Genomic DNA, 95,405 nt, shown 5'->3' on the forward strand with positions numbered 1-95,405 from the left:
CGTGCCCGAAGTGGTCGACGGTGTTCTCGCTGCCACTGAAGTCCTCGGCCGCGCTGATCCTGCCGGCCAGGTCCGGGTGGGTGGCGTCGATGCCGGTGTCCAGGACGGCGATCTTCACGCCCGTACCGGTCAAGCCGGCCTGCCAGGCCGCCGGCGCGCCGATCTGCTCGATGTTCTCCGGGGCCGCGGCTTTGACCTTGCCGTCCAGCCAGATCTTGCCGGTCGCGGTCGTGCGAGCGCTCTTCTGGCTTTGCCAGAAGGTCTTCTTGTCGACCCGCACGGCGACCGCGTTCAGGCTCGGCAGCGGCGTCCGGACGGTACGCAGTGCGCTCGCGCCCGGGGACTGGATGATCAGCGGGAGTGTGCCGCTGTCGGCGTCGCCGTAGCCCTCGGCGAGCAGATGCTCGACGTCGAACAGTTCGGCGTCCAGCTGCCCGCTCTTGACCATCGGCACCACGTCCAGCGGCAGCACCTGCAGGCCGTGGCCGGCCTCGGTGGTGCGGAACGAGATGCTCTCCCGGCCCGGCGCCGGGCGGACGGTCGCCGCGTATCGGCCGTCGCCGGCCGGGGCGAGCGAGACGACATCGCCGGTGATGAGGGTGATCGCCCGAGCCGCGCTGCTCGAGGTGGCCGGTGCGGCCGGGACAGCCAGGGCGGGGGTGGCCGGCAATCCGGCTCCGACCATGGCTCCGGCCAGCACTACCGCGGTTCCTGCTTTTCGTAGCACGGCGGTCTCCTTCGCGTGATCGCCGCCCCGGAACCGAACAGGGGCGACGATTCGCATTTTCAAGAACGCCGATACGTGCCGAACAGCCCTCCGAGCTGCCCGAGGCTAGCCATGGCGCGATGTGGACAGAACTGGCCGGTTACTCGCCGGGTCAACGGCATGCGGCAGAGGCGCCCGGTGTCGCCGGCCAATGCGAGGTCTGAGCTCGGGAGATACTCGGTAATATCACGCCTGCGACAGCGGCACCATCGGCGTCCGCTCGGAGCAGGGTGACCCCGGTGAGGTCCAGCCCGACCAGACAGGCACCACGGAGATCGGAGTCAGTCAGGTCCGCACCGGTGAGGCTCGCCCCGCGCAGGTCCGCATCGCGCAGGTCCGCGCCACGCAGCCGTCCGCCGGAAAGATTGGCCCCCCGCAGGTCGGCTCCGCCGAAGCCGGTACGAATCATCGTCGCACCGCGAAACGACGCCGCCCGGGCGTCGGCTGCGTCCAGGCTCCGGTCGGACAGGTCGAGCCCGTCCAGCGTGGCGCCGACAAGCCCGGCCCCCTTCAAGGAGGACGGCAGGTCGCTCTGCGTGAATGCTTTCCCTCGCAGATCGGCAGGCGACGACGGCTTGGTGGCCGCGTCGGCGACCGGGCGATCGCCGAGCCAGGTGACGCCGTACTGGTTGCCGAGGATGGTCACAACGCCTAGGACGATCGCCGCGACCGCGATCCATAGCCGGGCGCCACGGCGCAGCTCGAGATCCCCGACGAAGTTCACCAGGACGACGAGCCCGACGAGAGCGGCAAGCACCGAACCCAGTGGACCGGCCCATTCTCCGGCCAGGAAAATTATCGCGATGCCGAGGCCAGGCCAGAGCCACAAGAGCTGGTCACGCAGGCGCGGTGGCTGCTCGGACGCTGCGTCCGCCCGCTCCGCCTGGCCCCGGGTCTGGGGCCGAAACCAGCGTCTTTCGGCCCCGGCGGCTCGCTGCAAGGCAGCCAACGCTGCGATGTCCGGGCCCCGCGTCGCGCCCTCCGCATCGGCTGTCTCCGAAGGCTCGTCGCTGCCAGAGAGACCTGATGAGGTGGGGTGATGGCGCGGACCGGTGGACACCAGGACATGGTGCCAGACATTGACGGCCGTTCAATCGGTGGTGGGCTCTTCCGCGGCGTTCGCCGGAGTTTCGGGCACGGTGCCCTTCCACGGCGCATAGGTAATGTCAACGTTCGCATGGAGCCGAAACGCCTTCATCAACTGCTCGTTGTTGGCGATCTCGTCGTCGGTACTGTCCGGCTGCCGGATCCGGAGACGGTCGTACAGCTCGAAGCGGTTCAAGTCCACGAGGACGGCGAGACTCGTTCCGTATTCGTGAGCGATGACAATGCTGCCACGGTAGGCGACGTACGACAGCAAGTACGGCACCAGACCTAGCAGCAGCCACGGACCGTGTCGCCACATGAAAAAGACCGTCAACAGTGTCGCCACTGCCCCGAGAAAGGAGGTTCGGACCGCCAGATCGAGCTGCACGCGTTGGTCTTCGACATAGCTGACCTCGCGCGGCTGCCCGACCATCGCCAAGCGGGGGGCCGCTTCAAGGATGCCGATGCCGTACGGCACACCCACTGCTGTCTCATACCGGCGGAGCACGTTGCCGAGTCGAGTGGGCAGAAACCAGCGGAGGTCGTCGGGGTAGGCATTCACCGCCCGGCTGAACTCGTCCGACTCGATCAGGTCCGCGATGGTCGTCGGAGTCGCGACCGCCAGGCTGGGCCCGAGATCCGCCGCCCGGATCGCATTCAGCCCGGTGGCAAGGCGAGTATCCATCTGTAGGAACCGCCGCCGGTGATGGTTCATCCGCACCAGGGCGAACCAGCGAGCCGGAGCGGAGGTCCCCCAGTACCCCTCGAAGAACTGAACCAGCCCGAACTGCAAGGGATGTGACGCCAGCGCGACCACGAAGGACACCAGACTGACCGTCAGCAGGTCGCTGGGTGCGAGGTCAACCACGCCCGACCAGGACGGCCGCCCGCTCAGCGCACCCGTCTTCACCAGTAGAAATAGGTAGCAGACGAACACCACCGAGGGCAGCGCACTGACCACGGTGAAATACCGACCGATCTTGCCAGCCGCGGAGCCTGCCGAAGACAACAGGTCGCTCATGCGGGGATCCTTGTGCCACAGGCCTCACAAGTCCATAGCCGGGCGCCGCGCAGACGAACGAAAAGGTTGTGGCAGCGACATAGTTTTGCAGCATTGACCTCGAACGCCCCGTGAGAGGGGCACCAGCCACTTGTGCGGATCGTCCAGCATTTCGGACAGAGACGCGCATCTGAGCTCTGGAGATGAGGGCGATCCGCTGCACATTCCCAGCCACCGAACGGTAGAAGGTCGAACACCTTGGGCGGCAGGGCCACCGTGAGTAGGCCACATAAGCAGACATTGACCGCAAAGTATCCGCAGCTAACACACCGCAGGGAGTGGTCGGACGTCCAACGGACGGCACCATTACAAATGGGACACCAGCCGCCGCTGAGGTCATGTGCCCATCCCGGGGGCCTCTGCGGCGGCAATGCGCAGGCAGAGAAGATCGCCAGAGCCACACCGCCAGTACCTACGCACAGTGTCAGTCGGCAGATGAAGCGTAGATCGCGGATGAGGTTATCCACCATCGGTCACTCTCCCCTGACTGTACGTCGACAGTAGGGGGTGGGTGCGGCCATCCATCATCACCAAAACGGCCATTGCTCGGGCGGCGATTTCAGTACGCCCGCTTGTCGGAGGACCGTCAGCCAGTCGGCGCATTCGCAAATTGTGCCGCTCCGGCCCCGGGTCTCGGCGGCCTGGATTCAATGGCAGCCGCGGCACGTCGCTCGGGTCGGCGCGGTTGTGGCCACCGAAGACCGCATTGCGGTGATTGGCAGCTTAGGCCCCGCGCAAGATCAGCTGATCGCTCCCACCGGCTCGCGGCGCACCGACAGCGACGGGTGGGTGAGGCTCGGTGGCCGACCTCCCCACGCCGCGGGCCAACGCCGCCGCGGCCGCCTTCGGCGGGCGGGTCTGAGCGGTTGGCGGTACGGCGGGGGGTGAGCCACCGGTCGACGTGATGGAGCGCGACGACCGGCGGGCGAACCGCTGGTCGGCGTCCCCGGCACTACCCGAGGGCCGGGCGTGGCCGTGCTGCACAGCGTGTTCTACGTCGTTGGCGGTAACGTCGCCTCCGGCCAGTTCGCGTTTTCAAGAACGCCTATAAGTGCCGAACAGACCCCTGATCGGAAGGGCGAGCAGTGACAGACCGTATGTTCGCACGGCGGACTTGAGGGCGGCCGCACTGCATCGGCCCGTGATGTAACCGTTCACGAGGTCGCCGATCAGGCCGGTGACGTAGCAGGCCGCGTCCTTGAGCCGATCGAACAGTTCCGAGAAGAACAGCCCTGACGGGTCGGCGTTGCTCAGCGGGTTTCCGGCGGCGCAGGCGTACGGCTCGCGGGTCAGGACCTCGAGCGGGTCGAGAGTGATGAACTGGGCGGTCCGTGGGTCTTAGTAGCGCGCGCTGAGGTACAGGAAGCCGCTCTCCTCGTCCGTGTACTGGCCGTCGAAGCCCAGCGGCGTGGTAGGGCGAGACAACTCTGCGATGTGGACAGCAGCCTGCCGTGCCTGTTACGCATGTCAGGCGTCCCGAGTGCGGAACGTCGCGATGGCGAGGACGGCGACAGCCGTGATCCAGGCGAGCAGGGTGAGTGCGCCGGTGCCCGGGGCGAGAACGGCGTCGGCCCCGGGCTGGTACAGCAAGCGGCCGGCTCGGTCGGGCAGCCAGCGGGAGTGCTCGGTGAACCCAGCCAGCAACGGCGAGGCGATCAGCACGAGCGTGAGCATGGCGACCAGGGGCGGGACGAGTGATCGGGCCAGGACGGTCACCGCGAACCCGAGAAATCCGATCAGCACCAGGTATGCCGTCGCACCGGCTGGCGGCCAGCCGATTCGAGTCGGCGGGTGGTGTCCGGCCGGGGTGACACGGGCGGACGCGAGAGCGGCTCCGAGCGCGGCGACGCTCGTGATCATCGAAGCGGCGAGATAGGCGACGGACTTGGCCGCCAGGACCACGAGCCGATTCGGCGTCGCGATCAGGGTGGTGCGGATCTGGTGTCCGGTGTACTCGGTCGAGACGGCGAGAACGCCCAGAAGAATGGGGCCGATCTGCAGGAACGGAATCGTCACCGGCAGGATGTCGGCCCCCTCGGTGGACGCGGTGACCACGGCGGCGAGAACCCCGCCGGCGGCGACGGTGCCGAGCATGGTGGCGACGGCCGCGGGAAGGCCGCGGAGCTTGACGATCTCCGCCGCGATCGCATCGCCGAGCGAGCGTGTCATGCGTCGCGCCGCACGAAAACGAGGGCGGACACGGTGAGCAGCCCGACGGCCCAGGCGGTCATGACGAGGCCACCCGGCAGCGGACCGAGCGGATGATCCATCGCGAAAGGGCCGCGGGCGAACAGTGTGAGCCCGGCGAGGTCAGGCAGGTAACGGGCGAGCGGCGTGAGCTTCGTGAGAAGCAGCGAGAACGACACCAGCGAACTGTTGACGATGAGGAAGATCAGCGGAATGACGCCACTGCGGGTGAGCACCGTGACGCTCACGGCGATGAGTGCCGTGAGCAGCCAATAGAGGGCGGCGCCGACGGATCGGGCGATCGTGTCGGTGAGGTCATCGGATGCTGCGGCCGCGCCGCCGACCACGAGGTGCGCGACGGTCAGGCAGGCGGGCATCGTGACCGCGGCCGTCACCGCCGTCAGGAGCACTACCGAAACCGCCTTCGCGATCAGCACGTGAAGCCGCCGCGGCGTCGCGGTGAGGGTCGTGGTGATCTGCCGGCCACCGCCCAACTCGGAGCTGTTGGCGGTGTATTCGCTGCTGATGACGACGACGCCGAGGATCACCGCGCCGACCGTGCCGAGCGGCGCGGCGGAGAACGCGGCCTCCACCGGAGACGTGTAACCGACGAGATCGGTCCGGCCGGACTGAATCGCGTTACGGACGCTGAAAGCGTTCAGCAGGGTGATCCCGAGCGAGCCGATCGCGGTGATCGCGACGGCGACGAGCGACGCCGGTAGTGAGGCGGTCTTGGGCAGCTCGGCGGCGACGGCGCGCAGGAGCGTCATCGTGCCTCCTCGGCCCGGCCGGCGGCGGTGAGGGCGAAGAAGGCGTCCTCGAGAGTGGCGTAGCCCGCGGTGACCTTGTCGAACCGGCCGGCGGACGCGATCCGTCCACCGGCGATGATCACGAGGTCGTCGGCGATCTCGGCGACCTCGCTCATCAGGTGGCTGGACAGCAGCACCGTCCCGCCCGCACCGGCGTGCTCCCTGAGCAGGGCGCGTATCCACCGGATCCCGCCGGGGTCGAGCCCGTTGACCGGCTCGTCGAGCACGAGCGCCGACGGCTCGCCCAGGAGCGCGGCGGCAAGCCCGAGCCGCTGGCCCATGCCGAGGGAGAACCGGCCGACCCGGGTGCGCCCGGCGTCGGCGAGCCCGACCCGTTCAAGGACCTCGTCGACACGGCGTTTGGGCAGGCCGGACGCGCGCGCCAGCCACGTCAGGTGGTTGCGGGCGGTGCGGGAGCGATGGGCGCCGGGACCGTCCAGCAACGACCCGATCGTTCGCAAGGGCTCGCGCAGTCTCCGATACGGCTGGCCGTCGATCAGGGCGTGCCCCCCGCTCGGATGATCCAGCCCGAGCAGGATGCGCAACGTCGACGACTTGCCCGCCCCGTTCGGCCCGAGGAACGCCGTCACCCGGCCGGGCTGGGCCCGGAAGGAGACGTCGGACAGGACGAGGCGCGAACCGTGCCGCTTGGTGAGGCCTTCGATGCGAAGCATGCCGTTCATGCCACCAGGCGGGCCGGTTCACGGCATCGGACCGTGGCCCGGACTTCGCGCGGCTCGCTCGGACCCTGGTCTCTCGGACCCAGGGCCGAGGCGGGGACGGGCCGCGAAATCTAGACTCGCCGGATGGATATGGACCGGCCGAGGTGGCGTTCACACGCGTGGCTCCTCGCCGTCGTCCTGCTCGCGCTCCTCGCGTTCATTTTGACCAGCACCGGCTCCGACGGCCTCGACTCGGCCTGGGTGACACTGACCATGGCCGCCGTCGCCACCGTCCTGGTGATCGCCTGGGCACTCGTTCGCACGCGAGCACAGCGCCGCCGATACGAGGACGAGCTCGCGGCGTGGGCGGCGGAGCGGGCCGCGCAGACCGAGCGCCTGCGCCTCGCGGCCGACCTCCACGACCTCGTCTCCCACGGTCTGGGGCTGATCACCGTCCGGGCCGCCGCGGCGCGCAGCGTGACCGGGTCGGCCGGCGACGCGGAGCGGGCAAGCGCGCTGACCGACATCGAACGCACCGGCCGCCGCACGACCCTGGAGCTGCGCCGGATGCTCGGCGTTCTGCGCGCTCCCGGCACCGCACCGCTGCGCCCGGCCGACACTCTCGACGACCTTCCGGCGATCGTTGGTGACGCGACGGCCACCGGCCTGACCGTCAGCCTGCGAGCTGATGACATCGGTGACGTCTCCCCCGGCGTACAGCTCGTCGTCTGCGCCGTCGTCCGCGAGGCCCTGCACAACACCATGCGGCATGCCGGTCCGACCGACGTGCGCATCGATCTGCACCGCGACCGGGAGACGATCGTCGTGGCGATCCGCGACGACGGGCCCCGAGACGGCTGGCCGGCCCAGCGGGGAGCCGGGCACGGCCTTGACGGCCTGCGCGAACGGATCGATGCACTCGACGGCACCCTGCACGCCGGCGCCATCGGCCCCGGCTTCCATGTGACCGCCCACATCCCCGACAGGGAGTCCCCGTGACCACCGACTCCGGCCCACCGGCGATCCGAGTGCTCATCGCCGACGATCAGCCGCTGCTGCGGCACAGCCTGGCCACCCTCATCGGCGGCGCTCCCGGTCTGACCGTCGTCGCCGAGGCGGCCACCGGGCGGGACGCGGTGCGCCTGGCCCGCGAGCTCGCCCCCGATGTGATCCTCATGGACATCCGGATGCCCGGCGGCGACGGCATCGAGGCGACCCGTGACATCACGGCCGGCGCCGCGCCGTCGGTCTGCCGGGTGCTGGTGCTGAGCATGTTCGAGCTGGATGAGTACGTCTATGGTGCCCTCCGGGCCGGGGCCAGCGGCTTCCTCCTCAAGGATGCCCACCCGGCTCAACTTCTCGACGCGGTCCGCCGCACGCACGCCGGCGAGTCGCTGTTCGCACCGGCCATCCTGAGCCGGCTGGTCGAGCACTACGTGGACCATCCGGCGTTCTCGGCCGCCGGCCACCTCCACCAACTGACCGCGCGGGAGACGGAGGTGCTCACGCTGGTCGGTCGCGGGCTGTCCAACACCGAGATCGCCGATACCCTGCTGATCTCGGTCAAGACCGTCAAGACCCACATCGGCAGCCTTCTCGCCAAGGTCGCCGCCCGTGACCGCGCTCAGCTCGTCATCACCGCCTACGAGGGCGGCCTCGTCGCTCCTCGAGTGACATGACCCGGGCGGTTGATCCACTGCACCGCCCGGGGTCCGTCACCGTGAGCGAGGCACCGAGGAGCTCACTGGTAGGGCAAGGTCACTGTGGACAGTGCGCCGAGCGAGACCGTGCTGGGCGCCGCGCCGATCGCGCTCCAAATCTCCACCTTGACCGTGCCGTTGTCCAGGTTGCCGAAGGTTCCGGTGGTGGTGATCTGGCCGGTGGCGTCGGTGTACCGCTCCCAGCCGGTGACCGGATCGGTGGCGAAGTAGCGGAACGTCTCGACCCGGTCGAACGTGCCGTCGCCGGTCAGGTCGTAGGAGACACGGACCTGGGTGGCGTTGCCGACCGCGGTGCCGGCGTCGACCGAGATGCCGAAGGCGGTCGCGACCCCGGAGCGGTAGGTCAGGTTGAGGCCGGTCGCGGTGAACGTGGTCGGCGAGTGCGGCTGGTTGTCGTTGGCGCCCGAGGCGGTGGCCACGGTCGCGGTGCCAGCGGTTCCGGCGGCAGCGGCCAGTGCGCCACCGCTCTGGAGATATCGGACCGCTCCCCCACCGGTCGGCGGCGGCGACGTGGTCGCGGTCGGGGTCGGGCTGGTGGTCGGGCTTACGGTCGGCGTCGGGCTGGTCGTGGTCGTCGGGCTCGTGGTCGGCGTCGGATTGATGCCTCCGCCGGTCGCGTTGCCGCCGGACCAGTTCTGCGCCCCGCTCGCGACCGTTCGACCTGCTGGCACCGCGAGCACCTTCCCGTCCGAGAACGTCACCGTGATCGCCGCATTGGTGATGTTGGCCGCGACGTACGTCTTGGCGCCGTTCTTGCTGAACACCCGGTAGAGCGGATGATTCGCGGTGACCGTGAGGTCGGTCGTGCCGAGGGCGGCCAGGTTACGGATCCAGTGGAAGGTGTGCGCCTTGGTTTCACCCTCCTCGGGCGTGTAACCGCTGCCGGCCCGGAACTTGGCGAGCGCCGCGTCCCCGTCGCCGAGCGCCAGATACTGCCAGGCGATGTCCTGCCACAACGCCGGTTCGTGGCCGGCGTTGGTGACCATCTCGGCGTAGTTGCGCGTGACGTACGCCGGGTCGTTGCCGAGGTAGAAGTGGCCGCCGGTGACCGGCAGCATGTTGATGCCGTGGATCTGCTCGGGCGCCGAGGCGAACCAGGTGGAATAGGCGCCGCCGTCACCCCAGACCATGCCGACCGTGTTGTGGCCGAACGCGGCCGGGAAGTTCTCCCCGGTGGTGTCGAACCAGTACTCGTTGATCGCGGCCTGCTGCGTCGTCCAGATGAAGACCCCGGCGTCGCGGATCGCGGTGTTGCCGGTCGCCTGCCCCCACTGGATCAGGCCGTTGGCGAAGTTCATCCCCTCCGACGAGGACTCCTGGTTGTTGCCGGCGAAGAACGCGCCGTGCCCGGCCGCCCAGTCATGACCGGCATAAATATCGAAATCCCGCAGGTACGGGAACCGGGTGTCGCCCCGGTCGTAGTTGTTGGCGTCCCGGATCAAAAGATCAACCATGCCGCCGTACGCCGAGGTAGCCGCCCAGGAGGGGTCGAACTTGGCCAGTGTCGCGGCCGCGGCGATGAAGTAGCCGTAGTGGAAGTGGTGGTCGTTGAGCTCGGCATCGGACCCGTAGGACGCCGGGTAGCCGATCAGCGTGCCCCAGTTCTTGTCGTAGTAGAACAGCTTCTGGGTCTTGCCCGAGCTCGCGGTGAACCAGTCGGTCAGCTGGGCCCGGATGGCGGCGAGCGCGGTGTCCCGCACGTCGGTGCGGCCGAGCTGGTCGGCGATCTCGGCGATCCGCGCCCCGACCCCGAGGGCCTTGCCGGTCCAGTACGTGTCGTTGCCGAGCACGTTGACCGGGTTGCCCTTGACCTGGTCGAGGTAACCGTTGAGGGTGGCCAGGTCGGCCCCGCTGCTGTCGGCCACCGCGGGCACCTCGGGCAGCACCCCGTTGAACACCGCCGAGGTGGTGAACGACGAGGCCCCGACCAGCACCTTCATCGCACCCCGGGCGGTGACGTAGGTCGGCGCGATCGGGGTCGCGCCGGTCAGTGCCCGCCACTGGTGCGGATACAACCCGATCACGGTCCCGGTCCCGGTTCCCTCCCGCGCGGTGGTCGTATACGTGTACGTGGTGGCGACCCGGCTGGTGCTCGGGTTGTACGAGTAGGACACCCGGGTGCCGGTCACGTGGTTGTGCGCGTAGGTGCCGTAACTGGTAGCCAGAGCGACCTTGTCGGCGACGCCGGACGGCAGCACGGCGATCGAGAAGTAACCCTTGCCGGCCAGGGTGGAGGTGATCACGTTGCCGCTGACCGTCCAGGTGGCCCCGGTCGGCGCGTAGGCAACGTAGTCCTTGCCGGCGATCGAGTACCCGATCCGCGCCCCAGAGTTGGACCACACGGTAGGCGTACTCTTCGCGGTGATCTGGGCATTTCCGCCGGTGACCTGGAAGTAGGCGAACGGCAGGCCGTGCCCGATGGTCGCCTTCATGGTCCGGGTGCCGTCACTCCAGTACGGCGTGACGGTCCAGTCGGTCCAGCCGTCGACCAGGGTGCGTGGCGCGTTCAGCCCGGCCACTCCGGCGGTGAAGTCCTCCTGGTAGATGTAGTGGTACTCGCCTACCCCGGTGGCCGAGCCGCTGATCTGCGGCGTGGTGTTGTAGGAGAAGCCCAGGCCGCCCGCGGTGGTGTCGTAACTGATCGGGTGCGCGTGCAGGTTCTCGCTGTAACTGCAGTCGAACTTCTTGAAGACCAGCGACGACCACCAGTCGTTGGTCGGCACCGGACCGGCCGGCGCGTTGGCGGTCATGAACTGGCGCGGGTTGGTGGCCAGGTCACCACAGCCGACCGGCAGGCTCGCCCCGGCCGGCAGGGTCTCGGTGTAACTGCCCGCACCGACCGTGCCGGCGTCCGCGGTCCCGCTGAGAGCCACCGCCCCGACCCCGGCCACGACCGCCGCCAGCACGACCGTTCTAGCACGTCGCACCACAGATCCCATCACGCCTCCAGCTGGTGTGAGAGCGCTCTCTCGTGCCGAAAACTGTAATTGTGGACAGTGGATGTCGTCAATATTTCAAGCTCATTAACGGCACGATCGGTCAGTTTTCGAGAAGCCCCTGCCCGGACGCGCCTCTAGCCTCGGCTGATGATTACCAAACTGAACGTCGCAACGATCTTCGTCCTCGACAAGGACGAGGCACTGGAGTTCTACGTGGGCCAGCTCGGCCTCGAGAAGGGCAACGACGTCCAGCAGGGCGACTACCGCTGGCTGACGGTCCGCGTGCCGGGCGGCGACGGCACCGAGATCTCCCTGGAACAGCCCGGCCCGCCGCTGCACGACGAGGCAACTGCCCAGCAGCTGCGCGAGCTGATCGCGAAGGGCGCCCTGAGCGGCCCGGTCCTCAACACCGACAACATCCAGGAGCTGTACGAGAGCCTGAAGGCGCGCGGTTTCACCGACTTCACCCAGGAGCCGACCAGCCACTTCTACGGCACCGACATGGGCCTGCGGGACCCGTCCGGCAACGCGATCCGCATCCTCCAGCAGGGCTGACCGGTTTACATCGGCGATCGTGATTGCTTGGATTCCCTTATCTGACGGGGGAATCCAGGAGGTTAAATGTTCACCATTCGGGGCCGGCGAGCACTCGCGACGGTTGCGGCGGCGATGCTGGCCGGCCTTTCCATACTCACCGGCGCAACGCCCGCGCAGGCCCAGCACGGCCCGCTCGGGCAGCCGACGATCACCTTCCCGGACGGGTCGGAGTCCGTCGCCGGCGGCACGGTGACCGTCACCTTCGACGCCGGCGGGGATCGACGGGTCACCGGATTCCGCTACAGCCTGGGCACCACCGACCTGGGCCTGACGGCCACCGCCACCGAGCGAGGCGGAACCGCCACGGTCACCCTCGGCGTCGGCACGATCACCGGCGACCGGTCCCTGGTCGCGGCGGTGGTCGACGGTCACGGCCGGGTGGGTCCGATGACCCAGGCCGCGATTCATGTGACGCCGACGTACCAGTTCACCGGCCGGGTGCTGAACGCGGCCACCTTCCTCGGCGTACCGGACGTCGTCGTCACGCTAGAACCGGGCAACCTGCAGGCGACCACCGACGCCGACGGCGAATACGCCTTCGCCGCGGTCCCCGTGGGTTACTACACGGTCTCGGCGACGGCCGAGGGCTTCTGCTCGCCCAGCCAGACCTTCCTGATCTCCGGCCAGGGCGTGGAGTACGAGATCTACCTGTTCGCGCTCGACAGTGAGGTGTGCTCGCCGGCCGAAGTCACGAGTTGACGATCGAGGAGGGCCACGGCGCCCTGGCTCGCCCGCTGCCGGAAAAGCATCTTCCGGAGCGAGCCAGGGATCCGCAGTGGACGCCGGATCGGGTGATCGTCGAGCTGCGCCCGGACCGCATGCACACCGGCCGGTAACTCGCGGTCAGTTGACGACGCGCAACTTCACCGCGTCGAAGGCCGGGGTCTGGTTGGCCCGTTCCATCATCGGGATGCGGTGCGAACCGTCACCGGCCCACGACGCGCACTGCGCGGTGCCCGAGGTCGGCAGGCCGGCCACCTGGATGGTCACCGTGTCCGGGGCCTTGCCGCCCTGCTTGTCCTCGGTCGCCACGAAGAACGCAGGTACCGGAGCCGGGTCCGGGGCGACCTTGGTCGAGGACAGCATCCGGCAGGCGGTGTGGAAGTGGCCGCGGACGATGCCGTTCTGCAGCACCGAGCTCTCCACGTAGTAACCACCGGCACCGGCCGCCAGGAACCGGTCCCGGATCAGGTTCCGGGTGCTCACCTTGAGGGTGAACGGGGTGTTGACCTTGACCACCGGCGGCGACTGCGTGATCAGCAGCGACGCGTCGTTGGCGGCGCTGGCGACCTCACCGAACTCGGTGGAGACACAGCGGTCACCCTTCTGGAAACCGTCGTGCGCCAGCAGCTTGCTGGTGTCGCAGCTGTTGGTCAGGATGCCGAGGTTGGCGCCCGGCACCGCGGCGGCCGGCGCGGTCGTCGCGACCGGCTGCGCGTTGCCGTTGCCGTTCTGGCTGACCGTGCAGACGCCGAGCTGTTCGGCGTTCAGGTTGGGCTTGTTCGCGAACCGGCCGATCGCGATCTCGATCCGGTTGATCGTCGAGACGCGCTTGTCCTTGAGCGGGCCGAGGATCGAGTTCTGCACGAAGTTGTTGCCACCCTGGCCCTTGGTGGCGGCCAGCCGGTTGTTGGCCTCAGCGATCTGCTTGTCGAGCAGTTGAAGGTTGCTGTTCACGTCGGCCTGCGCCTGGGCCGGCACGGCCACACCGATTTTCACCTGCGGGCACACGATCGTGGGCGTTCCCTCCGCCGCGGACGCCACCCCCAGCCCAACACCGGTGACGGTGATCGCGACGGCGACGACAGCGCCGATCCGCCAGCGACGCGAGTTGACACGGGAACCCCTGATCCGGGACTTGTACATCGCCATCCACGCCTTCAGCCAAGAACAACTGGTTGTCTCTGGCCACAGATACGGGAGCGCTCCCACCCGGGTTCAATCCGAATGGATGAATCTTACGACTACGGTGGGGTCATTCACACCGGTGCCGCAGAGGAAGCGTCGCAGAGGAAGCCGAAGATGAACAGTCCACGTGAGGTGTTTCTCCGGTTGGTGCAGGGCGTCTGTGACGGTCCCTACGAGGATCTGGCCGGGCTCTACGCCGAGCAGACCCACGTCAGCCACCCGTTCCATCCGCTCGGGCCGGCGCCGCTCACCAGCCGGGCCGAGCTGCACGAACACTTCACCGCGCCGCCGCCGGAAGCCCGCACGCTGAGCCGCAAGCCGGTCGACATCACCGTGCACGAGACCACCGACCCCGAGGTGATCGTCGCCGAGTTCGCCTACCAGGGTCACGTCGTCGAGACCGGCGAGGCGTTCACCGTGCCGTGTGTCTTCGTCCTGCGGATCCGGGACGGGCTGATCGTGGAGTCTCGCGACTACATCGACCCGATCGCCAGCGCCCGGGCCTGGGGCCGGCTCGACGACCTGCTGACCGCCCTTCGCCCGGCCCCGGCGAGCCAGACGCTGGACATCGACCGGCTGGAGCTCGAAGAGCTGGCGGAGGCGCTGCAGGATCAGAACGGGTACGAGCGTCGCTGGCTCATCCACCCGGTCACCGGCGAGCTGACGTTCTGGACCGAGGACACCGGCATCGACGGCAACAACCCGATCGACCTGGACGAACTCGACCCGGACCTGATCCTGGTGGAACCCCTGCCGTCCCGCATCTGGTTCCGCGACATGGCCGACTTCGCCGTGCGCTCGGGCCAGGACCGGCTGACCCGGGCCCTGGAGGGAAAGGGCGCCTTCCGGCGCTTCAAAGACGAGCTGCACCAGCGCCACCCCGACCTGGTCTCGGTCTGGAATAAATTCCGGAACGTACGGGCGTCCCGCCACGCCGTCGACTGGCTGCTCGACAACGCCCTGATCACCGAAGACCAGGCCCAGCGCTACCGCACCGAACACCCCGACCCAGACGTGCCTTGACACACCTCTGAACATCTTTCGGACTCGAGGTCTGGCGTTCCGCACTCGCCGCACCGATCGACGCGCGCCGGTTTCCAAGAGCTGCCCACTCTCGCCGGGGGTGGGCTTACGGAACTGGCGGATTTACCCATAAAGAAAGATCCCTTTTCCGTACGCGTCGGTCCGCTCCCGTGGCACTCGGTCCCGCTGAGCGGAACTCACCCTCCGCGCGCCCGCAACGGGCGGTCCCGGCCCAAGACCCCAACCCCACCCACCCCGCCGGCGGAATGGTTTGTTCGGTTGCGCGAAAGACGCGGCACGCGCCGGTGATGCACGCTGGTCGCGCGGTGGCGGCGGTCGGGGGTAATTGCGGTTGTCGACGGTGTCAGCCGTACCGGAAAAGGGTTTGTTTCTCGGGACCCTGATCCTGAAAGGTGCCTAGCCGGCGGCTGAGCTGATCAAGGCGAGGTCGAAGCCCCAGGCATCCAGGACGTCGCCGTGGCCCCTCTCGCGGGCCAACTCGGCCACGGCCGGGAACAGCCGTAGCGCGCCGCCGGCGACCTTCGCCGGTTGCAGCTCGGCGGTCCAGAACGGCGACAGTGGATAGGTCGCCAATTCCCAATCAAGATATTTGTTGTACGGGCGGAGCCGCCCGTGCAGCGCGAACACGGTCGCCAGCAGCCACGGGATGCTCTCCATCTCGTCGAGCCGGGCAGCCTCCGGGAAACCGTCGCGGCGGCTCTTGACCGCGCGATAGAGCTGGTTGACATAGGCGTCCAACCCGGCGCGCGCCCACTCGGCCGCCTCCGCCGCGGTCGGCGTCGCCTGCCGTTCGACGAGCGCGGTGATCTGGCCGTCGAGCCGGTCCAGCAGGACCTGCGCACCCCGGTAGGCGTACCGCTGCCAGGTCGTAGAGGTGTCGGCCAGCGCCTCCACCGTGCACGTCACCTGATCGAGCGCGGCGGTGCGGACGTCGTGCCGCCACGGCGTGGACTGCTCGGCCACCACCACGACCAGGTCGAGGTCGGAATGGTCGGTGGCGGTACCCCGGGCGCGGGAACCGGTGAGGACGGCCCCTAGAACGTCGGAACCGAACGTCAGGTCCATCGGCCCCGGCGGACCACGTCGTCCTTGGGGCGGCGCCGGCTGCTGAAGTCGCGGGCCGGCTCGTCGCTGTAGCCGATCGAGATCGCGCCGATCGGGTTCAGGTGCTCCGGCACGCCGAACTCCGTACGGAAATGGGCGACCCGGTCGGCCGGCAGGCCGAAGAAGCAGGCCCCCAGCCCGGCGTCGACGGCGGTCAGCAGCATCAGCAGCGCGGCGAAGCCGGTGTCGATGTCCCAGTAGGGCGCCGGCCACCACGCGTCGGACCGGTCGCCGTGGCCCTTGTCGGCCTGCGCGTACCGGTCGAGGTAGGCGTCCTTGTTGGCCAGCGGCACGATCAGCAACGGCGCCTGGACGTTGGCCGCGAACCACCGCTCGGGGTCCTCGTCGGGGCGGGCTGAGTCCCGGAAAAGAGCGATGTCGGCTGGAGTGTCCAGGACCAGGAAACCCCAGCCCTGCGAGAAGCCGGCCGACGGGGCTCGCAGCCCGTTGTCGACGATGCGGTCGATCACCTCGGGCGGCACCGGCCGGTCCGGATCGTAGGAGCGAACCATGCGGCGATGCCGGACCACGTCCTGAAAGTCCATTGTGGCAACGTACCGTTCAGGCGCGGAACGCGAGGGCCTGGTGAACCGAGCGGACCGCGCTCGCACCCTCCCCCACCGCCGCCGCGACCCGCTTCATCGACTCCGAACGCACGTCACCGGCCGCGAACACGCCCGGCACGCTGGTCTCGAACGCCAGCGGCCCGCGCCCCACCCCGGTCCAGCGGTCCCCCAACTGCACGTCGGTGGGCAGGAAGCCGTTGTCGTCGAGGGCCACCCCGGTCAGCCAATCGGTCGCCGGGGCAGCGCCGATGAAGCAGAACAGCCCGAAGCAGCCGCACGATTCGGGCTCACCCGCCGACGTCAAGGTGATCTCGGAAAGGCGGTGGGCCCCCGAGAGTGCCGTGACCTCGGTCGCCGTGCGCACGGTGATGCGCGGCTCGGCCAGGATGCGGTCGACCAGGTAGCTGGACATCTTGGCGTACAGATCCTGGCCGCGGACCACCAGCGTGACCTGCCCGGCCCGCCGGGCCAGATAGATGGCCGCCTGGCCGGCCGAGTTCGCGCCGCCCACCACCGTCACCGGCAGGCCGGCCACCGCCTGCGCCTCCAGGTCGGTCGCCGCGTAGTAGATGCCGTTGCCGACGAAGTGCGGCCAGCGGTCGAGCGGCAGGTTGCGGTAGGCCGCGCCGGTCGCGACAAGCACCGTGCGGGTCGGGATCTCGGTGCCGTCGATCAGCGTGATCACGTGGCCGTCCGGGCCGGAGTCGAGCGACGCCACCGCGCACGGGCTGGCCAGGTGGGCGCCGAACTTCAGCGCCTGCACCGCGGCCCGGCCGGTCAGCGCCGCGCCGCTGAGCCCGAACGGGAAGCCCATGTAGTTCTCGATCCGCGAGCTCGCGGCGGCCTGGCCGCCGGTGGCGACCGCGTCCAGCAGCACGGTCTCCAAACCCTCGGATGCGCCGTAGACCGCGGCGGCCAGGCCCGCCGGCCCGGCGCCGACGATGGTGAGGTCGGCAACCCCTTTGGGCGTACGCCGATAGGTGAGTCCCAGATGCTGGCTGAGGATGCCCGGATTGACCCGGCGGAGGGTTTCCCGGGGGGTGACCACCGCGGGCAGGTCGTCGTCGGTCAGGCCGGCCTCGGTCATCGCCTTCCGGCCCTCGTCCGAGGTGTCGGTGAGCCACAGGTGCGGCTGCTCCTGCCGGGCCAGGAAGGTCTGCAACGCCAGCCCGCCACCGGAGGTCGGGTCGCCGATCACCTCGAGGTTGCGGCCGGTGCGCCGGGCGAGCAGCACCCGCCGGGCCACGAACCCGCGCAGCAGCAGGTCGCTGAGCTCGGCGTCCTGTGCCATCAGCAACCGGAACCCGGCCGGGTCGATCCGGTGGATCACGCCGGCCTCGGCGACCCGCGCGGACAGCAGCCGGGTCTGCCCGGTGAGCAGGTTCAACTCCCCGGCGAACTGGCCCGGTCCGGCCGACAGGAACAGCTCCTCCGGCGCGGTCGCGGTCGGCGTCCCGACGATCTCGACAGTCCCGGTCTCGACCAGGATCAGGTCGCAGTCCTCGTCGCCGACGTCGAACAGGATGTCGCCGACGGCCACCTCGTGCCGGCTGCCGTACGACACCGCGCGGCTGAACAAATGCGGCTCGATCTGCGGAAACGCGTTCGCGAAGAGCTCGCTCTCCTGCTCGCCGAGCTCGGGAAACACGGTTGGGTAGGTCGACACCCCGGAATCGTCGCAGAGCCCTCCCACAGTCGCCAACGGGCGTCCGGTATGGTTCTCCTAACGCGGACGTAGCGCAGCTGGTAGCGCATCACCTTGCCAAGGTGAGGGTCGCGGGTTCGAATCCCGTCGTCCGCTCTTTTCCTCCCGGGAGTCGCGGTGCTGGACCCTCGTACACCGGTGGTGGTCGGCGTCGGCCAATTCGCCGAACGCCTTGACGATCCGGATTATCAACATCTTTCCGCCGTTCAGCTGGCCGCCATCGCGGCCCGCGCGGCGCTGGCCGACACCGGCGCCGATGTGATCAAGGTCGCCGAGGCGATCGACGTGATCGCCGGGGTGCGGCAGTTCGACATCTCGGTGCCCGGCGCCGAGTCACCGCTGGGCCGCTCGGACAACTTTCCCCGCTCGGTCGCCTCCCGGCTGGGCGCGAAACCGCGCCGGGCCGTCCTCGAGGTCACCGGCGGCCAGTCACCGCAGCATCTGGTCAACGAGTTCGCCGCGGCCATCGCCGCCGGCGAGGCCGGCGTCGTCCTACTGGCCGGCGCCGAAGCCATTTCCACCATCGAGGCGTACGCCGAGGCCGACGACCGACCGGATTTCACCGAGCACGCCGACGGTGACCTGGAGGACCGCGGTTACGGCCTCGACGGCATGATGTCGATGACCCTGATGGCGCACGGCCTGGCCGAGATGCCCGCGCAGTACGCACTGCTGGAGAACGCCCGCCGCGCCCGCCTCGGCCTGTCCCGCTCCGCCTACGCCGACGCGATGGGCGCCCTGTTCGCCCCGTTCACCGAGGTCGCGGCGGCCAACCCGATCGCCGCCTCGCGGGTGGTCCGGGACGCCACCGAACTCGCCACCACCGGCCGGCCGATCACCGACCCGTACACGCTCTATCTGGTGGCCCGGGACAAGGTCAACCAGGGCGCCGCCGTACTCCTCATGCCGTTGTCCGAAGCGGACCGGCTCGGCGTGCCGGCCAACCGCCGGGTTTTCCTGGCCGGCCACGCCGACCTGCGCGAACGCGACCTGATGGAACGGCCCGACCTGGGTTCGTCGCCGGCCGCCGCGGCCGCCGCCCGGCACGCCCTCGAGGTGGCCGGCATCGGCCCGGGCGACCTGGCCACGATCGACCTGTACAGCTGCTTCCCGATCGCGGTCTTCACCGTGGCCGACGCGCTCGGCCTGGCCCCGGACGACCCGCGCGGCCTGACCGTGACCGGCGGCCTGCCGTTCTTCGGCGGCCCCGGCAACAACTACTCGATGCACGCCATCGCCGCGACCGTCGAGCGCCTGCGCGGTACACCCGGTTTCGGCTTCGTCGGCGCCAACGGCGGCTCGATGACCAAGTATTCGGCCGGCGTCTACAGCTCGACCCCGGTCGCCTGGGTGGCCGACGACAGCGCCGGCGTGCAGGCGTCGCTCGACGAGGTCCCGGTGGTCACCGAGGCCGAGGAGGCCGACGGCCCGGCGACAATCGAGACCTACACCGTGAAGTACGGCCGGGAGGGCCGCCGCCGCGGCATCGTGATCGGCCGGCTCGACGACGGCCGGCGCTTCGTCGCCAAGGGCCCCGCCGACTTCCTCGCCGACCCGGCCACCGAGCCGATCGGCCACCGGGTGGAGGTCCGCTCGACCGGTCTGGCCAACGAGGTCACCGTGCCGGTCCCCGGCACCCCGGGTACTGTCTGACGAATGGCGAACGACCCCACGATCCGGTACGCAGAGGTCGATCCCGACGGCCTGGTGCAGGCCACCCTGACCGGCGAGCTGGACCTCGACCGAGCCGACGAGGTGCGCGACGACCTGGCCGCCGCGTCGGCCTTGCCCGGCTGCCGCTACCTGCGGGTCGACGTCAGCGAGCTGGCCTTCATCGACTCGTACGGCCTGGGCGCCCTGGTCAGCGCCCGCAACAGCGCCGCCGCGAACGGCGTCACGCTGACCCTGGCCGAGCCCTCCCCACCGGTCCGCAAGGCCATCGAGGTAACCGGCCTAGGCAACGTCTTCGGCGTTTAGCCACCTTTCACGCTCAAGGTCCGGCTTCCGCAGAATTGCCCGATCCTGCGAGAAAAGCGCAGATCCTATTTCCGTACGCGTGCTGCTCTGCTCACCTCGGGTAGCGCCACGTCGGCCGCCCCGGGCAGCCGGCGTTTTGCGGCTTTTGCACCTCCCATGCGGGCCGATTCCGCGTCCGGGGCCTTCCCCGGCTGCTGCGGCTCACCAGGGGTGAAGACTTACCGCTCGCAGCGAATAGGAACTCCGCAAGATCGCGCCGGTCCTCGGCCTGGATTCCGGCGCTTACCCGTGGTGAGCAGTGCAGCGCGTATAGGTGAGCAGAGCAAAGCTCTGGGGTTGGTGTTCGGTTGCGCGTCTGCCTGCGGCCGAGGGCCCGGCCGGCGTGGGGTCGGGCCCGCCCGCAGCGGGCGCGCGGAGGGTGAGTCGCGCCTGCCGGGACTGAGTGCCACGGGAGCGGGCCGGCGCGTACGGAAAAGGGAAGCGTGGCAAATCCGCTCGACCTTGCGGGGCCGGAGGTCTTCGCCGGCAGGCGGGTCGATGATCGATCGGCGGCGCCGATCCGTATTCGCGGGTGTGGAAGCTCGTATTGCCGTTGACGGGACTGAGGCGGACCGGGTCTCGCTCTGGGACTGGCTGTTTGACGACCCCGACCTGCGGGATCTGCTTGGGCGGGACGCCAGCATCGAGGTCAACCGGCGGCTGGAGTATGTGGTGGTCGTTGAGGGGCCGGTGGCTATCTGGGCCACCCTGGCCCGGTCGCTTGCCTACTGGGTGGTGCGGCGGCAGGTGGGGATCCGGCTGGCCGGGCCGCACGGGCATAGCGCTGTGGTCGGGCCGGACGGTGATCCGGAGATGGTCCTCCGGCGGGTGCTGGGCGCTCTGGAATTCTCAACTCCGGCCTGACGCAACCGATCCCCAGGGCGACGAACGGGGGTCTGGACAGCGCAACCGGGCAGCACCGGAACGGGCACTTGTCGTGCACCGTACGCCCGGCAATCTTCTCTCCATGCCCGGCGCGACAACGCGCCGGACAACGCGGGGGAGATTGAATGCTGCGCAAGTCCGTGTACTCGCTGGCCGCCATGATCGCCGGTCTGGGTGCCGCGTTCGCCGGAACCGCCGGGGCTCAGGCCGCCGACGCTCAGCCGACGAACGCCGCCAAGTCCGCCTGCGTGACCGACGCGAAGCTGGTGCCGAGCTGCAACGTTCTCTGGGGTGCCGCCGCCGGCGGTTTCACCGGTAAGCCGCGCGACCTCGAGCTGAAGAATTGGGAGAAGCTCAGCGGCCGCACCTCCACCATCTTCCACACCTACCACAAGGGTGACGAGAAGTTCCCGACCGCCGGTGAGATCGCGATGAGCAGCGACCCGGCGCACCCGCGGGTGCTGCTGATGAACTGGCGCGTCGAGTACGGCTCGAACTGGCGCAACGTGGCCGCCGGCAAGCTGGACCGCCGCATCGACGCGTTCGCCTCGCGGGTCAAGTCGACCTACGCGAACAAGAAGTTCTTCCTGATCCTGAACCACGAGCCGGAGGACGACGTCCGCACCGACGCTCGCTCGGGCATGACCGCCAAGGACTTCGCCGCCTCGTTCCGGCACGTGATCAAGCGGCTGCGCGCCCAGGGCGTCAACAACATGGTCAGCGTCGTGGCGTACATGGGTAACGAGAAGTGGATGGCGCAGTCCTGGTGGAAGGACCTCTACCCGGGCAACGACGTCACCGACTGGATCGGCCTGGACTCGTACGTCAGCTCTGAGCCCGGCTACTACCACCACGGTCTGTTCGGCGACGCGGTCAACCGGCGCGCGCCGGGCGGCGACGGCTTCTACGACTGGGCCGTCAAGAACCACAAGGGCAAGCCGATCATGATGGCCGAGTGGGGCGCCTACCACCGCATCAACCGGGTGTTCGACAAGTCCGCGCAGTTCAACAGCGTTCTGCCGGAGCTGGCCAAGCGTCCCGCGATCAAGGCGATCGTGTACTTCGACACCAAGCGTGACCAGTTCGGTGACCGCGACATCAGCATCAACAGCTCGGCCCGCAGCCTCTCGACCTTCCGCAAGCTGGCCGCGAACCCGCTGTTCAACGTGCAGGTCCGATAATTTGCTAGCCGCCCGGCCATCTGGCCGGGCGGCTTGTTTGCTATCGGCCCAGGTCTACCGGCAACTCATCAAGACCGAAAACGATCGAAGCCCGGCGGAACTTCAGCTCGGCGGGCGGCACCGCCGGCGACATCGCCGGAAAACGACGGACCAGAGCCGGGTACGCGACCCGCAGTTCCATCCGGGCCAGCTCCGCCCCGATGCACCGGTGGATCCCGTACCCGAAGGCCATGTGTGACCGGTTCGCGGCCCGGTCCGGGTCGATCAGCTGCGGGTCCGGCCCGAACCGGGCATCCCGGTCGGCACCGGACAGCGAGCACATCACCACGTCACCGGCCCGGATCTCGGCGTCCCCGATCCGGACGTCGTTGACCGCGATCCGGGGGAACGCCACCTGCACCACGGTCAGGTACCGCAGCAACTCCTCCACCATCGCGTCGACGTCGACGCCGGCCCGCATCTTGCCGGCCATCACCGGGTTGGTCATCAGCACCAGCGCACCCAGCGCGATCATGCTGGCGCTGGTCTCCAGCCCGCCGGTGAGCACCCCGTCGGCGACCCCGGCCAGCTCCCGGTCGTCGATGTCGTCGCCGTGCGCCTTGATCAGCGCGCCGAGCAGCCCCTCCCCCGGTTCCCGGCGCTGCTGCTCGACCAGCCCGCCGATGTAGTCGAGCGAGTCGCTGATCGCGCCGAGCGCCGCGTCGCCGCCGGCCCCGAGGTCGAACCGGGTGGTGCTGAGCTCCTGGAAGTACTCCCGGTCGGCGTACGGGACGCCGAGCAGCTCACAGATGGTGAGCGCCGGAATCGGCAGGGCGAACTCGTGCCACAGGTCGACCGGCCCGTCGGCGGCATCGAGGGCGTCGAGCCGACCGGCCACGATCGCCTCGATCCGCGGCTGCAGCCGGGCCAGCCGCCGCATGGTGAACTCCGGGGTGAGCATCTTGCGCAGCCGGGTGTGGTCCGGCGGGTCGGCGAACCCGAGACCACCCGGGTTCTGTTCCATCCCGATGCCGATCTTCCCGGCGAACTTGGCGAAGTCGTTGCTGTAACCGTCGACGCTGCCCAGCACCGCCTTCACCGGTTCGTACCCGGTGACCAGCCAGGCCCGGATGCCGAACGGCACCGGCAGCCGGGTGACCGGCTTCTCCGCGCGCCAGCGGTCCATCTGCGGCACCGGGTCGAGCCCGTCCCGATGTAGCGGCCAGAGAATCTTGTCGGGCAACATGGAAAGACCCGCGTACGGCCCGTTCCCCCCGGTGAACCGGCGTGCGACCAGGCCCAGCACCTGTGACCGCACCGCCGAGACCATCGATGTCATGCCCACCGCGTTCCTCCACCCCTCGCGTGTTCGGAGCATGATCACACGCGTCCCTCGGTTTTCACCGCAGTGCCGCCATGAAAATCCTCACTCACCGGCGGAGCGGTGTCTGCGTCCGGCGGGATTCTCACCCGGGCCGGGCCGATGCGACGGACAGCCAGTCGGCGTGGTGGGATGCACGACCTATGAATCCCGTGCCCTTCGAGCTGCCGGCGGACGCCGCGGACGGCGAACGCATCCAGGACGAGCTGCGGAAACGCCTGATACTCCCGACCGGCCGGGCCGGCCCGCCGGCCACCGTGACCGGCCTGGACATCTCGTACGCGGTGGGCAGCCGGCACGCGGTGGCGGCGGCGGTGACGATCGGCGTCGACGACCTGAAGGGCCGCGAGGTCGCGGTGGCGGAGGGAGACATCTCTTTCCCGTACGTGCCGGGCCTGCTCGCCTTCCGCGAGTTGCCCCTGCTGCTGGCGGCCATCGCCAAGCTGAAGGTTTCGCCGGAGGTCCTGGTCTGCGACGGCTACGGCATCGCCCACCCGCGCCGCTTCGGCCTGGCGTCCCACCTTGGTGTCCTACTTGATCGCCCGTCGTTCGGCGTAGCCAAGAACGACTTCATCGGCACCCACGACGAGCCCGGCCCGCGCCGGGGTGAGTGGTCCGCCCTGACCGAGAACGGTGAGCTGCTGGGGCGGGCGGTCCGCACCCAGTCCAACGTGAAGCCGGTGTACGTCTCGGTGGGCCACCGGATCAGCCTGGCCGACGCCACCGACCTGGCGATAGCGCTGAGCCCGAAGTTCCGCATCCCCGAGCCCACCCGCCAGGCCGACATCATCTCCCGCGAGATCCTCCGCGACAGCCGCCACGGCCTGGACTGACGATCGGCTAGCGGGCCGCGGTGAAGGCCGCCACACCCATCTCGGCGGTCACGGCGGCGGCCGCCGCATCCGCGGCCCGGTTGAACGCCGCGACGGCCCGGTGCTGGGCGTCGGGGGCGACCACCGTCCGGCGCGGTCGCTCGCCGTTCGGCGTCTCGACCAGCCGCACGACCGCGTCGGAGACCTCCCGTGCGTCGGCGGGGGTCTGTCCCGCGTGGCCGGTGATCGCGGCCACGTAGCCGCCGAACGCGGTGCCGTAGGGCGCCATCCGCTCGTGATCGGCCGGCATGGTGGCGTTGACGCCGATGTTGGTCGGATACGAGGCCGGGTCGAGGATGATCGACTCCACGCCGAACGGGGCCAGCTCGTCGTGCCAGGCCTCGGTCAGGGCGGCGAGCGCGGCCTTGCTCGCCGCGTACAGGCCGCTGAACGGCACCGTCACCCGGGCGGCGACGGAGCCGATCTGGATGAGCGCCCCGCTGCCCTGTTCGCGCAGGTGCGGCAGGGCCGCCCGGTTGACGCGCAACGCCCCGAGCACGTTCACGTCGAACTGCCGCTGCGCCTCCGCCGCGGTGAACGACTCGACCGGGCCCACGAAGATCCCGCCGGCGTTGTTCACCACCACGTCGAGGCGCCCGGCCGCCCGCACCACCGCCGCGACGGCCCGGTCCGCGGAATCCTGGTCGGTGACGTCGAGCTCGACCACCTGCAGGCCGGCACCCTCGAGCGAGGCCGCCGCCTTCTCGTTGCGGCCGCGCACCTCACGTAGGCCGGCGAAGACGCGGTGTCCGCGCCGGGCCAGGGTCTCGGCGATCAGCCGGCCAAATCCGCTGCTCGCCCCAGTTACCAGAACTACCTGACCAGTCATCGTCTGCCTCCTGGATCGAAGTGGGGTGGCACCCCGTTTCGATCGCAAGGCTATCCGGGGTGGCCCCCCGTTTGTCAACCGGCTACGATTCGGGCCACAGCGAAACGCCACGATCAGGAGAGACTCGGTGCCGGACACGCGATCATTGCGGTCGGACGCACGACGCAACTACGAGTTGATCGTGGCGGCGGCGGTTGCCGAGGTGGCGCGCTCCGGGGCGGACGCCTCACTGGAGAAGATCGCGCGCGATGCCGGCGTCGGCTCGGCCACCCTCCACCGGCACTTCCCGAGCCGCCAGGCGCTGCTCGAAGCCGTGTTCCACGACCGCGTCGAGGGCCTCTGCGCGCAGGCGCGCGAGCTGGCCACGGCGGCCGAACCCGCGCGGGCGCTGGCCGACTGGCTCCGGGCCCTGGCCGTCCACGGCGCCACCGCCCGCGGCCTAGCGGCGTCACTGCTCGCGTCCGCCCGAGAGCCGGCGCCGCCGTCCTCCTCCACCTGCGAGTTCATGCTGCGCGACGCCGGGGGCGCACTGCTGCGACGGGCTCAGGAGGCCGGCACCGTCCGCCCCGAGGTAACCATGGACGACCTGCTCACCATGGTCAACGCAGTCTCCCTGGCCACCGAGGACGGCCCACACGCCGAGCGGCTCGTAACGCTGGCGATCGACGGCATCCACCCGGCCCCGGCCCGGTAAGGGCCGGGGCCGGGGCCGGTCAGCCCGGGATGCCGTTGACCGGGGGGACGGTCACGGTGCGGTTGTCGGGGGTGCCGCCCAGGATGATCTGGCGCAGCGCTGAGTTGTTGGTGGTGCTCAGCTCGGCGAGCTTGTTGGCCGGGTTGGCCAGCACCTGGATGTAGTACGTGCCGTTCGGCAGGTCGGTGATCTCGAACGACTGGCCGGGGCGGCTCTGGCTGTAGGTGTCGCCGTTGCCGATGTCGAGGACCTCACGGACGGCGATCACCGTGTTGGCGCCGCACGACGTGGAGAGGTCGGTGTTGTCGGGACGCCACTTGGCGTTCGGGATGGTGTAGTCGACGGCGTCCGTGTTGGCCAGGCAGAACGCCTCCTTGCCGCTGCGTTCCACCTGCTTCTGGTCGGCGCCGAGCAGGTTGTACTGGGCGAAGTCGGTGAAGTGCCAGTGCTTGTGGCCCTCCCGGTTGTCCCACTCCATCGTGCCGGCCTGCACCGAGCCGACCTGGTTGCCCTTGGCGTCGAAGAAGTACTGGTACGCGTCCATCAGCTCGGTGCCGGTACGCCGGAACCCGTCCACGAGCAGGGGCGACGTACCCCCGTTCCACACCGTTGCGCCGAAGTTGACGTACCACTTCTGGTCTTCTTCCTGGGAGATCGAGATGCCCCAGGCCGGCAGCGACTTGAGGTCGGGGCGCGGCCCGGCGGCGGGTTTGGCCTTGAGCGTGGCAGGCCGCTTGGCCGGCGCCCGGAGTTCCGGCCGGAACGCACTGACCTGCTCGCCGGCGTTCGGGTTGTCGGCCTCGGGAGCATTCGCGGCCTTGACCGAGGCGAGCGATTTGCCGTTTTTGTCGCCGTCGACGACGGTGAGGTCGACATTGACCGTGGACTGCTCGGCCGGAATGCCGAACAGCTTCTGGTAGTCCGGGTTGACCGTCGCGGTCACCGAGTAGCTGCCGAGCGGCAGGTCGAAGTTCTCGACCGCCGGCTGGACGTTGACGTCCGAGTCCCAGCCGGCCTGCACGCCCCACACCGCGCCGAGCGCGAACGGGTTCTCGCCGCCGCACATCGTGGGGTACGGCGTGGTGGCCGGGGCGTCCGGCCGGGTGCGGGCCGAGCCCCAGGTGTTGCCGCAGAACGACGTCTTGTAGGAGGTGACCACCTGACCGGCCGGGTCCTTGATGGTGATCGCGGTGAAGTCCTTGAGGCCGGTGAAGTCGGTGACCATGCCGGCCGGCAGCGCCACCTTCTTGGTCTTGCCGTTCTGCACCACGACCCGCTCGGCGGTGATCGGCTTGTCGTAGCCGGTGCGCTTCGCCCAGATCTCGAACGGGTCCTTGCCGGCGATCACGTGCAGGCCGAGGTCGAAGTACAGGTAGACCTCGTCGCCCCAGACGTAACGCTCGGCGGTGACCGCCTTGGTCGCCGCCACGAACTGCAGCGGCGGCGGGCTGGTGGCCGCCTGCGCGATGCCCACGCCGGTGGCCGTGAGCACCAGAACCGTGGCGGCGGCGCCACGGGTCAGAAGCTTCCTCATTGATGTCCCTCTCGGTGGGGAGTCCTGTCGGGGGACCATCCAAAGGGGACACCTGTGTAGCGGCTGTGAAGTTTTACATCGGTTGGCACGAATACGGGATGGTCACGGTCCTCGGCCGAAAGTCATAGCCGGGGGCGGTAAATCCAGCTCAGGGCGGATGCCCGGGCTTGCGCGGGTAAGGGAGGCTTCGGCCATGACGATCGATGACGAGAATCGGCCCGAGCGGCAGCGGGTGACGCTGACCGGCATCAGCTCCCGGGCCTGGGAGCACCCCGCCGACCGGGGTGCGCTGACCGCCCTGCGCGAGCTGCGCGGCTTTGACGACCTGGTGAAGGCGTTCTTCGGCATGTGGAACGAGCGGGGGTTCCGCCTGTCGTACCTCGCCGGGGCGATCCGGGTCGACCACCGGCAGTACCCGCGGGTCTTTCAGCGCTACACCGAGGCGGCCCGCGCGCTCGACGTGGAGAACCTCCCCGAGCTGTACGTCGAGCAGGCCCCGATCATCAGCTCGAAGGCGATCGGCATGGATAAGCCGTTCGTGGTGATCAGCACGGCCGCCGTGGAGAAGCTCGACGACGAGGAGTTGCGCACCCTGCTGGGCCGGGAGCTCGGCCACGTGCGCAGCGGGCACGCCGTCTACCAGACGATCATGACGATCCTGACCCGCTGGGTCACCAACATCAGCTGGATCCCGGTGGGCGCGCTGGCGCTGCGGGCGATCATCGTGGCGATGTACGAGTGGTGGCGCAAGGCCGAGCTGTCCGCCGACCGGGCCGGGCTGCTCGCCGCGCAGGACCAGTCGGCGTCGATCCGGCTGTTCATGAAGTCGGCCGGCGGTGGCGACCTGTCGCAGATCGACACGGCCGCGTTCCTGGAGCAGGCGGCGGAGTACGAGGGTGGCGGCGACCTGCGGGACAGCATCCACAAGCTGGGCATGACCGCGTTCAACAGCGAGCCTTTCCCGGTGGCCCGGGCGGCCGAGCTGCGCCGCTGGGTGGACTCCGGCGAGTACGCCCGGATTCTGGAGGGCGACTACCCGCGCCGCGACGACGACCGGAACGCCTCGGTGACCGAGGACGTGAAGGCCGCCGCCGCGCACTACCGGGACAGCTTCCGCGACTCGGAGGACCCCCTGGTGAAGGTGGTCCGCAGGGTCGGCGGCGGGGCCGCCAACCTGGCCGGGTCGGCCAGAGATTGGGTCAGCGGACGCTGAGGTCGTGGGCCGCCATGTCTTCCTGGCGGCCCCCTTCCTCACGCAGGATGGCGGCGTTCAGCCACTCCTCGGGGATGGCGAACGCGTCGACCAGCTCGCGCATGTGCGGCCGGAGCTGCTTGAGCAGGTCGTTGACCTTCGCGGTGACCGCCTTGGCCCGGGCCGGGGTGAGCCGGCCGTGCTCGAGATACCAGCCCTTGTTCGCCTCGATGACCGTCAGGGCGTACAGATCGCACATCTTTTCCAGCAGTGGCTCATCAGCAGCGTGGGCGACGAACGCCTCCAGGACCACCCGGTCGACGTGCGCCTTGGCCACCGACAGGACGTGGTCCTGGACGTCGTTGAAGATGTCGAACTGCCGGTCCCGCTTCTGCGCGGCACCCCCGCGCAGCCGCCGGATCACCCCGTCGAGCTGGTGCTTCTCCCGGTCCTCGAACATCCGCAGATGCCAGCCCCGGTCGGTGAGCGCGACCTCCTCGTCCCGCCCCGGCACCGCGTCGACAAGCCTTTGAATCAAAGACCTTGCGGCCGTACGCTCCAGAACCATCTCGCGCACCTGCTCGGCGACGAACTGGGCCCGCCCCCACCCGTCGAGCGAGCCGAACGCGTCCCGATAGCCGGTGAGCAGCCCCTTCGCGACCAGCTGCAGCAGCACGGTGTTGTCGCCCTCGAACGTGGTGAACACGTCGGTGTCGGCCTTGAGCCCGGGCAGCCGGTTCTCGGCCAGGTAGCCGGCCCCGCCGCAGGCCTCCCGGCAGAGCTGGATGGTGTGCGTGGCGTGCCAGGTCTGCACGGCCTTCAGCCCGGCCGCCCGCGACTCCAGCTCCCGCTGCCGGTGCTCGTCGACCGCCCCGGCCGCGGTCTGCACCTCGTGCAGGGCGACGACCAGCTCCTCCTGGGCGAACGTCAGCGCGTAGGTGTGCGCCAGCGCGACAAGCAGTTTGCGCTGGTGGACCAGGTAGTCGTTGATGACGATCTCGCGCTCTTCGCCGGGTGCCGCGAACTGCCGGCGCAGCTCGCCGTACCGGACGGCGATGGTCAGCGCGCTCTTGGTCGCCGAGGACGACGACCCACCGACCACCACCCGCCCGCGCACGAGCGTGCCGAGCATGGTGAAGAACCGCCGGGTGTCGTTCTCGATCGAGCTCGTATAGACCCCGTCCGCACTCACCTGACCATATCGATCAAGGAGCATCTCCAAAGGCACGGATACGTGGGAGAAGGAGATCCGGCCGTTGTCCACGCCGAGCAGACCCGCCTTGTGGCCGTCGTCGCCGATCGTCACGCCCGGCAGCGGATTGCCCTGCTCGTCGCGGATCGGCACCAGCCAGGCGTGCACGCCGTAACCCTTGCCCCCGGTGATCAGCTGGGCGAACACGACCGCCATCCGGCCGTCCCGGGCCGCGTTGCCGATGTAGTCCTTGCGGGCCGCCTCGTGCGGCGTGTGCAGGTCGAACGTGCCGGTCACCGGGTCATAGGTGCACGTCGTGCGCAGCTGCTGGACGTCCGAGCCGTGCCCGGTCTCGGTCATCGCGAAGCAGCCCATCAGCTTCGCCGAGATGATGTCCGGCAGGTAGGCCGCGTGGTGCCGCTCGCTGCCCAGGGCCACCACCGCCCCGCCGAACAGCCCCCACTGCACGCCGGCCTTGACCATCAGCGACAGGTCGAGCTGGGCCAGCATCTCGGCCGCCACCACCGAGCCGCCGGGGTCGGCGCTACCGCCGTACTCCTTGGGGAAGCCCGCGGCCACGCCCGGATCGGTGGGCAGCTCGGTGATCAACCGGGAGACGCGCTCCCGGGCCTGCTCGATCGTCTCGCCGGGCACCGCGACGAAGTGTGAACCGGCGAGCTGCTTGCGAGCCTCCTGGCGCACGTGCGCCCAGCGACCGTCGAGTGCGTCCTGAAGACCCGTCATGGGTACGGACTGTACCCAGTGCACTAGGGTTCGGTCTGTGAAACGGGACACGATCGCGGCGCGCCGCGCCGCGGCCACCGATGACCGGCGAAGGCGCATCGTCGAGGCCGCGGTCCGAGCCATCGAGGCGTACGGGACGGAAGCGGGCCTGGGTGCGATAGCCGACCAGGCCGGGGTCCCCCGCCCGCACGTGTACCGGCACTTCACCGGCAAGGACGACCTCGACCAGGAGGTCGGCCGGCACGCCGCGCGCGAGCTGAGCGCCTGGATCCGGCCGTCGCTGACCGCTCGCGGAACCCCGGCGTCGGTGATCCACGGCCTGATCGAGCGGGTCGTGCAGTGGGCGGTCGAGCACCCCAACCTCTACCGCTTCCGGGCCCGGCTCGGCTCCCCCGCCGCGGTCGACGAACTGGTCGACGCCCTGGCCGGCTATCTGCGGGCGGCCGGTTACGACACCCGCCCGCCGGCCTACGTGGTGGCCGGCCTGATCGGGGTGGTCGACGCGGCCGTCCTGTGGTGGCTGGACCACCCCGACGAGACCGGCCGCGCCGCCCTGACCGACTGGCTGGCCGACCAGGTGTGGGTGGTCCTGGCCGACATGCTGCGCCGCATCGGCCACCCGTTCGACCCGGCCGCCACGATCAACCCGCTGTCCTGACCACCCGGTAGGTCACCGAGCTGGACGAGACGACCGTGCCGGCCGGAATGCCGTCCCGGTCCCGGGTCAGCCGGGTGCGCTCACCGATGAACGCGCCGCTCACCGGGTCGATGACGATCTCCCGCCGTTCGCCGGCGGCCGCGATGCCCAACGCCGTGCCGGTGCGACCGTCCAGGGTGGTGGTGCGCTCGGTGATGGTCAGCGTAGGCAGCAACGCCAGTGCTCGATAGAGAGCCGCCCGCAGGTCGGCCGGGAGCAGCCCGCTGCGCAGCGCGTCGGCGACGTAGACCAGCACCTCCTGGTCGGGGTCCTGGCCGTGCCCGTCGGTCTCCCGGCGCAGCTGGTCGAAGAGCCGGCGCGAATCGCGGGTCAGGCCGTCGACGAACGAGTCCGTGGGCTCCTGCCAGTTGCCGGGGCGGTCGCACGAGTCCACGCCGGGCTGCGGAAAGAAGTCGCCACAGCGGCCGCGCCAGGTTTCCGGTGCCGCAATGCCATCATCCGGTCCGGGCCGCCCGTCCGGATAGGTTCGCTCACCGGTGTCGGACCGGCGAAGCACCCACTCGCCGGCCGGGTCGGCCGGAACCCACGTTTCGAGGCGCAGGCCGAACCGGTAGGGCGCGGCCGAGCCGTAGGCCATGTTCAGTTCATGTCGGTCGATGTACCGGAACTGGCCGGCCGGCACCAGCGCGTCCGGGTTCGCACTCTGCGCGTCCGCGGCCAGTGACAGCGTGTGCGCCACCTCGACCATCGCGCCCGGCCGGTCCCGTGTCATGACCGCCATGACGACGATGGCGATCAGGACGGCGACGGCCGCCGCGGCGAGCACTTTCCCCGGCGTACGCCTGCGGGTCTCGGATGGTGAAAGAACGCGGGCCCGAGCCCGCCGCAGCGAGAGTTCGTCCAGCTCAGCTGGCGGGTAAAGGTCCTGGAGGGCTTCGTCGAGGTCGGTCATGACTCGCCTTTCACCGCGGGGAGGGTGGCGCGCAGCGTGCGCCGCACGCGATGCATCCGGGACCGGACGGTCCCTTCCGGAATGCCGAGCGCGGCGCCGATCTCCCGGGCGCCGAACCCGGCCAGGCTGCTGAGCAGCAAGACCTCGCGGTCACCATCGGAGAGTGCGGCAATTGCCGCGGCCAGCTGCCCAAGATGGGTACGGGCATCAAGCCGTTCATCGGTACGGGCATGGCCGTCCTCGATGTCGGCCCGAGCCGACCTGGCGGGCGAGATAGCGCCACAGCCCCGGGGCGTGCTCGTCGAACGCCGCCTCGATCCTCATACCCTGTCTTGCCAGAACCGGCCGCGCGCGTTCACGCCGACCTTGATAGTACGGTTGACGATATATACCGGCCCCGGTAACGTCGGCGGCATGCAAGAGCCCACGTTTCTCATTCTCACCGCGCTGGCGGCGGAACCCCTGCACGGCTATGGGGTAATCCTGTCCGTTGCCGCGCTGTCCGGCGGCGACGTCAAGTTGCGGGCCGGCACGCTCTACGGCGCGCTCGACCGGCTCGCCGAGCAGGGGCACATCGAGGTCGACCGGGAGGAAGCGGTCGACGGGCGGCTGCGCCGTTACTACCGGCTCACCGACAGCGGCGCGGGGGCGCTGTCGGCCGAGGTCGAGCGGTTGCGGCGCAACGCGTCGGCGGCCGAGACGCAGCTGCGGCGCCGGCCGTCGTTCGGCGGTGCCGCGTGACGCTGGAAAATCAGTACCGCCGGCTGCTGCTGGCCTACCCGGGTCGCTATCGCCGGGCGCACGGCTCCGAGATCGTCACCACGCTGCTGGAGATGTCCGGCGACGGCCAGACCCGGCCCAGCCGGTCGGACGCCTGGCACCTGTTCGTCAGCGGATTGCGCCAGCGTTTCCGGCTGCCCGCGCGGCCCCTGGTCTGGGTCGCGGCGGCGCTGATCGTGGTGATCGGCGGCGGTTTCGGATCGGCGGCCGCCTCGTGGGCGGCCGAGCAGACGTTCGCGTCGCTGCCCGATGACACCACCCTGATGGCGCTGACCCACCAGGCGGCCGGCGGCGGCGACGAATACGGGTCGACCAGCTCGTCGTCGCCGTGGTGGACACCGTATGTCTCGGGCGTCGTCGACCGGCCCGGGTGGACACCCGAGCCCGCCCGGCAGACCCTCGCCGCCGACGGGTGGCAGGTCGGTGCGATCCGCGACCTCGGCGGAGCCTCCTACGACGCCGACCCGGTGACCGGCGCGATGGTCCAGGTCCCGATGCGCGGCACCCAGTTCGACGCCGTCCGGGACGGACGGCTGATGCGGGTCACCGGCTACGTCACGGCCGATCGCGGCACCATCTCGGTGATGGTGTCGCCGGCCGATACCGGGACGATGCGACCGCTGACCCTGGCCGGGGTGCTGCTCGGGCTGATCGGCGGCTGGCTGCTGGCCGCAGCCGGGGCGTACCGCCTGCTCGGGCAGCCCGGCCCGGTCCGGCGGCGCGTCGCCGCCGTCCTGTCCGCGCTGGCCATCGCCGCGCTGGTGGTTCCGGCCTTCGCGTTCTACATCAACCTGATGCGGGTGCTGGCGGCGTCCGGCGACCTCGTCAACACGGTGCACAGCGCGCTCAACCGCTCGCCGTACTGGAGTTACAGCACACCCTGGATGCTGCTGCAACTGACCATCGGGGGTGCGGTGCTGGCCGTCGCGGCCTGGCTGGTCACCGGCCGGCGCGACCCGGTCAGCGGGCTATATATCCGCCGTCGACGTAGAGCTCCGAGCCGGTGATGAACGAGGCCTGGTCGCCGGCGAGGAACACGATCGCGTCGGCGACCTCCTCGGAGCGGCCGAGCCGGCCCAGCGGGGTCACGTCGATCAGCGGGGTGCGGTCGATGTCCCCCATCAGCGGCGTCTCGATGAAGCCCGGGTGCACGCTGTTGACCCGTACGCCCAAGGGCGCCCACTCCAGCGCGACGTTCTTGGTCAGCGTGCGCACCGCGCCCTTGGCGGCGTGATACGCCGGCGAGGAACCGAAGCCGCCGGACGTTCCGAAGATCGAGGACACGTTGACGACCGCGCCCTGACTGGCCTTGAGCAGCGGTGCGGTCGCCTTCATGCCGAGGAAGACGCTGGTCTGGGTGACCGCGATGACCCGCTCGTAAGTGGCCAGCGGGGTGTCCTCAAGGATCTCCTTGTGGTCGATGCCGGCGTTGTTGACCAGCACGTCGAGCCAGCCGAACTCCTTCTCGACCAGGGCGACGGCCTCGGCCCAGCCGGCCGGGTCGGAGACGTCGAGGTGCTGGTAGAGCGCCCGCCCGCCATCCTTCTCGATCTCGGCCGCCACGTCGATGCCGAGCGCGTCCTGCACGTCGGCCACGATCACCGCCGCACCCGCCCGGGCCAGCCCGAACGCCGTCGCCCGGCCGATGCCGCTGGCCCCACCCGTCACCAGCGCGGTCTTGCCGTTCAGTGTTGCCATGACTCCGCCCTCCTCCGATATGCTTGACGATACGTCTCGTATCGTCTTTCGCCCAGCCAACCTGAGGAGTTCTGGTGGCCCGTCCGCGCACCGGCCCGAAACGCGACCCGGAGGCCCACCGTGCCGTCCTGGCCGCCACCGAGGAGTTGCTCGGCGAGATCGGCTACCACCGGGTCACCATGGAACGCATCGCCGAGCGTTCCGGCGTCGGCAAGATGACCCTGTACCGCTGGTGGCCCAACAAGGCCGCGGTGATCACCGACGCGGTCCGCGAACACCTGGCCCCGGACCCGGCGATCTCACCCGGCGACCCGATCGCGCAGCTCACGGCCCTGGTCGGCACGCTCACCCGGTACGGCGACGCGAGCGTGGTGGCCGCGGCGATGAGCTCCCGCGGCGAGGCCGGTCGGGCCGACCTGGCCGGCATCCTGCAGCCCTGGGAGTCGAACCTGATCGCGGCCCTGGACGGCGACGAGGTCACCGCGCAGGCGTGGCTGGGTTACGTGGTCTACCGCATCGTCTTCCGCCAGGAGGAGGTCACCGCGGCGGATCTGGCGAAACTGGTCGGCTGACTACCGCCTCGAACAAACTCCGGAGCACCTCCGGCGCGCTGCTACTCAGCCGGTCCAGCGGCAGGTCCTCCAGGAACGTCTCGCACAACGCCGTGGCGATCAACCGCCGGGCTCGGTCCGGGTGGCTCGCGGCGACGCCGAACAGCGCGTACGCCCGGAATTGGGGTCTCCCGATGGACAGCGCGAGCCGCCCGGCGCGATGGTGATCGCCGGCCCGGGCGAGGCCTTCGGCCAGCCGGCTCAGCACGTTGGCCTGGTCGTCCGGGTCGCGAATGTCCCGCGCGGCACGTTCGGCTCGGCCGAGGTCGCCCACCTCAACGAAGGTCAGCGCGATCCGGAAGGTGACCTGGGCCAGCAGGGGCGAAGGCGGCATGGTGCGGAGTACCTCCTCGGCGCGGGCGCCCTGGTTTGCCCCGGCGAACGCGATGGCCAGGTCGCCGAGCACCTTGAGCCCGCTCTCCGACGAGCCGATCACATGGGCCGGGCGACCGGCCCGGCGGGCGAACTGCTCGGCGTCGTCGTGGTCACCGGCCTCGATGAGAGCGGCCACGATGCCGGCGATCGCTCTCTCCCGGTAGTTCTGGTCCCGGATGACCCGGACCAGCCGCTCGGCGCCCGGACTGTCGCCGATCCGCGCGAGCGCCCCCGCGAGCACGGTCAGCGCTCGCGCCCGGTCGCCCGCGTCGGCGATCGTGCGGGCCAGCATTCCGGCCTGGTCGACCGTCCGGCGGACCCGGTCCGGATCACCCGCCCGCGCGACGGCGACCGCGAGTCCGGCCAGCGCCTGCACGCCCTCCGATCGGCCGGGCGCCTCGTTCGCGATCCGTTCGGCCCGATCGAGCTCACCTGCCTCCAGGAGCGCCTCGGCCAGACCCTGCAGCACGCGTGACCGGGCGGCCGGGCCGAGGATTCCGGCCAGCCGCTCGGCCCGGTCGAGTTCGCCGGCCCGGACGAAGACCCGCGCAAGGTTGGTCGCCGACGCCACGTCGACGTCCCTGTCGCGCAGGCCGGTGGCCAGCCGCTCGGCCCGGTCATGGTCCCCGGCCCGGGCCAGGACCACCGCCAGCACCAGCAACGCCCGCCCCTGGTGGTACGGGTCGGTGATGGTGCGGGCCAGCCGTTCGGCGCGGTCCCCGTCGCCGGTCTGCGCGATGATCATCGCAACATCGCTCAGCGCCGGCGCCCGGTCCTCCCCGGTGAGACCGCCCGCGAGTTGTTCGGCCCGGTCGACGTCGCCGGCAACGGCCAGGGCGTTCGCCAGTCCCCGCACCACCCGGTCCGCGGGGTACGACCTGGTGGTGCCACGAGCGAGCCGTTCGGCCTCGGCCGCCATCCGGCGAGCCGTCCGGTCACCGTCGATGCCGAGCAGGGCGTGTGCGAGTCCGCTCAGCGCCTCGGCCTGGTCGCCGGGGTCCCCGACGATCCGGGCCAGCCGCTCGGCCCGTTCGTATTCACCGGCGACCGTGCAGGCTTGGGCGGCACCGCGCAGCGCAGCCGCCCGGTGATGCCGATCGGGAATGCCGGTCGCGAGTTGCTCGGCCCGGTCCCATTCGCCGGCCCGGGCCATCGCCACCGCGAGATCCTCCAGCACCGGCGCCGCGTCGGGCGGGTCGATGCTCAAGGCGAGCCGTTCGGCGCGGTCGAAATCGCCGGCCCGGGTGAGCGCCGCCGCGATGCCGCTCAGCTCGCGTCCCTCATGATTCCGCATGGTGCGGGCCAGCCGCTCGGCCCGGTCGTAGTCACCGGCCTCGGTGCAGACCGTGACCACCTCGCTCAGCGCCTGCATCTGGTCGTAGGGCGCGGCGATCGACCGGGCGATCGCGATGGCCCGGTCGTAGTCCCCGATCCGGGCGACAACGCCGACGATGATGGTCAGCCGGGCCCGGCTGAACCGGCCGGCGATCTGCCGGGAATGGCGTTCGGCGTCGTCGGCCGCCGCTCGGGCCCGGTCGGTCTCGCCGGTCCGGGCGAGGACTTCGGCGATCTCGATCTGCATCCGGACCCGGCTTTCCCGGTGGGCGATGGTGGGCGCGAGCCGGTTCACCTCGCCGGTGAGCCGCCGAGCCCGGCCGAGGTCGCCGATCTCGGCGGACACTCCCGCCAGCCGGGTCAGTGCCATCACATGCAGGTAGGGATCGGTGATGGACCGGGCGATCTGTTCGGCGCGATCACCGGCACCCGCTTCGGCCAGCGCCTTGGCCACGCCGCCGAGAGCCTTCGCCTGCTGGTACGAACCGCTGATGGTGCGGGCGATCCGCTCCGCCCGATCGTGGTGGTCCGCGAGGGCATCCACGAGGTCGGTCAGGACTCCGGTCCGATCGCTCGGATCGCTCACCCCGTACGCGAACTCCTCAGCGCCGTCGCGATCGCCCGCCCGGGCGAGGGCGACCGCCAGGCCGCTCAAGGCCCGCTGATGGCGATGCGGCTCGACGTCGGCACCGACCACCCGCGCGGCGTGCGCGGCCAGCCGCCGGGCCCGGTCGTGGTGCCCGAGCCGGGCGAACTCCTCGGTGAGGCCGGCCAGTACCGCCGCGTCGTCCTCCACATCAGTGACCGCGTAGGCAACCTGCTCGGCGTCCCCCGCCACCCGCTCGGCGTCCCCGACCTCGGCCAGGGCCGCCGCGAGCCGGATCAGGGCCAGTGCCCGGGCCGCCGGCTCGGTGATCGCCCGGGCCAGTTGTTCGGCCCGGTCGGCCTGGCCGAGGCGGGCCCAGACGGCGGGCAGGCCGGGCGGGATCTCGCTGTTCCGGCTCGCGAGGCGGCCGCGGTGGAATGCCAGCCGGGCCAGTGCCGCGAGGTCGGGCGCGGGCGCGGCCAGGATCAGGTTCTGCGCCTTGGTGATCTCCACCAGGGCCGCGGTGTCCCCGCCGGACAGGTCGAGCATGCGGTCATGCCGGACCAGGTCGGTCACGCAGCCGACCGCCCGCGTGAGGTCGCCCGAGCCCAGCAGAAGATCGAAGTAGCCGCGCAGCAGGTACTCCGGAGTGTCCGGCGGCCAGCCGCTCGCGCGGTAAAGACCGGCCCACTCGTGCAGCCGCTCCCGGTAGCGGCCCAGCTGCACCGGTCCGTACGCGCGAGCCGACTCCTGCTGGATCTCCTCATGGCCGAGCACGTACACCGGCGGCTGGGTGCCGGCCGCCCAGCGCCGGTCCCGGCTGGAGAAGCTGCGGCCGGCGACCGTGGCCAGCAGCCGCTCGATGTCCCAGTCGGTCACCTCGTGCCCGGCCCGCTGGCTCAGCTCGGCCAGGTCCCGGCTGGCCAGGCCGCCGCCGGCCGCGGTGACCAGGCCCAGCACGTCCCGCTCGACCGCGGTGCCGTCGCGCAGCCGGGACAGGTCGGCGAGCATGTCGGCGTGGATCGTCGCCGCGTGCTCGGAACCGCGCAGCATCCACCGGCGCTCGGGGTCGCGCAGCGGGTGCCCGGCCGGCACGTCGGCCGGCACCGGCGGGTCCGGGCGCCCGGCGACCACGACCCGCATCCCGGCCGGCGGTTTCGCCGGCAGCAGCGCGGCGATGCTCCCGGCGTCCGGGCCGGTGGTGACCCCGCGGTCCTCGTCCAGGCCGTCGACGACGAGCAGCAGCCGCTGCCCGGCCCCGGCGCAGCGCGCGGCGGCCCGGTCGAGCAGCGACCAGTACAGCCGAGTCTGCGCCGCAGGCGTGAGGTAGGGCGGCACGGTGTGCCCGACCAGGGCCGCGAGCTGCTCGTTCACGGCTTCGACGTACGCCGCGCGGTCGCTGTTGCCGGCGTAGCGGGCGGTGACGAAGAACGACACGACCTGCACGCCGGCCGGCGGGTCGAGCACGAAGGTGGACATCAGCGCCGTCTTGCCGGTCCACGGCGCGGCCCGCCAGCACACGTACTCACCGGCGGCCGCGTCCGTGCAGAAAGCCGTCATCGCCGCGAGTTCGGCTTCGCGGCCGATCAGTTCCGGCGGCGCGATCTGCCGCACCTGCGCCAGGTAGTCCGGCGCGGCGAACACCACCGGCGCGACTGCGCCACCCGTTCCACCCGGAAAGGCGGGTGCGGTGAGCGGCTTGATGCGTTGTTGCGCCGCCGCGCGCACGGTGTCGAGTAGCACCTGCTGGGCGGTCTCGTCCGGCATCCCGAACAGGTCGGCGTGCACGATGCCGGCCAGCAACCCGTCCACCACGCAGTCCTCGACCCGGATCGGGATGAGCCGCCCGGCCAGCCCCTGCGGGTCATGGCGAAACGCGGCCAGCCACTCGGCCTCGCCGAACTCCGAGTCGTTGAGGTAGGCGTCCGAGACGACCGCGATGGTGCGCTCGGCGAACCGGGTCCCCTGGTTCATCATCCGCAGCCAGTTCGACCCCGGCACCATGTCCCACGCCTGCAGCAGCACCGAGAAGCCGGCCTCTTCCAACTGCCAGCCGATCCACTCGGCCCACACCCGGTCAGCCTGGGTGTAGGACACGAAGAAGTCCCGGCGCTCCACAGTCGATAGCGTCTCACCGCGGGCGAACACAGCGAAGCCGCCCCGGAGGGCGGCTTCGGATATTCAGTTCAGATGAGCCAGCGGTTCTTCTGCACGATCGGGAGCTTGGCCCATATCTTGCCGAGGCCCCAGGTCTGTCCGGCGTAGGTGAGAGCGAAGACGATCGCGGCCAGCGCGTAGACGACGTGGTAGTCGACGATCGGGTTCGAGCTACCCGAAGCCAGAGGCCACTCGGCCAGCCACATCATCGCCATGATCGCGGTGCCGGCTCCAGCGGCGACCCGCAGGCCGATGCCGAGGATGAGGGCGAGGCCGACGCCGAGCATGCCGAGCATGAACAGCCAGTTGGCCCAGCCGGCGCCGGCGATGTTGTGGAAGAAGCTCTGGAAGGGCCCGACCTCGACGCTGGCGAGGAAGCCCTTGGTCGGGGACCCGCCGTTGATCCAGGCTTTGGCCGAGGGGGTGCTGAACCCGAAGCCGAAGGTCTTGTCGAGGAAGGCCCAGAGGAAGACGAAGCCGGTGGCGACCCGCAGGACGGCGAGCGTGCGAGCGGCGGGCTTGGTGAGGATGGCGCCCGGAGCTTCAACAGTCTCAAGGCGGTGCGCGGTGGTGGTCATCGTTGCCTCCGGGGTCTCTTTATCTCTCACCACTGAGATTCCTCTGCGGCGAGAGACAAGACCCGGGCTGAAATTCCTGAAACGGCGGGACCAAAGTCCCGTGCTCAGAACGGGAAGGCCGCCGGCTGGCTGCGCATCGTCACCCAGCGGGTTTCGGTGAAGGCGTCGATGTTCGCCTCGGCGCCGCCGAAGCGGGAGCCGGTGCCGGAGGCCCCGGTGCCACCGAACGGGGCGTTGGCCTCGTCGTTCACCGTCTGGTCGTTGATGTGCACGATGCCGGTGGGGATCCGGTCGGCCAGTTCGAAGCCGCGCATCGCGTCGCGGGTGACGATGCCCAGGGACAGGCCGTACTCGGTGTCGGTGGCCAGCGCGATCGCCTCGTCGATGGTGCCGAAGCGGGCCACCGGGGCGACCGGGCCGAAGATCTCCCGGGCGAACGCGGGCGTCGACGCGGTGACGCCGGCCAGCACCGTGGGGCGGTAGAAGAGACGATCAAATTCGCCTCCGGCCGCCAGCCGTACGCCGTCGCCGACGCTTGCCGTCACGATGTCGTGGATCTTGTCGCGCTGGCCGGCGTCGATCACCGGGCCGAGTGCGACCTGCTCGCGGGCCGGGTCGCCGACCGGCAGTTTCGCCGCCTTGTCGGCCAGCCGTTCGACGAAGTCGTCGTAGATGCGCTCGTGCACCAGGTGCCGGCCGGTGGTCATGCAGATCTGGCCCTGGTGGAAGAAACTTCCCCAGGCGGCCAGGTTGACCGCGGCGTCCACGTCGGCGTCGTCCAGCACCAGCAGCGCCGAGTTGCCGCCCAGCTCCAGGTGGGCGCGCTTGAGGTGACTGCCGGCGATCGCGCCGACCCGGCGGCCCGCCTCGGTGGAACCGGTGAACGAGATGACACCGACCCGCGGGTCGGTCACCAGGGCCTCGCCGACGTCGGCGAGGCCCGGCAGGACCTGCAACAACCCGTCCGGCAGGCCGGCCTCCTGGAAGATCCGGGCCAGGATCAGACCGCCGGTCACGGCCGTCCGGGGATCGGGCTTGAGGAGTACGGCGTTGCCGAGCGCCAGAGCCGGGGCGACCGAGCGGATGCCCAGGATGATCGGCACGTTGAACGGCGAGATCACCCCGACCACCCCGACCGGGTAACGGCGGGTCAGCGACAGCCGCGGTTCCTCGCTCGGCACCAGCGTGCCGTAGGGGCGGCTGGGCAGCGCGGCGGCCTCCCAGCACTCCTGCTCGGCCACGTGCACGGCGAAGCCGGCCATCCCGGGGATCGCGCCGACCTCGCGCACGTTCCACCAGGTGATCTCCTCGGCGTGCTCGGCCCACAGCTGGGCGGCGCGCCGCAGGACGGCCGCGCGGGCACTGTGCGGCTGGGCGGCCCAGTCCTTCTGCGCGGCCGCGGCGGCCTTGGCGGCGTGCGCCACATCGGCCGGGGTGGCCAGCGCGAACTCGCCGAGACTGTCGCCGGTGGCGGGCTCGACGACCTGCATGGTGGCACCGCTTCCGGGGCGCCAGGAGCCGTTCTCGAAGATCAGGTTTTGCCAGTTGGCGGGGTCCAGCAGGGCCATCGTTGGCCTCCCTTCGAGTGGGCTGACCATAGGCCGGGATGTCGCGCCGATCAACACGCTGTTTCAGATGTTCGAACGGTAACCCAGTTGATGGGATATCTCGGCCGCGGTCCGCCGGAGCGGTCCGCCGAGCCGGTTGATCACCGGCTCGACCGAGGTGGTCCAGGTGGTCAGGTGGGCGGCCACGTTCACGGCCGCGACCACCTGGCCGGACCGGTCCCGGATCGGGGCGGCGATCGACCGCAGCCCCGGAGCCAGTTCCTCGTCGTTGACGGCGATCCCGGCCTGGCGCACCTTCGCCAGGGCGGCGACCAGCTGTTCCCGTACGGTGATCGTCTTCGGCCCGCGCCGGGCCAGGTCCATCCGGTCCAGCAGTGGCCGCAGGACCACCGGGTCGCGGTAGGCGAGCAGGACCTTCCCCATCGACGTGCAGTAGGCCGGCAGCCGCGAGCCGACGTGCAGGTTGAGATCGACGGCCAGCCCGGCCGCGCGCCGGCTGCGGCGCCGCTCGACGTAGACGATGTCGGCCCCGTCCAGCACCGCCATGCTGGCCGCGCAGCCGGTCTCGTCGGAGAGCGTCTGCAGATGCGCGGCCGCCACCCCGGTGATCTCCATCGAGCTGATCGCGGCGAACCCGAGGTCGACCACCCGCGGGCCGAGCGAGTACTTCCGGGTGTCCGGGTCCTGCTGCAGGAAACCCAGGCTGGCCAGCGTGGCCACGTAGCGGTGGGTGGTGCTGCGGTTGAGCTCGACCGCCCGGGACAGCTCGGCGATGCCCAGGACCGGCCCGTTCTCGGCGAACTCGGTGAGGATGCGCAGGCCGCGTTCGAGCGACTGGGAGAACGAGGGGGCCGTCATGCCGTCGCACTGTATCAACTGGCGTTCCGGATATTCGAACACTCGATTGACTGTGACCTGGAGCACTCCTAACTTCCTCGGCACCAGTCCACGCCGGGAGGCAATCCATGGACGTCAGTAAGACTGGAACATCCCGCCGCGATCTCCTCCGCGGAGTCTCGTTGGCGGCCGCCACTCCGCTGCTCGCCGCGTGCGGCGGGCTCGGCTCGTCGAAAAGCACCGACACCACCAGGAAAACGATAAAAATCGGCTTCGTCAGCCCGCGGACCGGAGCCACCGCCGGCTTCGGCGAGCCCGACGCGTACGTGCTGGAGCTGGCCCGGAAAGCGTTCGGCAGTGACGTGCAGATCCTCGACCGGGACAGCCAGTCCAACCCGCAGCGTTCCGCCCAGGTCGCCAACGATCTGATCAACGGCGACCAGGTCGACCTGATGCTCACCACCAGCACGCCGGAGACGGTCAACCCGGTCAGCGACGCCTGCGAGGCGGCCGGCGTCCCTTGTGTCTCCACCGTCGTCCCGTGGGAGGCCTGGTACTTCGGCCGCGGCGCCAAACCGGACGACAAGCAGGCCTACAAGTTCACGTACCACTTCTGCTTCGGGGTCGAGCAGTTCCACAACATGTACACCCACGAATGGCCGCAGGTAGCGACGAACAAGAAGGTCGGCGTGATGTGGCCGAACGACTCGGACGGCAACGCCATCCGGGCCGCGCTCGGGCCGCTGCTCAAGCAGTCCGGCTACACGATCGTCGACCCCGGCGCCTACACCGACGGCACCAACGACTTCTCCGCGCAGATCGCCCGCTTCAAGGCGGAGAAGTGCGAAATCTTCAATACGTTCCCGATCCCGCCGGACTTCGCGACGTTCTGGCGGCAGGCCGCCCAGCAGGGTTACCGGCCGAAAATCTGCCAGGTGGCGAAGACCGGCCTGTTCCCGTCCCAGGTGGAGGCGCTCGGCGACATCGGCGTCGACATCGCCGGCGGCGCGTACTGGGCGCCGACCTACCCCTACAAGTCGTCGCTGACCGGGGTCACCAGCCAGGCTCTCGGCGACGGCTACCAGGCCGCCGGCAAGCAGTGGAACCAGCAGCTCGGGCCGAGCCTCGCGCTGTTCGACGTGGCCGCCGCCGCGCTCAAGGCCGCCGACCCGAAGGACAAGCAGGCCCTGGCCAAGGCGATCGGCAGCCTCGACGTGGAGACCCCGATCGGCCGCCTGCAGTGGGGCAAGGGCCCGAACGCCAACGTGGTCGCCACCCCGATCCTCGGCGGCCAGTGGATCAAAGCCACCGACAGCCGCTACAAGGTCGAGTTCGTGCTCGTGGAGAACTCCTCCGACCCGAACGTGCCGGTCGCCGCCAAGCTGCGGGAGTACCGCGGGTGAGCACAGTTCTGGAAGGCCGCGGCCTATCGGTGCGCTTCGGCGACCTGCAAGTTCTAGAACGCGTCGACTTCGCGGTGCAGAACGGTGCCGCGGTCGGCATCGTCGGCCCGAACGGGGCGGGCAAGACCACCCTGCTCAACGTGCTGTCCGGGGCGATCCGGCCACAGCCCGGCACGGTCAGCTTTCAGGGGCGCGACGTCACCCGCACGCGCCCCGACCAGCGCTGCCGGATGGGCGTGGGGCGGGCCTTCCAGGTCCCACGCCCGTTCGGCGGGATGACCGTCCTGGAGAACGTGGTGGTCGCCGCTTCCTACGGCGGCGGCCTGAAGGGCGCCCGCGCTCACCGCCGGGCCGCCGACGTGCTGGACGAGTGCGGCCTGGCCGAGATCGCCAACCGCCGGGCGGAGAGTCTCGGCCTCCTGCACCGCAAGCGGCTGGAACTGGCCCGCTGCCTGGCGACCGGCCCGAAGGTGGTGCTGCTGGACGAGATCGGCGCCGGCCTGACCGACGCCGAGGCGGCCGACCTGGTAGCGGCCATCCGGCACATCCGGTCGTCCGGCACCGCCATCGTCTGGATCGAGCACATAGTCCACATCCTGGTCCAGGTAGTCGACCGCCTGGTCTGCATGGACACCGGCCGCGTAATAGCCGACGGCCCGCCGGCCGAGGTCCTGAAAGACGCCGTGGTGATCGACGCCTACCTCGGAAAGGCGGCCACATGACGCTGCTGCGTGCTACCGAGGTGACTGCTCGGCATGGGCTGCTGCACGCCGTACGCGGCGTCAGTTTTTCGGTCGCCGAAGGCGAAGTAGTCGCGCTGATCGGCGCCAACGGCGCCGGGAAAACCACGCTGCTGCGCACGCTGGCCGGCGCTCATCCGCTGGCCGGCGGCTCCGTCGAGTACGGCGGGGAAGACCTCGCCGGGGTTCCCGCCCACGAGCGGGTGCGCCGGGGCATCGCCCTGGTCCCCGAGGGCCGCAAGTTGTTCCCCGAGCTCACCGTCGAGGAGAACCTGCTGGTCGCGGGCCATCGAGCACGTCCCGGGCGGTGGAATCTCGACAGCGTTCTCGACGCGTTTCCGGCGCTGCGCCCGCTGCGTAACCGGCCGGCCGCGCGGCTCTCCGGCGGGCAGCAGCAGGCCACGGCCATCGCGCGAGCGCTGATGACCAACCCGAAACTCCTGCTTATCGACGAGGTCTCGCTCGGGTTGTCGCCCAAGGCCGTCGAGGAGGTGTACGCCAACCTCGCCGTCCTGCGCGACTCGGCCGCCACGATCGTGCTGGTCGAGCAGGACCTCAACCGGGCCCTGGCGTTTGCCGGCCGGGTGGTCTGCCTGCTCGAGGGCCGGGTCGTGCTGGACACCCCGACCGCCGGGGTGACCCGCGACGAGGTGGTCACCGCCTACTTCGGATTCACCGGGGCAGGTCCGGCATGAACTACGCGAACGCCGTACTCCAAGGGGTTTTTCTCGGTGGTCTCTATGCGCTTTTCGCCTGCGGCCTGTCGCTGATCTTCGGGGTCATGCGGATCATCAACCTGGCGCACGGCGACCTCGCGGTGCTCGGCGCGTTCCTGGTCTGGTCGCTGACCACGCACCTGGGCGCCGGCCCGTTCGTCGCGCTCGCCGCCGCGCTGCCGGTCATGCTGATCGTCGGCTACCTGCTGCACCGCACGATCCTGGCCCGCAGCCTGCGGGGTGGGCCGCTGACCCCGCTGCTCACCACGTTCGGCCTGGCCATCGTGATCCAGAACGCACTTCTACAGGTGTACTCCCCGGATGTGCGCTCGCTCGGCGGCGCAGCCGGCGACCTGGCCACCGGAAGCTGGCACCTGACCGAACAGATCTCCATCTCTTACCTGGGAGTTCTAATACTCTCGGCCGCCGTGTTGGTGTTGGGTGGGCTGAGCGTTCTACTACGCCGCTCGGCCTTCGGCCGCGAGATGCGGGCGACGGCCCAGGACGCCGACACCGCTGCGCTGGTCGGGGTGCCGGCCCAGTCGGTATACGCGAAGGCCACCGCAATCGCGGTGGCTACGGCCACCGTGGCCGGGGTCTTCTTGGCGATGCGCTCGACGTTCGACCCGTCCAGCGGCCCGACCCAGCTGATCTTCGCCTTCGAGGCGGTGGTGATCGGCGGCTTGGGCTCCCTGTGGGGAACGCTGTGGGGCGGCATGATCCTCGGCGTAGCCCAGACGATAGGCGCCACGATCGACCCCCAGTACTCGATCCTGGCCGGCCACCTGGTCTTCCTGATAGTCCTGGCCGGCCCCCGAGGCCGCTCGTTGTTCACCCACCGCCGAGAGGCCACCGCATGACCGCCCCGAAGGCCCTCACCATCCGGCCGGCCCCTTGCACCCCACGCGCCCTGCGCGGCGATCTTGCGGGCTTGCTGTTCGCAGCAGACGGAAAGACCTCAAGATCGGGTGCCGGCGGGCGCGGGCCGGCGCGGGCGGCCGTGCCCGTGCGGCCCCCGCAGCGATCTTGCGGGCTTGCTGTTCGCAGCGAACGGGAAGTCCTCAAGATCGCGCAGACGGGTGCAGGCGGGCATGCCCGCGCTGCCCGCGCTCCCATCGCGGCGATCTTGCGGACTTGCTGTTCGCGCCGAACGGGAAGTCAGCACGATCGGGGGCTGGCGGGCGTGCCCGCGCGGCGATCTTGTGGGCCCGCTGTTCGCAGCGAGCGGGATGTCCTCAAGATCGCGCAGGCGGGCGTGCCCTCGCCGCCCGTGCGCCCCGCGCGGCGATCTTGCCGGCCTGCTGTTCGCGCCGAACGGGACGACCACAAGATCGAGGGCGGGTGTGCGTGGCCCGCGCGGCGATCTTGTGGGCCTGTTGTTCGCAGCGAACGGGAAGTCCTCAAGATCGGGCAGGTGGGTGCAGGCGGGCATGCCTGCGCTGCCTGCGCTGCCTGCGCTGCCTGCGCTGCCTGCGCTGCCTGCGCGCCCATCGCGGCGATCTCGTGGGCTTGCTGTTCGCGGCGAACGGGAAAGCCTCAAGATCGGGTGCGGGCGGATGCGGGCGGGAGCGGACAGGCGTGCCAGCGCGGCTCGCGCCGCCCTCGCGGCGATCTTGCGGGCTTGCTGTTCGTAGCGAACGGGAATACCTCAAGATCGGGTGCGGGCGGGCGTGAGCGGGCGTGCCCTCGCGGCCCGCGCTTTGATCTTGCGGACTTGCTGTTCGCTGCGAACCGGAAGTCTGCAAGATCGGGCGGGCGTGCCCTCGCGGTCCGTGCCGACCTCGCGGTCCGTGCGGTCCGTGCCGCCCTCGCGCCCCGCGCGGCCCTCGCGGCCCTCGCGCCCCGCGCGCCCCGCGCGGCCCTCGCGGCCCCGCGCGGCCCTCGCGGCGATCTTGCGGGCTTGCTGTTCGCAGCGGACGGGAAGGCCTCATGATCGGGCGCGGGCGGGCGGGTGCGGGCGGGTGCGGGTGCGGGCTGTGGCCGCAGGCGTGGGCGGGGGCGGGGGTTGGGTGTGAGTGAGCGGTGGGCCGTTAGTCGGTCGGGGACGCCTACTCGGATATCCGCGTCCGTGCTGGTCGCCGTTGGGGTGGGGATGTTCGGGGTGCCGTTTGCTTTTCGGACTGATGTAGTGCAGCAGCTCACCACCCTCTGCACTTTGCTGATCATGGCGGTTATGTGGAACGTGCTCGCTGGATATGGCGGGCTTGTTTCGGTCGGGCAGCAGGCGTTTATTGGGTTTGGGGCTTACGCCACGATTTTTCTTGCGCAGCGTGGGGTGGCTGCCTATCTTGCGGTCGTGGTTGCTTCGGTGGCGTCGGGTCTGCTTGCCGTGGTGCTTGCGCCTCTGCTGCTGCGGCTTCGCGGTGGGCAATTTGCGGTCGGCACCTGGGTTGTCGCTGAGGCGCTTGCGCTGCTGGTCGCGCTGGACGAGTCGCTCGGCGGCGGGACCGGTGTGTCGCTACGCGGGCTCAATGCGATCGCGCCGGACTGGCGTAGCGCGTACACCTATTGGTTGACTCTGGGGTTTGCTCTGCTTTTGCTTTTTCTGGTCTTTTTGCTGCTTCGTCGGCGTAGCGGTGCTGCCATTCAAGCGATTCGGGACGATGAGGAGGCGGCGGCTTCCCTCGGCGTACGCATCATGCCTTTGAAATTCATGTTGTTTGTTCTTGCTGGGTTTGGGTGTGGGGCGGCGGGGGCGCTCACCCTGGCCAATACGCTGTTTGTTCAGCCGTCGTCGATCTTCGGGGTGCAATGGTCGGCCTACATGCTGTTCATGGTGCTGGTCGGGGGGATCGGCACATATGAGGGGCCTATTCTCGGGGCGGTTCTATTCTTCCTTTTGCAGGACTGGTTCGCGCAGTTCGGGGCCTGGTATCTGATCGGGCTGGGGGTGGTGGCGATTCTGTTCGCGCTGTTCCTGCCGCGCGGGCTGTGGAGCCTGGCGGGAGACCGGCTGCCGTTCCGATTGTTGCCGGTCGGATACACGCTGCGGCCGGGCCGTTAGCATCGCGTCATGATCTCGGTGCGGCACCACATCGGCGGCCGGGAGGTCGCGTCGGTCAGTGGGCGCAGCCACCCGGATCTTGATCCGTGGAGTCGCGCGGTGCTCGCCGAGGTCGCTTCGGGGGACGGGGAGGACGCGCGGCTGGCGATCGAGGCGGCGCACGCCGCGTTCCCGGCCTGGTCGGCCCTCGCCCCGACCGAGCGGCAGTTGATCTTTATTCGGGCCGCCGACGCGCTGGGCCGGCGGCGGGAATCGGTGATCGACCTGCTCGCGGCCGAGACCGGGTGCGGGGCGCATTTCGCCGGCATCCAGTTCGACTTCAGCCTGTCGCTGCTGCGGCAGGCCGCGGGGCTTACCCACCAGCCGACCGGGCAGATCCTGCCGACCGACCTGCCCGGGTCGCGGGCCCTCGCGGTGCGGCGGCCGGTCGGCGTGGTCGCGGCGATCGCGCCGTGGAACGCGGCGCTCAGCCTGGCCGGACGGGCGATCGTCGGGCCGCTCGCGCTCGGCAACACCGTGGTGCTCAAACCCAGCGAGGAGTCGCCGATCACCGGGGGCACGCTGTGGGCCGAGGTGTTCGCCGAGGCCGGACTGCCGGCGGGAGCGGTCAACGTCGTCACTCACGCGCCGGGGGACGCCGGGATGATCGCCGAGGAGCTCGTCACCCATCCGCTGGTGCGACGGATCAGCTTCACCGGATCCACCGTCACCGGGCGGCGGCTGGCCGAGCTGGCCGCCCGGCACCTCAAGCGGCCGGTCTTGCAGCTCAGCGGGCACAACCCGCTTGTCGTGCTGGCCGACGCCGACCTGACCCTTGCCGTCGACGCGGCGACCTACGGCGCGTTCGTGCACCAGGGTGAGATCTGCATGTGCGTGCGCCGAATCATCGTGGACGAGTCGGTGGCGGCTGAGTTCACCTCGCGATTCATCGCTCGCGTGGAAAAATTGCCGGTCGGTGACCCGCGCGACCCGACGACCGTGGTCGGGCCGCTGATCAACGAGTGGGCGCTGAGCCTTGTCGAACGGCGGGTCGCCGAGGCCGTGTCGCTGGGGGCGCGGGTGCTCACCGGGGGTACGGCGGTGCCGCCCTGCTATCCGCCGACCGTGCTCACCAACGTGCCGGCCGAGGCGGAGATCGCGTTCGAGGAGACCTTCGGGCCGGTTGCGCTGCTGGAAACCGCCGCCGGGCCGGAGGACGCCTTACGGCGGGCCAACGCATCACGGTACGGGCTGACCGCCGCCATCATCTCGGCCGACACCTACCGTGCCCTTGACCTGGCCCGGCGCCTGGAGGTCGGCATCGTGCACATCAACGACCAGACCGTGCACGACGAGCCGCAGATGCCGTTCGGCGGGCTCAAGGACTCCGGCTGGGGGCGGTTCGGGCTGCAATTCGCGGACGAGGACTTCACCGAACTTCAGTGGATCACGATGCGGGACTCCGGCCGTACGTTCCCGTTCTGATCTTGATGTTCTGATCTTGGGGTCTTGAACCGCTGGGCCATTCGGCTCGTATGTCCGAGAGAGGGCGGCACCCCACGCTGCCCCCGACCGAAGGACAGCAGATCTTGCCGCGCATCAGCTGGCGCCCCCTTCTGGGGGGCACGCTCACCGCCGCCGCCGCCGTCCTCGTCTATCTGGCCCTGATCGTTCCGGACGCTCTCGGCCGTACCAAGGCCGGTACGCCCATCGAGGGCGCGTTCTTCCGGGTTCCGATCGAGGTGATCATCGGCGGGGCGGTCCTGCTTGCCCTCTCGCCGCGCTGGCGCCGGCCGGTCGCCGTGCTGTTCGGGCTCGGGCTGGGCGTGGTCGCCGTCCTCAAGGTGTTCAACTTCGGCTTCCGGCAGACGCTCGGCCGGCGCTTCGACATCGTGCTGGACCCGCCGCTGCTGCGCGACGGCTACAACTCGCTGGTCGAGAGCGACGGCAAGCTGTACGCGAACCTCGCCGCCGTTGGAGCCGTGCTGCTCGCCGTGGCCATGCTGGCGGTCTGCACCCTGGCCGTGCTGCGGCTCACCACCGTCACCGCCCGCTACGCCAACCCGGCCCGCCGCACCCTGGTCGGCCTCACCGCGGTCTGGCTCGCCCTGGCGCTGAGCGGCATCACCTGGTTCCCGAACTCGCCGGTCGCCTCGGACACCGCCGCCGACCTGATCAAGAACACCGTCAAGTCGGTCCCGGTGGCGCTGCGCGACAAGCGCGACTTCGCCGCCCAGACCGAGCAGGATCCGTTCTTCGGCGTGCCGGCGGCCGACCTGGTCAGCGGCCTGGCCGGGAAGAACGTGGTGATCGGGGTGGTGGAGAGCTACGGGCGCAGCGCGCTGACCAACCCGGCGATGACCGCGATCGTCAACCCGGTGCTGGAAGCCGACCAGAAGAAGCTCGACGCGGCCGGGTTCGCCGCCAAGACCGGCTGGCTGACCTCGTCGACGTTCGGCGGCGGCAGCTGGCTGGCGCACGCGACCTTCCAGTCCGGGCTGTGGATCGACAACCAGCAGCGCTACCGGCAACTGGCCGCCAGCGAACGGCTCACCCTGACCAGCACCTTCCACGACGCCGGCTGGCAGACCACCGGCATCGAACCCGGCAACACGGTGGCCTGGCCGGAGGCGTCCTACTACGGGTACGACACGGTCTACGACTCCCGGAACATGGGCTACAAGGGCACCCGCTACGGCTGGTCCCGGATGCCCGACCAGTTCACCCTCGACGTCTTCCAGAAGAAGGTGTACGGGCCGCGCACCAAGCCGGTGATGGCCGAGATCACCATGACCTCCAGCCACGAGCCGTGGACCGCGATCCCCGACATGGTCGACTGGGACTCGCTCGGCGACGGTTCGCAGTTCCAGGCCACCCCGATGGACCGCCACGAACTGTGGGACTCGGCACCGAACACCCGGATCCAGTACGCCAAGTCGATCGGTTACTCGGTGGACAGCCTGATCTCGTGGGCGACCAAGTACGGCGGCAAGGACCTGGTCCTGGTCATGTTCGGCGACCACCAGCCGATTCCGCTGGTCAGCGGCGGCACCAACGCGAGCCACGACGTGCCGATCACGGTCATCGCGCACGACAAGGCGGTGCTGGACAAGATCTCCGACTGGAACTGGGCCGACGGCCTCAAGCCCGCCGCCGACACCCCGATCTGGAAGATGGACCAGTTCCGGGACCGCTTCTTCACCGCGTTCCGCAGCCAGGGCGGGGTGGCGCTGCCCGCCCACCGCTGATCGCTGTCACGTTTTCACCGGCCGGCCCGTCCTGCCGGTATGAAACACGCAACCGCGATCCGGGTCGGCCTGTTCACCCTGGCCGGCCTGCAGACCATGGTCTCGGTCTGGCAGTACTTCTTCCCCCGCTCGTTCTACGACGACTTCCCGACCGTGTCCCTCGATCCGCCGTACAACGAGCACCTGCTCACCGACGTCGGCGGCCTCGGCCTGGCCCTGACCGCCATGCTGTACTTCGCCGCCGTGGTCCTCGACCGCAAGGTCGTGCTGTCCGCCGTCCTCGGCTACACGATCTACGCGGCCAGCCACTTCGCCTTCCACGTGCGGCACTTCGAGCACTTCTCGCTGCGCGACGCGCTCGGCGTCGGCACCGGGCTAGGGCTCGAGGTGGTGTTGGCTCTTGCACTGCTGGCCGGGACTTTGGTCCCGCCACGTCGGGAAGTTCAGCCCGGGTCCGCACAGCCTGCCGAGAGGAGTCTCAAAGGCGAGAGATAAAGAGACCCCGGAGGCAACGATGACCACCACCGCACACCGCCTTGAGACTGTTGAAGCTCCGGGCGCCATCCTCACCAAGCCCGCCGCTCGCACGCTCGCCGTCCTGCGGGTCGCCACCGGCTTCGTCTTCCTCTGGGCCTTCCTCGACAAGACCTTCGGCTTCGGGTTCAGCACCCCCTCGGCCAAAGCCTGGATCAACGGCGGGTCCCCGACCAAGGGCTTCCTCGCCAGCGTCGAAGTCGGACCCTTCCAAAGCTTCTTCCACAACATCGCCGGCGCCGGCTGGGCGAACTGGCTGTTCATGCTCGGCATGCTCGGCGTCGGCCTCGCCCTCATCCTCGGTATCGGCCTGCGGGTCGCCGCGGGCGCCGGCACCGCGATCATGGCGATGATGTGGCTGGCCGAGTGGCCCCTCGCGAGCGGCAGCTCGAACCCGATCGTTGACTACCACGTCGTCTACGCGCTGGCCGCCATCGTCTTCGCCCTCACCTACGCCGGACAGACCTGGGGCCTCGGCAAAATCTGGGCCAAGCTCCCCATCGTGCAGAAGAACCGCTGGCTCATCTGAGAATCAAAGATCCGAAGCCGCCCTCCGGGGCGGCTTCGCCGTTTCTCCGAGCGGGGGCAGCAGCCGGGCGTACGAGACGGCCAGGATTGCCATGATGGTGAAGATGATCCAGGCGGTGGTGGCCGGGCCGGCCACCGTCAGGGCGTAGCCGGCGATGATCGCGCCCAGCGGCGCGGCGCCGTCGGTGACCACGGCCGCCGCGCTGACCACCTTGCCGATCGCGGCGTCCGGGACGGCCCGGAGGCGGGCCATGGTCAGGACGATCGACGAGATCGTGCCGGTGGCGCCCACCCCGGCCCAGGCCAGCGCGAGCACGATCGGGTGCCGGCTGATCGCGACCAGGAACAGCATCGCGGTCCAGGACCAGAGGCAGACCAGGAAGAGGCCGCGCGGTGTGCCGTGCCGGTCGAGTCAGGGGCCGGCGAACGAAGCCAGCAGGCCGCCGACGCCGGCCGCCGCCAGGACCAGGCCGATAACCCAGGCCGGGCGGTGGTCGCGGATGCCGACGACCAGGACCAGGAGTACGACGGTTTGGAACAGGATGTTTGTCGTGCCGGCGGCCACCGTGGCGAGCCGCAGGAACGGAATGCGCCAGGTCAGCCGGAAGCCCTCGCCCATCCGCCGCCAGAAGCCCGGCTCGTGGTCGCCCGGTCGTGGCGCAAAGATGCGGCTCGGCATCAGGAACAAGACGACCAGGCAGAACGCGTACGAGATCAGGTTGAACAGGAACGGCGCCCACCTGGCCAGGCCGAACAGGGCGCCGCCGAAGGCGCGGCCGCCCAGGTTGGCCACCGGGTATTCGGCCTCGAGGAAGGAGAACGCGGCCGCCCGCTGGTCCTCCTCGACGGCGTCGCGGACCGCGCCGACCTCGGCGATGCCGAAGAACACCACGGCTGAACCCTCGACGAAGGCCGCGACCACGATGATCGCCGCGGTGTGCGGGCTGTCGGCGACCAGGGCGGCGACCACCGAGGCGGCGGCCAGCAGCCCGGCCGCCTGGGCGGCGATCATGATCTGCCGCCGGTTCAGGGCGTCGGCGGCGACGCCGGCCGGCACCTGCAGAACCAGCGACGGCAGGGTCAGCGCAAAGGCCACCCAGCCGGCCAGGGCCGGCGAATCGGTCGCGGTCAGAGCCAGCAGCGGGTACGCGATCCGCACACCGGCCGTGCCGATCAGCGAGAACGCGTTCCCGGACCACAGTGCGAGGAAGCGACGGTTGCGGAAGATGCGCGCGGAGGCGGTGACCACGGTGAATCTTACTTCCGGACAGCAGACGGAAACTGTCCGCTACGCCGCCTAGCGTCGTCGCCATGGAAACTACTCCCGCGGGCTACACCACCGTCGCGCCCTGGGTCGTCACCGACGACACCGGCGCGTTTCTCGACTTCGCCACCGGCGTGTTCGGCGGCGTGGAACTGGGCCGGGTGACCACCGAGGACGGCCTGATCGGGCACGGCGAGATCCGGATCGGCGACACCGTGGTGCTGGCCTTCGACCGGCACGCCGACTGGCCGGTCCTGCCCAGCCTGCTGCGGGTGTTCGTCGCCGACGCCGACGCGGCCTTCGAGCGCGCCGTCGCGGCCGGCAGCCACGTGGTGACGGCGCTGTCCGACAACGCGTTCGGGCAGCGTGGTGGCCGGATCCGCGACCCGTTCGGCAACATCTGGTGGGTCGTCAGCCACGTCGAGGACGTGCCCGAGGACGAGATCTGGAAGCGGCTGCAACAGCCCCGGTACGCGGCGGACATGCGCGTCGCCCAGGAAACCCTGGACGCCGAACTCAGCGGCCGCCGCGAGGGCCGCAGCAGCAAGCCGGTGGGCGCCGCGTCCGATTTGGCGGTCCGTCCACATCAGAGTGAAGCGGTTGCCATAGACCGCGGGTGACCGCTTGGATGCGGGGCGACACGACTATCGGGGGAAGGTCGCATGAGACGCTTCGCGCTGTTCGCCATCGCCACCGTTCTGGTCACCGCCTTCGCGCCCGCGCCGGCCGCGCGGGCCACCACCGGCACCAACGCCGTCGTCGTCTGGAACAGCAACGCCCAGACCGCGATCTACGAGGTGGCCCGCCAGGGGCCGTACGTCGCACCACGCAGCTTCGCCATGGTGCAGGGCGCGGTGTACGACGCGGTCAACGCCATCGCCGGCTCGCCGTACCAGCCGTACCTTCGTTCGCCGAAGGCCCACCGCGGTGACTCCGCCGATGCGGCCGTGGCCGCCGCCGCGTACCGCGTACTCCTCTCGTTGTTCCCGGCCCAATCCCCCGCCCTGGACGGCATGTACGCCGCGGCCCTCGCCTCGATCCCGGACGGGCGCGCGAAGCGCGGCGGCATCGCCGTCGGCGAGCGGGCCGCCGCCGACATGATCGCCGCACGGGTCGGCGACGGCGCCTTCGGCCCCGCCACCTGGACCGTGGGCACGGCACCCGGGCAGTGGCGGCCGACCCCACCGACGTACGCGTCGGACGGCGCCTGGGTCGGCGACATGCGGTCGTTCGTGATTCCGCGCAACGACATGTTCCGCACCGCGGGGCCGCCCGCCCTGACCAGCGCGACCTGGTTGCGTGACCTCGCCGAGGTCAAGGCGATCGGCGGGGTCGACAGTACGGTCCGCACCCAGGACCAGACCGAGGCCGCGAAGTGGTGGCACGACCGGCGGCTCACCGAGTGGGAGATCAAACGGCAACTGGCCGGCACCCAGCATCTGTCGACGCTGCAGACCGCGCGGATGTTCGCGCTGGCCGACGTGGCCAACGCCGACTCGCTGATCGCCTGCTTCAACGAGAAGAAGTTCTGGAGTTTCTGGCGGCCGGTCACCGCCATCCAGGAGACCAGCGACCCGACCTGGATGCCGCTGCTGATCACGCCGCCGTTCCCGGACTACACGTCGGGGCACACCTGCTCGACGTCGACCATCATGGCCACGTTGCGGGCCTTCTTCGGCCGCGACGACATCGCGTTCAGCGCCTACAGCGCCGACTCCGGCACGACCCGGTATTTCGACAGCTTCTCGTCGGCGGTGGACGAGGTGGTCGAGGCCCGGATCTGGGGTGGCGTGCACTATCGCACCGCCGACGTGCAGGGTGTGCGGATCGGTGCCGGGGTGGCCCGGTACGTGCTGGCCCACGAGTTCCAGCGGCGCCGCTAACGCGCGGAGGCCAGTCGCTCCAGCATGGTGCGCTCCCGCTCGCCGCGTACGCCGTCGATCTTGGTGTCGCGGCAGCGGAAGCGCACGTGCAGGCGGACGGCGTTGGCCGGGGTGGCGTCGTGCAGCGGCACGACGCAGATGCTCCGGTCCCGGGAGCCGCTGACCACGCGGTCGGCGCCCAGGAAGCACACCGACTCGACCGGGCCCTCGTGCAGCGCGGCCCGCCAGTGCAGGCGCAACCGCCAACCCTCCACGGCCTGCACCAAGCGGAAGTGGGCAACCTCGCCGATGTCCGTGCCGACCAGCACTTCGATCTCATCGCCAACGGCCCGGACGTCCACGCTTCGGGGGACATGTCCGACGATGGTGACGGTTTCACGGCCGATCGTCACGGCGGCCCCGGCGGGCGAGGCGACCGCCATCACCCGGTCGCCGTCGACCGCCCACGCGGTGGTGGTCGCGCAGTCGACCCGGCGGCGCTGCCCGGTCAGCGGGTCCTGCCACAGCGCCACCCGGCTGCCGGTCTTGTCCTCGACCACGATCAGGGCGCGGCCGTTGCGCCAGACCGGGGATAGGTAGCGCGACTGGGTGCGGAACTCCGTCACCAGCCGCCAGTCCGGATCGCCGGAGAGCACCGCCACCCGGGCTCCCCCGGCCGCCACCAGCGCGCCGTGCGGCAACGGCCAGAGCCGGTCGGCGACGAACGGCAGCGTCGCGATCACCGTGTCGCTGGTGGCGCGGGAGGCCGAGGACCACTCGCGGACCCGGCCGTCGTCGTAGGCCGCGAAGATCCGGCCCTCGTCGAGGACGGCGACCGCGGTCACCGCCGCGGTCTCCTCCAGCCGTACGCCGGTGAGGTCGGCGTCCCGCAGGTCGGCCCCGGTTAGGTCGGCGTTGTCGAGGTTGGCTCCGCGCAGCGACGACCCGCGGAACGACATCTCGCGCAGGTCGGCGCCGTGCAGGTCGGCGTGGTCGAGCCGCAGGTTCGACCAGTCCCGGCCGGGCAGCGGCCCGCCGAGCGCGGCCAGCAGCGACAGCGCGTTGCCGCCGGCGGCTGTCGCGTCCGGCCCGGCCTGCCGGATCACGCTGAGCAGCGTGTCGGCGACCGGCCAGTCCGGGTGGGCGCGCAGGACCAGGGTCGCGAAGTGCCGGATCTCCGGCGACAGCGGCGCGGCGCCGAGCGCCCCCTGCGCCGGAACCGGACCCTTGCCGATGTTGCGGGCCATCGCCCGGGCCACGAAGTACTCCCGCATCGACCGGTGGAAGAAGGTCACCGGCCAGCGCTTGTCGTCACCGCCGGGCGCCCGCTTGAGCAGCGACCGGACGCCGACCCGCGCGGTGGCGTCGTCCTCCAGGTGGCCCGGGTCGGCGTCGTCCCGCAGCCGCCACAGCAGGTTCGCCAGGCCCGCGTGGCCGCCGCTGTGCTTGCGGACCCGGTTGCCGAGGTCCTTGAGATAGACGAACGGCTGGTCGCTGTGCTGCAGATCGATGGCGACCTGCTCGAGGATGGTCATCAGCTTCTCGACCACGTCCTCGGGCGGGGTGAGACGCGCCTCGTCCTCCAGGAACTTCAGCTTGCGGTGCAGGGTGTCCAGCACGTACTGCTCGTACAGCACATGCTCGTCGAACGACATGTCCGGCAGCGACGGCAGCGTCCGCTGGATCATCTCGTAGTAGAGCGGCTTGGTGGCCAGCCCGATCGGGTCGTGCAGCGTCTGCAGTCGGTCGATGACCCGCTGCAGCTTCGGGTCGGCACTGCGGTCCCGCAGCGACCGCAGCACCACCCGGCGCTCGACCGCGGCCAGGCGCAGGATCCGCGGCCGCCCGATGCGTTCGAGCAGCTGCCGCTGATCGTCGGCCGTCCCGAACACGTTGGTACGCGACGTGATCAGCACCTTGGACTCGGCAAACTCCTCACAGCAGTCCCGCAGCAGCTCGATGTTCTCGACGATCGCCGTCCGCGACAGGTCCCCCGACATCTCGTCGAACCCGTCCAGGATGACCAGCGTCGGCCGCGACTCGACCAGCCGCCGCCACGACGCCAGCTCGATCCCGAGATCCTCCAGCCGCCGCTTGAGCAGATCCCGCCCGCTCCCGGCCGACCGCAGCTCACCCAGTGCCAGCCGGACCGGGATCCGGGCCCCCTCGGCGCACAACCGCCGGGCCAGGTTGTAGGTGAAGAAGCTCTTGCCGTCCCCGAAATCGCCGGTCAGCAGCAGAGTCGGCTCCCCCGGCGCGTCGAACCAGTCCCGCACCTGCGCCAGCAGGTCACCATCCAGCAGCGAACCGGCCTCGTTCCGGGCCCGCATCGGCAGCTGGTGGGCGAAGGTCTCGTCGAACATCGTCGGCGACTCACCGCGCAGGCAGAGCCGGGCGGGCGCCGCGGCATAGTCGCGCCACTCCGGCGGCAGCACGGTCCGGCGGCGCAGCACGCGGCGCAGGTCGTCCGGACCGGCGACGTCGTCCGGCCCGAAGAACGTCACCCCGAAGGGGTACGGGCCGTGTTCGACGTCGCGCAGCTCGGGGTCGATCGGGCTGGACAGGGAAAACACGACCAGGTGCTCCACCCGCTCCCGGATGAGCGCGGCGGCCCGCCGCATCAGCTCGGGCGCGAACATCTGGATGTCAACGGCCCGAGAGACATTCCAAAAGATCAGATGACAGCGTACGGCGGGATCGTCCCGCCTCCCGGCCACGACTTCGGCCATCCCCCCGGGTTCAACGGCCGGAACCTCCGCGTCGAGCACCTCCCGCACCGCGTCCTGAAGCACGCTCAGCTCGGGCATGCGCCGGTCGCGCACGAACATCGGGTTGATGTCGCCCACGACGTTGTCCTCGGTCGCGAACTCCGGGCCGAGGTCATCCCGCATGCTCGTCAGCCGCGCCCAGAGGAACTCGACGATGTCCCGGTCCGGCCAGGGAAGATCGGGAAGGTCCGGCTGGGTCCGGTCCGCCGGCTCGTCCGCCGACAGACCGGTCAACGCCACCGGAGCCGAGCCGCCGAGAAGCTCGCGCAAGTTGTCGATGAACCGCTGATCGGGCAGCTGTCCGTCGCGTGCGTCGAAGAAATCGACCGTGCTGATCGGGAGCCAGATCTTCCCAGCCACCAGCACCGGGAGCACCGGCTTGTTCCGGGCCAGAGCGTGCTCTATCTCGCGCTCGACATGGAGGGCGGCCCGCGCGCCCGGAGACATCACCGCGATCAGTGCCGCGCATTCGTCGATCTGCTGCCGGACCGCTCGATCCGTGGCGCCCGCGACAAAGTCCACCATGAACCGGTAGTCGATCCCGGCCCGTAACAACGAGTCGGCCAACCGGTCCACATAGTTCTTGTCCGAGACGCTGTAGCTGATGAACACAATGTCGCTGGCGGAAGTCGGTTTCTGCAGCGGCTCGGCCGGCATGCCGGCGCGGGTGTAGAGGTCGTGGAAGATCGAGAGTTCATACTCGCTGTTCCGCGGCGAGATCGACCTCTGACAGAGCACGACGACGATCGCTTGAAGTTTGGCCCAGCCAGGAAGTCCCGGCCCGCGAAGTGCGGCACCGACCGTCTGGTGCGAGACCGGCTCCTGGCCATACATGGTCCACCGGCTGATGATCCGGGTGGAAGGCATCCCCGCCTGCTGGTAGAGCTCGTGCAGTCGCAGGATGAGGTCGCGGTGTGGGCCAGCCGGGACCTTGTCCGGGCCGGGCAAGGCGATCGGCACTCCACGCTCCGAACTGGTCGGCGAGATCAGAGCAACCAAAGCACACGGCTCAGCGGGACAACAACCGCCGATAGGCGGCGAGTAGCTGCTCGCCGCCGGACTCGGCGTCGTACTTCCGGGCCGCCCCGGCTGCCCGGGCACCCCACTGCCGTCGCTCGGCCGCACTCCCGGCCAGGGCCGACAGCAGCGGCGCCGGGCCGCCGGGCGGCGAGTACTGGGCGGCGTCGCCGTAGGTCGTGCGGAATACCGGCAGGTCGGCGAGGACGAGCGGGCACCCGAAAGAGGCAGCCTCCAGGACGGCCAGACCGAAGGTCTCGTGCTCGGACAGGGACAGGTAGATGTCGGCGGCGGCCAGGAAGTCGTAGACCCTCTCGCGCGGGACCTGGCCGGCCCACCGCACATTCGGCGGGGCCGACGCGAGCGCTCGCCGCAGGGTGATCCGGCCGCTGGAGGCAGGGCCGAAGATGGCGTCGCCCACCCACAAGAACTGGAGTTGCGGCAGCGCACGGGCGGCGGCCAGGAATCCGGTCACGCCCTTGCGGGGCTGCATCTGACCGACGCTGACCACCAGCACATCGGACTCGCCGAGTCCCAGTGACGCCCGCAAAGACGGAGATTGGCGCGCCTCTGTCACCCGTACCCAGTTGGGGATGATCTTGATTGGGGTTTTGATTTGCATGGCCGTCAGGTCGGCCTGGACCGCCTCACTCACCGCGATCACCAGGTCGGCTCGGTTGTAGAACCAGGTCAGGTAGGCCCGGATCAGCCGGCGAAGGATGCGGGCGCCGACGATGCTGCCTCGCAGCGAATCGGGGACCACGTGCGCGCTGGCCACCTTGGCACCCCGGCCGGTGAGCAGCAGCACGGCCGCATACGGTCCGGTGGTGTGCACGTGGACGATGTCGGCGTCCCGGCGCGGGCGACCGTTGACTATCGGCCGCATCCCAGGACACCCGGTCAGGTATTGGACGTGTTCGAGGAAGGCCGAATGGACGCCATGACCGGGCACGGTGAAGGCGGATTCGGAGACTATCTGGACACGCATGGGCCGGTGGTGCCGCGGACGACCAGCCGGGGTGGCGCCACCAGCTCGCGGCGGCCGACCGGGGAACCCTCGGCGCGTTCGATCGCGCGGCCCACTGCCAGCCGGGCCATCGCCGCGGTGTCCTGGGCGACCGTGGTGAGGTCGAGGTGCGACAGCCGGGCCAGGCGGTCGTCGTCGTAGCCGATCACGCTGATCTCGGCCGGCACCTCGACCCGGGCCCGGGTCAGCACGTCCAGGACGCCGGTGGCGCAGCGGTCGTTGAAGACGGCCACCGCGGTCGGCAGGTCGTCGAGCAAGGCGCGGGCGGCGGCCGCGCCATCCTCCTCGGTCAGGCCGCCGGGCACGATCCGCACCGACGCGGCCAGGCCGTTCCAGCCCATCGCGTCGCGATAACCGCGGCGGCGGTCGGCCGCACCGGCCGCCCGGCCTCCGTCGATGTGCGCGATCCGGCTGTGGCCGAGGCGGACCAGGTGGTCGACGGCCAGGTGCATGCCGTCGGCGTCGGCGTTGCGGACCACGTCGACCGCGGCGTCGCGCACCCCCCGGGCCAGCACCACCACCGGAAGCCTCGCCGCCAGCCGGGCCAGGGCGGCCACCGGTGACCTCGGCGCGACCATCAGCAGGGCCTCGCACCGGTCCTGGAGCAGGCCGTTGATCGCCTCCGGCTCGTCGCGGCCGGGGGTCACGGCGCTCAGCGCCAGTTCGAAGCCGGTCTCGCGGGCCGCCGCGTACAGCTCGGTGACCAGGTCGGCGTGGAAGGTGTGCTGGATGCCGAAGACCACGCCGAGCAGCCGGGTGCGGCCGCTGCGCAGCAGCCGGGCGCGGCTGTCGGGCTGGTAGCCGAGCTGGTCGGCCGCCTCCTGGACGCGTCGCCGGGTTTCCGCGCTCGCCCCGGGCTCGGCCCGCATGACCAGCGACACCAGGGACTTGGAGACACCGGCCCGGGCGGCCACATCGGACAGTGTCGGTCTTCGATCTTCACCATGGAAGGAGGGCACGCGGCCAGCGTAATCGCACATCCTGGAACGTTCCAGGCATCCACCTTGACCTCTTTGGAATGACCGGCGCACGCTCAAAAACATGGAACGTTCCAGGTTTGCTCTGATCGGATCGGGCCGGATGGGCTCGTTCCACGGTGAAACTCTCAGCCGCCGCCTGCCCGCCACCCGCCTCGTCGCCGTCGCGGATCCGGCCCCGGGCGCCGCGCAGCGGCTGGCCGCCGAGCTCGGTGCCGACCGCGCCTACACCGACGCGGCGCAGGTGTGGGCCGACCCGGAGATCGACGCGGTGGTCATCGCCGCGCCGGCCCGGTTCCACGCCGGCCTGATCGTCGCGGCCGCGCAGGCCGGCAAGCACGTGTTCTGCGAGAAACCGGCGGCTCTCACGCTGGCCGACGCCGACCGGGCCATCGACGCCTGCCGGGCCGCCGGAGTGGTGCTGCAGGCCGGGTTCAACCGGCGCTTCGTGCCGGACTGGGCGGCCGCCCGCACGCTGCTCGACACCGGGCAGCTCGGCACGCCCCGGCTGCTGCGGTCGGTGACCCGCGACCCGGGCGGCTTCGACCCGGCCCGGGTCGCGCCCGGCACGATCTTCCTGGAGACGCTGATCCACGACTTCGACACGCTGCGGTTCCTCAACCCGGGAGCCGCCGCGGTCGAGGTGTTCGCGGTCGCCGACGCGCTGGTCGAGAGCGACTGGCGGGACCGTGGGCTGCTCGACACCGCGGTCGTCACGGTGCGCTTCGACAACGGGGCGGTCGGCACGGCCGAGGCATGCTTCGAGGCCAGCTACGGCTACGACGTGCGGGGCGAGGTGCTCGGCTCGGGCGGGATGGCCACGATGGGCGACGGTCGGCGTACCGGCATGGTCTTCTCCTATGCCGCCGGGCGGATGATCGAGACGGCCCGCAGCGACCAGGAGCTGTTCGGCGACGCCTACGTCGCCGAGCTGGCGGCGTTCGCCGCGGCCGTGCGCACCGGCGCGCCGCCGCCGGTGACCGGCGAGGACGCCCGCGCCGCCCTGGCCATCGCGCTGGCCGCCGCCGAGTCGGTGCGCACCGGCCACCCGGTGCGGATCGAGGCGAAATGAGGCTCGCGGCCTGCCGGTGGTTCCGGCCACCGAGGTCACGCCGTCGATGTGGCTGACCGCCGCCCGCACCCTGACCCGCCTGGCCGAGCTGGGCGAACGGGCCGGCCGGGTGTTCACCCTGGAAAACCTCAACACCGAGACAGACCATCCGGGTACGCCGTTCGCCCGCGCCGCCGACACGCTGACGCTGGTCCAGGCGGTCGACAGCCCGCACCTGCGGCTCAACCTCGACCTCTACCACGCCCAGATCGGCGAGGGAAACCTGATCGAGCTGGTCGAGCGGGCTTTACCGTACCTCGGCGAGATCCAGGTCGCCGACGTCCCGGGCCGCCGTGAACCGGGCACCGGCGAGATCCACTACCCGGCCGTCGCGGTCGCCCTGCGCCGGCTCGGCTATCAGGGCGTCGTCGGCCTGGAGGCCTGGGCGTCGGAGGACTCCGACCTGGCCCTGGCCCGCTTCCGGGCGGCGTTCGGGCAGTGAGACGTTTGCTGCCGGGCAAGCAAGGTTGACCGGCCGCCAGCCGGGTACCTACCGGCTGTGCCCATGATCGCCCTGCCTGACCTGCCACTTCCCGGCCACGGCGCCACCGCGGAACGCCTACGCGGCCTGGCCGCGCTCGGCCGTGCCGACCTGGTCGACTGCCGCCTGGCCGAGGGCCACCTGGACGCGGTGGCCATTCTCGCCGAAATCGGCGAGAACAACGACGGGGAGCGCTGGGGGGTCTGGGCGGCGGCTCCTTCGTCGGTACGGGCTGAGCACGGTCCCGCCGGCTGGCGCCTGACCGGCGACCGGCCGTGGTGCTCGGGCGCGGCCTGGTGCACCGACGCCCTGGTCACCGCGGCGGCCGAGGACGGGATCCGGCTGTTCGCGGTCCGCAACGAGGCACCGCACGCGATCCCCCTCGACGACACCTGGCCGGCGATCGGGATGGCCGGCAGCGACAGCCGCACGATCCGCTTCACCGACGCGCCGGCCCGGGCGGTCGGCGGCCCCGGCGCGTACGTCGATCGGCCGGGTTTCTGGCACGGCGGCGTCGGCGTGGCCGCCTGCTGGTTCGGCGGCGCCCTGGGCGTGGCCGACACCCTGCTCGACGCGGCCCGCCGCAAGGACGTCGGCCCGCACGCCCTCGCCCATCTGGGCGCGGTCGACGTGGCCCTCGGGGCGGCCGGCGCGGTGCTGGCCGAGGCGGCCGCCACGATCGACGCCGACCCGAAGGCCGACGCCCACCGGCTGGCCCTGCGGGTCCGGGCCACCGTCGAGGCCACCGCCACCGAGGTCCTCGACCGGGTGGGCCGGGCCCTGGGCGCCGGCCCGCTGTGCCGCGACGCCACGCACGCCCGGCGGGTCGCCGACCTCACCGTCTACCTGCGCCAGAGCCACGCCGAGGGCGACCTCGAACAGCTGGGCCGCCTCCTCGCCGACGGAGACGACCGATGGTGAGGCCGATCGCCGGCGAGGGCACCACCGAGGCGACCTGGCGGGCGTGGAGCGCACCGGATCAGTGGCCGGCGCTGGAGCTCGATCCGCCCGGGCCGCCGCTGGTGGTCGCGCCGCACCCGGACGACGAGATTCTCGGCGTGGCCGGGCTGATGAGTGTGCTCGGCGCGGCCGACCTCGCCGCGGTCACCGACGGCGAGGCCTCGCACCCCGGGTCGTTCGTGCACACCCGCGGGGAACTCGCCGCGATCCGGCGGGCCGAGACCGCCGAGGCGCTGCGCCGGCTGCGGATCGACGGGACCGTGTTCCGGCTCGGGCAGGCCGACGGCGGCATCGACGAGGACCGCCTGGCCGCGGATCTGGCGAAGCTGCTCACGCCGGGCCGGTGGTGCCTGGTGACGTGGCGCGGGGACGGGCATCCCGATCACGAGGCGGCCGGGCGGGCCGCGGCGCGAGCCTGTGCCGAGACCGGGGCGCGGCTGCTCGAGTACCCGGTCTGGACCTGGCATTGGGCGTACCCCGATGATCCTGATGTGCCCTGGTCGCGGGCCCGGCGGATTGATCTGCCGCCGGCCGCGCAGGCGGCCAAGGCGGCCGCGATCGCGGCATTCCCCAGCCAGATCGAACCGCTCGGGCCGGCCGAGGCGGACGCCGCGATCCTGCCGCCGCACGTGCTCGCCCGGTTCGCCCGGCCGTACGAGGTGATCTTCGAATGACCACCCCGATCAGCTATTTCGAGCAGATGTACGCGGCCGACCCGGACCCGTGGAGCTTCGAGACCCGCTGGTACGACGCTCGCAAGCACACGCTCACGGTGGACGCGCTGCCGCGCCGCCGCTACCGGTCCGGGTTCGAGCCGGGCTGTTCGACCGGCATGCTGACCGCGCGCCTGGCCGGTCGCTGCGACCGGTTGCTCGCCGTGGACGCGGTCGCCTCGGCCGTCGCGACCGCCGCCGGCCGGGTCGCCGGCCAGCCGCACGTCGAGGTTCGCACCGGGCGGATGCCGCACGAGTGGCCGGACGGCACGTTCGACCTGATCGTGCTGTCCGAGCTGGGCTACTACTTCGCCGACGCCGACCTGGCGACCCTGCTGGACCGGGCGGTCGCGTCCCTCGACCCGGACGGTGACCTGGTGGCCGTGCACTGGCGATGGCCGGTCGAGGAGCACGCCCGCTCCGGCGACGAGGTGCACGCGGCGATCGCGGCCCTACCCGGCCTGCACCGGCTGGCCCGGCACGAGGAGGCCGACTTCATCCTGGAGGTGTTCGGCCGCGACCCGGCGTCGGTTGCGCAGCGCGCGGGCCTGGTATGACGCATGTCGCCGTCATCGTGCCCGCCCACGACGAACAGGCCCTGCTCCCGGCGTGCCTCAACGCCCTGCGCGCGGTCGGCGCGCGGCTCATCGTCGTAGCGGACGGCTGCACCGACGACACCGCCCTGGTCGCGGCGGCCGGCGGCGCCGACGTCGTGACGATCGAGGAGCGAAACGTCGGGCGGGCGCGAGCCGCCGGAGTCGCGGAGGCGTTGCGCGGAGGGGCACTCTGGCTGGCCACCACCGACGCCGACAGCCGGGTACCACCGAACTGGCTGGAATGGCAGCTGGGTCATGCCCGCGCCGGGGCTGACCTGGTGGCCGGCACCGTCGAGGTGGACGACTGGTCGGGCTGGCCCGGGCCGATGCCGTCCCGCTACGAGCGCCGCTACCGGGAGCTGGTCGCCGGCGCGCGGCACGGGCACATCCACGGCGCCAACCTGGGCTTCCGCGCGTCCGCCTACCTGGCCGCGGGCGGCTTCCCGGAACTGCCCAGCGACGAGGACCGCGGCCTGGTGGCCCGGATCCGGGCCACCGGCGGCCGAGTGGTCACCGACGCCGGCTGCCCGGTGCGAACGAGTGCCCGGACCGACGGCCGCGCCCCGCACGGCTTCGCCGCCCACCTGCGCAACCTGGCCACGAACAGCTAAAACGGCCCGGTGAACCACCGGGCCGTTCGAGTCGCAGGGGGCGTCAGGACTTGAAGGCGTCCTTGACGTTCTCCACGGCTTGCTTCAGCTTCGAGCCACTCTGGTCGGCCTTACCCTCGGCCTCGAGCTGCTCGTCGTCGGTGGCCTTGCCGACGCCCTCTTTGACCTTGCCGCCGAATTCCTCGGCCTTGTTGTCAACCTTGTCGTCAAAAGCCATCTCATGCCTCCAGCTCATCGTGCGAACGACATGGGGGTACCCGTACTTGCTGATCGGCAATCATTTTGGTCGCTGATAAGTAGCTGTGATCAGTGCCGATCGCGAATCCGCGATGGACAGGGTCCGCAATTGCCTACTAGTTTCGTAGGTGTTGTAGAGAATTGCAGAGAGGACTCCGCCATGAGTGCCGACGCCTTCGAACCGGCCATCCCGACGACCGCCTCGCCGGAGGTGGAGTTCATCAGCCTCACCCACCCCAACCCGTCGACTGAGCTCAACCCGGTGCCGTCGCGCGGCATCGACCTCACGTTCTTCCGCAGGTACGTGCGGACGCTCGAGGAGGGTGGCTTCGACTACACCCTGCTGCCGTACGGGTCGGCCAGCGCCGACTCGTTCGTGCTGGCCAGCGCGGTCGGGCAGCTCAGCGAGCGGATCAAGCCGATCGTCGCGCTGCGGCCCAACACCACCTTCCCGACCGTGGCCGCGCAGAAGCTCGCCACCCTCGACCAGCTCACCGAGGGCCGCGCGGTGGTCCACCTGATCACCGGCGGCAACGACGCCGAGCAGGCCCGGCAGGGCGACTACCTGCCCAAGACCAAGCGGTACGCGCGCACCTCGGAGTACGTGGACCTGCTGCGCCGCTCCTGGACCGAGCCGGCGCCGTTCGACCACGACGGCGAGTTCTACAAGTTCGAGGGCTTCGGGCCGGGTTTCGCGCCGTACGCCAGCCCGATCCCGATCTCCATCGGCGGCCAGTCCGACGAGGCGTTCGAGATCGGCGGGGCCAAGGGCGACATCTTCAGCTTCTGGGGTGAGCCGCTCGACGACCTGCGCAGCGAGATCGATCGGGTGCACGGCATCGCCCGCGCGTCCGGCCGCACCACGCTGCCCCGGATCTGGGTGACGTTCCGGCCGATCATCGCCCAGACCGACAAGCTGGCCTGGGAGAAAGCCCACGAGTACGTCACCCGGGTCGCCGCCAACTTCGCCAAGGTACGGCCACACGCGCAGGGCACTCCGCAGAACGTCGGCTCGCAGCGGGCCCTGGCCTTCGCCAACCGCTCCGAGCTGTACGACCGGGCGCTCTGGACCAAGACCGCCGCCGCCACCAACGCCGCCGGGGCGTCGACCGCGCTGGTCGGCTCGCCCGAGACGGTCGCCGCGGCGATCCTCGACTACGTCGACCAGGGCGCGTCGCTGGTGTCGATCCGCGGTTACGACACCCTCGCCGACGCCGTCGACTACGGCCGCTACATCCTGCCGCTGGTCCGCCAGGAGATCGCCCACCGCAAGGCGACCGGGCAGCGCAGCGGCTTCCAGGCCGAACACCCCGGAAACTACGGCCCGGAGTACGCCGAGTTCGCCACCGCCCCCAATGCCGCCTGAGACCCGCCGCCGTTCCGCCCTCGCCGCCCAGTTCGCCGGAGCCCGGGCACACCCGGGTCCGGCGCTGGTCGCCACCGTCACCGGCCTGATCAACGGCGCCACCATGGTCGTCGGAGCCTCCGCGATCGGCTGGTCCACCGACCACCTGGTCATCCCGGCGCTGGGCGGGAAGGACGTGCCGGCCGGCGCCTGGTGGATCAGTGCCGGGCTGGTCCTGGGCATCTCCACGGTGCGCTGGACCACCATCTTCGTGCGCGGCATCGCCACCGGCCGGGTGCAATACCGCGCCCAGGCCGAGACCCGCCGGGCGGTGGTCCGCCGCTACCTCGAACTCGACCCGGGCTGGCACCGGCACCGCTCCCCCGGCCAGTTGCTGGCCCACGCGGTCTCCGACGTCGACGCGCTCTGGTCGCCCATGCAGTTCGCGTACTTCGCGGTCGGCATGGTGTTCATGCTGCTGCTGGCCCTGGCCGAGCTGTTCCGCCGGGACCTGCTGCTCGGCCTGGTCGGACTGGCCCTGATCGCCGGGGTGCTCACCCTCAACGTGATCTACCAGCGGTTGCTCGCGCCGCGAGCACGGGCCGCGCAGGCGGCCCGCGGCCAGGTCGGCGCGGTCGCGCACGAGTCGATCGAGGGCGGCCCGGTGGTACGCAGCCTCGGGCTCACCGACAGCGAGGACGCCCGGTTCGCCCCGGCGGTCGACCGGTTGCGCGTCGCCGACATGCGGATGGCCTCGGTCAGCTCGACCTTCGACCCGCTGCTGGAACTGCTGCCGACCGTCGCCGTCCTGGTCGTGCTGGCCGCCGGCGCACCCCGGGTGCAGGCCGGCGCACTCACCGTCGGGGACCTGGTCGGCGTCGTCTATCTCCTGATCACCATCTCGATCCCGCTCAACGTGATCAGCCGGTTCCTCTCCATGCTGCCCATGTCGGGCGCCGGCCGGGAGCGGGTGCACGCCGTGCTGGAGAACCCGGACGTGGTGCGCTTCGGCGCGCGGCGGCTCCGCCACGTGCGCCCGCTCCGGGTCGAGGTGCGCGCGGCCGGCGTCACCCGGCAGGACCGCCGGATCCTCGACGACGCGTCGCTCACCCTGGCGGCCGGCACGGTCACCGTGGTGGTCGGCGCGGTCGGGGCCGGCAAGACCACCCTGCTCGACCTGGCCGGCGGGCAGGCCCACCCGACCGACGGCGTGGTGCTGTTCGACGGGGTCGACGTGCGGGAACTGGCCCGCGGCGCGGTGCCGGAGAACGTCGCGGTGGTGTCGCAGAACCCGTTCCTGTTCGCCGAGTCCATCCGCGACAACCTGACCCTGTCCCGCGATTACTCGGAACACCAGATCTGGCGGGCGCTACACGCGGCAGCCGCCGACGACGTGGTCCGCGGCCTGCCCCACGGGCTCGACACGGTGGTCGGGGAACGCGGCGCCACGCTGTCCGGCGGGCAGCGGCAGCGGATCTGCATCGCCCGGGCGGTGCTGCGCGAACCACGGCTGCTGGTGCTCGACGACGCCACCTCGGCGCTCGACCCGCGCGTCGAACGGCAGGTGCTGGAACAGCTGCGCGGCGGGCCGACCGTCCTGATCACCAGCAACCGGCCGGCCGCGGTCGAGTTCGCCGACCGGGTGGTGCTGGTGCGCGGCGGCCGGATCGTCGCCGACGGCACTCCCGCCGAGCTGGCCGCCGTGCCGGAGTACGAAAGGATCGTCACCGCGTATGACCAGTCTCGCGCGTCCTGAACTCAGGGGGTTCCGCACCGCGCTGCGTGTCTCCCCCTCGCTGCGCCAAGGGCTGCCGGTCACCATCCTGCTCGCGCTGGCCGCCGGGGCCGGCCGGATCATCGCGCCGCTGACCGTGCAGCACGCCATCGACGCCGGGCTCGCCCCGCACACGATCGGGCCGGCCGTCGCCGTCGGCGGGGCGGCCGTGGTGGTGGCCGGCGCGTCGTCCATGGTGCTGAACCGGCGGGTCCAGGACCGGATCGAGCAGGCCCTGGCCGGACTGCGCCGGGCCGGGCTGCGCCGGGTGCACGACATGGCCGCCAGCACCGCCGACCGGCTGCCCAGCGCCGATCTGGTCACCCGGCTGACCAGCGACGTCGACCAGGTGACCACGTTTCTGCAGGGCGGTGGCATCCAATTCCTCACCAACGGCGCCCAGCTGGTCATCGCCACGGTCATCATGTGCGCGTACAGCTGGCAGCTTGCTTTGCCCGTACTCGTCATTGCCGCTCTTCTGCTGGCCGCGATGGCCGGCATGCAGAAGTTGATCGCCCGGCGCTACCACCGGGCCCGCGGCGACCTCGCGCGGATGCAGTCGGCGGTGGCCGAATCGGTCCTCGGCGGACCGGTGATCCGCTCGACCGGGACCGGCGAGCGGACCCGGGCGAAGCTCGACGAGGCGGTCGACCAGGCCCGCGACAGCCTGCTGCGCACCCTGCCGCCGCTGCACGGCAACACCTCGCTCGGTGAGCTGGCGATATCCACGATGACCGTGGCGGTGCTGCTCGGCGGGGTGTGGTGGGGGCGGCGGACCGGCCTGACCGCCGGTGAGGTGGTGGCCATGGTCTTCCTGGTGACGTTCTTCGTGCGGCCGCTGCAGTTCCTGGTACAAAGCCTCGGCGAGGCGCAGAACGCGCTCACCGGCTGGCGTCGGGCTTTGGAGCTGGTCACCACCCCCAGTGCGGTGGTACGGGATGGAACTCCCCTGCCGGACGGGCCCGTCTCGGTGTCGGTGGCCGGCGTGTCGGCCCGCTACGGCGACGGGCCCCTGGTCCTGCACGACGTGAGCGTGCACCTGGAAGCCGGCGAGCACGTGGCGATCGTCGGGCGGACCGGCTCCGGCAAGTCCACCTTCGCGAAGCTGCTCACCCGGCGCCTCGAACCTGCTTCTGGAACGATCCAGCTCAGCGGGGTGCCGCTCGAGCAGCTCGACGACCGCAGCCTGGCCGGGCGGGTGGTCATCGTGCCGCAGGACCCGTTCCTGTTCGACGGGAGCATCGTCGCGAACGTCCGGCTCGGCCGGCCGAGTGCCACCGATGACGAGGTGCTGGACATCCTCGCCCGGCTCGGGCTGCACGACTGGTTCGCCACCCTGCCCGAGGGCCTGGACACGGCGGTCGGCCTGCGCGGGGACCGGCTCTCGGCCGGCGAACGGCAGCTTGTCGCGCTCGCCCGGACCGCCCTGGTCGACCCCGACCTGGTGGTGTTCGACGAGGCCACCTCCGGCATCGACCCGGCCACCGACGTCGCCGTACAGCAGGCCCTGGCCGCGCTGACCCGCGGCCGCACCACCGTCTCCATCGCCCACCGCATGATCACCGCCGAGACCGCCGACCGGGTCCTCGTCTTCGACGACGGCCGGATCGCCCAGTCCGGGCCGCACGGGGATCTCGTCGGCGTGCCCGGCCCCTACGCCGGGCTGGTCAAAGCGTGGAACCGCCAGTTCGGAGGAGTGACATGACCAGTCTCGGTTTCAACACCCGGGTCTCGTTCCCGGCCGGCGAGGCCGCGCGCGGCCTGCGCGAGGGCATCGACCTGTTCAAGGCGGCCGAGGACCTCGGCTACCAGTCCGGCTGGGCCTACCAGCGGCACTTCGACAACTACCTGTCGTCGCCGCTGCCGTTCTTCGCCGCGGCCGGCCAGCACACCAGCCGGATCACCCTGGGCAGCGCGGTCATTCCGGCCCGTTACCAGGAGCCCATCCTGCTGGCCGAGGCGGCCGGCACCACCGACCTGCTGGTCGGCGGCCGTTTGCAGCTGGCCTTCTCCAGCGGCACCGACCAGTGGGACGGGGTGTTCGGCGCGGTCTCCTCCGACGCGCGCACCGAGGGGCAGCGCCGGCTGGCCCTGTTCCTGCGCGGCGTGGCCGGCGAGCCGATCCACACGGTCACCGCCCGCAAAGGCATCGGCGGCCCGCCGGTCGGCACCGAACTGCGCGTCACCCCGCACAGCCCCGGCCTGCGCGACCGCATCCGCTACGGCTCGGGCAGCATCGCCTCGGCCGTCAACGCCGCCCGCCAGGGCCTGCGCCTGATCACCGGCACGATCCTGCACGACGTCCCGGCGGGCGAGTCCTTCCCCGAGCACCAGGCCCGCCTGATCAAGGAATACCGCAACGCCTGGACCGCCGCCCACGGCACCGCCGCGCCGCCGGTCTCCGTGGCCGCCTCGATCCTGCCCGGCCCGACCGCTTCGTTGCGCGCGGTCTACGCGGCCTACGACCTGGAGCGGCGCACCCACGGCCCGGCCGCTTCCCGCCCGCGAGGCGCGCTGGAACCCACGCTCACGGCGGAGCTGCCACCCGGCATGGTGATGAGCCCGGTCTACCACGGCGCCCCAGCTTCGGTGATCGACGCCGTCCTGGCCGATCCCGGCCTGGCCGCCGCCGACGAGCTGGTCCTGTTCCTGCCCCCAGCCTTCACCCTGCCCGAAAACATCCGCCTGCTGACCGACCTGGCCGAAACCGTGGCCCCAGCCCTCAACTGGACCCCAGCCACCTGACCACGCAAATGACCCACCCGCCGGGATACGGCGAGCCGAACCCTCGCCCGATCCTCGGCGGGCCGGGCAAGCAGACGTCGCGGATGGCCCAACCGAAGTCGTCCGACAAGCTGACCGACGGACGACCCCGCCGGCAAGAACAAACCTTCGCTCAACCCGCGACCGGTCGACCCAGCCGCCCGCATCTGGCAGGCGGCTGCCTACAGCTGGACCCGACAATCTGACCTCACGGATGGCCCAACCGCCGGCGTCCGGCAGGCCGAAACCCACAGCTGGACCCGACAAGCCGACCTCGCAGATGGCCCAACCGCCTGCATCCGGCAGGCCGTTTCCCACGGCTGGACCCGGCAAGTTGACCTCGCGGATGGCCCAACCGTCGGCGTCCGTCAAGCTTGGCCGGCGGGCACCCCCGCCGGCATCTCTCGGAAGGTGGCTATGCGCGCGATCCTGGTCAGCCGATTCGGTGGACCCGAGGTGCTCGAACTCGCTGACCTTGCCGAGCCGGTGGCCGGGCCGGGGCAGGTGCTCGTCGACGTCGTTGCGGCCGGGGTGAACTTCGCCGACACCAGCCGGATCGCCGGGACCTATGCGCCGACGCCGGAGCTGCCGTTCGTGCCCGGAACCGAAGTGGTGGGCCGGGCCGGGGACGGGCGCCGGGTGTTGGCGGCGACGTTCGGCGGTGGCGGGTTCGCGGAGCGGGCGGCGGTCGCGGAAGCCGAGGCCGTGCCGGTCCCGGACGGGGTCAGCGACGCCGAGGCGCTCGCCCTGCTCGTGCAGGGGCTGACCGCCTGGCACGTGCTGACCAGCAGCGCCCGGATCCAGCCCGGCGAGACCGTGGTGGTCAACGCGGCGGCCGGCGGCGTCGGCACGCTCGCCGTCCAGCTGGCCCGGCACTTCGGCGCGGGCCGGGTGATCGCGGTGGCCGGCTCCCCGTCGCGCCGGGAACTCGCGCTGTCCCTGGGCGCCGACGTAACCGTCGACGGGGACCCGGATGGCTACGCGGACCGCATCCTCGAAGCCGCCGGCGGCCCGGTCGACATCGTCCTCGAGTCGGTCGGCGGCCAGGTCTTCCGCGCGGGCCTGGACGTGCTGGCCAACTTCGGCCGGCTGGTCACCTTCGGCAACGCCTCCCGCGAGCCGCGCCCCCTGATCGATCCCGGCGAGCTGTCCCACCGCAACGCCGCAGTGATCGGCTTCTGGCTACGCCCGGCCCTGACCGTCCCCAACGCCTTCCGTCCCCCGCTGGAAGCAATGTTCGACCTGGTCACGAAGGGCACGCTCCGCCCACTGACGGCCGCGTCCTACCCGCTGACCGCCGCCGCAGAAGCCTTCACCGACCTCTTGGCCCGGCGCACCACCGGCAAGATCACCCTGCGCCCTTAGAACCACCGAAGCCGCAGACAGCGTGCCACGGAAGGCTCCATCCAGCGACCGGCAACCGCCACCCGAAGGCCCATCCACGCGTAGCGCCGCCCCCATCTCGATCTTGAGAAGTTCCCGTCAGGGCCGAACACGACCTCAACAACCCCGGCACCACCCCAGCACGCGCCGCACCCGATCTTGTGAAGTTGGCGCTTGCAACGCGCACGAACTCGACAACCTCAGCGCGGGCTCCCCAGCCATGGGCCGACCTTGAGAAGTTGACGCTCGGAACGAACACGACCTCAACAACCCCGGCGCGCGCTCCACGACCAAGAGCCGACCTTGAGACGTTGACGCTTGCAACGCGCACGACCTCAACAACCCCGGCGCGCGCTCCACGACCAAGAGCCGACCTTGAGACGTTGCTGCTCGGAACGAACACGAACTCGACAACCTCAGCGCGCGCTCCCCAGCCAAGGGCCGACCTTGAGAAGTTGACGCTCGGAACGAACACGACCTCAACAACCTCAGCGCGGGCTCCCCAGCCATGGGCCGACCTTGAGAAGCTGGCGCTCGGAACGAACACGACCTCAACAACCCCGGCGCGGGCTCCCCGACCAAGGCCGACCCTGGGAAGTTGACGCTCGGAACGAGCACGAACTCGACAACCTCGGCGCGGGCTCCCCAGCCATGGGCCGACCTTGAGAAGTTGGCGCTTGCAACGCGCACGACCTCAACAACCTCGGCGCCTCGCTCGTCGCGCGGCCCGCCGCCCGCGGCCCGCGGCCCGCAAGCGATCTTGGGAAGCTGGCGTTCGCATTGGACTCGCGCTCGACAACCTTCGCGGTCGCGCTCGCCGCGCCGCGCGCGGTCGATCTTGAGGAGGTGGGGTCTGTAGCAGACGCGAACTCAGCAAGATCGCGTGGCGGGCTGGCGGGCGGGCTCCGCTCGATGGGGGTCGGTGGGTGCGGTCTGGGAGCGCTAGGGCTGGATGGGAGTCAGGATCGGGCGGCGGGAGGTCACGCGGTGACCTGGGCGCGGCGGAGGGCTCTCAGGCGGCGGGCCTCGGCTGGGTCGGGGACCGGGACTGCGGCCAGCAGCTCCTTTGTGTAGGCGTGCTGGGGCTGGTCGTAGACCTCGGCCGTGTCGCCGAGCTCTACGATTCGGCCCTCGTAGAGGACCGCCACTCGGTCGGCTATCTGGCGCAGCACGGCCAGGTCGTGCGAGACGAAGACCATGGTCAGGCCGAACTCCGCTCGCAAATCCTCCAGCAGGGACAGCACCTGGGCCTGGGTGGTCACGTCCAGGGAGGACACCGGCTCGTCGCAGACGATCAGGCGGGGGCGCGGGGCCAGGGCTCGGGCGATGCCCACCCGCTGGCGCATGCCGCCCGACAGCTGGTGCGGGAAACGGTCGTACAACGCTCGGGTCAGGCCCACCCTCAGCAGCAGGTCTTCCACGGTGGGGCGCGGATCGCGTACGCCCGAAAGGCGCAACGGGTCCGCGATGCTCTCGCCGATGGTTCGTCGCGGGTTGAGCGACGACATCGGGTCCTGGAAGACCATCTGCACCGAGCCGCCTCGCCGCCGGGTGATGTCCACCCCGTCCAGGGTGATCGTGCCGGCTGACGGGCTGAGCAGGCCGGTCATCAGGCGGGCCAGGGTGGTTTTGCCGGTGCCGGACTCGCCGACGATGCCGAGCGTCTCCCCCGCCCGCACGTCCAGGGTGACGTCGTCGACCGCCCGAACCGGCTCAGCTCGGCGGCGCTGGCGGAAATGCTTGCGGACTCCGGCGAGCCGCAGCAGCGGCCCACCGTCGATCGTTCGCGGCGGCTTGGCGCGGGGCACGGCCGCGAGCAATTCCCGGGTGTACGCCGCCTGGGGCGCGACAAGCACAGCGTCGGTCGCTCCCTGTTCGACGGCGAGGCCGCGGCGCATGACCACGACCCGGTCGGTGGAGCCGGCGACCACGCCGAGGTCGTGGCTGATCAGCAGCAGGGACGTGCCGGTGGTTTCGCGTACCTCGTCGAGCAGGTCGAGGATCTGGGCCTGCACGGTGACGTCGAGGGCGGTGGTGGGTTCGTCGGCGACGATCAGCTGCGGGCGACAGGAGAGTGCCATCGCGATCAGAGCACGCTGCCGCATGCCGCCCGAGAACTGGTGCGGATAGCTGGCCGCCCGCCGCGCCGGGTCGGGGATGTGCACCTGGCGCAGCACCTCGACGGCCCGGTCCCGGGCGGCGCGCCGGGTCGAGCCGGTGTGCAGCCGGTAGACCTCGGCGATCTGGTCGCCGATGGTGTGGAACGGGCTGAGCGCGGTCAGCGGCTCCTGGAAGACCATGGCGATCTCGGCCCCGCGCACCTGCCGCCACCGGCGTTCGGTGAGCGCGGTGAGGTCGTCCGCGCCGAAGGTGATGCGCCCCTCGACGGTCGCGGCGGTGTGCAGCCCCAGCAGGGCAAGCGCGGTCGCGCTCTTCCCCGAGCCGGATTCCCCGACGATGCCGAGCGCACCCCCGGCCGGCAGCTCGAACGACAGCCCGTCGACCGCAACCGTCTCCCCGAACCGAATGCGGAGGTCCTCCACGACAAGATCGGTCATCGCAGCTCCACCCGTGGGTCGACGGCGGCGTAGAGCAGGTCGGCGATCGCATTCGCGGCGACGATCAGCAGGCCGGTCAGCAGGGTCACGCCGACCACCACCGGCAGGTCGATCTGGTTGACCGCGCCTACCAGCAGCTGGCCGACGCCGGGGAGGCCGAACATCGTTTCGGTCAGGACCGCGCTGGTCATGATGGCGGCCAGATCGATCGCGGTGAGCGTCACGAGCGGCAGCAGGGCGCCGCGCAGGGCTCGCCGCCACACGATCCGGCTCTCTGGCAGCCCGTACGCCCGGGCTGTTCTGATGTGGTCTTCGGCCAGGGTTTCCTGGATGCCGGCGCGGGTCAGCCGCGCGTAAGCGGCGGTCTGGATGACCGCGAGCGCAACCCACGGCAGCAGCAGATTCTGCGCCCAGGCCAGCGGATCGGTGGTCAGCGGCACATAGGTGGGAAACGGCAGCCATTGCAACTGCACACAGAAGAGCAAGAGCAACAAAAGGCCGACCAGAAATACGGGTACGGCGTAGCCGGCCAGCACCAGCCCGTTGACGATCCGGTCCAGCCAGCGGTAGCGGCGCAGCCCGGCCAGCAGCCCGGCCCCGATCCCGGCGACAAGCGACAGCACCTCGGCCCCGAAGGCCAGCGACGCCGACACGGGCAAGCGGTCGAGCAGGAGTTTCGTCACCGGCTGGTCGGTCTCGAAGGAGTAGCCCAGGCAGGGCGCCGGGCAGTGCCGGGTGAGCGTGCCGGACGAGTAGTCCCGGCCGGCGACCAGGCCGGTCAGGAAGTGCTGGTACTGCGCCCAGATCGACTCGTCGACGCCCATCGCGTGCCGCACCTCGGCCAGGCGCTCGGGGGTGCAGCCCTTGCCGCAGGTGAGGATGGCCGGGTCCGAGGGCGCGAGGTAGAACAGGCCGTAGAGCAGCAGCGACAGCCCGAACAGCACGAGCACCGCCCCGCCGAGCCGGCGCACCAGGTAGCCGATCATCGCAGCACCTCGCTCTGCCGCGGGTCGAGCGCGCGGCGCAGCCCGTTGGCGACCAGCACGAACGACAGCAGGGTGAGAAAGAGCAGTCCGCCGGGGATGAGTACGTACATCGGGTCGGCCCGGAACCAGGTGGTCGCGGTGGACAGCATCTGCCCCCAGGACGGGGTGGGCGTGCGCACGCCGACGCCGAGGAAGGACAGGCCGGCCTCGACGATCATGTTGGTGGGTAGCAGCAGGGCCGCGTAGGTGAGCACCGGCGCGGTCAGGCCGGGCAGGATCTCGCGGCGGGCGATCCGGAACCAGCCGGCCCCGGAGAGCCGGGCCGCGGCCACGTAGTCGCGGGTGCGCAGGGTCAGCGTCTCGCCGCGGGTGATCCGGGCGGTGCCGCCCCAGCCCAGCACGGCGATGACCGTGGCCAGCAGCAACGGTCGCGGCCAGTCCTGCGGCACGATCGCCAGCAGCGAGATGGCGATGACCAGGATCGGCAGCGCGAGCACCAGGTCGACGAACCGGGTCAGGATCGCGTCGGCCCAGCGGCCACCCAGCCCGGCGGCGGTGCCGACCAGCAGGCCGATCAGCACCTCCAGGACGGTGGCGCCGACCGCGACGCCGAGCGAGACCTGGGCGCCGTAGACGACCCGGGCGAACAGGTCGCGGCCGGTGCCGGGCTCGACACCGAGCCAGTGCTCGGAGCTGATCCCGCCGAGCCCGCCCAGCGGCACCCCGCCGCGGGCCGAGTCGAGCAGGTTGTCGTGGTACGTGGTGTAGTCCTGGCCGGCCACCGCCGCGAGCAGGGGTGCGGTGGCGGCGACCAGGATCATGAACACCGCGATCGCGGCTCCCACCAGGAAGCCGCGATCACGACGAAGGGTTCTCACTTGACGGAGATCCGGGACAGGTCGTAGGTGCCGCGCCAGCCGTCGGGTACGGCGTTCTTGACGTTCTTGCCGAACAGGAAGACGTCCTTCTCGTGGGCCAGCGGGATGGTCAGCGCCAGCTTGCCGATCTTCTCGTCGAGGGCACCCCACCGGGCCTGGGCCGAGGACTGGTCGGTGAGCGCGTTGATGGCGTCGATCTCCGCGTTGACCTGCGGGTCGTTGTACTGCGCGAGGTTGAAGTTGCCGCCCGCGGTGATGATCTGCCGGCCGTCGAAGATCGGGATCAGGAACGGGCCGCCGGACGGCCAGTCGGCTCCCCAGTACTGCAGGGACGCGCCCGGCTCGGTGGCCGGCTTGCCGGTGACGTCCCGGTAGGTGGCGTCGTCGATCGCGGTCAGCTTCACCGTCACGCCGGCCTGCTTGAACGCCTCCTGCACGGCGGCCGCGACCTTCGGGCCGTACCCGCTGTCGTCGGAGTTGGAGTGGGCCAGCTCGATCGTCAGGTTGGTCAGGCCGGCCTCGGCCAGCACGGCCTTGGCCTTGGCCGGGTCGCCGGTGTCCCCGGCCGGGAAGTGGTCGTACTGCTGGTAGCCGAGAGCCTTCTGCGGCGGCAGGAAGGTGGTCGAGGAGCCGACGATGGTGCTTCCGCCGAGCGCGTTGACAACCGAGGTGCGATTGACCGCGTACGAGAGGGCCTCCCGTACCTTCTGGTTGTCGAACGGCGCCTTTTTGGTGTTGAACGCCAGGTAGTAGGTGGCCGGGAACTCACCCCGGGCGACCTGCTTGTCGAGCGGCCCGCCGTTGCCGAGCTGGGCCAGCTGCTCCGGGCCGACCGAGGCGTCGGTGGTGACCGCGTTGGCGTCCTGGCCGGCCCCGCTGACCAGGCGCTGGTTGATCACGGCGGCGTCCAGGCCGGCGGTCACCTCGATCCGGTCCGGGCAGGCGTACCGCAGGGTGTCGCTCTTGCTCGACCAGTGCGTGTTGCGCACGAGCACCAGCGACTTCTTCGGCTCGTACGACTCGACCTGGTACGGCCCCGACGAGACCGGGTGCGCCTCGTACCCCACGCCCTTGTCCTTGGCCTTCGGCACCGGCGCGAACTGAGTCGCGGTGGCCAGGAACGGGAAGTCACCCTCGGGCTTGCTGAGCTTGAAGACGATCGTCTTGTCGTCCGGCGTCTCGATCGACTTGATGCCCTCGGGCTGCTTGTACGGCCCCTGGTAGCTGGCCGCGTCCTGCAGCCAGTCGCGCAGGTAGGGCGCGCCGCCGGGCAGTTCCGGGGCGAACGAGCGCTCGATGCCGTACTTCACGTCGGCCGAGGTGATCGGGGTTCCGTCCTCGAAGAAGACGTCGTCGCGCAGCTTGTAGGTCCAGGTCTTGGCCCCGTCCGACGGCGTGCCGAGGTCGGTGGCCAGGTCGGGCGCGGGCTTGGCGCCGGCCTCCCCCGGTTGCCGGTTGCGGGTGGTCAGCGTCCGGAACAGCAGCGACGGAATGTTGCCGCCACCGGATGTGTACAGCCGAGCCGGGTCGAGATGGGTGATCCCGCCCTGGTTCAGCACGGTCAGGGTGCCGCCCTGGCAGGTCGCCGGGTCGAAATCACCGCTCGCCGAGGTGCTGCCGCCACCGCCGCCGTCACAGGCCGCCAGCAGCAGGAGGCCCGGGAGGACGAGGGTCAGAGCTCGCCGCATTGACGCTCCTCAAGATCTATGGGGTTTGTATGCTATCCCCCTTTATCGATCCCTGTCGCCCCACCCCGGACGAACCTGATCAATGTGACCATCCGTTGACAATCACTTAACGATCACTCTCGGGAATCCGGCGTCACCCGACCGGGTTGGTGCCGTCGTGGAGAAGAAGATCGGGTTTTTGTCGTTCGGGCACTGGCGGGATGCGGCGGGGTCGCAGACGCGCAGCGGGGGTGACTCGCTGCTGCAGACCATCGAGCTGGCCGAGGCGGCCGAGGAGCTCGGGGTCGACGGGGCGTACGTGCGGGTGCACCACTTCGAGCGGCAGCTCGCGTCGCCGTTTCCGCTGCTCGCGGCGATCGGGGCGCGCACCCGGCGGATCGAGATCGGCACCGGCGTCATCGACATGCGCTACGAGAACCCGTTCTACATGGCCGAGGAAGCCGCGGCCGCCGATCTCATCTCGGGCGGGCGGCTTCAGCTCGGAGTGAGCCGGGGATCCCCGGAGACCGTGCTCAACGGCGCCTACACCTTCGGTTACGTGCCGCCGGAAGGCACGACCGCGGCCGATCTGGCCCGGGAGAAGACGTCGATCTTCCTCGATGCGATCAGCGGCAAGGCGGTGGCCCGCACCGACCCGGCCCGCACCGGGATCAGTGGTGGCCTGGCCATCCAGCCGCAGTCGCCGGGGCTGCGCGACCGCATCTGGTGGGGCGCCGGCACCCGGCAGACCGCGCAGTGGGCGGCCGCGCAGGGCATGAACCTGCAGAGCTCCACCCTGCTGTCCGAGGACACCGGGGTGCCGTTCGACAAGCTGCAGGCCGAGCAGATCCAGCTCTACCGGGATGCCTGGAAAGAGGCGGGCCACACCCGCGAGGCACGCGTGTCGGTGTCGCGCAGCGTGCTGCCGATCACCGAGGAGATCGACCGGCTCTACTTCGGCAATCAGGAGAACGAAGACCAGGTGGGGCTACTCGAGGGGGTCCGATCCCGCTTCGGCCGGACGTACGCCGGGGAGCCTGACCAGATCGCGGCCGAGCTGGCCGCCGACGAGGCGGTACGGTCCGCCGACAGCGTGCTGTTCACCGTCCCCAACCAGCTCGGCGTCGCCTACAACGCCCGCATCCTGGAGACGATCGTCAAGCACATCGCGCCCGCTATCGGCTGGACCCCCAAATAGGCCGCCGGGCGACGGTCAGCAGGTGGGTGGACGGCCAGTCCACGGGGTGGCCGTCCAGGTCGGTCAGGGAAGCCACCGGGGCGATCCGGTTCTCGATCACCCAGTCGTTGCGGATCGGGGTGGAGGCCGGGTCCAGCTCGAAGCCCACCTCGGTCAGCAGGTCGCGCCAGTCGGGGAAGCTCAGGCCGCAGAACTGCTCGTGGGTCTCGGACAGCCAGTTGTCGACGTAGTCCTTGCGGGTCAGGAAGTCCATGGCGGCGCCCAGTTCGATCCGGACCGCGGACTCGCCTACCGGCTCGAACTCGCAGGGGAAGGCGAAATCGGCCGTGAACTGGTCCAGGCGGGCGCGGGTCGAGAGGCTTTCGACGTACGCCCGGACCTCGCCGGAAGCCAGACCGGTCAGGTCGTGCCGAGGGGTCGCGGGGTTCAGGCCGTCGCCGGAGGCGAGGTGCAGGAGCACCGGGCGGTGCAGGTCGTCGGGGCCGCACACGTCGCTGTTGATCCAGACGCCGCCGGGGACGGTGTGGTCGAAGATGCGCCGGGCAAAGCGCAGCAGCGACTCGCGCCGGGAGCCGTAGGACCAGATCTCGTGGGTCAGGGCGAAGGTGAGCGTGGTGTCCACCGAGCGGTCCGCGAAGATCGCGCCGCCCAGGACGTTGCGCTGGTAGAAGTACACGTTGGCGTTCTGGAACACGCCCTGCGCCTTCTTGTGCACGCACTCCTGGTAGAGGTGGCGGGCCACCTCGACGCCGATCAGGTCGCTCTCGTGCAGGCCCGGTTCGCGGTCGGCCAGCTCCAGCAGCGAGCCGGCGCCGCAGCCGATGTCGACGATCCGGCCCGGGCGCACGTACTGCCGGACCGCGGACCACTTGCGGTCGGCCGCGTCGGCGAAGGCCTCGACGTACGTCCGGTAGTCGCGGGTGGCGGTGAGGCCGCCCTCGTCGCCGACCAGCGGATCGTTCACCGCGGTGCGGACCGAGTCGACCAACCGGTAGCGCTCGAAGACGTCGATGGTGGCCGGGTGGGCCAGCTCACGCCAGGTCTCGTCGCCGGCCGCCAGTCGCAGCAGCACGTCCCACGGCCGCTCGGGCACGGTGTCCAGGGCCGGGTCGTCCTCGACCGGGACGATCGGGAAGCCGAGCTTCTCGTACAGGGCGGCGACCTCGGGCGTGGAGCAGGCCACCACGGTGTTCTGCGGGGTCAGGTCGAGCCCGGTCTCCACCGCCACGGTCTTCAGCGTCACCTCGGCGAACGCGCTGGTCGGGGCGGCGTCGAAGATCGGCACCACGACCGAGCGCAGGTCGCTGAGCACGCTGAGGCGCTCGATGGCGGCCTCCCGGCGGTGGTACGGGACCGGGTTGCGCTTGGTGTTCTCGTGGTTGGCCGAGGTGACCGCCCAGACGATCTCGTGGCCTGCCTGGCGCCGCAGGAAGTCGGCCTGGAAGCGGGTCAGCAGGTGGTGCCGGCCGGGGAAGAGCACGTACATCCCAAGATCGTAACGCGGCCCCTATGTCCTACTCCGGATGTAGAGATAGGCTGGGATCCATGACCTGGGCGCAGTGGCACACCGAGCACGAGCAGAAGCTGGCCGACCCGCACGGGTTCCTGGCCATCACCAGCCTGAACTTCCTCACCGAGACCCCGCAGCGGTTCCCCGACGCGCCGGGTTCGTGGTCCACCGGGCCTGGCGGCGTCGTCGTCGAGCTGGCCGACGGCGAGTCGCTGACCATCGACGGGGTTGAGGTCACCGGGCGGCAGGAGCTCGGCGTGATCGCCGAGCGCGACGGCATCAACGTCGGCGCCGGCGACGCGGTCATCGAGGTGGCCAAGCGCGGCGGTTTCGACGTCGTCCGCCCGCGGCACCCGGACAACCCGCTGCGGGTCGACTTCAAGGGCACGCCCGCTTATGAACCCGACGAGAAGTGGGTGCTGACCGGCCAGTTCGTGCCGTTCCCGGCGCCGCGGGACATCACCGTCGGGGCGGCGGTCGAGGGGCTCGAGCACGTCTACGAGTCGCCGGGTCAGGTCGAGTTCGAGGTGCTGGGCACGCCGCTGGCGCTCACGGTCTTCAACGGCCGCGCGCCGGGCTCGCTCTTCGCGCTGTTCACCGACGAGACCTCGGGCGTGACGACCTACGCCGCCAACCGCAGCCTGGCCATCGACGTCCCCGACCCCGACGGCACGGTGATCCTCGACTTCACCCGCGCGACAAACCTGCCGTGCGCCTACACCGACTTCGCCACCTGCCCCCTCCCCCCAACCGAAAACCGCCTGCCGGTAGCGGTAGAGGCCGGCGAGAAGATCCCGTACGAGCGAGCCTGACCTCCACGCGAGCGGGGCTCACCCCAGCCGCGACGTCCGGGACGCCGACTCGAACTCTGCCACGCAGAGTCCCAGGTCGGCGTCCCGCATTCGCGAGGCCCGTCCGCCTACCTCGCGCGCCCCGCGCGCCCCGCGCGCCCCGCGCGCCCCGCGCGCCCCGCGCGCCCCGCGCGATCTTGTGGAGTTGCGGTGCGGGCAGGACAGCAGGCTCTCAAGATCTGGAACCGATAGCCGCAGCCCACGCCGCCCCGCGCGACCTTGTGAAGTTGCGGTGCGGGCAGGACAGCAGGCCCTCAAGATCTGAAACCGATAGCCGCAGCCCACGCCGCCCCGCGCGACCTTGTGAAGTTGCGGTGCGGGCAGGACAGCAGACCCACAAGATCTGAAGCCGGACTCCGCAGGTCGTGCGGTCTATGCCGGATATAAAAGGAATATCGGGTGCTGCGGCCGGACGCCTGCCGGGCGGACGCCTGCCGGGCGGACGCCTGCCGCGGGCGTGGGTGGGCCGCAGAGAGTGCGTGGGTGGCTGATGGGCCGGGCCCGCCCGGTGCGGGCGCGCGGAGGGTGAGGATCGCTCAGCGGGAACTGGTGCCACGGGACTTTTCGGACGGCGTATTTGGAAAGGGCGGGAGGGGAACGGCTGGCGTCAGGCGGACGGGGTTGGGTGGGTGGTCCAGCGGGTCAGGGTGGCTCGTAGCTCGTCCGGGTCTATGGGTTTGGCCAGGAAATCGTCCATGCCGGCCTGGTAGGCGCGGCGGCGGTCGTCCTGCAGGACGCCTGCGGTCATCGCGATGATCGGGATGTGGCGGCCTGCCTCCTGGCTTCGGACCTGGCTTGTTGCCTGGTAACCGTCCAACTTGGGCATCTGGCAGTCCATCAGGATGGCCTCGTAGTCGCCGGAAGCGGCCAGCTCCACCGCTTCGGCGCCGTTTCGGGCTATGTCGGCGTCGTAGCCCAGCGCGTCCAGGGTGTCTACCGCTACCAGCTGGTTGATCTCGTTGTCCTCGGCCAGCAGGACCCGTTTGCGAGTGCCGGGGACCGTGGGTCGGTGGGCATTGTGTGCTGGGCCGGCCGGTGGGCGCAGCTGTTGCAGCAGGTAGTTGTAGAGGGCCGACGGGCCTACCGGCTTGGCCAGCACGTCGCCGCTGTGCAGCGGGTCGGCGGCGTCCCGGGTCAGCAGCAGGCACACCGGGCCGTCCATCTCGGCTACCAGGGCGGCGCCGTCCAGCTCGGGCGGGTGGTGGTCGACCACCGCCAGGTCGAAGGGGCGGCCGGCCGCGGTGGCGTCGGCCAGCGCGCGCCGGGCGTCCGGCGCGGTGGCCGCGATCGCGACGTCGGTGCCCCAGGTGCGGACGTGTTCGGCCAGGAAGGCCGCGCTTGTCGGGTTGGGGTCCACCAGCAGCAGGCGGCGGCCGGCCAGCTCGTCGCGCACCCGGCGGGGGCGGTGGCCGGCCGGTTCGGTGAGGCTCAGCCGGAAGTGGAAGCGGCTGCCCTCCCCCGGCGTGCTGTCGACCTTGAGTTCGCCGCCCATCAGTTCGACCAGCTGGCGGCTGATCGACAGGCCCAGCCCGGTGCCGCCGAACTCGCGGCTGGTGGTGGCGTCGGCCTGGATGAACGGCTCGAACAGCTGCTTGATCTTCTCCTGGTCGATGCCGATACCGGTGTCGCTGACGCTGAAGGTGTACTCCCCAAAAGTGGCATCGACCCGGATCAGGATGTGGCCGGCGTGGGTGAACTTGACGGCGTTGCCGGCCAGGTTGAGCAGGATCTGGCGGATCCGGCCCTCGTCGGCGCGGACCCGTTCGGGCAGGTCGGGCGGGTAGTAGGTGATGACGTCGACGTCCTTGTCGCGGGCCGCGGCGGCCGCCGCGTGGGCGACCTCCTCGACCAGGTTGCCCAGGTCGAAGTCGTCCGGCGCCAGGGCGATCTTGCCGGCTTCGATCTTCGAGAAGTCCAGGATGTCGTTGATGATGGCCAGCAGGGCGCGGGCCGAGCTGCGGATGGCCTCGCCGTAGCGGCGCTGGGCCGGTTCCAGCGTGGTGTCCAGCAGCAGCTTGGTCAGGCCGATGACGCCGTTCATCGGGGTCCGGATCTCGTGGCTGACCATGGCCACGAACTGGGACTTCAGCTGCGCCGCGGCGAGCGCCTCGTCGCGGGCGGCGGCCAGCGCGAGGGCGGCCTTCTTGCTGTCGGTGATGTCCCGGGCCACCGCGTAGATCGTGCCCTGCTCGTCGGCGGGGGTGGCACTCCAGTTGAGCCAGCGGTAACCGCCGTCGGCGGCCACGAAGCGGTTGTCGAACCCGGCCACCGAGCTGCCGTCGGACAGCCGGGCGGCCGCCTCGGCGCTGCGTTCCCGGTCGTCGGGGTGCACGAACGACAGAATCGGCCGGCCGAGCAGGTCGGCGGTCGAGTGGCCGAGGGTGTGCTCCCAGGCCGGGTTGACCCGCAGGAAGTAGCCGTTGGTGCCGGCGATGCACAGCAGGTCGCGGGACATCGTGAAGAAGTGGTCGAGCTGCTGGTTCATCCGCCGCCGCTCGGTGACGTCGCGGCAGGTCACCACCAGCATCCGGGTCCCGTCCACCACGTGCCGGAAGCTGACCAGCACCGGCACCCGGGTGCCGTCGCGGCGGTGCAGCTCGGCGTCGAATTCGCCGGCGTCCCCGGCGGCGAACCTCAGGTGCGGCTCGTCCCGCCACCAGGGGTACGGCGGTCGCAGCCCGATGACCTCGCCGGCGCCGAACCCGGTCAGCTCGCACCAGCGGGCGTTGACCCGCAGGATCGTGCCGTCGGGGGCGATCGCCAGCACCCCCTCGATCAGCGAGCCGAGCACCGTCTCGCTGAAGTCGCGCTGTTCCCGCAGCTCGTCGATCAGGTCGCGCTGCCGGGCGTCGACCTCGTTGAGCATGAAACCGGCGCTGAGCAGCACCAGGTAGAGGGTCAGCAGCAGCACGCTGATCGCGACGGTCAGGGCAAGCCCGTCGATCGCCTGCTGGGTCCGGTTAATCGCGGCGATCACCGTGCCGATCAGGACCACCACGCCACCCACCGCCGGGGCCAGCCGCCGCACTGTGCGCCCGCCGAGATAGGAGCTCCCGAACACCGCGACGGCCAGGCCGTCGCGCCGCGACATCAACACCCCGACCGCCATGGCCAGGAGAGATACCTCGGTCGCAATCGGCATGACGTACGCGTGGGCCTCCTCGGCAATCGGCGCGAGCCCGAGCCCGGCCGCCAGCACGGTCACCCCGACCAGCAGGGCCGCCGCGGTGGCCAGCAACTGCGCGGGACGGTGACCGCGGCGGGCGTCGAGGTCGATCGCGAGCAGGCTCAGCCCGATCAGCAGGAAGGCCACCGGCGACCGCAGCGGTGGCTGGCCGCTGCCGCGGTCGAAACCGAACTGCCGACCCGGAAGATCCAGGAACGAGAGGTACGGGAGGGGAAGTGACGTACCGCGGCGGACGATGATCACCACGGCGCCGATCACCACTACCGCCGCGAGCAGGCGGCTCACCCAGCGGCGGGCCGGGCCGGCCGGTGCCGGTCCGGCGGCCCACAGTGCGGCTCCGGCGCAGATCGCCAGCACCGCGTTGGTCAGCGACATCGGCGGCAGCCCCGGCGCGATGGTGACCAGCGGCTGGGTGTTCAGCGCGTGGCCGACCAGGACCGTACCGCCGATGAGCATCGTCACCGCGGCGGCGACCTGGTGGATCCCGGCCAGCCGTGCCCAGCGCACACCACGAAACACCATCACGTTCTGTAGCGTCTCAACTACGATGCGATGATTGCTCGCGTTTCCCGACAAAGTGGGGGTGGCGGTGATCACGGCCGAACCGGCACGCGTGCTCGACGGCGCCACCCTGTCCCGACTCGGCCATGACCTGCGCAGCCCGCTGACCGGCATCGTCAGCCTGGCCGGCCTGATGCGCCGCAAGATCGCTAGTGGCGGCGCCGACCCGGTGCAGCAGGACCGGCAGCTGGAGATGCTCGCCGACAGTGCGGCCGGTCTGCTGACAACGATCGAGCGAGTGGTGACCCTGGCTCGTTTGGAAGGCCCGGTTGGCGAGTCACCGGCGGTGATCGACTGCGGTGCGGTCGTGGCTTCGGTCGTCTCCTCGCTTGCCCCTCTTGCTGCCGACCATGGTCGCCACCTGCACGCATCGACCAGCCCGGCCCCGGCCGCGATCACTCCTGCCGCCGCCCAGCTGATCGTGACCGAACTGCTGGACAACGCGATCAAATACAGCAGCGCCGCCGACATCGAGGTAACCGTGACCGGCTCGGTGATCACCGTGGCCGACCATGGACCGGGCCTGGCCGCCGGGGAACAGCAGCGGATCTTCCAGCCCTTCGAGCGCGGCGCCGCCGCCGAGGAGCGTGAGGTGGCCGGCAGCGGGCTCGGCCTCACCCTGGCCCATCGGGCCACGGTCCGGCACGGCGGCACCCTCGACCTGGCCACCGGACCGGACGGCACCGTCTTCACCGTCACGCTGCCGTTAGTTAGCTGAGGAGGCTTGCTTGGCCACCGTGCTGGTCGTGGACGACCGTGCCACCAACCGCGAGGTGGCCAGGATGACCCTCGACGAGGGTGGCTACCAGGTGATCGAGGCCGCGGCCGGGCGGCAGGCCCTCGACCTGGCCCGCCGGCTGCACCCCGACGTCGTTCTCGCCGATGTGATCATGCCCGGGATGGACGGCTACGAGTTCGTCGAGGCCCTGCGGGCCGACGCCGGTACGGCCGGCATCCCGGTCCTGCTCTACACCGCCAACTACGCCCCCGACGAGGCCGGATCCCTGGCCGACGCGTACGGCGTAGCGCGGATCGTGGCCAAATCCGCTGACCCGGCCGAACTGCTCGCCGCGGTCGACGAGGCCCTGCGCCAGCGGACCGCCCCGGCCACCGGCCCGGTGACCAGCGAACATCTGCGGACGGTGAACGCCAAGCTGGTCGAGAAGGTGCTCGCGCTGGACGAGAGCGAGGCCCGGTTCCAGGCCCTCGCCGACCTGTCCCCGGTCGGGATCGTGTCCGGCGGCATCGGCCTGCAGGCCTCGTACGTGAACCCCCGGCTGCTCGACATCACCGGCGCCACCGGCCACGACCTGCTACGGCTCGGCTGGCTGCGCTGCGTGCCATCGGAACACCGGGCGGCGCTGCGGGTGGCCGCGAACGCCGACTACTACGGGCGGATCCACCTGGGCGACGGCCGGGACCGGTGGCTGCACACCCGGATCCGGGTCACCCAGGAGGAGGGCGACGAGACCGGGTTCGTGGCCACCGTCGACGACGTCACCACGGTCGTCGAGGCCGAGGAACAGCGGCACCTGTCCGAGCGGCGCCGGATCGCCGAGCGGTTCGACGGCCTGGCCCGGCTCAGCGGCGCCATCGCGCACGACTTCAACAACATCCTGAACATCATCCTGTCGTTCAGCGAGTTCACCCAGGAGTCGCTGCGCGAGGCGGTGGACACCCGGCTGACCGCCGAGGTCGCCGACCCGATGCTCAGCGACCTGGAGAAGATCCACCGGGCCGGGCAGCGCGCCGCCCACCTGGCCCATCAGCTGCTCACCTTCGGCGGCCGGGAGGTCGTCCAGCCGTCGGTGGTGCACCCCAATACCGTGGTCGCCGAGGTGCGTGACTTGGCCGAGGCCACGGTCGGCAAGCAGGTGCGGATCGAGACCCACCTCGATCCGGCGGTCGGCCACACCCGGGTCGACGGCGACCAGCTCAGCCAGGCCCTGCTCAACCTCGCCATCAACGCCCGCGACGCGATGCCCGACGGCGGCGCCCTGACGCTGGAGACCGGTAACGCGGGAGCGGATCTCCCGGCCGGGTTGCCGCCCGGCGACTACATCCGGATCGCGGTCCGGGACGAAGGGGTGGGCATGGCGCCCGAGGTGCTCGACCGGGCGGTCGAGCCGTTCTTCTCGACCAAGCCGAAAGGCCAGGGCACCGGGCTCGGCCTGGCCACCGCGTTCGGCATCGTCCGGCAGGCCGGCGGCGAGCTGGTCATCGACTCGGTTCCCGGCCGGGGCACGACGGTGAGCCTCTACCTGCCGGCCACCGCCGAACCACTGCCGGCCGGCGCGCCGCAGCCCGGGACCACCGCGCTCGCCGGGCGCACCATCCTGCTGGCCGAGGACGAGGACGGGGTACGCGAGGTGGTCACCCGCATTCTCACCCGGGACGGATACCGGGTGCTGGCCGCCGCCAACGGTCAGGAAGCCCTGGAGATCGCCCGGCGCCACGACGGCCCGATCGACGGCGTGCTCTCCGACGTGGTCATGCCGCACCTGAACGGCCCGGAACTGGCCGAGGCGCTGCGCACGGTGCTGCCCGGGGTGCCGGTGCTGTACATGTCGGGCTTCGCCGGGCCGCTGATGACCGACCAGGGCCTGCTCGAACCCGGTGTAACCGTGGTCGGAAAGCCGTTCACGCGCGCTGAGCTACTCAACGCGGTACACGATCGGCTGGCCGCGCCCTAGACCCACATGGCCGCGGCCGCTACGAGGACATAGGCCAGCACGACTCCGGGACCGCTGCCCAGGCGCGCGCTGGCCTGTCCGCCCGGGTCGCCGGCGGCCAGGGAGAGGTCGCGCAGGCGCAGCATCACCGCGCCCCAACGTTCGGCCACGCCGCTCACCCGGGCGGTGATGTCCGGATCCCAGGCGAGCCACAGTCCCTTGTCGTCGCAGCGCACGCCGTGCAGGCGCTGCCACGGGACCTGGTGGACGCGGGTCCGGTCGTACACCTCGATGCCGCCGCGGGTCAGCCGGACCCGGGAAGTAAGCCGGCCCCAGCCCTGGTAGGTCAGGACGCCACCCAGCCAGAGCACGATGATGGTCTCCCACCAGCCGTCGGGCACGCCGGCCAGCACGAGGGCGGGTCCGGCGGCGAAACCGAGCAGCGACAACGCGCCGAGCACCCGGTCGCGCCGGCGTGGCCGCAGGACGAGCGGCAGGTCGGGCAGGTCGCCCGGGTCGGTGGGTGGGAGCGGTTTCCCGGGGAGGGTGTCGGGCGCGGCGGGGCGGCCCATCGGCGTGCGCAACGGCGCCTCGGGAAGCAGGACGGCGGAGTCGGTGATGAGCAGAACCCAGCCGCCGTCCCTAAGGTCCCCGGCTACCGTCACGGTCGCTGGCTCGTCCGGCTGACCGTCGCCGCGCCAGTCCTCGCCGAAATCCTCCGCCTGCTCGGCCGGCCAGCCGTCCGTCCAATCCACGTCCTCGCCGGTCAGCTGCGGCCGGGTGAACCGGATCGGCGCGGCCTCCACCGGTAGCACCGCCAGGCCGCCGTGCAGCACGGCTCGGCCGTGCTCGTCCGGATCGGCGGTCAGTTCCACGGCGGGCAGCGGGCCGCTCAACAGCCGGCGGCGCGCGGACCGCATGCGCTGCTCGCGGAACAGCAGGAGACCGGCCAGGACGAGGGAACCGAGGCCGGCGCTCAGCCAGCCGGTGACGTCCTCGGGCTCGGCGACCAGGCGCACCCAATCGCCGTCCACCAGCACCGGGACGACCTGCCCGACCTGGTACGAGTCCAGGACGCCCACCCGCACCGGCTGCGGCACCTCCACGACGACCACACCCTCGGAGTTGTCGGCACTGCGGATGACGCCCTCGGTCCGGGTCGCCGCCGACTCATGCTGCGCCACCTGGGCGGCTCGATGGTCGTACCAGGCAATGCCGCCGATCCCGGCCATCGCCAGCAGGACCGCGGCCACCGTGCGCAATCCCCACGCCGGGAGGCTCTCCCGTAGCCGCCCGGCGAGCGCCTCGTCCAGCCGTACCGTCCCGGCCACCTCCGCGACGACCGCGGCCTGCCGCCGGCGCGCCGAGACCAGCCAGGCCATGGTGGCCAGGCAGAGCAGGCCGTGGATCCCGAAGGCCACACTCGCGGCCGGCACGTCGTCGTAGAGCACGTCCAGGACGGCGAAGATCACCCCGGCCGCGCAGCCGGCCAGCGGCAGCCACCACAGCAGGACCGGGGTGGCGAGCCAGACGACGACCGCGACCGCGAACGTCAGGTCCGGTCCGTACCCACCCGTCGCGTTATCGGTGGCCAACGCGACCGCTCCGGCCGCCACCCATCCGAGGAACAGCACCAACCGAGGCACCCACCACGGCACGGCCGCGGAGACCCACCGATCGATGCGCGGGCCGTCCAGCGCGGGCGCACCGGGCCGGGTCACCGGCACCATCGCGCCGCGAAGATCATCTGCGCCACGTGCTGACCGCTCAGACCTTGCGGTCGCGCTGGGCGACTCCCTGCGGACCATATGGGTATTCGCCGACGACCGGGGTGCTGGCCTCGGTGAGCAGGTCGGTCTCCTTCTCGGACAGGTGCAGGCCGGCCGCGCCGAGGTTGTCCTCGAGCTGCTCGGCGGTGCGGGCGCCGAGGATCACCGAGGTGACCGCCGTGCGGTCGGCGAGCCAGGCCAGCGCCACCTGCGACATCGACACGCCGCGTTCCTCGGCGACCCCGCGGAGTGCGTCGAGGATGTGCCAGGTGCGGGTGTCGGAGTTACGCGGGCCGTACGCCTCCATGCCGCGCCCCGGGTCCTCACCGAGACGGGTGGCGCCGGTAGGCGTGCTGTCCCGCACGTACTTCCCGGTGAGCCAGCCACCGCCCAGCGGCGACCAGGGCAGGATGCCGATGTTCTCGTTGCGGCACACGTCGACGAGCTCGAACTCGATCTCGCGGACCAGCAGGTTGTACTGCGGCTGCAGGGTGACGATCGGGGCGAGCCCGCGGAACTGGGTGAGCAGCGCCGCCTTCTGCAGCTGCCAGCCGAGGAAGTTGCTGACCCCCACGTACCGAATCTTGCCGGCCCGGACCGCGTCGTCGAAGAACCCGAGCGTCTCCTCGAGCGGGGTGAGCGGGTCCCAGGCGTGCGCCTGGTAGAGATCGATCGTCTCGACACCGAGCCGGCGCAGGCTCGCGTCCAGCGCCCGGGACAGGTTCACCCGGGTCAGCCCGGCCGAGTTCGGGTCGTCGCCCATCGGGAAGCGCCCCTTGGTGGCGAGGACGAGCTGGTCGCGGGCGCCGGACCGGGCCGCGAGCCAGCGCCCGATGACCTCCTCGGAGACGCCACGCGAGTAGACGTTGGCGGTGTCGACGAAGTTGCCACCGACCTCGACGAACCGGTCGAGCTGAGCGTGCGACGCTTCCTCGCTGCTCTCGTTGCCGAACGTCATCGTGCCCAGGCACAGCGTCGACACGATCGTGCCGGTCCCACCGAGCGTGCGGTATTCCATCAGCCAGCTCCTTCAGTTCGCCGCGTCGAGCTTACGGCTTGAAGTACTCCGCCATCAGGCCGCTGACCCACCCCGGCTGGGCCACGTCGACCGGGAGGAACTCCACCAGCACCGGCTTCAGGTCGATGACCGGGGTGCCGGTGACCGCATCGAGCCCCACCACCGTCAGTTCACGGCCCCGGACCGACTCGATGGCGCAGCTGGTCACGCCGATGCGGTTCGGCCGGCGTGGGCCGCGACCGGCGAAGATGCCCACCGGCGGTAGATCGGCGCGGCCGCGATAGGGGTGCGGCTCACGGTAGTCGCCCTCGTCCGGGAACTGGTCGAAGACGAACAGCACTTCGACGTGCGAGAAGCCCTCCAGGCCCTGCAGGCACGCCTCGCCGAACCGCTCATCCACGGTGATCGTGCTGCGCACCGCACCCCAGTTGTCGGTGTGCTGAACATCGGTGCGCTCGTTCCGGACCGTACCTATCGAGGTGATCTCGAACCTGGACATGACCAGCAGGCTAGTTGGCTGTAACAGTCTCGTCGTACCGTCAGGCTGTTTGCCCTTCTCAGCCTGGATGTGATCGATGAGCACGCCGGACATTCCGTTGTTCGACATCGCGGCCTGGCGGGCCGCCGGCCTCGCGGAGCGGGCCGGCCTCGCGGCCCGGCTGGACCGGGCCATGCAGGACTCCGGGTTTTTCCTGGTCAGTGGGCACGGCATCGACGATTCGCTCAAGGAGCGAATCCGGGAGGCGTCGCGCGCATTCTTCGCGCTGCCCGACAGCATCAAGGACGCGTACGGGACGGGAGTGGGTGGACGCGGGTGGATCGCCCGGGGCCGCGAGGCGAACGCGTACTACGGCGAGGTAGGCGACGCGGCGACGGCCGACCTCAAGGAGACGTTCACGCTAGGCCGCGACGATCCCGGCGGCGACCCGGCGTGGTTCATGCCGAATGTCTGGCCGGCCGAGGTGCCCACCCTGCAAGAGCCAGTCACCGCGTACGCCGAGCAGGTCCAGGACCTCTACCGGGAACTGCTGGAGGTGCTGGCCGTGGCGCTGGGCCTGGACCCCGGCTACTTCGTCGAGCGGACCAGGAACGCACCGCACACGTTCAACATCAACCGCTATCCGGCGCTGTCGGTCACCGGCGCCCCGGTCGAGGGCCAGTTCCGGGTAGGCCCGCACACCGACTGGGGAATCCTCACCATCCTCGACCGGCAGCAGGGTTACGGCGGGTTGCAGGTGCAGACCAGCGACGGCGAGTGGGCAGACGCGCCATACGTGCCGGGCGCTTTCACGGTCAACATCGCCGACCTGCTGGCCCGCTGGACCGGCGACCGCTGGCGTTCCACCCGGCACCGGGTGCTGCCCCCGTCCGACGCCGACCCGAACGAGGAACTGATCAGCCTGATCGTCTTCTGCGAGTCAGACATGGACCGGGAGGTAGAGCCGCTCGCACCCCCGATCGGCGGCGGCACGGCCTATCCCCCGGTGCTGGCCGGCGACTATTACCGCGAGCGAGAGGCCGCAGCCTCGGTCGGCTGAAGCCCATGTGGCTAACCAACCAGCTGATCGACGGCGTAGTCGAGCGATCCTTCCGCATCACCGGGCCACAGGGCGACGTGACCGGGTCACAGGGCGGCGCCACCGGGCCACAGGGCGGCGCCACCGGGCCGCAGCGCGACGCCACCGGGCCGCAGGGCGACGTGACCGGAACGCAGGCTGGTGTGACCGGAACGCAGGGTGGCGTCCCCGGCGTGCTGTGGTTGCCGCCGTCGCCTTCGGCCCCGGTGCCGTTGGTGCTGCTGGGCCACGGCGGCAGCGGGCACAAACGAAGCGCCCGCATGGTCGACCACGCTCGCTGGTTCGTCACCCAGGCCGGATTCGCCGCGGTAGCGATCGACGGCCCACACCACGGCGACCGGGTCCCGGCCCCCATGCCGGCCGAGCGCTACCAGTCCCTGATAGCCAAGGCCGGCATCGAGCCGGTCCTGAACCAGATGACCGCCGACTGGCAGGCCGCCGTCAACGCCGCAACGGCGCTGGACGAGATCGACCGCGACCGGCTCGGCTACCTGGGCATGTCCATGGGCGCACGGTTCGGCCTGGCCTTGGCAGCCGCGATGAACGACCGCTTCCGCTGCGTAGTCCTAGGAAAATTCGGCCTACAGCAGTGCACCACCATGCACCCCGGCATGGCAGCCCCCGAACGGATCACCGCAGACGCATCCCGAATCACCGCCCCGGTGTTGCTGCACGCCCAGCAAGACGACGAGGTCTTCCCCTACAAAGGCCAGCTGGCCTTGTTCAACCTGCTCAGCTCCCCCACCAAACGCCTGATAACCGCATCCGGCCCACACACCCACACGCCGCCTGCAGCGTTAGCCATTTGGCGAACCTTCATCACCAACCACCTAACCAACGCCGCCAGCGCCGATCCACCAATGTGAGCCCGCGCCGCCAACCCAACAATAAGGCATTTGTCGCAGCCGCCAAGAATAGAATCCAATTAGACATGATGCCATGTCGGAGACAACGATTCTCCGCGCCTTCTTTTCCAAAGGCAGCCGAATTCTCTCCATTCTTGAGAGTGGCACCGGTCTATTTTGCAGCGCATGCAGCAGGCGTTCCCACGATGGTCTTTCCGGTTCCAGGCCCGGGGTCCGGGGTCCGGGGTCCGGGGTCCGGGGTCCGGGGTCCGGGGTCCGAGGTCCGAGGTCCGAGGTCC

General features: G+C 70.6%; 81 protein-coding genes, 1 tRNA gene and 1 pseudogene (1 of these 83 running past the window's edge). 46 read left to right on the forward strand and 37 right to left on the reverse strand.

Going from position 1 to position 95,405, the window contains the following annotated elements; all coding sequences use genetic code 11:
• The 6 genes from Ate02nite_RS13955 to Ate02nite_RS13980 all read right to left on the reverse strand — a co-directional run.
• On the reverse strand, positions 1–727 hold the 5' portion of the coding sequence (locus Ate02nite_RS13955) for a S8 family peptidase (protein ID WP_239147390.1). 2,735 nt of this gene lie to the left of the window's left edge; the window shows 727 of its 3,462 coding nt (coding positions 1–727); the start codon lies at positions 725–727; the stop codon falls past the left edge of the window.
• A 151-nt stretch (positions 728–878) separates the two neighbouring features.
• Positions 879–1,826 (reverse strand): pentapeptide repeat-containing protein, encoded by a 948-nt coding sequence (locus tag Ate02nite_RS48740; RefSeq protein WP_239147391.1) that lies wholly within the window; start codon positions 1,824–1,826, stop codon positions 879–881.
• Positions 1,827–1,856: 30 nt separating this feature from the next.
• Positions 1,857–2,873, reverse strand: coding sequence for a hypothetical protein (locus tag Ate02nite_RS13965; protein WP_203805335.1), 1,017 nt, complete (start codon positions 2,871–2,873; stop codon positions 1,857–1,859).
• 1,506 nt (positions 2,874–4,379) lie between these two features.
• Positions 4,380–5,081 carry a hypothetical protein gene (locus tag Ate02nite_RS13970; RefSeq protein ID WP_203805337.1) on the reverse strand — a complete coding sequence of 234 codons (702 nt, stop codon included), beginning with the start codon at positions 5,079–5,081 and terminating at the stop codon, positions 4,380–4,382.
• Entirely contained in the window at positions 5,078–5,869 is a 792-nt protein-coding gene (locus Ate02nite_RS13975) for a hypothetical protein (protein WP_203805339.1), read from the reverse strand. The genes Ate02nite_RS13970 and Ate02nite_RS13975 overlap by 4 nt, the downstream gene beginning before the upstream one ends.
• Entirely contained in the window at positions 5,866–6,582 is a 717-nt protein-coding gene (locus Ate02nite_RS13980; protein WP_203805341.1) for an ABC transporter ATP-binding protein, read from the reverse strand. The genes Ate02nite_RS13975 and Ate02nite_RS13980 overlap by 4 nt, the downstream gene beginning before the upstream one ends.
• A 132-nt stretch (positions 6,583–6,714) precedes the next feature.
• Between Ate02nite_RS13980 and Ate02nite_RS13985 the strand changes: the two genes are divergently transcribed.
• Complete coding sequence (locus Ate02nite_RS13985) at positions 6,715–7,569, forward strand: sensor histidine kinase (RefSeq protein ID WP_203805343.1); 855 nt, start codon at positions 6,715–6,717, stop codon at positions 7,567–7,569.
• A 23-nt stretch (positions 7,570–7,592) separates the two neighbouring features.
• Positions 7,593–8,249 (forward strand): response regulator, encoded by a 657-nt coding sequence (locus tag Ate02nite_RS13990; protein ID WP_438871203.1) that lies wholly within the window; start codon positions 7,593–7,595, stop codon positions 8,247–8,249.
• Positions 8,250–8,311: 62 nt separating this feature from the next.
• Here the strand turns inward: Ate02nite_RS13990 and Ate02nite_RS13995 are convergent, their stop codons facing one another.
• A complete protein-coding gene (locus tag Ate02nite_RS13995) occupies positions 8,312–11,218 on the reverse strand; it encodes a glycosyl hydrolase (protein WP_239147392.1) in 2,907 nt (968 codons plus the stop codon).
• A gap of 159 nt (positions 11,219–11,377) precedes the next feature.
• On the opposite strand from Ate02nite_RS13995, the gene Ate02nite_RS14000 reads away from it, so the two are divergent.
• The 3 genes from Ate02nite_RS14000 to Ate02nite_RS14010 all read left to right on the forward strand — a co-directional run bounded on the left by Ate02nite_RS14000 (position 11,378) and on the right by Ate02nite_RS14010 (position 12,663).
• On the forward strand, positions 11,378–11,785 hold the full coding sequence (locus Ate02nite_RS14000) for a VOC family protein (RefSeq protein WP_203805348.1): 408 nt from the start codon (positions 11,378–11,380) through the stop codon (positions 11,783–11,785).
• A 66-nt stretch (positions 11,786–11,851) separates the two neighbouring features.
• Complete coding sequence (locus Ate02nite_RS14005; RefSeq protein ID WP_203805350.1) at positions 11,852–12,526, forward strand: carboxypeptidase regulatory-like domain-containing protein; 675 nt, start codon at positions 11,852–11,854, stop codon at positions 12,524–12,526.
• Positions 12,523–12,663, forward strand: a complete 141-nt coding sequence (locus Ate02nite_RS14010) for a hypothetical protein (RefSeq protein WP_203805352.1) — start codon at positions 12,523–12,525, stop codon at positions 12,661–12,663. Before Ate02nite_RS14005 ends, Ate02nite_RS14010 begins: the two co-directional genes overlap by 4 nt.
• Before the next feature lie 7 nt (positions 12,664–12,670).
• Here Ate02nite_RS14010 and Ate02nite_RS48745 read toward each other — a convergent pair whose 3' ends face one another.
• The gene (locus Ate02nite_RS48745) at positions 12,671–13,699 is read right to left on the reverse strand and encodes a hypothetical protein (RefSeq protein ID WP_438871202.1); all 1,029 of its coding nucleotides are present in this window, start codon (positions 13,697–13,699) and stop codon (positions 12,671–12,673) included.
• A 150-nt stretch (positions 13,700–13,849) separates the two neighbouring features.
• Between Ate02nite_RS48745 and Ate02nite_RS14020 the strand changes: the two genes are divergently transcribed.
• Positions 13,850–14,758, forward strand: a complete 909-nt coding sequence (locus tag Ate02nite_RS14020) for a nuclear transport factor 2 family protein (protein ID WP_203805354.1) — start codon at positions 13,850–13,852, stop codon at positions 14,756–14,758.
• A gap of 417 nt (positions 14,759–15,175) precedes the next feature.
• Here Ate02nite_RS14020 and Ate02nite_RS14025 read toward each other — a convergent pair whose 3' ends face one another.
• Genes Ate02nite_RS14025 through Ate02nite_RS14035 form a run of 3 tightly spaced genes read right to left on the reverse strand, consistent with a single transcriptional unit; the run spans position 15,176 to position 18,115 of the window.
• Positions 15,176–15,844, reverse strand: a complete 669-nt coding sequence (locus Ate02nite_RS14025; protein ID WP_203805356.1) for a nucleotidyltransferase domain-containing protein — start codon at positions 15,842–15,844, stop codon at positions 15,176–15,178.
• On the reverse strand, positions 15,835–16,428 hold the full coding sequence (locus Ate02nite_RS14030) for a nitroreductase family protein (RefSeq protein WP_203805358.1): 594 nt from the start codon (positions 16,426–16,428) through the stop codon (positions 15,835–15,837). Before Ate02nite_RS14030 ends, Ate02nite_RS14025 begins: the two co-directional genes overlap by 10 nt.
• Before the next feature lie 16 nt (positions 16,429–16,444).
• Positions 16,445–18,115, reverse strand: a complete 1,671-nt coding sequence (locus Ate02nite_RS14035) for an FAD-dependent oxidoreductase (protein ID WP_203805360.1) — start codon at positions 18,113–18,115, stop codon at positions 16,445–16,447.
• A 62-nt stretch (positions 18,116–18,177) separates the two neighbouring features.
• Here Ate02nite_RS14035 and Ate02nite_RS14040 point away from each other — a divergent pair.
• From Ate02nite_RS14040 to Ate02nite_RS14060, 5 genes are all read left to right on the forward strand, one after another.
• Positions 18,178–18,250, forward strand: a tRNA-Gly gene (locus Ate02nite_RS14040).
• Positions 18,251–18,271: 21 nt separating this feature from the next.
• Positions 18,272–19,807 carry an acetyl-CoA acetyltransferase gene (locus Ate02nite_RS14045; protein ID WP_203805362.1) on the forward strand — a complete coding sequence of 512 codons (1,536 nt, stop codon included), beginning with the start codon at positions 18,272–18,274 and terminating at the stop codon, positions 19,805–19,807.
• Between the two features lie 3 nt (positions 19,808–19,810).
• The gene (locus tag Ate02nite_RS14050) at positions 19,811–20,131 is read left to right on the forward strand and encodes an STAS domain-containing protein (protein WP_203805364.1); all 321 of its coding nucleotides are present in this window, start codon (positions 19,811–19,813) and stop codon (positions 20,129–20,131) included.
• Between the two features lie 573 nt (positions 20,132–20,704).
• Positions 20,705–21,034: an effector-associated constant component EACC1 gene (locus Ate02nite_RS14055; RefSeq protein WP_203805366.1), complete on the forward strand. Its 330-nt coding sequence runs from the start codon at positions 20,705–20,707 to the stop codon at positions 21,032–21,034.
• 146 nt (positions 21,035–21,180) lie between these two features.
• Entirely contained in the window at positions 21,181–22,236 is a 1,056-nt protein-coding gene (locus tag Ate02nite_RS14060; RefSeq protein ID WP_203805368.1) for a glycoside hydrolase family 26 protein, read from the forward strand.
• Between the two features lie 40 nt (positions 22,237–22,276).
• On the opposite strand, the gene Ate02nite_RS14065 is transcribed toward Ate02nite_RS14060, so the two are convergent.
• Positions 22,277–23,554, reverse strand: a complete 1,278-nt coding sequence (locus tag Ate02nite_RS14065) for a cytochrome P450 (protein ID WP_203805370.1) — start codon at positions 23,552–23,554, stop codon at positions 22,277–22,279.
• Between the two features lie 185 nt (positions 23,555–23,739).
• Here Ate02nite_RS14065 and Ate02nite_RS14070 point away from each other — a divergent pair, with 185 nt between their 5' ends.
• Positions 23,740–24,429 carry an endonuclease V gene (locus Ate02nite_RS14070; RefSeq protein ID WP_203805372.1) on the forward strand — a complete coding sequence of 230 codons (690 nt, stop codon included), beginning with the start codon at positions 23,740–23,742 and terminating at the stop codon, positions 24,427–24,429.
• 7 nt (positions 24,430–24,436) lie between these two features.
• Here Ate02nite_RS14070 and Ate02nite_RS14075 read toward each other — a convergent pair whose 3' ends face one another.
• On the reverse strand, positions 24,437–25,297 hold the full coding sequence (locus tag Ate02nite_RS14075; protein ID WP_203805374.1) for an SDR family NAD(P)-dependent oxidoreductase: 861 nt from the start codon (positions 25,295–25,297) through the stop codon (positions 24,437–24,439).
• Between the two features lie 127 nt (positions 25,298–25,424).
• On the opposite strand from Ate02nite_RS14075, the gene Ate02nite_RS14080 reads away from it, so the two are divergent.
• Positions 25,425–25,991 (forward strand): TetR/AcrR family transcriptional regulator, encoded by a 567-nt coding sequence (locus tag Ate02nite_RS14080; RefSeq protein WP_203805376.1) that lies wholly within the window; start codon positions 25,425–25,427, stop codon positions 25,989–25,991.
• A 19-nt stretch (positions 25,992–26,010) separates the two neighbouring features.
• Here Ate02nite_RS14080 and Ate02nite_RS14085 read toward each other — a convergent pair whose 3' ends face one another.
• Positions 26,011–27,525, reverse strand: a complete 1,515-nt coding sequence (locus Ate02nite_RS14085) for a lysyl oxidase family protein (RefSeq protein ID WP_203805378.1) — start codon at positions 27,523–27,525, stop codon at positions 26,011–26,013.
• 193 nt (positions 27,526–27,718) lie between these two features.
• Between Ate02nite_RS14085 and Ate02nite_RS14090 the strand changes: the two genes are divergently transcribed.
• On the forward strand, positions 27,719–28,738 hold the full coding sequence (locus Ate02nite_RS14090) for a M48 family metallopeptidase (protein ID WP_203805380.1): 1,020 nt from the start codon (positions 27,719–27,721) through the stop codon (positions 28,736–28,738).
• On the opposite strand, the gene Ate02nite_RS14095 is transcribed toward Ate02nite_RS14090, so the two are convergent.
• The gene (locus Ate02nite_RS14095; RefSeq protein ID WP_203805382.1) at positions 28,725–30,653 is read right to left on the reverse strand and encodes an acyl-CoA dehydrogenase family protein; all 1,929 of its coding nucleotides are present in this window, start codon (positions 30,651–30,653) and stop codon (positions 28,725–28,727) included. The genes Ate02nite_RS14090 and Ate02nite_RS14095 overlap by 14 nt on opposite strands.
• 37 nt (positions 30,654–30,690) lie before the next feature.
• On the opposite strand from Ate02nite_RS14095, the gene Ate02nite_RS14100 reads away from it, so the two are divergent.
• The gene (locus Ate02nite_RS14100; protein ID WP_203805384.1) at positions 30,691–31,311 is read left to right on the forward strand and encodes a TetR/AcrR family transcriptional regulator; all 621 of its coding nucleotides are present in this window, start codon (positions 30,691–30,693) and stop codon (positions 31,309–31,311) included.
• Here the strand turns inward: Ate02nite_RS14100 and Ate02nite_RS14105 are convergent.
• Positions 31,295–32,263, reverse strand: coding sequence for a CU044_5270 family protein (locus Ate02nite_RS14105; protein ID WP_203805386.1), 969 nt, complete (start codon positions 32,261–32,263; stop codon positions 31,295–31,297). The genes Ate02nite_RS14100 and Ate02nite_RS14105 overlap by 17 nt on opposite strands.
• Positions 32,260–32,565: pseudogene (locus tag Ate02nite_RS14110) on the reverse strand (RNA polymerase sigma factor); the annotation flags it as partial. The pseudogene Ate02nite_RS14110 and the gene Ate02nite_RS14105, both read right to left, overlap by 4 nt.
• A gap of 112 nt (positions 32,566–32,677) precedes the next feature.
• Here Ate02nite_RS14110 and Ate02nite_RS14115 point away from each other — a divergent pair.
• Together Ate02nite_RS14115 and Ate02nite_RS14120 are read left to right on the forward strand one after the other, a co-directional pair.
• Positions 32,678–33,004 (forward strand): PadR family transcriptional regulator, encoded by a 327-nt coding sequence (locus Ate02nite_RS14115; protein WP_203805388.1) that lies wholly within the window; start codon positions 32,678–32,680, stop codon positions 33,002–33,004.
• Positions 33,001–34,050 carry a hypothetical protein gene (locus Ate02nite_RS14120; RefSeq protein WP_203805390.1) on the forward strand — a complete coding sequence of 350 codons (1,050 nt, stop codon included), beginning with the start codon at positions 33,001–33,003 and terminating at the stop codon, positions 34,048–34,050. Before Ate02nite_RS14115 ends, Ate02nite_RS14120 begins: the two co-directional genes overlap by 4 nt.
• Here the strand turns inward: Ate02nite_RS14120 and Ate02nite_RS14125 are convergent.
• The gene (locus Ate02nite_RS14125) at positions 34,004–34,741 is read right to left on the reverse strand and encodes an SDR family NAD(P)-dependent oxidoreductase (RefSeq protein ID WP_203805392.1); all 738 of its coding nucleotides are present in this window, start codon (positions 34,739–34,741) and stop codon (positions 34,004–34,006) included. The two genes, Ate02nite_RS14120 and Ate02nite_RS14125, sit on opposite strands and share 47 nt — an antisense overlap.
• A 74-nt stretch (positions 34,742–34,815) precedes the next feature.
• Here Ate02nite_RS14125 and Ate02nite_RS14130 point away from each other — a divergent pair, with 74 nt between their 5' ends.
• Entirely contained in the window at positions 34,816–35,313 is a 498-nt protein-coding gene (locus Ate02nite_RS14130) for a TetR/AcrR family transcriptional regulator (RefSeq protein WP_239147393.1), read from the forward strand.
• On the opposite strand, the gene Ate02nite_RS14135 is transcribed toward Ate02nite_RS14130, so the two are convergent.
• The 4 genes from Ate02nite_RS14135 to Ate02nite_RS14150 form a co-directional block, all read right to left on the reverse strand.
• Complete coding sequence (locus Ate02nite_RS14135; RefSeq protein ID WP_203805394.1) at positions 35,279–39,766, reverse strand: toll/interleukin-1 receptor domain-containing protein; 4,488 nt, start codon at positions 39,764–39,766, stop codon at positions 35,279–35,281. The two genes, Ate02nite_RS14130 and Ate02nite_RS14135, sit on opposite strands and share 35 nt — an antisense overlap.
• A gap of 68 nt (positions 39,767–39,834) precedes the next feature.
• Positions 39,835–40,383 (reverse strand): DoxX family protein, encoded by a 549-nt coding sequence (locus Ate02nite_RS14140; protein WP_203805396.1) that lies wholly within the window; start codon positions 40,381–40,383, stop codon positions 39,835–39,837.
• Positions 40,384–40,487: 104 nt separating this feature from the next.
• Positions 40,488–41,951, reverse strand: a complete 1,464-nt coding sequence (locus Ate02nite_RS14145) for an aldehyde dehydrogenase family protein (RefSeq protein WP_203805398.1) — start codon at positions 41,949–41,951, stop codon at positions 40,488–40,490.
• Positions 41,952–42,014: 63 nt separating this feature from the next.
• Positions 42,015–42,809, reverse strand: coding sequence for an IclR family transcriptional regulator (locus Ate02nite_RS14150; RefSeq protein ID WP_203805400.1), 795 nt, complete (start codon positions 42,807–42,809; stop codon positions 42,015–42,017).
• A gap of 161 nt (positions 42,810–42,970) precedes the next feature.
• Between Ate02nite_RS14150 and Ate02nite_RS14155 the strand changes: the two genes are divergently transcribed.
• The 9 genes from Ate02nite_RS14155 to Ate02nite_RS14200 all read left to right on the forward strand — a co-directional run bounded on the left by Ate02nite_RS14155 (position 42,971) and on the right by Ate02nite_RS14200 (position 52,941).
• The gene (locus tag Ate02nite_RS14155; RefSeq protein WP_239147394.1) at positions 42,971–44,191 is read left to right on the forward strand and encodes an ABC transporter substrate-binding protein; all 1,221 of its coding nucleotides are present in this window, start codon (positions 42,971–42,973) and stop codon (positions 44,189–44,191) included.
• The gene (locus Ate02nite_RS14160) at positions 44,188–44,913 is read left to right on the forward strand and encodes an ABC transporter ATP-binding protein (RefSeq protein ID WP_203805404.1); all 726 of its coding nucleotides are present in this window, start codon (positions 44,188–44,190) and stop codon (positions 44,911–44,913) included. The genes Ate02nite_RS14155 and Ate02nite_RS14160 overlap by 4 nt, the downstream gene beginning before the upstream one ends.
• Positions 44,910–45,626 carry an ABC transporter ATP-binding protein gene (locus Ate02nite_RS14165; protein WP_203805406.1) on the forward strand — a complete coding sequence of 239 codons (717 nt, stop codon included), beginning with the start codon at positions 44,910–44,912 and terminating at the stop codon, positions 45,624–45,626. The genes Ate02nite_RS14160 and Ate02nite_RS14165 overlap by 4 nt, the downstream gene beginning before the upstream one ends.
• Positions 45,623–46,507 carry a branched-chain amino acid ABC transporter permease gene (locus Ate02nite_RS14170; protein ID WP_203805408.1) on the forward strand — a complete coding sequence of 295 codons (885 nt, stop codon included), beginning with the start codon at positions 45,623–45,625 and terminating at the stop codon, positions 46,505–46,507. The genes Ate02nite_RS14165 and Ate02nite_RS14170 overlap by 4 nt, the downstream gene beginning before the upstream one ends.
• A gap of 1,208 nt (positions 46,508–47,715) precedes the next feature.
• Positions 47,716–48,651, forward strand: a complete 936-nt coding sequence (locus Ate02nite_RS14180; RefSeq protein WP_239147395.1) for a branched-chain amino acid ABC transporter permease — start codon at positions 47,716–47,718, stop codon at positions 48,649–48,651.
• A gap of 9 nt (positions 48,652–48,660) precedes the next feature.
• Positions 48,661–50,115 carry an aldehyde dehydrogenase family protein gene (locus Ate02nite_RS14185; RefSeq protein WP_203805412.1) on the forward strand — a complete coding sequence of 485 codons (1,455 nt, stop codon included), beginning with the start codon at positions 48,661–48,663 and terminating at the stop codon, positions 50,113–50,115.
• A 104-nt stretch (positions 50,116–50,219) separates the two neighbouring features.
• The gene (locus Ate02nite_RS14190) at positions 50,220–51,878 is read left to right on the forward strand and encodes a sulfatase-like hydrolase/transferase (RefSeq protein ID WP_239147396.1); all 1,659 of its coding nucleotides are present in this window, start codon (positions 50,220–50,222) and stop codon (positions 51,876–51,878) included.
• Positions 51,879–51,917: 39 nt separating this feature from the next.
• Positions 51,918–52,373: a hypothetical protein gene (locus Ate02nite_RS14195; protein WP_203805414.1), complete on the forward strand. Its 456-nt coding sequence runs from the start codon at positions 51,918–51,920 to the stop codon at positions 52,371–52,373.
• 19 nt (positions 52,374–52,392) lie between these two features.
• A complete protein-coding gene (locus Ate02nite_RS14200; protein WP_203805396.1) occupies positions 52,393–52,941 on the forward strand; it encodes a DoxX family protein in 549 nt (182 codons plus the stop codon).
• 3 nt (positions 52,942–52,944) lie between these two features.
• Here the strand turns inward: Ate02nite_RS14200 and Ate02nite_RS14205 are convergent, their stop codons facing one another.
• Together Ate02nite_RS14205 and Ate02nite_RS14210 are read right to left on the reverse strand one after the other, a co-directional pair.
• Positions 52,945–53,292 (reverse strand): MFS transporter, encoded by a 348-nt coding sequence (locus Ate02nite_RS14205; RefSeq protein WP_203805416.1) that lies wholly within the window; start codon positions 53,290–53,292, stop codon positions 52,945–52,947.
• 60 nt (positions 53,293–53,352) lie between these two features.
• Positions 53,353–54,189 (reverse strand): MFS transporter, encoded by an 837-nt coding sequence (locus Ate02nite_RS14210; protein ID WP_203805418.1) that lies wholly within the window; start codon positions 54,187–54,189, stop codon positions 53,353–53,355.
• A 62-nt stretch (positions 54,190–54,251) separates the two neighbouring features.
• On the opposite strand from Ate02nite_RS14210, the gene Ate02nite_RS14215 reads away from it, so the two are divergent.
• On the forward strand, positions 54,252–54,824 hold the full coding sequence (locus tag Ate02nite_RS14215; RefSeq protein WP_203805420.1) for a VOC family protein: 573 nt from the start codon (positions 54,252–54,254) through the stop codon (positions 54,822–54,824).
• Positions 54,825–54,866: 42 nt separating this feature from the next.
• Positions 54,867–56,087, forward strand: a complete 1,221-nt coding sequence (locus tag Ate02nite_RS14220) for a vanadium-dependent haloperoxidase (protein ID WP_203805422.1) — start codon at positions 54,867–54,869, stop codon at positions 56,085–56,087.
• Here Ate02nite_RS14220 and Ate02nite_RS14225 read toward each other — a convergent pair.
• The 3 genes from Ate02nite_RS14225 to Ate02nite_RS14235 are packed head-to-tail and all read right to left on the reverse strand — an operon-like array spanning position 56,084 to position 61,837.
• A complete protein-coding gene (locus tag Ate02nite_RS14225; protein WP_203805424.1) occupies positions 56,084–59,794 on the reverse strand; it encodes a TIR domain-containing protein in 3,711 nt (1,236 codons plus the stop codon). The genes Ate02nite_RS14220 and Ate02nite_RS14225 overlap by 4 nt on opposite strands.
• Positions 59,795–59,843: 49 nt before the next feature.
• A complete protein-coding gene (locus Ate02nite_RS14230; protein ID WP_203805426.1) occupies positions 59,844–60,839 on the reverse strand; it encodes a glycosyltransferase family 4 protein in 996 nt (331 codons plus the stop codon).
• Positions 60,824–61,837 (reverse strand): LacI family DNA-binding transcriptional regulator, encoded by a 1,014-nt coding sequence (locus Ate02nite_RS14235; RefSeq protein WP_239147397.1) that lies wholly within the window; start codon positions 61,835–61,837, stop codon positions 60,824–60,826. The genes Ate02nite_RS14230 and Ate02nite_RS14235 overlap by 16 nt, the downstream gene beginning before the upstream one ends.
• A gap of 82 nt (positions 61,838–61,919) precedes the next feature.
• Between Ate02nite_RS14235 and Ate02nite_RS14240 the strand changes: the two genes are divergently transcribed.
• The 6 genes from Ate02nite_RS14240 to Ate02nite_RS14265 all read left to right on the forward strand — a co-directional run bounded on the left by Ate02nite_RS14240 (position 61,920) and on the right by Ate02nite_RS14265 (position 66,327).
• Complete coding sequence (locus tag Ate02nite_RS14240) at positions 61,920–62,927, forward strand: Gfo/Idh/MocA family oxidoreductase (protein ID WP_203805430.1); 1,008 nt, start codon at positions 61,920–61,922, stop codon at positions 62,925–62,927.
• Between the two features lie 16 nt (positions 62,928–62,943).
• The gene (locus Ate02nite_RS14245) at positions 62,944–63,408 is read left to right on the forward strand and encodes a TIM barrel protein (protein ID WP_203805432.1); all 465 of its coding nucleotides are present in this window, start codon (positions 62,944–62,946) and stop codon (positions 63,406–63,408) included.
• 63 nt (positions 63,409–63,471) lie between these two features.
• Positions 63,472–64,368 (forward strand): acyl-CoA dehydrogenase family protein, encoded by an 897-nt coding sequence (locus Ate02nite_RS14250; protein WP_203805435.1) that lies wholly within the window; start codon positions 63,472–63,474, stop codon positions 64,366–64,368.
• Complete coding sequence (locus Ate02nite_RS14255) at positions 64,362–65,081, forward strand: PIG-L deacetylase family protein (RefSeq protein WP_203805437.1); 720 nt, start codon at positions 64,362–64,364, stop codon at positions 65,079–65,081. Before Ate02nite_RS14250 ends, Ate02nite_RS14255 begins: the two co-directional genes overlap by 7 nt.
• Entirely contained in the window at positions 65,078–65,677 is a 600-nt protein-coding gene (locus tag Ate02nite_RS14260) for an SAM-dependent methyltransferase (protein WP_203805439.1), read from the forward strand. Before Ate02nite_RS14255 ends, Ate02nite_RS14260 begins: the two co-directional genes overlap by 4 nt.
• A complete protein-coding gene (locus Ate02nite_RS14265) occupies positions 65,674–66,327 on the forward strand; it encodes a glycosyltransferase family 2 protein (protein ID WP_203805441.1) in 654 nt (217 codons plus the stop codon). Before Ate02nite_RS14260 ends, Ate02nite_RS14265 begins: the two co-directional genes overlap by 4 nt.
• A gap of 43 nt (positions 66,328–66,370) precedes the next feature.
• On the opposite strand, the gene Ate02nite_RS14270 is transcribed toward Ate02nite_RS14265, so the two are convergent.
• Positions 66,371–66,544 (reverse strand): CsbD family protein, encoded by a 174-nt coding sequence (locus Ate02nite_RS14270; protein WP_203805443.1) that lies wholly within the window; start codon positions 66,542–66,544, stop codon positions 66,371–66,373.
• A gap of 180 nt (positions 66,545–66,724) precedes the next feature.
• Here Ate02nite_RS14270 and Ate02nite_RS14275 point away from each other — a divergent pair, with 180 nt between their 5' ends.
• From Ate02nite_RS14275 to Ate02nite_RS14295, 5 genes are all read left to right on the forward strand, one after another.
• Entirely contained in the window at positions 66,725–67,930 is a 1,206-nt protein-coding gene (locus Ate02nite_RS14275; protein WP_203805445.1) for an LLM class flavin-dependent oxidoreductase, read from the forward strand.
• Entirely contained in the window at positions 67,920–69,665 is a 1,746-nt protein-coding gene (locus Ate02nite_RS14280) for an ABC transporter ATP-binding protein (protein WP_203805447.1), read from the forward strand. Before Ate02nite_RS14275 ends, Ate02nite_RS14280 begins: the two co-directional genes overlap by 11 nt.
• Positions 69,643–71,388 carry an ABC transporter ATP-binding protein gene (locus Ate02nite_RS14285; RefSeq protein WP_203805449.1) on the forward strand — a complete coding sequence of 582 codons (1,746 nt, stop codon included), beginning with the start codon at positions 69,643–69,645 and terminating at the stop codon, positions 71,386–71,388. The genes Ate02nite_RS14280 and Ate02nite_RS14285 overlap by 23 nt, the downstream gene beginning before the upstream one ends.
• Positions 71,385–72,428: an LLM class flavin-dependent oxidoreductase gene (locus Ate02nite_RS49425; RefSeq protein WP_203805451.1), complete on the forward strand. Its 1,044-nt coding sequence runs from the start codon at positions 71,385–71,387 to the stop codon at positions 72,426–72,428. Before Ate02nite_RS14285 ends, Ate02nite_RS49425 begins: the two co-directional genes overlap by 4 nt.
• 435 nt (positions 72,429–72,863) lie before the next feature.
• On the forward strand, positions 72,864–73,811 hold the full coding sequence (locus Ate02nite_RS14295; RefSeq protein WP_203805453.1) for a quinone oxidoreductase family protein: 948 nt from the start codon (positions 72,864–72,866) through the stop codon (positions 73,809–73,811).
• 998 nt (positions 73,812–74,809) lie between these two features.
• Here Ate02nite_RS14295 and Ate02nite_RS14300 read toward each other — a convergent pair.
• The 4 genes from Ate02nite_RS14300 to Ate02nite_RS14315 are packed head-to-tail and all read right to left on the reverse strand — an operon-like array spanning position 74,810 to position 79,939.
• Positions 74,810–76,387, reverse strand: a complete 1,578-nt coding sequence (locus Ate02nite_RS14300) for a dipeptide ABC transporter ATP-binding protein (protein WP_203805455.1) — start codon at positions 76,385–76,387, stop codon at positions 74,810–74,812.
• Positions 76,384–77,373 (reverse strand): ABC transporter permease, encoded by a 990-nt coding sequence (locus Ate02nite_RS14305; RefSeq protein ID WP_203805457.1) that lies wholly within the window; start codon positions 77,371–77,373, stop codon positions 76,384–76,386. Before Ate02nite_RS14305 ends, Ate02nite_RS14300 begins: the two co-directional genes overlap by 4 nt.
• Positions 77,370–78,251 (reverse strand): ABC transporter permease, encoded by an 882-nt coding sequence (locus Ate02nite_RS14310; RefSeq protein ID WP_239147398.1) that lies wholly within the window; start codon positions 78,249–78,251, stop codon positions 77,370–77,372. Before Ate02nite_RS14310 ends, Ate02nite_RS14305 begins: the two co-directional genes overlap by 4 nt.
• Complete coding sequence (locus tag Ate02nite_RS14315; protein ID WP_203805459.1) at positions 78,248–79,939, reverse strand: ABC transporter substrate-binding protein; 1,692 nt, start codon at positions 79,937–79,939, stop codon at positions 78,248–78,250. Before Ate02nite_RS14315 ends, Ate02nite_RS14310 begins: the two co-directional genes overlap by 4 nt.
• A 157-nt stretch (positions 79,940–80,096) precedes the next feature.
• Here Ate02nite_RS14315 and Ate02nite_RS14320 point away from each other — a divergent pair, with 157 nt between their 5' ends.
• Positions 80,097–81,116: an LLM class flavin-dependent oxidoreductase gene (locus Ate02nite_RS14320; protein ID WP_203805460.1), complete on the forward strand. Its 1,020-nt coding sequence runs from the start codon at positions 80,097–80,099 to the stop codon at positions 81,114–81,116.
• On the opposite strand, the gene Ate02nite_RS14325 is transcribed toward Ate02nite_RS14320, so the two are convergent.
• Complete coding sequence (locus tag Ate02nite_RS14325; RefSeq protein WP_203805462.1) at positions 81,094–82,602, reverse strand: class I SAM-dependent methyltransferase; 1,509 nt, start codon at positions 82,600–82,602, stop codon at positions 81,094–81,096. The two genes, Ate02nite_RS14320 and Ate02nite_RS14325, sit on opposite strands and share 23 nt — an antisense overlap.
• Before the next feature lie 59 nt (positions 82,603–82,661).
• Between Ate02nite_RS14325 and Ate02nite_RS14330 the strand changes: the two genes are divergently transcribed.
• Positions 82,662–83,438, forward strand: a complete 777-nt coding sequence (locus tag Ate02nite_RS14330; RefSeq protein ID WP_239147399.1) for a DUF1684 domain-containing protein — start codon at positions 82,662–82,664, stop codon at positions 83,436–83,438.
• 646 nt (positions 83,439–84,084) lie between these two features.
• Here the strand turns inward: Ate02nite_RS14330 and Ate02nite_RS14335 are convergent.
• On the reverse strand, positions 84,085–87,186 hold the full coding sequence (locus Ate02nite_RS14335) for an ATP-binding protein (RefSeq protein ID WP_239147406.1): 3,102 nt from the start codon (positions 87,184–87,186) through the stop codon (positions 84,085–84,087).
• A 34-nt stretch (positions 87,187–87,220) separates the two neighbouring features.
• Between Ate02nite_RS14335 and Ate02nite_RS14340 the strand changes: the two genes are divergently transcribed.
• Complete coding sequence (locus tag Ate02nite_RS14340) at positions 87,221–87,943, forward strand: sensor histidine kinase (protein ID WP_203805468.1); 723 nt, start codon at positions 87,221–87,223, stop codon at positions 87,941–87,943.
• A gap of 19 nt (positions 87,944–87,962) precedes the next feature.
• Positions 87,963–89,918, forward strand: coding sequence for a hybrid sensor histidine kinase/response regulator (locus tag Ate02nite_RS14345; protein ID WP_275422876.1), 1,956 nt, complete (start codon positions 87,963–87,965; stop codon positions 89,916–89,918).
• Here Ate02nite_RS14345 and Ate02nite_RS14350 read toward each other — a convergent pair.
• Genes Ate02nite_RS14350 through Ate02nite_RS14360 form a run of 3 tightly spaced genes read right to left on the reverse strand, consistent with a single transcriptional unit; the run spans position 89,915 to position 93,183 of the window.
• A complete protein-coding gene (locus Ate02nite_RS14350) occupies positions 89,915–91,618 on the reverse strand; it encodes a hypothetical protein (RefSeq protein WP_203805471.1) in 1,704 nt (567 codons plus the stop codon). The genes Ate02nite_RS14345 and Ate02nite_RS14350 overlap by 4 nt on opposite strands.
• A gap of 46 nt (positions 91,619–91,664) precedes the next feature.
• Positions 91,665–92,684: an aldo/keto reductase gene (locus tag Ate02nite_RS14355; RefSeq protein WP_239147400.1), complete on the reverse strand. Its 1,020-nt coding sequence runs from the start codon at positions 92,682–92,684 to the stop codon at positions 91,665–91,667.
• 31 nt (positions 92,685–92,715) lie between these two features.
• The gene (locus Ate02nite_RS14360) at positions 92,716–93,183 is read right to left on the reverse strand and encodes an SAM-dependent methyltransferase (RefSeq protein ID WP_203805473.1); all 468 of its coding nucleotides are present in this window, start codon (positions 93,181–93,183) and stop codon (positions 92,716–92,718) included.
• Between the two features lie 76 nt (positions 93,184–93,259).
• Here Ate02nite_RS14360 and Ate02nite_RS14365 point away from each other — a divergent pair, with 76 nt between their 5' ends.
• A complete protein-coding gene (locus Ate02nite_RS14365; RefSeq protein ID WP_203805475.1) occupies positions 93,260–94,222 on the forward strand; it encodes an isopenicillin N synthase family dioxygenase in 963 nt (320 codons plus the stop codon).
• A 5-nt stretch (positions 94,223–94,227) separates the two neighbouring features.
• A complete protein-coding gene (locus tag Ate02nite_RS14370; protein ID WP_203805477.1) occupies positions 94,228–95,127 on the forward strand; it encodes an alpha/beta hydrolase in 900 nt (299 codons plus the stop codon).
• Positions 95,128–95,405 lie beyond the last annotated feature (278 nt).

Origin of the sequence: Paractinoplanes tereljensis (assembly GCF_016862435.1) — a bacterium.
GTDB lineage: Bacteria > Actinomycetota > Actinomycetes > Mycobacteriales > Micromonosporaceae > Actinoplanes > Actinoplanes tereljensis.

Bases quoted from the DNA above. Each gene is read 5' to 3' on its own strand.
- Ate02nite_RS13965 (WP_203805335.1), bottom strand. From the start codon at position 2,873: ATGAGCGACCTGTTGTCTTCGGCAGGCTCCGCGGCTGGCAAGATCGGT.
- Ate02nite_RS13970 (WP_203805337.1), bottom strand. From the start codon at position 5,081: ATGACACGCTCGCTCGGCGATGCGATCGCGGCGGAGATCGTCAAGCTC.
- Ate02nite_RS13975 (WP_203805339.1), bottom strand. From the start codon at position 5,869: ATGACGCTCCTGCGCGCCGTCGCCGCCGAGCTGCCCAAGACCGCCTCA.
- Ate02nite_RS13980 (WP_203805341.1), bottom strand. From the start codon at position 6,582: ATGCTTCGCATCGAAGGCCTCACCAAGCGGCACGGTTCGCGCCTCGTC.
- Ate02nite_RS13985 (WP_203805343.1), top strand. From the start codon at position 6,715: ATGGATATGGACCGGCCGAGGTGGCGTTCACACGCGTGGCTCCTCGCC.
- Ate02nite_RS14000 (WP_203805348.1), top strand. From the start codon at position 11,378: ATGATTACCAAACTGAACGTCGCAACGATCTTCGTCCTCGACAAGGAC.
- Ate02nite_RS14005 (WP_203805350.1), top strand. From the start codon at position 11,852: ATGTTCACCATTCGGGGCCGGCGAGCACTCGCGACGGTTGCGGCGGCG.
- Ate02nite_RS48745 (WP_438871202.1), bottom strand. From the start codon at position 13,699: ATGGCGATGTACAAGTCCCGGATCAGGGGTTCCCGTGTCAACTCGCGT.
- Ate02nite_RS14020 (WP_203805354.1), top strand. From the start codon at position 13,850: ATGAACAGTCCACGTGAGGTGTTTCTCCGGTTGGTGCAGGGCGTCTGT.
- Ate02nite_RS14025 (WP_203805356.1), bottom strand. From the start codon at position 15,844: ATGGACCTGACGTTCGGTTCCGACGTTCTAGGGGCCGTCCTCACCGGT.
- Ate02nite_RS14030 (WP_203805358.1), bottom strand. From the start codon at position 16,428: ATGGACTTTCAGGACGTGGTCCGGCATCGCCGCATGGTTCGCTCCTAC.
- Ate02nite_RS14050 (WP_203805364.1), top strand. From the start codon at position 19,811: ATGGCGAACGACCCCACGATCCGGTACGCAGAGGTCGATCCCGACGGC.
- Ate02nite_RS14060 (WP_203805368.1), top strand. From the start codon at position 21,181: ATGCTGCGCAAGTCCGTGTACTCGCTGGCCGCCATGATCGCCGGTCTG.
- Ate02nite_RS14065 (WP_203805370.1), bottom strand. From the start codon at position 23,554: ATGACATCGATGGTCTCGGCGGTGCGGTCACAGGTGCTGGGCCTGGTC.
- Ate02nite_RS14070 (WP_203805372.1), top strand. From the start codon at position 23,740: ATGAATCCCGTGCCCTTCGAGCTGCCGGCGGACGCCGCGGACGGCGAA.
- Ate02nite_RS14075 (WP_203805374.1), bottom strand. From the start codon at position 25,297: ATGACTGGTCAGGTAGTTCTGGTAACTGGGGCGAGCAGCGGATTTGGC.
- Ate02nite_RS14085 (WP_203805378.1), bottom strand. From the start codon at position 27,525: ATGAGGAAGCTTCTGACCCGTGGCGCCGCCGCCACGGTTCTGGTGCTC.
- Ate02nite_RS14090 (WP_203805380.1), top strand. From the start codon at position 27,719: ATGACGATCGATGACGAGAATCGGCCCGAGCGGCAGCGGGTGACGCTG.
- Ate02nite_RS14095 (WP_203805382.1), bottom strand. From the start codon at position 30,653: ATGACGGGTCTTCAGGACGCACTCGACGGTCGCTGGGCGCACGTGCGC.
- Ate02nite_RS14105 (WP_203805386.1), bottom strand. From the start codon at position 32,263: ATGACCGACCTCGACGAAGCCCTCCAGGACCTTTACCCGCCAGCTGAG.
- Ate02nite_RS14115 (WP_203805388.1), top strand. From the start codon at position 32,678: ATGCAAGAGCCCACGTTTCTCATTCTCACCGCGCTGGCGGCGGAACCC.
- Ate02nite_RS14125 (WP_203805392.1), bottom strand. From the start codon at position 34,741: ATGGCAACACTGAACGGCAAGACCGCGCTGGTGACGGGTGGGGCCAGC.
- Ate02nite_RS14140 (WP_203805396.1), bottom strand. From the start codon at position 40,383: ATGACCACCACCGCGCACCGCCTTGAGACTGTTGAAGCTCCGGGCGCC.
- Ate02nite_RS14145 (WP_203805398.1), bottom strand. From the start codon at position 41,951: ATGGCCCTGCTGGACCCCGCCAACTGGCAAAACCTGATCTTCGAGAAC.
- Ate02nite_RS14150 (WP_203805400.1), bottom strand. From the start codon at position 42,809: ATGACGGCCCCCTCGTTCTCCCAGTCGCTCGAACGCGGCCTGCGCATC.
- Ate02nite_RS14165 (WP_203805406.1), top strand. From the start codon at position 44,910: ATGACGCTGCTGCGTGCTACCGAGGTGACTGCTCGGCATGGGCTGCTG.
- Ate02nite_RS14170 (WP_203805408.1), top strand. From the start codon at position 45,623: ATGAACTACGCGAACGCCGTACTCCAAGGGGTTTTTCTCGGTGGTCTC.
- Ate02nite_RS14185 (WP_203805412.1), top strand. From the start codon at position 48,661: ATGATCTCGGTGCGGCACCACATCGGCGGCCGGGAGGTCGCGTCGGTC.
- Ate02nite_RS14195 (WP_203805414.1), top strand. From the start codon at position 51,918: ATGAAACACGCAACCGCGATCCGGGTCGGCCTGTTCACCCTGGCCGGC.
- Ate02nite_RS14200 (WP_203805396.1), top strand. From the start codon at position 52,393: ATGACCACCACCGCACACCGCCTTGAGACTGTTGAAGCTCCGGGCGCC.
- Ate02nite_RS14205 (WP_203805416.1), bottom strand. From the start codon at position 53,292: ATGCTGTTCCTGGTCGCGATCAGCCGGCACCCGATCGTGCTCGCGCTG.
- Ate02nite_RS14215 (WP_203805420.1), top strand. From the start codon at position 54,252: ATGGAAACTACTCCCGCGGGCTACACCACCGTCGCGCCCTGGGTCGTC.
- Ate02nite_RS14220 (WP_203805422.1), top strand. From the start codon at position 54,867: ATGAGACGCTTCGCGCTGTTCGCCATCGCCACCGTTCTGGTCACCGCC.
- Ate02nite_RS14230 (WP_203805426.1), bottom strand. From the start codon at position 60,839: ATGCGTGTCCAGATAGTCTCCGAATCCGCCTTCACCGTGCCCGGTCAT.
- Ate02nite_RS14240 (WP_203805430.1), top strand. From the start codon at position 61,920: ATGGAACGTTCCAGGTTTGCTCTGATCGGATCGGGCCGGATGGGCTCG.
- Ate02nite_RS14250 (WP_203805435.1), top strand. From the start codon at position 63,472: ATGATCGCCCTGCCTGACCTGCCACTTCCCGGCCACGGCGCCACCGCG.
- Ate02nite_RS14255 (WP_203805437.1), top strand. From the start codon at position 64,362: ATGGTGAGGCCGATCGCCGGCGAGGGCACCACCGAGGCGACCTGGCGG.
- Ate02nite_RS14260 (WP_203805439.1), top strand. From the start codon at position 65,078: ATGACCACCCCGATCAGCTATTTCGAGCAGATGTACGCGGCCGACCCG.
- Ate02nite_RS14265 (WP_203805441.1), top strand. From the start codon at position 65,674: ATGACGCATGTCGCCGTCATCGTGCCCGCCCACGACGAACAGGCCCTG.
- Ate02nite_RS14270 (WP_203805443.1), bottom strand. From the start codon at position 66,544: ATGGCTTTTGACGACAAGGTTGACAACAAGGCCGAGGAATTCGGCGGC.
- Ate02nite_RS14275 (WP_203805445.1), top strand. From the start codon at position 66,725: ATGAGTGCCGACGCCTTCGAACCGGCCATCCCGACGACCGCCTCGCCG.
- Ate02nite_RS14280 (WP_203805447.1), top strand. From the start codon at position 67,920: ATGCCGCCTGAGACCCGCCGCCGTTCCGCCCTCGCCGCCCAGTTCGCC.
- Ate02nite_RS14285 (WP_203805449.1), top strand. From the start codon at position 69,643: ATGACCAGTCTCGCGCGTCCTGAACTCAGGGGGTTCCGCACCGCGCTG.
- Ate02nite_RS49425 (WP_203805451.1), top strand. From the start codon at position 71,385: ATGACCAGTCTCGGTTTCAACACCCGGGTCTCGTTCCCGGCCGGCGAG.
- Ate02nite_RS14295 (WP_203805453.1), top strand. From the start codon at position 72,864: ATGCGCGCGATCCTGGTCAGCCGATTCGGTGGACCCGAGGTGCTCGAA.
- Ate02nite_RS14300 (WP_203805455.1), bottom strand. From the start codon at position 76,387: ATGACCGATCTTGTCGTGGAGGACCTCCGCATTCGGTTCGGGGAGACG.
- Ate02nite_RS14305 (WP_203805457.1), bottom strand. From the start codon at position 77,373: ATGATCGGCTACCTGGTGCGCCGGCTCGGCGGGGCGGTGCTCGTGCTG.
- Ate02nite_RS14315 (WP_203805459.1), bottom strand. From the start codon at position 79,939: ATGCGGCGAGCTCTGACCCTCGTCCTCCCGGGCCTCCTGCTGCTGGCG.
- Ate02nite_RS14325 (WP_203805462.1), bottom strand. From the start codon at position 82,602: ATGTACGTGCTCTTCCCCGGCCGGCACCACCTGCTGACCCGCTTCCAG.
- Ate02nite_RS14330 (WP_239147399.1), top strand. From the start codon at position 82,662: ATGACCTGGGCGCAGTGGCACACCGAGCACGAGCAGAAGCTGGCCGAC.
- Ate02nite_RS14335 (WP_239147406.1), bottom strand. From the start codon at position 87,186: ATGGTGTTTCGTGGTGTGCGCTGGGCACGGCTGGCCGGGATCCACCAG.
- Ate02nite_RS14355 (WP_239147400.1), bottom strand. From the start codon at position 92,684: ATGGAATACCGCACGCTCGGTGGGACCGGCACGATCGTGTCGACGCTG.
- Ate02nite_RS14360 (WP_203805473.1), bottom strand. From the start codon at position 93,183: ATGTCCAGGTTCGAGATCACCTCGATAGGTACGGTCCGGAACGAGCGC.
- Ate02nite_RS14365 (WP_203805475.1), top strand. From the start codon at position 93,260: ATGAGCACGCCGGACATTCCGTTGTTCGACATCGCGGCCTGGCGGGCC.
- Ate02nite_RS14370 (WP_203805477.1), top strand. From the start codon at position 94,228: ATGTGGCTAACCAACCAGCTGATCGACGGCGTAGTCGAGCGATCCTTC.